The organism is Brevundimonas sp. AVps31, assembly GCF_058681355.1.
This window is the reverse complement of sequence record NZ_CM178736.1, coordinates 3,172,849-3,281,968: the sequence shown is the minus strand read 5'-3', so window position 1 is coordinate 3,281,968 and position 109,120 is coordinate 3,172,849. Positions and strand designations below refer to the sequence as shown.

Here is a 109,120-nt window from a genome sequence, read left to right as displayed (position 1 = left end):
TGGCGACGCCGCAGCGCACCAGCGCCTCCCACGGCACCGGCAGAGGCAGCACGCGGCGGCCCAGCGCCATCGTGGCCAGCAGGCCCAGAGCGAAGCTGGCGGCGGTCGCCCAGGCGGCGCCCATCACGCCGAAGCGGGGCACCAGGATCAGGTTCAGGATGACGTTGGCGCCGGCCGGAATGGCCATGGCGGCCAGCAGGTTCTTCGTCTTGCGGCCCAGGGTGAAGGCTTGGCCGAAATAGTAGGCGGTGAGGCCGTACAGCAGGGCCGACAGGGCGATCCACGGCGTGATGGAGGCGGCGGCGTCGCGCAGGTTTTCGCCGATCAACACCTCGGACAAGGGCGCCGCGACCAAGGCCACGCCGGCGGCGGCGGGCAGGCCGATCAGCAGGAAGGTGGACAGTTGCTCACGCGCGGCGACCTTGAGCCGCTCCGCGCCGCCACGTTCCAGCGCCATGACCAGCGCGGGCTGGCCCGCCGAGCCCAGCCACAGGAACAGGACATCAAGAGTGCGGTTCGCGATCGAATAGCCCGCGTGATAGGCGCCGACGGCGGCTTCATCCATGAAGGCCGCCAGCAGGAAGCGGTCGGTGGACGACAGCACCACCGTCAGGGCCAGCGACATGGCGATGGGGTAGCCGTAGAGCGCATAGCTCTTCATCCGCGCGGCCTCGAACCGGCCCTCGCGCGCCTGTCTCAGCTCGCCGGGCAGGACGAAGGGCAGGGCGGCCAGGGGCGCGAGACCGAGGCCGAGCAGGGGCGCGGCGCCGCCGGCGCCGGCCAGGGCGAAGCCGACGCCGATGGCCAGGCCGCCGATGGCGACGGCCATGTCCAGCCCCGCCGCCTTGCCCACCTCTCCGGCGGCGCGGAACCGCTCCTGCCCCAGCTTGAACAGGCACCGGGCGGGCGCGCCCGCGAAGCCGACGGCGAGGGCGATACGGAACAGGGAGTCGGTCGGCCAGAGCCAGACGGCGATCCCGGCCACGATCAGGAAGCCGAGGCTGAGCGCGAAGGCGGTGCGGTACAGGCTGGCGAAATGGCCTTTCAGCGAAACGCCGCTCTCGGCCGCCCAGAAGCGGGCCATCGAGGCCTCAAGCCAGCTGAACACCGCGACATGGGCCAGGGTCATGACCGAGAAGGCCAGGGCGTAGCGGCCGAAATCCTCGGGGCTGAGCAGGCGGGTGAAGATGATGATGGCCAGAAACCCGACCACGCCCTGCACGATATTGGCGGGGAGATAGCCCCAGACGCCCTTCCAGAACATCTAGCGGCTCACCGGATCGCCGCGCGGTCGCCCAGCAGGACGGGCACGGTGACGGCCATGATCCACAGATCCATCCACAGGCTCTGGCGCTCGACATAGTCGATGTCCAGCTGGACCCGGCGACGCACGTCCTGCGCGGTGTGCAGAGGGCCGCGCGAGCCGTTGACGGCCGCCCAGCCGGTCATGCCGGGCTTGATCCGGTGGCGATGGGCGTATTCGGCGACCAGACGAGCGCTTTCAACGTGGCCGGTCTTCATGCCGATGGCGTGCGGGCGGGGGCCGACGAGAGACATCTCGCCCCTGATGACATTCACGAGTTGCGGCAGTTCGTCGAGGCTGGTCTTGCGGATAAACCTGCCGATGCGGGTGACGCGGTCATCGCCGTGGACGACCTGGCGGCTGGCGGTGGCGTCGGCCGTCTCCTGACGCATCGAGCGGAATTTCCACACCACGATCTCTTCCTGATTGAAGCCGTGGCGGCGCTGGCGGAAGAAGATCGGGCCGGGACTGTCCAGACGGATGGCGACGGCGATCACGGCCATGACGGGGGCGAGGCCGATCAGGGCGATCAGGCCGAAGATCAGGTCCTGCATCCGCTTGTTGAAGGCGCGACGGTCGGGATCGATCGCACCCTGGATGTCGGCCAGCGGGGCGGCGGCCAACCGGTCCAGCGCCGAGGTCATCTCGCGCGCGCCGTTGGGCTCGACCAGCAGGGTCACCTCGTTGGGCAGGGCGCCGAGGCGGGCGGTCAGTTCGCGCACCCGCTGTTCGGCGCGCGGGTCGATCGCCAGCACCACGCGGTCGACATAGGGCGTCATCTTGTGGGTCAGCAGGTCGTCGGCGGCGCCCAGCACGGGCACGCCTTCGATGGCGCGCGGGCTGCGGGCCAGACGGTCGTCGAAGATGCCAAGAACGTTCAGGTCGCGGCGCTTCAATGCTTCCCGGATCAGCGCCTCGGCATGACGGGTGGCGCCCACCAGCACGATGTTGGGCGTCAGGGCACCCGTCGCCCGCCAGCGGGCGACCGCCAGGCTGAACAAGGCATGCAGGCCCGTCAGGCTGACGGCGGTCAGGACAGACCAGGCAAGCCAGCCGGACCATTCCGCCTCTGCGCCCGGGCGCAGAAGGGCTCCGGCGGTCACGACGACACCGGCGCCGATGCCGCAAACCCCGGCCACCGACAGCAGGTGGAGTCCGGTCTGCTGACTGCGCGAGAAGCGGTAGCGGCCCAGGGAGCGCAACAGGCCCAGCACCGTCACGGCGCCGAGGACGAAGGGCAGGATGCGGGATATCTCGGTGTGAATCAGCGCGCCGGGCGAGGCGGCGCGGGCGCACAGCAGGGTCAGGCCGATCACGGCCAGCACGTCGAAGGCCCGGAAGTAGTGGGCGGCGAGGCGTGAGGCGTGACGCTGGCGCGCGTTCAGCCAGACTTCCGGCCGAAAGGGGCCACGCCTGACCGCGCCGCCTTCATCGACGGGGGCGGTCACATCCGGGCGCGCCGCAGACGTCCGAGCCGCCGTTGCGCGCGACGACGGGGCGGTCTGGCTGGAAAGGCGGCTGGCGGCGTCGGTCATCAGGCCCGGAAGAAGTGTTCGGGCGCATCCTGCACAACCGGACTGACCGTCCAGTTAACGCTCGGACGAGATCACCCGTTGCGCCGCCCGAAATGCTCGGCTAAGCACGCCGCCTGCCGGAGACGTGGCCGAGTGGCTGAAGGCAACGGTTTGCTAAATCGTCGTACCCTGTAAGGGGTACCGAGGGTTCGAATCCCTCCGTCTCCGCCAGAACCTTCCCTGAAATCCGCCCCGATCCTCACCCGCTCGCCCGGGCGGGACGGTCGCGCGCGGTCGGCGGCCCGAAACGGAGACGCTTGGTCAGGCCGGCGCCGAGGTCTTCGTCCCGGATCCGACGTGTGTCGAGCCGGACGCAGGGGTAGGGCGGGATGGCGTGCGGCCTGTTCGGAGCTTCAGTCGTCGGGACGTTCGCGGCGTCGACGCGCGTGGTCGGCGGCGTCGAGCAGGCGAATGCCGGAAATGTCGGCTTCATCGGCCGTCATGTGGAGCGCCGCGGCGGGCGGGTTCTCGATGATCACCGTGCCTGGTTCGGCATGCGGATTGAGTGGACCCTGGCGGGCCGGATCGGAGGGGGCGTCAGTCATGGTGGCGAAAGCCGCCGCGTGTCCCTGCGGTTCCACCTTCAGCCCGGTTTCGGGACTTCCCGCATGAGCCACTGACGAAAGGCGTCCATGGCCGGGCTGTCCGGGCGGGAGTGCAGTCGTGTGAGCCAGTAGCCGCCGAGGCCGACCTCGATGTCGAACGGCCGGACCAGACGTTCCGCGGCGAGGTCGCGGGAAAACATCGCGGCGGGCGCCAGGGCGACCCCGAGCCCGGATGCGGCCGCTGCGGTCATCAGCACGGAACTGTCGAACACCGGGCCGCGCAGGGGCGGGCAGGGCGCTTTCGCCGCCTCGAACCAGCGGGGCCATTCGTCGGCGCGATAGGACCGCAGCAAGGTCTCGCCCGCCAGGGACGCGGGCCCGGTGAGACGGGCGGCGAGCGAGGGGGCGCAGAGCGGCGTCAGGGGGGCGGCCATGATCGGCTCCGCATGGGCGCCGTGCCAGGCGCCGTCGCCGTAGCGAATGGCGAAGTCCAGACCCTCGCCCGCCAGATCGACACGGTTGTTGTTGGTCATGAGCCGCAGGTCGATGTGCGGATGGGCGCGGGAAAAGGCGTCCATGCGGGGCAGCAACCAGCCCCCGGCGAAGGCGCTGACGACGCCGACGGTCAGCACTTCCTGCAGTCGGCCGCCCGCATAGCGGTCCAGCGTCGCGCCCACCCGGTCAAACGCGTCCGCCAGCACCGGCACCAGCGCCTGTCCTTCATCGGTCAGGGCCAGTCCGCGCGGGAGGCGGCGGAACAGGGTGACGCCCAGACGACGCTCGAGCTGGGCGACCTGATGGCTGACCGCGCCCTGGCTGACGCAGAGCTCGATGGCGGCGCGGGTGAAGTTCAGGTGCCGGGCGGCGGCCTCGAAGGCGCGCAGGGCATTGAGGGGAAGCTGGGCGCGATCCATCCTGCAGCCATGAGGCCAGCTCATGCTTCTGTCCAGATATCATGCTTTGTGCGGACGGCGTCGGCTCCGCATTCTCGTCGGGGTCAACCGTGCAGGAGAGTGTGATGAAACGAGTTTCGAGCCTTGTGACCGTGTGCCTTCTGGCCTTCGCCACAGGCTGCGCCCGCGCAGAAGAGCCGCGGCCGCCTCAGGCGGCGCAATCCCGACCCGCACCGGAGAATGACCCGCTGCTGCAGCCCATCGCACCGGAGTATGCGCGTCGCTGGCTGGGGGTTGAAGCCCCGATCAAGCTGCACGGCAATACCTGGCTTGTGGGCTTCTCGGGCCTGGACGTGGCTCTGATCTCGACGTCAGACGGGCTGGTCCTGATCGACGGCGCCCTGCCCCAGGCGGTCGCGGCCATCGAGGACAATATCCGACGGCTCGGCTTCCGGATCGAGGACGTGAAATACATCCTGAGCACCGAGCCCCACTATGATCACGCCGGCGGTCTGGCCGCCCTGGCGCGGGACTCGGGCGCGACGGTGATCGCCAGTCCGGCGGCGGCGGCGGTCCTGCGCCGCGGCCGCAGCGGGGCGGATGATCCGCAAGCCTCCTCGCTCGCCGCCTTTCCGCCGGTGGAGCGGGTGCGAGCCTTGCAGGACGGCCAAGTCCTGCGGCTCGGCGATGTGGAGATCACCGCCCGCGCCACCCCCGGTCACACGCCCGGCAGCATGAGCTGGAGCTGGCGCTCCTGCGAGGCGGCGGACTGCAGGACTGTCGTCTTCGGCTCCAGCCTGAACCCGATCACGTCGGGCAGCTATCGCTATTCGGACCCGGCCAACCGGGCGTTGCTGGACGGCTTCCGCCGGACCTTCGTCAGCCTGAGGGCCATGCCCTGCGACATCCTGCTGAGCGCACACATGGAGCAATCGGGCGGTGATGTGCGATTGGCCCGCCTTCGGCAGGGCGTGGAGCCGAACCCCTTCATCGACCCGACCGCCTGTCGCGCCTATGCCGACAAGCACGAGGCCCTGCTGGACCGGCGACTGGAGCGCGAGCGCAACGGCGCCGATTGATCGGGGTGTTTGAGGGCGCGCCGCGCGAACCAATCCGAGCGTCGCGCCTTACCTCGCTGGAGCCTGTGGAGTCCTGCCATGACCTTTGATCCCGTCACGCCCCAGCGGGCGGTCTTTCGTCCGTGGATGGTGGTTGCCCCGCTGGCGGCGATCGCGGTCGGGGGACTGGCCTTTGTCGTGCTGAACCCCGGCGGCGGTATCGGCGCGCGCGACGGCGGCCTGATGCAGGTCGAAGTCGTCGCCCCTGTCGAGACCGAGGTGGAGCCGGGCGGGACGATGGAGGTCGGCGAGCTGGTGGACGGTTACACCCATGTCGCCATCGCCCCGCCGGTGTCTGAGGCGGATCGCTACGACCCCGGGCATCAAACCGCCTGGATCGAGCCCGAACCGTCCGAGCCAAGGCCGTCGATCAGGGTCTGGACCAGCGCGCCGCCGTCGCCACCGACCCCCACGTCGATGGAAGGCAAGGCCGGTTCCTACGGCTTCGACGCGCCGGGGCCGGACTATGCGGCCGAGCGTCGCGCCCGGCAGGAGCGGATGGATCGGATACAGGCCGAACTGGCGTCCCGCGGCATGGCCGGTCAGCCCGGAGCGACCCCCGCACTGGACCGGGATAGCGCCTTCTATTGACGACTTCCGGGGGCGATGGCGCGAACTTGACCCGGCGTGATCTTGGCAGCCGCGCTTGCGAGGTCTAGGTCGGAGGCTCAACCGTTCCTTAGGGAGAGACGCCATGGCCGATCTGGCTCAAGTCACTGAACACATCCGCGGCGCCGTGGGCGACAACTCCGGTCTGGGCAAGACCGTGAAGATCGATCTGGGCGACGTCGGCAAGATCTTCATCGACGGCGCCTCGTCGCCGAACACCGTGACCAACGAAGACAAGCCCGCCGACGCCACCGTCTCGATCACCTGGGACGACTTCATGGCCCTGTCGGCAGGCAAGCTGGATCCGATGATGGCCTTCATGCAGGGCAAGCTGAAGATCGCCGGCGACATGATGATCGCCCAGAAGCTGGCTCCGCTGCTGAAGCGCTGATCTTGACGACGCAGAACTGATTTTTGGCGGCGCGGCTCCGGAAGAGGGCCGCGCCGTTTTCGTATCGAGGAGGACGACCATGGATTTCCGTCACAGCGACAAGGGGCTGCACTGGCAGGAGCGCGTGCAGCGCTTCATGGATGAGACGGTGCTGCCGCGCTCGGCGGAATACTGGGCCGAGGTCAAGGCGGACCCCACGGTTCAGCCGAAGGCCATGGAAGAGATGAAGGCCGCCGCCAAGGCCGCCGGGCTGTGGAACATGTTCCTGCCGGGCGATCACGGCTCGGGCCTGACCAACCTCGAATACGCCCCGCTGGCCGAGATCATGGGCCGCCACCTGTGGACGGCCGAGGTGTTCAACTGCAACGCCCCGGACACCGGCAACATGGAAGTGCTGCACATGTACGGCAGCCCGGAGCAGCAGGCGCAGTGGCTGAAGCCGCTGATGGCCGGCGAGATCCGCTCGGCCTTCCTGATGACCGAGCCGGCGGTGGCCTCGTCCGATGCGACCAATATCGAAACCCGCATCGAGCGGGACGGCGACCACTACGTCATCAACGGCCGCAAATGGTGGTCGACCAACATGGCCCACCCGAACGTCGCCATCGCCATCGTGATGGGCAAGACGGATACCGGCGCGGCCACGCACCAGCAGCAGTCGCAGGTTCTTGTGCCGACCAATACGCCGGGCTTCCGGGTCGAGCGGATGCTGTCGGTGTTCGGCTACGACGAGCGCCCGATCGGCCACGCCGAAGTGGTGCTGGAGAACGTCCGGGTCCCGGTCGAGAACCTGATCGCCGGCGAGGGCCGCGGCTTCGAGATCGCCCAAGGCCGTCTCGGGCCGGGCCGCATCCACCACTGCATGCGCACCATCGGCGCCGCGGAGCGCGCGCTGGACCTGATGGTCGAACGCCTGCTGAGCCGCACGGCCTTCAAGAAGAAGATCGCCGAGCATTCGGTCTGGGAGCAACGGGTCGCCGAAGCGCGCATCAACATCGAGATGTGCCGCCTGTCCGTGCTGAAGGCCGCATGGATGATCGATCAGGCCGGCGCCAAGAACGCCAAGTCCGAGATCGCGCAGATCAAGGTCGCCGCGCCGCGCATGGCCCTTCAGATCATCGACGACGCCATCCAGGCCTTCGGCGGCGCGGGCGTGTCGGGCGACTTCCCTCTGGCCGAGCTGTATGCGGGCGTTCGGACCCTGCGTCTGGCTGACGGCCCGGACGAGGTTCACAACCGCACGATCGCGCGCCTGGAATACGCCAAGCATGGCGGACGGGGCGGCTGATCGCCTCACGGCGTGATCATTCGCTCTTCCGCCCGGCGGCCCATGGGGCCATATGCCGGGCATGGCGATGAGAGGTGAACGCGGGGCCGGGCGACGGCAGGGATCGGAAGCGAAGGCGGCGCAAGCCGGGCTGACAACCCCCGTCGACGGCCCCCCGACCCTTCAGGCGCTGGCCGACCTGCTCAGACTGGTCGGCCGGTCCAATGCGCCCCAGTTGAAGCTGCGGCTGATCGCGGCCATCGGAATGACGCTGGCGGGCAAGGGGCTGGGCGTTCTGGCGCCGCTGGTGCTGGGCGCGGCGGTCAACCATCTGGCGGCGGGGCAGGGGCCCGAGGTCTCGATCGGCCTCGGATTCGCGGCCTTTGCTCTGGGCTGGGCGCTGGTTCGCCTGCTGTCGGCCATCGCCCCCAACGCCTCGGACGTGGTGTTCGCCCCCGTCCGGTCAGCGGCGCAGCGGACGGCGGCGACCGAGACCTTCGCCCACGCCCTGAGCCTGTCGCTGGATTTCCACCAGACCAAACGGTCCGGCTCCCTGTCGCGGACCATGGATCGCGGCTCGCGGGCCGTGGACTTCCTGCTGAGGATTCTGGCTTTCAATCTTGTCCCCACCGGCGTCGAGCTGGTCCTGGCGGCAGGGGTGCTGGCCGGCAAGTACGACTGGCGCTTCGGCGCTGTCGCGGTGGCTGTCGTGGCCATCTACGCCGTCTCGACATTCGCCCTGTCCAACTGGCGGATCGAGCACCGCCGGATCATGAACGCCGCCGATACCCAGGCGGCGGGCCTCTCGGTCGACGCCCTGCTGAACTACGAGACGGTCAAGTCCTTCGGGGCTGAGGCGCGGGCGGCCCGCAGCTATGATGCGGCCCTCGGCGACTACACGCGAGCGGCCTTGAAGGCGAACAGTTCGCTGGCGCTGCTGAACGTCATCCAGGCCGTGATCATGAACGTCGGTCTGGGCGTCATGGCGGTGATGGCGGGGTTCGAGGCGGCGGCGGGCCGGATGGGGCCGGGCGACGTCACGGCGGCGGTGTTGATCATGATCAGCCTGTATGCGCCGCTGAACATCCTCGGCTTCGCCTACCGGGAAATCCGGCAGTCCTTCATCGACATGGAGGAGATGCTGAAGGTGACCCGTCAGGCCCCGCAGGTGGCCGACGCTATCGACGCCAGGCCGCTGGAGCGGGCAGCCGGCGTGAACGGCGCGGCCCTGACGTTCGAGCATGTCGGCTTCCGCCACGATGCCCGCGCCAACGGGCTGGAGGATGTCAGCTTCCACGCCGCGCCGGGGACGACGACGGCGCTGGTGGGGCCCTCGGGTTCGGGCAAGTCCACGGTCGTCAAACTGGCCTTGCGCCTGCTGGACCCGCAGGAGGGCCGGGTGCTGATCGACGGCGTCGATGTACGGGCGGTGACGCAGGAGAGCCTGCGCGCGGCGGTCGCGCTGGTGCCCCAGGACGTGGCCCTGTTCAACGACAGCCTGCGCGCCAACATCGGCTTCGCCCGGCCCGACGCGGACGAGGCGGCGATCTGGGCGGCGGCAGAGGCGGCGGAACTGGCCGCCTTCATCGGCCAGTTGCCGGAAGGGCTGGATACCGTGGTGGGCGAGCGGGGTCTGAAGCTGTCCGGGGGTGAGCGTCAGCGCGTCGGCATCGCCCGCGCCCTGCTGGCCGATCCCTGCATCCTGATCCTCGACGAGGCGACCAGCGCTCTGGACAGCCGGACGGAGGCGGCGATCCAGAAGACCCTGCGCAAGGCGCGGGCGGGACGCACCACGCTGGTCGTGGCCCACCGGCTGTCCACCATCGCGGACGCCGATCAGATTCTGGTGCTCAAGGCCGGGCGGATCGTTGAGCGCGGGGCTCACCATCAGCTCGTGGCGCGTCAGGGGGGCGAGTATGCGGCCCTGTGGCGAAAGCAGACGCGTGGCGCGCGGACGAAGGACGGCGTCTAGCCTTCAGGGCAGGCCCAGCTTGCGGTGGACCATCAGGTCCAGACCCTGACGAACCCGGGCTCTGGCGTCGGCGTCTTCGGGCAGGGCCAGCAGCAACTGCAAGGACTGGGCGTAGACCGGCAGGACGCGCCAGTCGAATGGCCGTTCGGGCGTCGCCGCATCGATCAGGTCGCACAGGCCCAGGGCGACCACCCGGATTTCATCCATGTCGAACGGCCCGGCGCTGTCGATGATGGCGTTGGCGGCGCGATAGGCGGATCCGAGCACGGCCATCTCTTGCTCCGGCGCCGTCGGGGGGGCGATGGCGCCGAGCTCGACGATCCGCTCGCCGACCTCGACTAGACTGCGGGGCTTGAGCGCTTCGAGATTGGCCTGGGCCTGGATCAGCGCCGTACCGATGCTGACGCCGCCGGCCTCGTCGATGATCTTCGACAGGCGCGACTTGCGCCGGTTATGAGTGATGACCGTCATTCGCCTTGTTCCGCACCCGCGGCCGCGGCCTTCTCGGCATCATGCTTCATCCTGCGGATCATGTCCGCGCGACGCTCCTGGTCCGGCGCCCTGCCGGCGCGGAAGCGGCGGTCGGGGCCGAAATAGTCGCCCACCTCCAGGAAGGGCCGTGTGTCCCGGGCCACGAAGATGATCCGCTCCAGCAGGCTGGCGGCGCTGAACGGCTTGGTGATGACGAAATTGGCCCCGCAATCCCGGGCTTCGGTCACGCGTGAGCGGCGGACGTGGGTGGCGGTCATGATGACGGGCGCGAAGGCGTTGGGGTCGAGCCCGGACCGGCGCAGCCAGCGCACCAGTTCATAGCCGTCCATCTCTGGCATCTCGGTGTCCACGACCAGCAGGTCGACGGGGTGATCCTTGAGGACTTCCATCGCTTCATGGGCGCTGTGGCAGGCGTAGCGGGTCTTGATCCCGAATCCGAGCAGGGCGCTGGCCGTGATGTCGAGGCCGAACGGGGAGTCATCGACCACCATGGTCACGGCGCCGGTCAGATTGATGACCGCGCTTTCGCGCAATCCTTCCACCGCGCTCATGCCCCACTCCACATTGGCGGGCGCGATTCGGCGCGCCTCACGGGAAGAGGCTTGGCAGGCGGCGGTATTCAGAAGGTTAACGGCTCAGCTTAGGTCAGGCGGCCGATGGCGTAGAAGCGGTCAGCCCGAGCCTTGCGCAACTGCTCGGGCGACAGGCCCGCCATGGCGTCCAGTTCCTCCATCAGCACGTCGCCGACCCCCTTGATCGCCGCGGCGCGGTCGGTGTGGGCGCCGCCAAGCGGTTCGCCGATGACCCGATCGACGATCTTCAGCTCCATCAGGTCGGGCGCGGTAATCTTCATGGCCATGGCTGCGTCCCGCGCGCGGCTGCCGTCGCGCCACAGGATGCCGGCGGCGCCTTCCGGCGAGATGACCGAATAGATCGAGTGTTCCAGCATCAGGACGCGGCTGGCGGCGGCGATGGCGATGGCGCCGCCGGAACCGCCTTCGCCCGTGATGGTGGCGATGGAGGGGACGCCCAGCGTCAGGCCGCGCTCGGTCGAGCGGGCGATGGCTTCGGCCTGACCGCGCTCCTCGGCGCCGAGGCCCGGGTAGGCGCCGGCGGTGTCGACGAAGGTCAGCACCGGCAGGCCGTATTGCTCAGCCAGGTCCATGAGCCGGACCGCCTTGCGATAGCCCTCCGGGCGAGCCATGCCGAAATTGTGGGTGATGCGGGTCTGGGTGTCATGGCCCTTCTCGTGGCCCATGACGACGACCGGACGGCCGCGCAGGCGCGCCAGCCCTCCCAGAATGGCCTGATCATCGCCGAACTGGCGGTCGCCCTTCAGCTCGACAAACTCGGTGAACAGGCCTTCGACGAAGTCGATGAAATGCGGGCGCTGCGGGTGGCGAGCGACCTGCGTCTTCATCCAGGGATCGAGCCCGCCGTAGATCTTCTTACGGAGCTGCTCAGCCTTCTTCTTCAGGCCGTCGATCTCGGAATCAAACGAACCGGCGGTCGAGGCGAGCAGCGACAGCTCCTCGATCTTCGCCTCCAGATCGGCGATCGGCTTTTCGAACTCGAGGTAGTGCGTGGCCATCAAGGCGTCCGGAACTGGCGCGCCGGTTGGCGCTTCGGAAGGCGGCGGAACCTAGTCAGGTCAACGCCGGGGAGCAAGCGGAGTTCAGTCATCACGCGCCAAGGGATGCTTCTCCTGCACCAGGCGACTGAGGCGATCGGTGGCCAGATGGGTGTAGATCTGGGTGGTGGCGATGTCGGCGTGACCCAGAAGGGTCTGGACGACCCGCAGGTCAGCGCCACCCTCGAGCAGGTGGGTGGCGAAGGCGTGGCGCAGGACGTGCGGGCTGACCCGCGACGGGTCGATGCCGGCGTCGATGGCCGCCTGATCCAGCAACTGGGCGAAGCGGCGCGGCGTGAGAGGGTTGTTGCCGACCGGAGAGGGAAAGAGCCAGGGACTGTCGGGAGCCTCCGGCTTGCGGGCCCCGTCGCGGACCGCCAGCCAGATTTTCACCGCCTCGCGCGCCGAGGCGTTCAAGGGAGCCAGACGCTCCTTGCCGCCCTTGCCGCGAACGATCAGCCACGCGGGATCCCGGCGGACGGCCTCGACCTTGAGCGCCAGCAGTTCGGAGACCCGCAGGCCCGACGCGTAGGCCAGTTCGACCAGGGCCACGAGACGGACGCCGGCGGCCCCATCGCGCGCGGCCGCGGCCTTCAGCAGGGATTCGACCTCCTCGCGGGTCAGGGTGTTGGGCAGGGGACGACCCTGTTTGGGGGCGTCCAGACGGCGGGACGGATCATCCGGACGCCAGCCCTCGCCTAGGGCGAAGCGATAGAACTGGCGCACCGCGGCGCGGCGGCGGGACTGGGTGGCGGGCGACAGTCCGCGGGCAGCCAGTCCGGCATACCAGCTCTCGACCGCCGTCTCGTCCGCGCTCATCAGCCCGCCGTCCACACCGCCCTCGGCGTCAGCAAGGTCGCGGGCATAGGCGGACAGGGTGTGGGGGGAGGCGTCGCGCTCCACCGCCATCATCTCCAGGAAGGCTTCGATCTGGGGGCTGCTCATCGGCGCCCCTTCGCCATGGCGTGGCCCCGGCGCTGTGTTCGTGTAGAGGTGTGGGGGACCATGACGTGCCTGCGCCCTTCCTCCCCGCCGTTCGCCCGCCACCCGCTTGCGCGAGGTGCGCGATGACCGATTCCGAGGCGATTCCCGTCCATCAGCGCACCATAGCGCTGGTCGGCCTGATGGGCGTGGGGAAATCGACCGTGGGGCGGCGGCTGGCCCGGCGGCTGGGCCTGCCGTTCGCGGATGGAGACGACGAGATCGAGTCGGCCGCGGGGATGACCGTCTCCGACATCTTCGCCAGTCTGGGCGAGGGCGAGTTCCGGGCGGGGGAGGCGCGGGTGATGCGCCGCCTGCTGGAGGGACCGCAACTGGTCCTGGCCACCGGCGGCGGCGCGATGCTGAACGCCGAGACCCGAGCCTTGCTGAAGACCCGGGCGGTGACCGTCTGGATGCGGGCGGATCTGGAGACCATCGCGCAGAGGGTGGCGCGGCGGGACACGCGGCCATTGCTGCGCGGGCGCGATCCGCTGGAGGCCCTGCGCACGCTGGCCGAGGCCCGCTATCCGGTCTACGGCGAGGCGCATCTGACGGTCGACGTGACCGGCGGCGCGCATGTGCAGGCGGTGGACGCCATCGTGCAGGCGCTGGAGGCCCATGGGGCCATGGAGACGAAGACGTGACGACGACGGTGCCGGTCTCGGGCGGGGCCTTCCGCCCCTATGACGTCGTCGTGGGCCGCGGCCTGCTGGGTGAGCTCGGCAGGCGGATCGCGCCGATCGCCAAGGGGCGGACGGTCGTGGTGACGGACGAGACGGTGGCGACGATCCACGGTCCGGCGGCGCTGAAGGCGCTGGACGACGCGGGCATTCGGGCCCGTCTGCTGGCGGTGCCGGCGGGGGAGGGCTCCAAATCCTTCGCCGAGCTGGAGCGGGTGCTGGACCGGATGCTGGCCTTCGGGCTGGACCGCAGCGACGTGGTCGTGGCGCTGGGCGGGGGTGTTGTCGGCGATCTGGCCGGTCTGGCGGCGGCCCTTTACATGCGCGGGATCGACTTCGTGCAGGTGCCGACGACCCTGCTGGCGCAGGTGGACAGCTCGGTGGGCGGCAAGACGGCCATCGACACGCCGCGTGGCAAGAACCTGATCGGCGCCTTCCACCAGCCCCGGCTGGTGCTGGCCGACATCGATGTTCTGGGGACTCTGCCGGCGCGGCAGGTCACGTCGGGCTGGGCCGAGGTGCTGAAGCACGGTCTGATCTGTGACGCGGCCTTCTTCGACTGGCTGGCGGGCGATGGCGCGGTGGGCGCCGAGGGCGACCCGGCGGCGCTGCAACGGGCCGTGGAGCGGTCGGTGGAGATCAAGAGCGCCGTGGTCGGCGAGGACGAGAAGGAGGCGGGCCGGCGCGCCCTGCTGAACCTGGGCCACACCTTCGGCCACGCCATCGAGGCGGAGCTGGGCTTTGACGAGCACGCCCTGACCCATGGGGAGGCGGTGGCGCTGGGGTGCGCCATGGCCTTCCGCTTCTCGGCGGCGGCGGGCCTGTGCCCACAGGCGGACGCGGATCGGGTCGAGACGGTGACGGCGGCGGCGGGCTTGCCGGTGAGGCTGTCCGAGGCCGGGTCGTTCAGCGCCGAGGCGCTGGTCAGGCGCATGGCCGGGGACAAGAAGGCCGAGGGCGGGCGGCTGACGCTGATCCTGGCCCGGGCCATCGGCGATGCTTTTGTCGACAAGAATGTCGATCGCGCGACCCTCATCGCCTTCCTGCAGGCCGAGGGCGCGGCCTGACGGGTCAGTCCACCGCGCGGCAGGAGGTCGGGGGCAGGCCATCGGCGGTCCAGGTGGCCATCGCGCCCTTGCCGCGCAGCTCATAGCCCGAGGCGCGGTACCAGATGCCGTCGGCGGCGCGTTCCTGGAACAGGTCGACCGCCTCGCCGCTGGAGTTGCGGACCGTGGCCATCTGGCGCGGGTTGTCGAAATCGACCGACAGGCGCTGGCTGTCGTTGCAGAGATAGACGGTGCGGATCACCCGGTTGAGGTTGCGGTCCTGCACCTCGGCGCCCGTGCGGGTGCGGGCGGTCTGGGCCTCCTGGGCGCGCTCACGAACCGAATCACCGTCGGTCGGCGCCTCGGCGGGCTTCTGTCCGCAGGCGCCCAGCATCAGGACGATGAGGGCCGGTGCGATCAGCGTCTTCATGCGGAGCAAGCCTTGCTGTTACAGGATCGGCGCATCAACGCGCCGTGCTCGCCGCCGTTCCTTTGCGGCGGGCGCGGAAGAAGGATCGCAGCAGGTCGCCGCCCTCGGCGGCCAGAACGCCGCCCTGAACGGCGGGGCGCCAGTGGCAGGTCGGCTGATCGAAGAAGCGGGGGCCGTGGGCGACCGCGCCGCCCTTGGGATCGTCCGCGCCCCAGACCACGCGGCCGATCCGGGCATGGCTGATGGCCCCGGCGCACATGGCGCAGGGCTCCAGAGTGACATAGAGAGTCAGGCCCGTGAGCCGGTAGTTGCCCAGTTTTTGAGCCGCCGCGCGCAGGGCCACGATCTCGGCATGGGCGGTCGGATCATGGCCGCCGATGGGGGCGTTCATGCCCTCCGCGACCACTTCGCCGGTCGATTCGTCGACGATTATGCAGCCTACGGGAGTCTCTCCCGCGTCCGCCGCCGCTTGCGCACAGGCCAAGGCCATGTGCATGAACCGCTCATCATGGCCTTCCATCCCCGAGACAACGACAAGAAGCCGCGCCCGCGTCAAGACGCCGACCGCGACGCCCCCCGCAAACCCTACGTCAAACGCGTCGAAGGCGCGGAGGACGCGCGCGGCCCCGGCAAGGGCAAGCCCTTCGCCAAGGGGCCCCGCTCCGATGGGCCGCGCGGCGACAAGCCCGCCGGCAAGTTCGGCGCGAAGCCGGGCGGCAAGCCCGGGGGCAAGCCGGGCGCCGACGAGGCGCCCGCGCGCAGCGAGCGGATCGCCAAGGCCATGGCCCGGGCGGGCATCGCCTCGCGCCGCGAGGTCGAGCGCCTGATCGGCCTGGGCAAGGTGGCCGTCAACGGCAAGATCCTGGACACGCCGGCGACCCTGGTGACGCGCGACGACGCCATCACCGTCAACGGCAAGCCCATCGGCGCGGCCCAGGCCACGCGGGTGTGGCGCTATCACAAGCCCTCGGGGCTGGTGACCTCGCACAACGATCCGGGCGGGCGTCCGACCGTCTTCGACGCCCTGCCGAGCAGCCTGCCGCGGGTGATCTCGGTCGGCCGCCTCGACCTGAACACCGAGGGCCTGCTGATCCTGACCAACGACGGTGAGCTGAGCCGGGCGCTGGAGCTGCCGCAGACCGAGCTGGTGCGTCAGTACCGCGCCCGGGCGCGCGGCCGGGTCAGCCAGCTGCAGCTCGACTCCCTCAAGGAGGGCGTGACCGTCGACGGCGTCCGCTACGGCCCGATCGAGGCCCGGCTGGAGAAGGCGGTCGAGAAGGCCGACACCGAAGGGCGCGGCCCCGCCAACCTGTGGATCAGCGTCTCGATCACCGAGGGCAAGAACCGGGAGGTCCGCAAGGTGCTGGAGCATCTGGGCCTGACCGTGAACCGCCTGATCCGTCTGGCCTATGGCCCGTTCCAGCTGGGCTCCCTGCCGGTCGGTGCGGTGGAGGAGGTCGGTCCGCGGGTGATCCGCGAGATGCTGGCCGAGCATATCCGCCCCGAGAACCTGCCCACCGGCAACACCGTCTCGACGCCCGCGCCGATCCCGGGCCGCCGCACCTCGGCGCCGATCGTCAAGGGCGCGTCGGGGTCGGCCATGTCCGATCCCTCGCGCAAGCCGAGCCGCACCCGTGCGGCCGAGGCGGCGGCGGGCGACGGGAGCGACACCGGTCGTCGCGCCCCCAAGGGCGACGGCTGGGCCAAGGCCAAGCCGAAGTTCGAGCACTCCAAGACCTTCAAGCCCCGCGAGCGGACCGCCCCGGCCCGGGCCACGGACGGTGACCGGGAGGAGCGGCCCAAGCGCGCCTTCACCCCGCGCGCCGACCAGTTCATCGACAAGCCGCGCGGCGCCGGTGGCCCGCGCAAGCCGGGCGGCACGTCGGGCAAGAGCTTCGGCGACAAGCCGGCCTATGGGTCCAAGCCCGCCTATGGGGCCAAGCCCGGCGGTCGTCCGGCCGGCGGCGGCTTTAGCAAGCCCGGCGGCTCGCGTCCCGGCGGCGCGGGCGGCAAGCCCGCCGGCGGCGGGGGTCGCGGCGGCCCGCGTGGGCCCCGGTCCGGCGGCTGATCCATGCGGATCGTCTCCGGAAGCCTGAAGGGCCGCGCCATCACCGCGCCGGAGGGGCAGAACACCCGTCCGACCTCGGACCGGGCGCGGCAGGCCATCTTCAACGTGCTGGAACACGCGGCCTGGGCCGAGCCTCTGAGCGGGGCGCGGGTCATTGACCTGTATGCGGGCTCCGGCGCCCTGGGCTTCGAGGCGATCAGCCGGGGGGCGGCCTTCGCCCTGTTCGTCGAGATCGAGGACGAGGCGCGCGGCGCCATCCGCGAGAACGCCGACGCCTGGGGGCTGATGGGTCGCACGCGGGTGCATCGGCGCAGCGCCACCGACCTGGGCGTGCGTCCCGGTTCGGCGGGCGAGGCCTTCGACATCGCCTTCCTGGATCCGCCCTACCGTCTGGGGCTGGGCGAGCAGACCCTGGCCCGGCTGCTGGAGGGCAACTGGCTGAAGCCGGGGGCCACGGTCGTGTTCGAGCGCGGCTCGGACGAGCCTGAGATCGAGACCCCGGGCTATGAGCGGCTGGACGCCCGCGACTACGGCGCGGCGCGGGTGTTGTTCCTCAAGGTCCTGCCGATCGGGGCTTGAGCTCCGGCTTCCCACCGGGCTGGGGCCGGGTTTCCCGCCCCCGTTGACGCCGGGCCGCCCGCTTTGACGGACGGGCCGGGGTCGAAATGTGCACTCCGGAAAAAATGGAGTGCACATCGTGCACTTTTTCCCGCGGTGCAGAGTCTGACGGCGCGACTTCGCCTTGGGGTTCAACCTGTGGGGCCGGATCGGCGGGAAGTGCCGAGAGAATGCGGACCTCTTCCTCCGTCTCATCCCGCTTGGGCGCGGCGGCGATGCGGTCGCGGACCCGTGCGGGCGGTTCGTCGGGATAGAGCAGGTCCAGCCAGGCGTCGTTCTCGTCGCACAGTTCCCGCCAGAGGCGGCGCCAGCGCAGGGCCTCCATCGGGCGACCACACTCCAGTGCGTGCAGATACCGCAGCCGGGCGGTGTCCATCTCATCCTCCTCATTGAGGTCGTCGTAGATCGTCAGGTCGAAGGCCGCGGGCTTCAGGTCGGCCTGGTCCTTGCGTCGCCAGCCGTATTTGCGGGCGCGGCGGCGGAAGGCCGAGAGGCCGAGGTCGTGGCGGCGGCAGACGGCCTCGGCGTCGAGGCCGGCCACATAGTCGTCGCGGGCCTGGACCCAGACCTCGGGCGAACGGATGCGATAGGGATCGGTCATGGGGGCATCGTAAACCGGCGATACGTCAGAATTGGTCGTACGGCGGGAGGCAGCAGGCGGAGGGCGGCAGGCGGGAGGCAGCAGGGTGGAGGCAGCAGGCAGCAGGCAGCAGGCAGTAGGCAGTAGGCAGTAGGCAGTAGGCAGTAGGCAGTAGGCAGTAGGCAGTAGGCAGTAGGCAGTAGGCAGTAGGCAGTAGGCAGTAATCCCTTCTCCCGCCCCTCTGATCCCTTCTCCCGATGGATCGCGCGTAGGTTCCCTGTTTCGGACACGCGACCCAAAATCGATCAGACCGTGTTATGCCAAGCTTCAGACGAGCCCAGAAGCGCTGGAGCCGAGATTTGAGACGCCTATTCATCGCCACCGCTATCTTCGCCAGCGTCGCGGGCTGCGCCGTCGCTCAGCAATCACCCGATGACGAGCGCACAATCCCTGCCAAGCTCCATGGAGAGTGGAACGAGAACCTCAGCGACTGCGGTACTGGCAACAACGACAGTAGCCTGACGATCACCGCGACCGAGATGCATTTCTATGAGAGTGACGGGACCGTGCGCGGGGCTTTCATGCGCGGTCCCTATGAAATCCTGATTGTGTTGGACATGAGCGGCGAAGGCAGCTCGTGGATGACGAGCTTCCAATACACGCTGGCTGGCAACAGCCAGTATCTCTCCGCGCGAAATGACGATGGGTCGCTCTTCGTTCGCTATCGTTGCCCGGCCAAGTGAGGTTGTGCCTATGATCGTCGTCGCCCTGACCCTTGCGCTGTCACTGCCTCAGACTGCGGCCCAAGAGCGGTTCCGAGCGGACCAACGGGCGGCGGCGGCGCAATTGACCCAGCACACCCCGACCGATCCGGCCGACTGGTCTTGTGCCGATCCGATCATCCAGCGGAACTACCAGAGCCGGGACGCGGGGGGGATCATCTACCCGGCGTCCGAGCTTGGGGCGCGCATCGCTGACGAGTGCGCGAGAGCCTATCGCCCACGCCCGCTCCGCACGGATGCGGACACGATTTTCGAGACGCATGACCGGACGGCTTACATCTACCAGCGATCCACTTTCGTCTACGACATCATCGCGAAGATCGAGCAAGCCCGGCGCCGGGATCGCATCAGGCTGAACTAACCGGACTACATCATAAGCGCGTTACGCTCTGTCCGCAGGTCTCGGATGGTAGTGTCAGCCTCGGGGCGGTCCGGCCCGAGTCGGCCGCCCGGAACGGTGACGCGGCTCACCGAATGCTGAGAACGACCCTCACCCTTTCGCCTTTCCAATCGCTTCGCTCCTGGAGCCTCAAGCCCTCTCCCATCGGGAGAGGGTTACGAACCCCGCCGCAAAAGGCTCACCAGCCCCCGCGCCGCGGCCGTCACCTCGGCCCAGGTGACGTCGAAACCCGCCTCGTCGCCGAACCAGGGGTCGGTCACGGCCTGACCCTCGCGGCCGGGCACGTGGTCCAGCAACAGGCTGAGTTCGGCGGTGGCGGGCTTTATGCCGGGCCGAAATCTGAGCCCTGACGACGAAGGGTCGTCAGGACCGATTTCGACTGGCGGCGCCAGCTTGCGCAGGTTGGCCATGTTGTCGTGGTCGAGGGCGACGATGTGGGTGAAGCGGCGGAAGTCGGCCCGGGTCACCTGACGGGCGCGCAGGGCGGAGATGTCGACGCCGTTCCGGAGCGCCGTCCGCTGCGCCCGCTCATCCGGCGGTTCGCCCGCATGCCAGTTCCCGGTGCCGGCGGAGTCGATGATCAGGTCCAGCCGCAGACGCTGCGCCTCGGCGCGCAGGGCGGCCTCGGCGAGGGGCGAGCGACAGATGTTGCCGAGGCAGACGAAGAGGATGGAGGGCATGCTATCGCCGGACGGTGCGAGGTAAGAATGAAACCTGCTTCCCCCAACAACCGCTAAACCAACAACAAACTGGGGAAGTCGCTATCAGATTTTCTGGAAGAATGCGGAAGCTCTTTCGAGATCGTTTTGGCTAGGCTCGTCGTCGATTTCGCGATCAATTTCAGTTAGTTGGTCGATTACCTTGTATGAAGTGCGCCCATCAAATTGGTTGGCGGGTTTGCCGTAGGAAGCCTCGACGATCGAAATAATTGCCAGCGTTGCGTCATAAATTTTAGGGTCAGGAGTCCTGGCGAAAACGTCGTCAAATACGTTCTTCCCAGCCTTCTCTAGATGGTGTGATTGTTTGAAGTATCTCACCAAAAAGTAGAGAATTTCTCGGCGCTGAGACGAGGGGAACTCCGAGAGATGCGCGCGAACCTTTTCCATTTGCATCATCCAATCCTAATGACATCGAAGGCTGTTTGAGGAACATCCGCCACGACGTATTCTTGGGATAACGGGTGCGCTTTTGATTTGACGTCCACAACTTGATTGTACGGGAGCGCATCTTTCCGAGGTAGAACACAAAGCAACGGTTTGAACTGATCGCGCGGAGCAATTTTACAGATTGTACGGATCTCTTGAGCTTGCTCTGCAGTGATTTTTCCGCGCTTTTCCATAACGTCGGCGCCTCTCCGCGCGCCGAGCCTTTTCGCTTCAATCAAAGTGTCGTGCAGATCCCCGGAGTCTACCGCTTTTTTCAACTCGTTGTAGATTTCCAACGGAGAACTACTTTTTGGTACCGTAAAGACCGGAGACGTGAAGTCGGATCCGAAATAGGGCGTGCACCACATATAATGCAAGTCACCATAGAACTGCTTATTTATATTATAAGCCAATGTCGTCATCGCTGAGTACAGCACTGGCCGATCAATTTTTTCCAGAGCCACTACGCATCCCGCTTTTAGAGTGGTTGTGACCCTAGCACAACTTACGATGGATCCTAGCCTCTGGCGGGCAATTGTCGCGCGATACGAGCTGTGTGCCGCGCATTTTTAGCGCCGCTGCGGAACGATGGGAACTCGGACCGAGTCTGCCGTCATCCTCGAAGTACATGGAGGATGACGGCATAGGGCAGGGTGATGGCGAAGCCCTTACTGCGCCGCCGACTGCACCTCAACCGGCAGGCCGAGGGCTTCGAGCTGGGGCCGGACGACCGAGGCGTCGCCGACGATCACCCAGACGAACTGGTCGGGCTTGATGACCTGACGGGCGGCGGCGTCCATCTGGGCGGCGGTCAGGGCGCGGGTGCGGCTGGCCAGGGTGGTCTGGTAGTCGTCAGGACGGCCGTACAGGGCGTTCGACCGCAGGGCGCCGAGGATCTGGCCCGAGGTCTCGAACCCGCCGGCCAGCGACCGGGTGTTGCCGTTGATGGTCCGCTCCAGCTCGTTCGGCTGAACGCCGTCGGTGGCGAGGAAGCGGTCGTACTGGGCGATCAGGGCCGCGACGGACTCGCCGGTGCGGTTGGCCTGGACCGGGGCGTTGACGATGTAGGGGACGCGATGCTCGAGCGCGTTGATCCCGCCGCGCACGCCGTAGGACCAGCCCTTGGTCTCACGCAGGTCCGAGTTGATCCGCGACAGGAAGTCGGAGCCCAGGGTCACGTTTGCCGCGTTGAGCGCCAGCAGGTCGTCGGTGCCCGACACGGGCAGGACGGCGCCGCCGTAGATCAGCGACTGCGGCGACTGCGGACGGTCGATCAGGACGATGCGGTTGCTCGGCGTCGGGACGGTCGTGGGGAAGGTCTTGGTCCCCCGGGCCGTCGCCGGCGCGCGCCAGTCGCCGAAGGCGGCTTCCAGCTGGGGCGTGATCTGGGCCAGCGGCAGGTCGGAGACGACGAAGACCGTGGCGTTGTCCGGACGGATCCAGGCGTCGTGGGTGGCGACCAGATCGGCGCGGGTCAGGCCCTGGATGACGGCGTCCGTGCCGGTGCCGGTGAAGGAGCGGCCATAGGGGCTGTCGGCGCCGTAGATCAGCGGCGGCAGGGCGCGCGAGGCGATCGCGCCCGGATTGGTGCGTTCGCTGGCCAGACCCGACAGGCGCGAGGCGCGGATGCGCTCGATCTGGTCCGGGGCGAAGGCCGGGTTGCGCACGACGTCCGACAGCAGGGTCAGGCCCGGCGCCAGGTTGGCGGTGACGGTCGACAGGTCGGCCGAGGTGCGGTCCATCGAGGCGCCGACGTTGATGGAGGCGCCGAGACGCTCCTTCTCTTCGGCCAGCTGGTTGGCGTCGCGGGTGGTGGTGCCTTCGTCCAGCAGGTCCAGCATCATGGCCTGGGCGCCCAGACGGTCGGCGGCGTCGGCGGCGAAGCCGGCGTCAAACTCGACCGCCACGCGGGTGACGGGGACGGTGTCGACTTGGGCGTAGACGACCTTGATGCCGTTCGACAGGGTTTCGCGTTGAACCGCGGGGAAGCTGAGGTCGGGCACCTGGCCGATTTCCGGCATCGGCGGACGGGCCACGCGCTGGATCTCGGCGGCGGGGACCGGGGTGGCGCCCGACGGGGCGGCGGCGGCCTCGACATAGGCTTCACGCTCGCCCGGCGCGATGGTCAGGTCGAAGACCGGACGGGTCAGCCAGCGCTGCATGGCGGCGGTGACCTGGGCCGGGGTGACCGAGGCGTATTCGGCCAGCTCCTTCTTGTAGTGGTCCGGATCGCCCGCATAGAGCTGGCCTTCGGCGAGGACGTTGGCCTTGCCGTTGACCTGCTCCAGGCTCTGGATGCGGCGCGAGACATACTGGGTGGCGACGCGGGCGACCTCTTCCTCGGTCGGGCCGTTGGCGATGTAGTCGGCGACGATGGCGTCGAGGCGACGGCTCACCTCGGCGGCGTCCTGGCCCGGCTTCACATCGACCGAGATGTCGAAGATGCCGACGCGGTGGAAGTCCGACAGGCCGGACGAGACCGAGACGGCGGTCTGTTCGTCACGCACCAGCTGGTTGTCGAGGCGCGAGGAGGCGAGGCCGCCCAGCACTTCGGCGGCGACGGCCAAGGGCACGGCGTCGTCGTCGAGGAGGCCGGGGACGGCCCAGCTGCGGGTCAGGCGGGTGTTGGCGACGCGGTCATGCATGACCTCGACGACCGGGGCGGCCAAGGTGGGGACGGCGGCCTCGGCCGGGGTGTTGACCGGACCGCGCGGGATGGCGCCGAAATAGCGCTCCATCAGCGGGCGGGCGGCGGCCTCGTCGATGTCGCCCGACAGGACGACGATGGCGTTGTTCGGGCCGTAGTTCTCGCGGAACCAGTTGCGCACCGTCTCCAGGCTGGCGGCGTCCAGGTCGGCCATAGAGCCGATGGTGGAGTGGCGGTAGGGGTGGCCTTCGGGGAAGAGGGCTTCCAGCTGGGCGTATTCGAACAGGCCGTAGGGCTCGTTGTCGCCCTGACGCTTCTCGTTCTGGACGACGCCGCGCTGCAGATCGAGGACCGGCTGGCCGATCTCGCCGAGCAGATAGCCCATGCGGTCGCTTTCCAGGTACAGGGCCTGCTCCAGCGCCGGGGTCGGGACGGTCTCGAAATAGTTGGTGCGGTCGAACCAGGTGGTGCCGTTCAGGTTCGACGGCCCCAGATTGCGCATGCGGCCCAGATAGCTGCCCGGCGCGTTCTCGGACCCGCCGAACATCAGGTGTTCGAACAGGTGGGCGAAGCCGGTGGAGCCGGCGGGCTCATCCTTGGAGCCGACGTTGTACCAGACCGACACGGCGACGACGGGGGCCTTGCGGTCCTCGTGCACGATTACGGTCAGGCCGTTGTCCAGCTGGAACCGCTTCCAGGGGATGGAGACCTCGCTGACCAGCTCGGCCACCGGCGCGGCGCGCAGCTCGGCGGCCTGGGGCGCGGTGGCGGCGACGGGCGCGATAGAGGTCTGGGCGACGGCCGGGGCGACGGGGGTGAGCACGGCCAGAAGGGCGGCGAGCGAGATCGAGCGAAGACGCATGAGGGACGGTCCTGTTGTGATGCGGGGACCTTACCCGACGCGCGCTGTCACGCAATCGCCTAGCGCATCCCCCGAAGCTGGAACGCGGGCGCCGGCGGAGTCCGTCGCTGGGCGGGGACGACGGACAGGAGAACGGCCCGCCTCCTGAGGAGAAGCGGGCCGCTTGGCCTTGTCGGTCACCCCGGCGGGCGACGGCGCCGCGCCGGGCCTCGTCCTGGCCCCTAGAAGGTGGCGCGCAGGCCGAGATTGTAGCTCGGGCCGTACTCGTGAATCTGGAAGGGGCGATCCTCATTGCCCTGATAGACCGCCTGACGCTCGTCGGTGATGTTGGTGCCTTCCGCGAAGATCTGGAAGGTGTCGGTGACCTGCCAGGAGGCGCCGAAGTCCAGGGCGCCGAAGCCGTCGGCGACGATGGCCGAGTTCTCGTCGATCACGGCGTTCGAGCCCGGAGTGATGTTGCCGTTGGCGGTGAAGTCGGAGCGGTAGGTGTAGCTGAAGTGGATTTCGAACGGTCCCCGCTCGAAGAAGGGGCTGATCGAATAGCTGGTGTCCGACACGCCTTGGAGGCCGGCGGTGATGAGGTTGCCCGGCGTGGCCTCGACCTCGGCCTCGGAGTCGGTGAAGGTGGCGCTGGCGGCGAGGCCGAAGCCCCAGTCCGTCTTCCACGAGCCGCCGAACTCGATGCCCTGGACCGTCGCGTCGCCGATGTTCTGCGGACGGGTGATCATCAGGTCCGCAGTCAGGGTGGCGCCGGCCTGGGTGGCGAAGAGGATTTCCTCGGGGCGGGCGATGCCGCCGATGAAGTCCGAGATGTCCTTGCGGAACACCGCGCCGTACAGGGCCCCGAAGTCGTCGAAATACCACTCCAGCGACGCGTCGAGATTGACCGAGGTGTAGGGGCTCAGCTCCGGATTGCCGCCGACGCCGACGAGGGCGCTGGCGGAGGCGTTGTCGAGCGCGGTCTGGCCGTTGAGGAAGACCTGGGTGATCAGCGAGCTGTTCGGCACCACGGCGGTGCGCAGATCGGCCAGCGAGGGGCGCGTCAGGGTCCGCGAGGCGCCGAGGCGCAGGAGCAGGTTGTCGCGCAGTTCGAGGTTCAGGTTCAGGGTGGGCAGGAACTCCTCGTAGGAGCCTTCGAAAGTCTGAGGCGTGACGATCGTGGTGACGGCGCCGGCGCCGTTGCGGCCGGCGGTCAGCAGGGTGCCCTTGACCATAGTCTCGGTGGAGACCCAGCGCAGACCGAGATTGCCCTCAAGCGGCATCCCGCCGAGGTCGGCCGAGAAGTCGGCGCGGCCGTACAGGGCCGTGATTTCCTCGTCGACGCCGTAGGACTGCTGCAGGTCGGCGCCGGTGGGGTTCAGGTCGTCCGACTGGGCGTTGGTGTCGTCGGACTCATTGGGGATGTAATAGGACTGGCCGAACAGGTCGCGGTTATAGGTCAGGCCCATGTCGTAGAGGTTGGCGATCGACAGGTTGAAGGCGTTGCGCGGCAGTTGCTGGTTCAGGAAGGCCGGCGTGTTGACGTTGACGCCCGGACGGGCCGTCCAGACGCGGTCGCGACGCTGGTAGTCCCGCGAGCGGTCGGTGTACTGGCCGCCGAAGGCGATCGACGACAGGGTGATCCCGCCGAAGTCGGCGTCGAAATCGCGACTGGCGTTCAGCAGGGCCGTGGTGTCGTTGTCTTCCGAATTGATCGGGCGGGTCCGGTAGGCGCTGACGGTCGTCGAGGTCGGGCTGCCGAAGTCCAGGTTGGTCAGGAGCGAGGCGTAGCGGCGGTTGCCGACGGGGTCGTCGCCGAAGTCGAAGCTGTACGTCAGGCCGGCGGGGTTTTCGGCCGTGCCGCCCGAGATGCGCTGCAGGGGCACGGGCAGGAAGGAGTTGGCTTCCGAATAGCTGATCGACGGCGTCAGGGTCCAGCCGGCGACGTCCCAGTCAGCGGAGGCGCGAAGCGAGATATTCTCGTGTTCCTGTTCCGAGTATTCGGCGTTGCGGTCGATGCGGCCGCCGTTGATCTGGCCCGCGTAGAGAATGCCGTTCACGACCCGGGCGCTGGACGCCACCAGTCGGGTGGAGAAGTCCGAACGGCCGCCCAGACCGAAGCTGATGCGGTCCTCGTCGATGATGTTGTTGAACCTGGAATAGAGCACGTCCAGCCGGGCGGCGAAGTCGTCGGTCGGCGTCCACGACAGGCCGCCCATGGCGCTGATCCGCTCGCGCTCCTCGCGCTCCAGGGTCATCTGGATCTCGTTCGGCACGGCGACGGTCACGCCGTTGACGAGGCGGTTGGTGTAGCCCGTGGTCTGGACCCGATCGAACTGCACGTCGCGGGTGGCCAGGGACACGCCGCCGATGACGCCGAAGGTGCGGTCGGCGTTGCGCCAGCCGGCCGACAGCGATCCGTTCGGCGTGTTGGCGCCGGTGCGGTCCTCATAGTGGGTGTAGGCGCGCATGGTGACGAAAGGCTCGGTGTCGAGCGCGTCGGCGGTGCGGATGTCGATGTTTGAGCCGATGCCGCCGTCCAGCAGGTCTGCGGTCGGGGCCTTGGTCACGACGATGGCCGAGATCAGGTCGGCGGGAATGACGCGGAACTGGAACTGGCGGCCGCTCTGGTCCGAGTTGCGGATGTTCTCATTATAGGCAATCGGCGAACCGTTCAGCGTCACCGACTGGAAATTGGGCCCAAGGCCGCGGACCGAGACGAACTGGCCTTCACCGGCTTCCCGCGAGATCGACACGCCCGGAACGCGCTGCAGCGCCTCGGCGACGTTGACGGCCGGGAAGTTGCCGATGTCGGAGGCCGACACCGCGTCCGAGATCGAGTCGGCGCGGCGCTTGATCGCCAGGGCGTCCGCCAGGCTGGTGGCGAAGGAGCCCGTGACCACGACCTCATCCAGGACCGTCTGGTCCCGGGGGGTCGCTTCCTGGGCCGCGGCCGGTGCGGCGACGGCCAGGAAGGTCAGGGCGGTGGCGCCGGCCATCAGCGTGGCGCGGGTGTTAAGTGGGTTCAGGCGGATCATGGATGTCTCCCGGCGTTCCCGGGGACTCGCCAGCCCCATGCCCGACGCGCTCCCCCCGAAGCGGGGCTGTTCAGCCAGCCGAAGACGAACTTCTCAATCTAATAAGATCAGGATCGCTAAAAATTCACACGATACATAAAACGGTCTTTGAACTGCGTCGATCAATTCGAAAAACCGCCGCGCGCACGTCGCATTGATCTGTATTCAGGGTACGGAATAATAGTAGGGATTGTTTCGATGTCATCCGTCGCCCTGAGCGTGGCGCTCGTGCTCGCCGCCGGCCTTCCCGCTTTCGGCGCCGATCCGGCCGCGAATGACGGCCGTCGCTGGTTGCCGGGGGACCACCATGTCCACAGCCGGTTCAGCGCCCGCTACACGCCCGCCGACGCGCCGGACCGCCCGCCCGTGCCCGAACTGGGCGGCGACGGTGACCACACCATCCTCCAGAACGCGGAAGCCGCGCGGCGCTTCGGCCTGTCGTGGATGGTGTCCACCGATCACGGCGGGCCCCTGCACGCCCGCCTGAACGCCGAGCAGGCGTATCCGGAGGTCCTGAAGGCGCGGGCCCGGGTCCCGGACCTGATCCTGTTCTACGGCATGGAGTTCGACACCCCCGGCGCGGAGCACTCCAGCCTGATCATCCCGCCCTCGTCGCACGAACGGGAGGACCTGCTGCACATCGAAAGCCGGTACGGCCGGCGCGAACCCTGGCCGGCGGATCCCGCGCGGGACACGGAGGCCTTCATGCTGGAGGCCCTGCGCGACATGGCGACGATGTCGCTGCGCCCGGTGATGGTCACCAACCATCCCTCCCGTTCGGCGACAGGCCTGGGCGAGTACGGCGAGGTGCGCCCGCATCAGCTGCGCGACTGGAGCGAGGTCACGCCGCGCGTGGTCATCGGCATGGAGGGCGCGCCCGGCCACCAGGCGGATGGACTGTTCGCCGACGGCCGGCCCGATCCCGCCGGATCGCGCGGCATCTATCGCCGCTTCCCGACCCTCGGCGGGTTCGACCAGATGACCGCGCGACGGGGCGGCGTCTGGGACAGTCTGCTGGGCGAGGGCCGGCGCTGGTGGATCACGGCCACGTCGGACTCGCACACCAACATCAGCGAGGGCGGCGATGACTTCTGGCCGGGCGAATACGCCAAGACCTTCGTCATGGCCCGGCCCGAGGCGGAGGACGTTCTCGACGGCCTGCGTGAGGGCCGGGTCTTCGTCGCGACGGGCGATCTGATTTCGGAGCTGGATGTCGTCGCCTCCGTCGGGGCGCGGCGGGTCGGGGCCGGTGAAGCCCTGATCGTGGCCGAGGACGAGGCGGTTCTGGTTTCCATCCGGGTGCGCGATCCGGCGAGGGCCAACGCCGGCGGCCGCGCGCCCGCCGTGGCCCGGATCGACCTGATCGTGGGGGATGTCTCGTCCGCCGGGTCAGACCGTGACGCCGACGCCAACCCGACCACCCGCGTCGCGCACAGTTTCACGGCCGCCGACTGGACGGCTGAGGGGGAGGTGCTGACGATGACCTATCGCCTTCCGGCGTCGGCGCAGGCGCGATACCTGCGGGTCCGGGGCACGAACGGGGCCGAGCTGGAGCCCGCGGTCGACGCGCCGGGCGAGGATCCGTGGTCCGACCTCTGGTTCTACAGCAATCCGGTGTTTCTGGAGCGGGCGCCGGCCGCGCCCTGAACCGGTGTGGACGCCGATCACCGCCGTCCGAAAAGCTTTTCCAGATCGCCCAGCTTCAGCTCCACATAGGTGGGCCGCCCGTGGTTGCACTGGCCGGAGTGGGGAGTGGCTTCCATCTGGCGGAGGAGGGCGTTCATCTCGGGGGCGGAGAGGACGCGGCCCGCGCGGACGCTGCCGTGGCAGGCCATGGTGCCGCAGACCTCGGCCATCCGCTCCTTGAGCGAAAGGGCGGCGCCGTGTTCGGCGAGGTCGTCGGCTATGTCGCGGATCAGGCCCTGGACGTCGGTGTCGCCCAGCAGGGCCGGGGTTTCGCGGACGAGGACGGCGCCGGCGCCGAAGGCTTCGACGATCAGACCCAGCTCGGCCAGTTCGTCGGCGCGGGAGGCGACGCGGTCGGCTTCCGAGGGATCGAGTTCGACCACCTCGGGCGTCAGCAGGGCCTGACGGGTGACGGCGCCCTCGGCCATCTGGCTCTTCATCCGCTCATAGACGAGGCGTTCGTGGGCGGCGTGCTGGTCGACCACGACGAGGCCGTCGCGAGTCTGGGCCACGATATAGGTGCCGTGCAGCTGGGCGCGGGCGGCGCCGAGGGGGAGGTCGAGGTCGGAGTGACTGGTGATTGGTGATTGGTGAGTGCCGAACTCGGGCGCCACGAACTCCGGCTCGACGCGGGCGGAGCGGTCGTTGAGGCCGGGGATGATCTGGGCGGTATGGGACGCCGGGGCGGCCCATTGCCGCCAGCCGGACCAGCCCTGCGCCGACGGCGACGAGGGGCTGTAGGCGGGGGCGGAGACGCCCTCGTGCGCGCGGAAGCCGCTGAGGGCGTCGGCGGCGACCGTGGTGGAGGCGCGGTGGCCGGCGGCGGCCAAGGCGTGCCTCAGGGCGCCGACGATCAGGCCGCGCACCAGGGCCGGATCGCGGAAGCGGACCTCGGCCTTGGCGGGGTGGACGTTGACGTCGACATAGAGCGGATCGATGTCGAGGAAGAGGACGGCGGCCGGGTGACGGTCGCGGGCCAGGAAGTCGGCATAGGCGCCGCGCAAAGCCCCTTGAAGCAGGCGGTCCTTCACCGGACGGCCGTTGACGAACAGATACTGGTGGGCGGCGTTGCCCCGGCTGTAGGTGGGCAGGCCCGCGTAGCCGGACAGGCGGACATTGTCCCGCTCCTGATCGATCAGCAGGGCGTTGGCCTCGAAATCGCGGCCCAGAAGCGCGGCGAGCCGCTTCAGCCGGCCGTGGTCGCCCGGGTGTTCGGCGGGGAGGCGCAGGGTCGTCTTGCCGTCGAGGTCGAGGGTGAAGGCCACATCCTCATGCGCCATGGCCTGACGCTTGATCTCCTCCGAGATGGCCATGGCCTCCGAGCGTTCGGACTTCATGAATTTCAGGCGGGCGGGGGTGGCGTAGAAGAGGTCGCGGACCTCGACCCGGGCGCCGTGGGGGCCGGGGAAGCCGGCGGGGGCGACGGGCTTCTGGTCGCCGCCCTCGACGGTGATCTGATGGGCGTCGCCGCCGTCTTTCGGACGGGAGGTGATGGTCAGGCGGGCGACCGAGCCGATCGAGGGCAGGGCCTCGCCACGGAAGCCGAGGGTGTGGATGCGCAGCAGGTCGACGTCGCCGGCGTCGTCCGGCTCCAGCTTGGAGGTGGCGTGACGTTCGACGCAGAGGGCCAGCTGGTCCGCGGCCATGCCGTGCCCGTCGTCGGCGATAAGGATGCGCGACAGGCCGCCGCCGTCCGCCTGGATCTCGACCCGGGTCGCGCCGGCGTCGAGCGCGTTCTCGACCAGCTCCTTGATGGCGCTGGCCGGGCGTTCGACCACCTCGCCGGCGGCGATGCGGTTGACGGTTTCGGGGGGGAGGCGGCGGATGGGCATGGATTCGCAAGTATGGCGTGATCCGGGGATGGGAAGAAGGGCGGCGCTTGCGATGGCGAAAACCGCACGCCCTGCCTACAGACGCAGGATGGCGAAGATGGACCCCGATCCGACGATGCGCGGCGGCGCGACCCTGAGGCTGGTGCTGGGCGACCAGCTGTCCGACGGGCTGGCGGGGCTGACGGATCTGGACGCCGGGCGCGACGTGGTCCTGATGGCGGAGGTCCGGGACGAGGCCACCTACGTCCGCCACCACAAGCAGAAGATCGCCCTGACCTTCGCCGCCATGCGGGCGCATGCGTCGCGGCTGGAGGCGCGCGGGGTGACGGTCCGCTATGTCCGGATCGACTCGCCGGACAACAGGCATTCGATCGTCGGCGAACTGCTGCGCGTCGTGGAGGAGCGGGCCTTCGAGCGGGTGGTCATCACCGAATGCGGCGAAGTCCGGCTGGCCGAGGCGCTGCGGGCCTTCGCGGACACGGCTCCCGTGCCGGTGGAGATCCGCGAGGACCGGCGCTTCATCTGCTCGCACGCGCGGTTCCGACGCTGGGCGGCGGACAAGCGCGAACTGCGGATGGAGTTCTTTTATCGCGAGATGCGGCGCGAGACCGGCCTGCTGATGGACGGGACCGAGCCCGAGGGCGGGCGCTGGAACTATGACACGGAGAACCGACGCAAGCTGGCCAAGGGGGTGCGTCCGCCCGACCGGCTGCGCACGCCGCCGTCGGCCCTGACCCGCGAGGCCATGGCCGACGTCGCGCGGCTGTTTCCCGATCATTTCGGTGATCTGGAGGGCTTCGGCTGGCCCGTCATGGTCGCGGACGCCGAGGCCGTGCTGGAGGATTTCCTGACCCGCATCCTGCCGGGGTTCGGGGACTGGCAGGACGCCATGGCGGAAGGGCAGCCGTGGATGTGGCACGGCCTGATCTCGACCGCGATCAACCTGGGCCTGCTGGATCCGCTGGAGGTCTGCCGCCGGGCCGAGGCGGTTTACGCGGCCGGGGGCGCGCCGCTGAATGCGGTCGAGGGCTTCATCCGTCAGATCCTCGGGTGGCGGGAGTTCGTGCGCGGCGTCTACTGGCTGAAGGCGCCGGAGTACGGGAAGCGCAACTTCCTCGACGCCGACCGCGCCCTGCCGTGGTTCTTCTGGTCGGGCGAGACGGACATGGCCTGCGTGGCGGACGTGGTCGCGACCAGCCGGACCAACGCCTATGCGCATCACATCCAGCGGCTGATGGTGACGGGCAATCTGGCCATGATGCTGGGCGTGCATCCGGACGCCGTCGATGACTGGTACATGACCGTCTACGCCGACGCCTACGAGTGGGTGGAGATGCCCAATACCCGGGGCATGGCGACCTTCGCCGACGGCGGCATCGTCGGCTCGAAGCCCTATGCGGCGTCCGGCGCCTACATCAACCGGATGAGCGACTACTGCGGGGGCTGCCGCTATGACGTGAAGGGCAAGAGCGGCGACGGCGCCTGTCCGTTCAACCGGCTGTACTGGGGCTTTCTGGAGCGCAACCGGGGGCGGCTGCGGGGGAATGTCCGGCTGGCCATGCCCTATCGGACGCTGGACGGGTTCGGCGAGGCGAGACGGGCGGCCCTGCTGGCCGAGGCCGAGGCGACCCGGCTGGCCCTGGGCGCCACGCCGCTGGCGGAGGACGACGGGCAGGACGGCAGGGGCGAGCCGGCCTGATCGGCGTGACGGCCTCCGACGCGGGGTTGCGCCGGTCGCGATATCCGATCAGCGTCCCCGTTCCTGTAAATCCGCTTTGAGGTCCCCATGCCCATCAAGACCGTCGCCGAGTTCGTCGCCGCCTACAGGGAGAAGGACGTCAGCGCCGAAGCCTTCGAACTGGAGAACCAGTATCTGCTCGAGGTGCGGCTGAACGGGTCGGTCTGGGCCAAGTCGGGCGCCATGGTGGCGCGGACCGGGCAGGTGAAATTTACCCGTCAGGGCCTGATGGAGCAGGGGCTGGGCAACCTGCTGAAGAAGGCCGTCAGCGGCGAGGGTATGGTGCTGATGAAGATGGAGGGGCAGGGGCGCGTCTATCTGGCCGATGAGGGCAAGAAGATCACCCTGCTGCGGCTCGACCGGGAGACCATCTTCGTCAACGGCAACGACGTGCTGGCGCTGGAGACCGGCATCGAAAACAAGATCACGATGATGAAGCGCGTCGCCGGCATGATGTCGGGCGGCCTGTTCAATGTGAAGCTGAGCGGGAGCGGCATCGTGGCCATCACCTCCCACTATGATCCGCTGATCCTCAAGGTCAGCGCCGCCACGGGCCCGGTGTTCACCGATCCGAACGCGACGGTGGCCTGGTCGGGCAATCTGTCGCCCGAGATCGCCACGGACATCTCGCTGAAGACGCTGGTGGGCCGCGGCTCCGGCGAAAGCATCCAGATGAAGTTCGCCGGCGAGGGCTGGGTCGTGGTCCAGCCGTATGAAGAGACCTACATGCAGGCCGAGAAGTAGGGGCCGTCGCTTCTCCCTCCCCTTGTGGGGAGGGATGTCGGCGCGCCGACGACGACAGGCTGGGGGACGGTGCGGCCGCTCCTCACCCGCCTCGCTTCGCTCGGCCGCCCTCCCCACGAGGGGAGGGAGAGGAATTCAGCTGCGCTCGAGGCCCGCGATGGCCTCGGCGATGTCCTCGGCCTTCTTCGCGACCACCGCCTGGGCGTCATAGAGGGCGCGGTTGTAGAAGAAGGGGCCGATCTCGCGGGCGAGGAAGTCGACCAGCATCTCGGCCGGGAGGTCGCGCAGGTCGACGTCGAACTCGTCCCTGAAATAGGGGCGCAGCTTGGCGGCGATGGCGGTCAGTTCCTCGCGGCTGAAGCGGATCGGGGTCATGCGGTGGCCTCGGCCAAGGTCTCCTCGGCCTCGATCCAGGCGGCTTCGGCGGCGTCGAGGTCGGTCTGGGTCTTGGCGCGGGCGCGGGTCAGGCCTTCCAGCGCCTTGGGATTGCTGATCGAGGCGTTGGCCATGTCGTCGTCGATGCGGGCGATCTCGGCGGTCAGCTGGGCCATCCGCTCCTCGGCCTTCTTCACCGCATGGCGTAGGGTCGAGGGCGAGGGGCCGGAGCGCTTCTCGTTCTTCTTGCCCTTGCCGGGCTCAGGGGTGACGGCCTTGACCTCTTCCTTGATCTGGCTGGGTTTGGAGACGGCGGCCTTGGCGCGGTCGAGGACGAATTTGGCGTAGTCGTCCATGTCCCCTTCATAGGGTTTCACCGTGCCGTCGGCGGCCAGCCACAGGCGATCGGCGACCATCTCCATCAGCGAACGGTCGTGGGTGATCAGGATGACGGCGCCGGAATAGTCGTTCAGCGCATCCAGCAGGGCGCGGCGGCTGTCGATGTCGAGGTGGTTGGTCGGTTCGTCGAGGATCAGGATGTGCGGCGCATCCATGGCCACCTGATTGAGCAGCAGGCGCGCGCGCTCGCCGCCGGACAGGGAGGCGACGGTGGTCTCCTGCTTCTCGTAGCCGAGGCCCCACTGGGCCAGCTTGGAGCGACGGGCGCTCTCGGCGGCGTCGGGCATGGCGCGGCGGACGATTTCCAGCGGCGTGTCCGTCGGGTCCATGGCCTCGATCTGGTGCTGGTGGAACCAGCCCACGCGCATCTTGCGGTCGCGGTGCAGTTCGCCTTCGGACACGTTCAGCGCCCCGGCGATCATCTTGGCGAAGGTCGACTTGCCCGCGCCGTTGACGCCCAGCAGGCCGATACGATCGTCCAGGTCCATGCGCAGGTTGAGATTGCGCAGGATGGGCTTGCCGGTGTCGTAGCCGACGTTGGCGCGCTCCAGCCGGATCAGCGGCGGGGCCAAGGGACGCGGCGGCGACGGCAGGATGAAGGGGGCGACCCTTTCCTCGATGGTGGTCGCCACCGGCTGCATCTTCTCCAGCCGCTTCATGCGCGACTGGGCCTGGGCGGCCTTGGAGGCCTTGGCCTTGAAGCGATCCACGAAGGACTGAAGGTGGGCGCGTTCGGCGTCCTGCTTGGCCTTGGCCGACAGCTGCAGCCGGGCCTTTTCGGCGCGGGCCTTTTCGAAGGCGTCGTAGTTGCCCGTGTAGAGCGTCAGATTGTGGTTCGCGAGGTGCAGGATGTGTGTGCAGACCTCGTTCAGCATCTCGCGGTCGTGAGAGATGATCAGGGCGGTGTGCGGGTATTTCTTGAGGCGGGCCTCAAGCCACAGGGCGCCTTCCAGATCGAGATAGTTGGTCGGTTCGTCGAGCAGCAGCATGTCCGGCTCGGCGAACAGGGCCGCGGCGAGCGCCACGCGCATCCGCCAGCCGCCCGAATATTCCGACATCGGGCGCTGCTGATTCTCCTGGCTGAAGCCCAGGCCGACGAGGATTTCGGCGGCGCGCGCGGGGGCGGCGTCGGCGTCGATCTCGATCAGGCGGGTCCAGATCTCGCCCATCTCCTCGGGCTCGGCCGTCTCCAGCCGGGTCAGGAGGTCGTGCCGTTCGGTGTCTGCCTCGAGGATGGTCTCCAGCACGCTGACGGGCGTGGCCGGGTGTTCCTGATCGACCGAAGCGACGCGCGCGGTCTTGGGCAGGCTGATCTCATCCCCGCCCGCGGCCAGTTCGCCGAGGATCAGCTTGAACAGCGTCGACTTGCCGATGCCGTTGCGGCCCACAAGGCCGACCTTGGCGCCCGGCGGCAGGCTGACGGAGGCGTCCTCGAGGAATTTGCGTCCCCAGGCGTTGAAGGTCAGGTCGGTGATCTGAAGCATCGAAGAGTCCGGACTGCCCCTAATGCAGCGTGCCGCCGGTTGGCGGGCGATAGAGGCAAAATTGTGAGGCGGTTGGAAAGCGGGGAGGGCGCGTCTATAAGCCCGCGACCTCCAATCTCCCAAACCAGAAGTCATCCCATGACCGAACGCACCTTCTCGATCATCAAGCCGGACGCCACGCGCCGCAACCTGACCGGCGCGATCAACGCCGTGATCGAGGGCGCCGGCCTGCGCATCGTGGCCCAACGCCGCGTCAAGCTGTCGACCGATCAAGCCAAGAAATTCTACGAAGTCCACGCCGAGCGCCCGTTCTACGGCGAACTGGTCGAGCAGATGACCGCCGAGCCGGTCGTCGTTCAGGTGCTGGAAGGCCCGAACGCCGTCGCCGCCTACCGTGAAGTCATGGGCGCGACCAACCCGGAACAGGCCGCCGACGGCACGATCCGCAAGCAGTTCGCCCTGTCGATCGGTGAAAACTCGGTCCACGGCTCGGACAGCCAGGAGAACGCCGCGCTCGAAATCGCGCAGTTCTTCACCGACGACCAGATCGTCGGCTAAAACGACACAGCCTTACAGGCGTGACCGTTTAAACGGCCCGTGTCCGGAACCGGACGCGGGCCGTTTCCGTTTTCACCGCATCTCCCTCCCCAAGGAAATTGTGATGAAAACGATTCTGAAGCTGACCCCCGCCATCGCCGTCGTCGCCATGCTGGCCGCCTGCGGCACGACGATGGAACAGCGCACGGCCACCGGCGCCATCGGCGGCGCGGTCGCCGGCCAGGCCATCGGCGGCAACACCGGCGCGACGGTCGCGGGCGCCGCGATCGGCGCCGTCGCCGGTGCGGCCACCACCCCGCGCTAAATCACAGCGAAAAAGCGAACGGCCCCTGTGAGCGATCACAGGGGCCGTTTTCATGTCCGGGCCCGGCTCAGGCCTGTTGCAGCGCGCGACAGAAGGCGGTGAGGGCGCGGGGGTAGAGCTTGTGCTCCGCCACCAGAACCCGCTGGGACAGGCTTTCGGGGGTGTCCATCGGCAGGATGGGCACGGCCTCCTGATCCAGTACGGGGCCTTCGTCGACGCCCTCGGTCACCAGATGGACGGTGCAGCCGGCCTCGGCGTCGCCGGCTTCGATGGCGCGGGCGTGGGTGTGGAGGCCCGGATATTTCGGCAGCAGGCTGGGATGGATGTTGATCATCCGCGCCGCCCAGAGCCGCGCCAGCCAGGGCGTCAGCAGGCGCATATAGCCGGCCAGCGCCACCACATCGACGCTGTGCTGCATCAGCAGGGCGTCGATGGCCTTTTCGTGGGCTTCGCGGTCCTCGCCATAGAGACGGTGATTGACGACGGCGGTCGGGACGCCGTTGGCGGCGGCGATGGCCAGCCCCCCGGCCATCGGGCGATTCGACACCACCAGCGCGATCTCGAAGGCGGACGTCGGGCTCTTCGCCGCATCGATCAGGGCGGCCATGTTGGACCCGGCGCCGGAGATCAGGACGGCGACGCGTATGCGCCGGGACGGGGATGCGGTCATGGGCGAAGCCTCGGGGAGAGGGCGGACCTTTGACGCCCCGCCGGCTGCCGGTCAACGCTTGCGCCGAGGCGTCGGCTCGGAAAGAGTGGCGGCCTCAGTTCAGGGATATCCAGATGCTTGCCGCCGTTTTCGCCGCCGCCCTTATCGCTTCGCCGCCGCAGTCGGATGAACTGAGCCGCAATGTCGTGATCGATGTCTGCCTGCCGTTCGTGAACGGCGAGACCGATCGCACGGCGCTGGACGCGCTCGGTTTCGTCGTGGCGAGCCAGGAGGGGCCGGTGACGGAGCTGGTCAGCCCGGACGAGCGTCAACGCTATCAACTGCGTCTGGTCGCCGATGACGGCGCCGAGGACGACGGGGAGGTGGCGCGGGTGTGTCTGTTGCAGGCGCGCAGCGCGGGTCTGGACGCTGTGAAGGGCGCGGTCCGCCGGCCGCTGGAGCAGGCCGGCTTCGTGCTGGACCCCGCGATGCCTGCGGATCGCCCGATCTGGACCCGTCAGGGCGTGACGGTGTCGATCCGCCAGAACGAGGGACGCGCCACCATGGTGCGCGTCACCTATTCCAGCCTCGATCAATAGGCTCAGGCCGCTTCCAGCTGGCCGCAGACGAAGGCGACCTCGCCGACGTTCAGAAGCGCGGCCAGCACGGCCTCGGCATTCTCCGGGCTGACGATCAGGATGAAGCCGACGCCGCAGTTGAAGGTGCGGCGCAGCTCGTGATCCGAGATCCCGCCCACCTCGCCCAGCCACTGGAAGACGTGCGGCATCGGCCAGGCGTCCCAGTCGAAGCTGGCCTGCAGGCCGTCGGCGATGCAGCGCGGCGGATTCTCGATCAGGCCGCCGCCCGTGATGTGGGCCGCGCCCTTGACCAGACCGGCCTTCATCAGCGGCAGGACCGGCTTCACATAGATGCGGGTCGGCTCCATCAGGGCCTGGGCCAGCGAGCGGTCCCTGGCGAAGGGGGCGTCGTCGCCCCAGCCGAGGCCGGACTTCTCGACCACCTTGCGGATCAGGGAATAGCCGTTGGAGTGCGGACCCGACGAGCCGATGCCGATGATGACGTCGCCCGCCTGCTGGCGGTCCAGATAAGGCAGGGCCTGCCCGCGTTCGACGGCGCCGAGCGAGAAGCCGGCCAGATCGTAGTCGCCGCCCGAATACATGCCGGGCATTTCCGCGGTCTCGCCGCCCACGAGGGCGCAGCCGGCCTGGCGGCAGCCCTCGGCGATGCCGGCGACGACGCGACGGGCCGCGTCGATCTCCAGCTTGCCGGTGGCGTAGTAGTCGAGGAACAGCAGGGGCTCGGCGCCCTGGGCCAGCAGGTCGTTGACGCACATGGCGACCAGGTCGACGCCGACGCCGTCATGACGACCCGTCTCGATGGCGATCTTCAGCTTGGTGCCGACGCCGTCGGTGGTGGCGACGATCAGGGGGTCTTCGAACCCGGCCGCCTTGAGGTCGAACAGGGCCCCGAAGCCGCCCAGCGAGGGCTCGGACCCGGGGCGGGCCGTCGACTTCGCCAGCGGCTTGATATGCTGGACCAGCATCTCGCCGGCGTCGATATCGACCCCCGCATCGGCATAGGTCAGGCCGGTCTTGAGGCTGTCGGGGGTGTCGCTCATCGGTCACGGGCCTGAATCAGTGGGCGGAATTGTGTCGCGGCTCTTGCCACAACGGGCGCGCGGGGGGCTATAGCATCCGAATGACGCCGATCACCACCACCGAGGCGCTGCGCGAGTTCTGCGCACAGCTGGCCAACGAACCGTTCATCACCGTCGACACCGAATTCATGCGGGAGACGACGTACTGGCCCAAGCTGTGCCTGATCCAGGCCGCTTCGCCGACCCATGCCGCCATCATCGATCCGCTGGCCGAGGGGCTCGATCTCGAGCCCTTCCTGGCCCTGATGCGGGACGAATCGATTCTCAAGGTTTTCCACGCCGCCCGGCAGGACGTGGAGATCTTCGTGAAGCTGGGGGCCATGCCCCGACCGATGTTCGACACCCAGGTGGCCGCCATGGCCGCCGGATTCGGCGATCAGGTCTCGTACGAGGCGCTGGTCCGTCAGATGATCCGGCAGGAAGTCGACAAGGGCAGCCGCTTCACCGACTGGGCGCGCCGTCCGCTGAGCGAGGCCCAGCTGGTCTATGCCCTGGGCGACGTGACCCACCTCGCGGCCCTGTACCCCAAGCTGCGCGATCGCCTGCAAAAGGACGATCGGCTGGACTGGGTGATGGCCGAGATGGGCGATCTGACCGATCCCGAGCTGTACAACACCGATCCGGAAAAGGCGTGGAAGCGCCTAAAGCCGAAGAAGTTCTCGGCCAAATATCTGGCCCCGTTCGTGGCGACCGCCGTGTGGCGCGAGCGGGCGGCGCAGGAACGCGACCAGCCGCGCGGCCGCATCCTGAAGGATGAGGCCATCGACGAGATCGCGGCCCAGGCCCCGACCGACCCGGACGCCTTCAACCGCCTGCGCTCGGTGCCCAAGGGCTTCGGCGCCTCGCGGCTGGGTCTGGAGCTGATCGCCGAGCTGAAGCGGGTCATGGCCGATCCGGAGGCGCACGCGCCCAAGCTGGAACGCCCGGCGCACAACCAGCCGGCCCCGCCGTCGGTGGTCGAACTGCTGAAGGTGCTGCTGAAGGCCAAGAGCGACAATGCGGGCGTGGCCACCAAGCTGATCGCCAATGTGTCCGATCTGGAGAAGATCGCGCTGAGCGACGACGCCGACGTGGACGCCCTTAAGGGCTGGCGCCGTCAGCTGTTCGGCGAGGACGCGCTGAAGCTGAAGCGCGGCGAGATCGCCCTGGTCCTGAACGGGCCGCGGGTCGAGGTCGTGGAGATCGAATAGAAAAAAAGGGCCGCTCTTTCGAGCGGCCCTTTTGTTTGGTCAGGCCACCGTGGCCTTGGCGATCTTGCCCGGGTTGCGGGGCGGTTCGCCCTTGGGCAGGGCGTCGACGAACTCCATGCCTTCGATCACTTCACCCCAGACGGTGTACTGGCCGTCGAGGAAGGAGGCGTCGTCCAGGCAGATGAAGAACTGGCTGTTGGCGCTGTTGGGATCCGAGGTGCGGGCCATGGAGCAGACGCCGCGGGCGTGGCGCTCTTTCGAGAACTCCTGCTTCAGGTTCGGCTTCTTGGAGCCCGAGGTCCCCGTGCCGGTGGGATCGCCGCCCTGGGCCATGAAGCCGGCGATGACGCGGTGGAAGACCACGTCGTCGTAGAAGCCTTCCGAGGCCAGCTCGGTGATGCGGGCGACGTGGCCCGGCGCCAGGTCCGGGCGCAGCTTGATCACGACGTCGCCGCCGGGGGCGCTTCCGTTATCGAGGGTAAGGGTGAGGGTTTCGGCCATCGGGGCGCTCCTTTGAAATGTCGCGGGGTCATAGCCCGCAAACGCTGTCGCGGCTATGTGGGTGTCATGAGTGACGACGAAAAGCCCGCCGAACGCCGCAGAATGGTGAAACCGCCCACGGGCGGGACCGCCGCCGGCCGTGGCATGGGCACAAAAATGAAGACGGCGGACACCAAGTCGATGTCCAGCCAGCAATGGATCAAGCGCCAGCTGTCCGACAAATGGTCCGAGAAGGCGCGGGCCGAGGGCTGGCGCAGCCGGGCGGCCTTCAAACTGCTGGAAATCGACGACCGCTTCCGTTTGATCAAGCACGGCAGCCGGGTGATCGACCTGGGCGCGGCCCCGGGCGGCTGGGCGCAGGTGGCGGTCAAGCGCGGGGCCACCTCGGTGATCGGCGTCGACCTGCTGCCGGTCGAGCCGGTGCCCGGCGCCACGATGATCCAGGCTGACTTCACCCATCCGGGCGTCGATCAACAGATGATGGACCTGCTGGGCGGTGCGCCCGATCTGGTGCTGTCCGACATGGCGCACAACACGGTCGGACACCGGCAGACGGACCACCTGAAGATCATCGCCCTGATCGAGATCGCCGCCGACTTCGCCATTCGCACCCTGCGCCCCGGCGGATCGTTCGTGTCGAAGAATTTCCAGGGCGGCGACGCCGGGGGCGTTCTGGCGCGGCTGCGCGAGGAGTTCGAGACGGTGAAATACGTCAAGCCGGCCTCCAGCCGGAAAGACAGCGCCGAGGTGTTTCTGGTGGCGCTGAACAAGCGATGAGTTTGACGGCGCTGGTCATGGCCGGCGTCTTTCAGGTCACGGGCCTGCCGCCTGTCCGCGTGCCGGTGGCCGAACTGATCGGCGCGACCCCGGCCGAGGTCGCTGAGCGGACGGGCGCGCCTGGAGATGTCGGTCCGTCCGACGCCATCCGGATCGTCGACGGCGGAGGCACCCTGGATCTGTATCCCGCGCAACGGTTTCACCGGGCCTGGCCCGAGGGCGGAGCCTGTGTGACCGGCTTTCCCGAAGTCCCGCTGGCGGGGGAGCCGGACGCCAATCCCCGGGCCGAGCTGATGCGCCGTAGTCGCGGCTGGTTCGTGTTCGAGAACGGTCGACTGACCGACGTGCGCCCGGAGACGCCGACGCCGCGTCGGCCCGGAAGCGCGGCGCCCGCGACGCGGGCCTCCATCGAAGCCGGGGTTCTGGGGCCGCAGCCGCCGTCGCCGATGACGGTCGCAGCGGGCCGTCTGCCGCTTTCGGACGGGGCGGGCGTGCTGGAGCGCCTGCCGACGGCCCCCGCCGACCTGTCCGTGACCAGCCTGTGTCTGCAACTGCCGGATCGTGGCGCGGGCCAGCGCGACATCGGGATGGATATCATCTGGGGCATGGTCGGTCTGACCGTCCTGCCTTTCGTGCCCTTCCAGAGAGCTGAAGAAACCCGGGCGGACCGGGAGGGCGGGGCGCTGCTGGACTCGCTCGAGCCGGGATCGTTGCTGGCGGGTGGGGTGGAGGCCGTCGTGAGGCGACGTCGGGGCGTGCGGGTGTATCGCGACGCCGCCGACCCGACCTTCGCCGTCATCGCGGTCAAGTTGGGCAACGGAACGGACACTGTCGCCGACATCGGCCTGCTGGGCGTTCGCGGGGATCGCGTCGTCTGGAAGGTCCGGCGCGAGTCCGGACAGACGGGCCTTGCGCCCCTGCTGTGCCGCGATGAGCAGAACCGGCCGGACGGCGACCGTCCGGGATGCACGGCCTACGGCAACCCGCGTCCCTGACGGTCAGCGGGCGGCGGGCCTCAGGCCTGCGCCAGTTCCTCGGCGCGCTTCGCCTTCCGCGCCTCGATCCGGCTCCAGACCCGGTCGTGGACCGTGAAGAACAGCGTCTGCACCAAAGGCTCGACGATGCCGATGGTCAGGGACAGACCGATGTTGCGGGTCAGGGCGAAGGCGACCGCCACGGCGACGGTGAAATGCATCAGGCCGTAGGTCACCGACTTGAGCGCGATCTGGCTGAACGAGCGGGGCAGGGCGTGGCTGTGGCCGTGATGACCCTGGCCGTGCCCGTGACCGCCGTGGATGCGGGTCTGCTCCTCCGCATTCATGACGCCCAGACGGGCGGTGACGGCCTCGGACGCCTCCTCGACGCCCGAGAGCATCTTGCGGCGCTCGATCCGGTGCCAGACACGGTCGTGGATCGAATAGGCGATGGTCTGGAAGAAGGGCTCGACCACGCCCACCGCGAGGGCGAGGCGCCAGTCGCGGGTGATGGCGAAGGCCACCAGGATGGCGACGATCAGGTGCATCACGCCATAGCTGGCGATCTTCAGCGCCAGACGGCGGGCGGTTGTGATCAAGGCGCGAACCATACTGCCCACATCGTGTCGGATGCGCCGCGACGCAAACCAATTGTTTCTATCGTGACCATAGCACGCGTTGAGGCCTTGCGGTTCCCTGCCGCTCCCCGCTATACGCGGCCCGCAAAACGGAGACTCCTCATGGAGATACGCGAAGGCTTCACCTTCGATGATGTTTTGCTCGAACCCGGCCCGTCCGAGTTCATGCCGGCGATGGTCGATGTCTCGACCCAGCTGACCCGCGACATCAGGCTGAACATCCCGCTTCTGTCGTCCGCCATGGACACCGTGACGGAAAGCCGACTGGCCATCGCCATGGCGCAGTCCGGCGGCCTGGGCGTTCTGCACCGGAACATGACCATCGAGGAGCAGGCCGATCAGGTCCGCGCCGTGAAGCGCTATGAAAGCGGCATGGTGGTCAATCCGGTCACGGTCGGCCCCGAGACCACGCTGGGCGAGGTCCGCGAGATCGTCGCCCGCAAGAAGATCACCGGCTTCCCGGTCGTCGACCCCGCGACGGGCCGGCTGGTCGGCATGCTGACCCACCGGGACATGCGGTTCGAGAGCGACCTGAACCTGACCGCCGCCTCGCTGATGACCACGGGCGACCTGATCACGGTGCGCGAGGGCGCCGGCAAGGAAGAGGCGCGGCAACTGCTGAAGACCCGCAAGATCGAACGGGTCATCGTGGTGGACGAGGATTATCGCGCCGTCGGCCTGATCACCATGAAGGACATCGAGAAGGCCCAGGCCTTCCCTCACGCGGCCAAGGACGACCAGGGCCGCCTGCTGGTCGGCGCGGCCTCGACGGTCGGCGACGCAGGCTATGAGCGGGCCATGGCGCTGGCCGACGCCGGTTGCGACGTGGTGGTGATCGACACCGCCCACGGCCACTCGGCCTCGGTCGCCCAGGTGGTCGAGCGCATCAAGCGCGAGAACAACCGCCTGCAGATCATCGCCGGCAACGTCGCCACCTACGACGCGACGCGGGCGCTGATCGATGCGGGCGCGGATGCGGTGAAGGTCGGCATCGGGCCGGGCTCCATCTGCACCACCCGCATCGTCGCGGGCGTGGGCGTGCCGCAACTGACGGCCGTGCTGGACTCAGCGCGGGCGGCCAGGGGCACCGGCGCCTCGGTCATCGCGGACGGCGGGATCAAATATTCCGGCGACCTGGCCAAGGCCATCGCGGCCGGCGCCAATGTGGCCATGATGGGCTCGATGTTCGCGGGCACCGATGAGTCGCCCGGCGAGGTCTTCCTGTACCAGGGCCGGTCGTACAAGTCGTATCGCGGCATGGGCTCGGTCGGGGCCATGGCCCGCGGTTCGGCGGACCGCTATTTCCAGAAGGAAGTGTCGTCCGAAAAGCTGGTGCCCGAGGGCATCGAGGGCCAGACGCCCTACAAGGGGCCGATCAGCCCGGTGCTGCACCAGATGGTCGGCGGGCTGCGCGCCTCGATGGGCTATGTCGGGGCCGGGACCATTCCGGAGTTCCAGGAGCGCGCCCGCTTCGTCCGGATCACCGGCGCCGGTCTTCGTGAGAGCCACGTCCATGACGTGATGATCACGCGGGAAGCGCCCAACTATCGTCAGGGCTGAGCAGGGGAGCGCAAGCCGTGGATATGACGCCTGAATTCATTCTGTTGGCTGCCACGCTCGTCCTGGCCCTGATCCAGATCGGCGCGGCGGGAGCCGCCCGCACCGCCGAACTGGGGGCGAAATGGAACGCCGGCCCGCGTGATGGCGACACGCCGCCGCCGGGCCCGCTGGCCGGTCGCCTGCTGCGGGCGCAGGCCAATCTGTTCGAAACCCTGCCGTTGTTTATCGGCGCCGTGATCATGGCGCATATCGCGGGTAAGGACGGGACGACCCTGACCCTCATCGGCGCCCACCTCTATTTCTTCGGGCGGCTGATCTATGTCCCCCTTTACGCCTTCGGCGTGCCCGTCATTCGCTCGCTGGTCTGGATTACGTCCACCGTCGGGCTGGTGATGGTCATCGCCGCCCTGTTCGTTTGAAAGACCTGAATTGACCCCAGCCGCCCGCCTCGCCGCCGCCGCCTCGATCCTGGACAGCATCGCCCAGGGCCGTCAGCCGGCGGAAGCCGTTCTCAAGGTCTGGGGAACGGCGAACCGCTACGCCGGGTCAAAGGACCGTAAGGCGATCGCCGACCGGGTCTACAAGGTCCTGCGCGCCCGCGGCCGTCTGGTCTGGGCCATGGGCGGTCGCGAGGACGGCCGCGCACTGGTCATCGGCTCGCTCAGCCTGATCGACGCCCTGCCGCTTGAAGAGATCGAGGCCCTGCACGCGGGCGAAGGCTACGGTCCGCGTCCGCTGTCGAAGCAGGAGCGGTCGCGGCTGACGGCGGCGGGCGAGGGGGAACTGCCCGGCTGGGTGGCCGCCGGCCTGCCCGAGTTCGTGGTCGAGGATTTCAAGGCGACCTACGGCGATCGCTGGACGGAAGAGGCCCGGGAACTGATGGCGCCGCGCGCGCCGATCGACCTGCGGGTCAATGGTCTGGTCGCCACCGTGCAGGCGGTCGAGGCCGAGCTGAAAGCGGCGGGGCTGACGCCCGAGCCGACGCCCTTCTCGACCTTCGGCCTGCGCCTGCCCAGCGAGCCCCCGCCGAACGTTCAGGCGCAGGAGGCCTTCAAGTCGGGTCATATCGAGATCCAGGACGAGGGCAGCCAGATCGTCTCCTGGCTGGCGGGCGCCCGGCCCGGCATGACCGTGGTCGATTATTGCGCGGGCGGCGGCGGCAAGACGCTGGCGCTGGCGCAGGCCATGAAGGCCGAGGGCACCCTGGTGGCCTGTGACGTGGTGCAGAAGCGGCTGGACAACATCCGGCCCCGCCTGACCCGGGCGGGCGTGGCGGCCGATCTCTGCCTGCTGGGCCAGAACGGCGGCGGGATCGAGGACCTGAACGGCAAGGCCGACCTGGTCTTCGTCGATGCGCCGTGCAGCGGTTCGGGCACCTGGCGTCGCCGTCCGGAAGACGCCTGGCGTCTGGCGCCGGAAGAGGTCGAACGCCTGCACGCCCTGCAGGTCCGCATCCTGTCGCAGGCGTCCCAGCTGGTGAAGCCGGGCGGGCGTCTGGTCTATGTCACCTGCTCGATGCTGAGCCGCGAGAACGAGGGATCGACCACGGCCTTCGAGGCGGCCCATCCCGGCTTCACCCCGTTCCCGATCGCGACGGCCCTGTCCGAATCGGGCCTGACACCGTCCGGCGCGGAGGCCCTGGCGGCGAAGGCTCAGGGGCATCGTCTGCACCTGACCCCGGCCTCGACCCGGACGGACGGTTTCTTCGTCGCGATCTACGAGCGCGCTTCGTGATGGGCGCATGGCGCATGGAGCGATACGGCGACGTGTCGGTCCTTTGCGTCATGGCGGCCCCCGCGGAATACGGCGCTCACCTGCGAGCCCGAATACAGCCTCTCCTGACCGGTGTAGGGCCGGTCGAGGCGGCGGTCAGCCTGACCGCGGTTCTGGCGCGGCTGGAGGCGAAGGGAGGGCTGCCCGATCTGGTGCTGTCGCTGGGCTCGTGCGGCTCGCCCACGCTGGAGCATGCGGCGGTCTATCAGGTGTCGTCGGTCGGCTATCGCGACATGGACGCCAGCGCCCTGGGATTTCCGAAGGGGGCCACCCCGCTGCTGGACCTGCCCGCCGTCCTGGCCATGCCTTGCCCCATCCCCGACGTGCCGACGGCCAGCCTCTCAACCGGCGCCGATGTCGTCTCCGGCGCCGCCTATGACGGCATCGACGCCGATATGGTGGACATGGAGACCTTCGCCCTGCTGCGCGCCTGCCAGACCTTCGGCCGGCCTCTCGTCGCCCTGCGCGGGGTGTCGGACGGCCGCGCCGAGCTGAAGGCGCTGGAGGACTGGACCTCGACCCTGCATCACGTCGATGAAAACCTGGCCGTCGCGCTGGACCGACTGATCGTCGTGCTGGAGGCCGAAGGCCTCGCCGCCCTTGATCCTGAGGCCCTTGATCTTGCGGCCCTGGGCCGCCAAGACCCCGCCCATTCCACGCCCTCCCCGGACTCGCTCACGTCATGACCACGCCTTCGAAACACCCCGGCGCCGACCACCAGAAGGTTCTGATCGTCGACTTCGGCAGTCAGGTGACCCAGCTGATCGCGCGGCGGCTTCGCGAGGCGGGCGTCTATTGCGAGATCCATCCGTTCAGCAAGGTCGAGGCCATGGTCGACGCCTTCGATCCGCAGGCGATCATCCTGTCGGGCGGCCCGGCCAGCGTGCTGGAGGCGGACAGCCCCCGCATCGGCAAGAAGCTGTTCGACCTGGGCCTGCCCATGCTGGCCATCTGCTACGGCCAGCAGCTGCTGTGCGACCTGCTGGGCGGCAAGGTCGAGGGCGGGCATGACGGCGAGTTCGGACGCGCCGAGATCACCGTGCAGGACGATAGTCCGCTGTTCGCCGGCATCGGCGGCGCGGGCCACGAGGAGACGGTGTGGATGAGCCACGGCGACCGCGTCGTCGCCATCCCCGAGGGCTTCAGGGTCATCGCCACCTCGCCGGGCGCCCCCTTCGCCGCCATCGCCGACGAGGCCCGCAAGATCTATGCGGTCCAGTTCCACCCCGAGGTCCACCACACCCCGCGCGGGGCCGAAATCTATCGCAACTTCCTGTTCGGCGTGGCCGGGCTGAAGGGCGACTGGACCATGGCCGCCTATCGCGACGAGAAGATCGCCCAAATCCGCGAACAGGTCGGCGACGCCAAGGTCATCTGCGGCCTGTCCGGCGGCGTGGACAGTTCGGTGGCGGCGGTGCTGATCCACGAGGCGATCGGCGACCAGCTGACCTGCGTCTTCGTGGACACCGGCCTGCTGCGCAAGGACGAGGCGACCCAGGTCACGACCCTGTTCCGCGAGCACTACAACATCCCGCTGGTGCACGTTGATGCGTCGAAGGAATTCCTCGGCGAGCTGGCCGGGATTTCGGACCCGGAGACCAAGCGCAAGACCATCGGCCGCGTCTTCATCGAGATCTTCGACCGCGAGGCCAACCGGATCGAGGGCGCTGAATTCCTGGCGCAGGGGACGCTGTATCCCGACGTGATCGAGAGCGTCTCGGCCTCGGGCGGCCCGTCTGCGGTGATCAAGAGCCACCACAACGTCGGCGGCCTGCCCGACTACATGAAGCTGAAGCTGGTCGAGCCGCTGCGCGAGCTGTTCAAGGACGAGGTGCGGGCCCTGGGTCGCGAACTGGGCCTGACCGACGCCTTCGTGGGCCGTCATCCGTTCCCCGGACCGGGCCTGGCCATCCGCATTCCGGGCGAGATCACGCCGGAAGCCGTCGAGACCCTGCAACAGGCCGACGCCATCTATCTGGAAGAGATCCGCAAGGCGGGCCTGTACGACGCCATCTGGCAGGCCTTCGCCGTGCTGCTGCCGGTCAAGACGGTGGGCGTGATGGGCGACGCCCGCACCTATGAGAAGGTGCTGGCCCTGCGCGCGGTCAGCTCCACCGACGGCATGACCGCCGACTTCTATCAGTTCCCCTGGGAGGTGCTGGGCAAGACCGCGACGCGCATCATCAACGAGGTCCGCGGCGTGAACCGCGTCGTCTATGACGTCACCTCCAAGCCGCCCGGCACGATCGAGTGGGAATAGTCCCGACCCTTCGGTAGCATTCGGTATCGCTTCCGAAGCCGCCTCTAAAGGGCTGACAACATTGTGAATTCTGTCGAGACCCTTCGGAGCCATTCGGAGGGTCTTTTTTCGTTTTGTCGGACTGCCCGACGGTACGCCGCTGCATTGATCTGGCGGACTCGGGCTCATACCGTCCTGACATCGGGCCAAGCCCTGACGGTATTCATTTCCAGCAAGTCTCTGAAATGGATGATAAAAAGCTGTCTTGGCGCGCCCGAATTCGAGGACCGACAGCCAGAGGCGATTATACCGTGCTAACCGACACCGCACTGAAGAATTTGCGTCCGAAAGCAAGGGCTTACAAGAGTACCGACAGGGACGGTATGTACGTCTATGTCTCGACGGGCGGCGCGATCTCATTCCGCTACGACTATCGGTTCAACGGCCGTCGAGAGACCATGACGCTCGGGCGTTACGGTCGGGCCGGGCTGACGCTGGCCCAAGCCCGCGAGCGGCTGATCGAGGTGAAGAAGGCGATCGCAGACGGGGTATCGCCCGCCGTTGAAAAGCAGCGCGCCAAACGTCGCTTGAAGGAAGCTCACGATTTCGCACAGGTCGCCCAGGGCTGGATGGACCGCGCGCCGATGGCGGACAGCACCCGCGACATGCGCCGGGCGATTTTCAATCGGGACATCCTTCCGAAGTGGAAGAACCGCCTGCTGAGCGAGATCACGCCTGACGACTTGCGGGCGCACTGCAAGGCGATCGTGGACCGCGGGGCGCCCGCGACGGCGATCCACGTCCGGGATATCGTCAAGCAGATCTACGGCTGGGCCATCCTCCACGGCGAGAAGATCGACAACCCGGCAGATGACGTGGGCCCGGCGTCCATCGCGACCTTCCGACCGCGCGACCGCTCGCTCACCCCCGCCGAAATCCGGATCATGCTGATGCTTCTGGGTGAGGTGGCGACCCTGCCAACCATCAGGCTCGGCCTGAAGTTCATCCTGCTCAGCATGGTTCGAAAGAGCGAACTTCAGGACGGGGTATGGACCGAGGTGGATTTCGACAATGCGGTCTGGTCGATCCCGGCGGCGCGCATGAAGCGCTCACGCCCTCACAACGTCTACCTCTCCACCCAAATGCTGGACATCCTGGTCGCCCTGAAGACCTGCGCCGGCAACTCGAAATACATCCTGCCGTCGCGCTACGACGCCGATGCGCCGATGTCGCGGGCGACCTTCAACCGCGTCACCAGTGCGATCGCTGAGAAGGCCGGTAAGGGTGATCTCCCGCTCGAACCCTTCACCGTCCACGACTTGCGGCGGACGGCCTCGACCCTGCTGCATGAGATGGGTTTCAACTCGGACTGGATCGAGAAGGGGCTGGCTCACGAAGAGCGATCCTCGCGCGGCGTCTACAACAAGGCGGAGTTCGAGACCCAGCGTCGGCACATGGCTCAGGAATGGTCGAACGCCGTGGATGCGTGGGAAGCGGGACGCGCCTATACCCCGGCGCTCGCCGCACCAGAGGTCAGCGCGCCGCGGTTCGATCCGAAATTCTGAAACGCATCCCAGGGATGCGAACAGAAAATTGGTGGACCCGTGGACGCCGACGACCAGGGGGTTGTTGTACTCCAATAGCCTCATGCGACACGGCGTCCTGAAACGCGCGGCGTGCTTATTCGGGGGACGGTGGCGACCGGGGCGGAGGGACGATGGCGTCCGGGGGTATGGGCGCCTATGTCCAGGGGAGAGGCGGGCCCGAACCATTCCGTTCAACGGTTTGAAGGTCCATTGTATCGGCTCAATCAATGAGATCAACCATGAGCGAAACCACCAACAAGGTCGTCCCCCTCCGTCCCGCCGCCACGCCTGAGACGTCGCGCAAGGTCCTGGAGAAGCGGTGGACCAAGGGCGTGATCGACCCGGGCTTCACCTTCGTCCCTTCGGTCCTGCTCCGAGCCCAGGCTCGCCTGCACATCAACGCCACCGAACTCGCGGTGCTGATGCACCTGATCGACCACTGGTGGGAGGACGAGGAGATGCCGTTCCCCTCGAAGCGCAGGCTGGCCGAACGCCTCAGCGTGTCGGACAAGACCGTCCAGCGCGCCATCAAACGCCTCGAAGACGAAGGTCTCGTTCGTCGGATCGTGCGTCGCCATTCCAGCGGAGGGCAGGCCAGCAACATCTATGACCTCAAGCCCCTGGTCGAGAAGCTGAAGCCGATCGCCAAGGACATGATCGACGCGCGCGACAAGGCCGCCGCCACCAAGCGCGCGGCCGTTCGGCCGGGACTGCGCAAGCGGTCGCCGGACCTGTCCGGACTGTAGATCATGGCCGGGCCGTACTTTCCGCCGCTGGAGGTCGCGGGGCAGACGCTCGCGTTCGACCATCTCGAGCCCTTCGTTCTCGAGATGGCGACCCAGTCGCGTCCGAACGGCGTGAAGATCGATGTCCGGTTCAGCAACCACTGCTTCAGCGAAACCTTCGACGCCGCCCGGCACGACGACAACGCGGTGGCGGTCTGGGACGGCCCGAGGCGGCGCGTCTTCTGTCCGATCCGCTACGGGCTGTCGCAAGCGCTGCCGCATATCCTGAAAGGTCTGCCGACCGCGCATGTCTATCAGACCCCGGAGGCGAACTTCCTGCGGATCGGTGTGCGCAACGACGGCGGAGCAGGGGACTACAGGGTCTTCTTCAGGGTCAAGCGCGGCGCCGGCGCCGGCATCGATCTCAAGCTCTTCGTGGAAAGCGCCTACAGCCCTGAACCGGCGCAGGCGCTCGCCATCGCCCACATGAGCAAGGTTCGCTTCGCCGTGCTGGTCGACAAGACGCTGAAGGGCGAGAAGCTGAAGTTTCACCGGAAAAGATAAGGGCGCCCGGAGGCGCCCCTATCAGAAGTCACTCGGTAGCCGCTTCCGGGACCGAAATCCCTATCTCGCTCACGCGTGGACCTCCGAAGAGGCGGGTGAGGCTGTTTCAACCGATCTGGCCTCGGGAGGACATATAAGCCCCGGGGGTGAAGAAATCAATGATCAGCCCTGGACGTCCCTGTCCCGGTCTCCGGGTCACAACCGGCCCCGGATGAAGCATTCTATGACCATACTCGCTGATTTCTGAAGCGCACCCGGCTCACAGGTGCGGCCGGGCCGCGCCCAGCCCGTCGTGGACCGGGCGTGTTCGGCGCAGGCGCACATCCGGGGCCTTGGCCGCCGTGACCGGGGTGCGGCGGCGTTTCTCCAGCCAGGCCTGCACCTCCGACAGATCCCAGACCACGCATCGCGGCGTCAGCCGGAAGCGTTTGGGGAACTCCCCGCGCTGCTCCATTTCCCAGATGGTGCTGTCTGCGAGAGGCACCATCTGGCGCAGTTCCGGCTTCTTGATCGTTCGCGGCAGGGGCGAATGGGTCTGTCCCATGGAGCATCTCCTTGTTCCGGCCGATTCGAACCGAAAGATGCTGGAGGGTGAACACGCAGACCTGCGGTGGCAGGCTTACGTGTCCTCAGCGCCGGTTTCGCAAGCGCTGGCCGACGGAGCCCGCTCGCTTGAAGGCCTGGACGTAGACCTTGGCCATCCCCTTGAGGGGGTCGGCTCCCAGCGCCGCGCGGCCCGCGAGGTGACGCAGGACGAACATATTGGCTTGTTTCTCGACCGCGGTCATCTGCGAGTCCCCCGCCGTCTCCGGCAGGATGTGATCCTCATGCAGATGGCGGTCCAGGTCGGCCTTGAGAGGCTGAAGTTCAGCAGGTGTGTTGCGGCCATAGAGCTGGGCGGCGAGGCCGGCGATCAGGTCGGCGATTTGAAGCGTCGGATTGTCATGCGACTGGCCGAACCGGATCGGCCCCGCGAGATTGAGCCTGGCGCTGACCACGCGGTTGCCGCCATGCAGAGGGAATTCCTCATCGCGACCGATGAAGCCGTCGAAGGTCGAGGCGATGCCCTGTAGCGGTTTGGAGTCGTCGCAAAGCACCTCGAGCTGCTGATGCTTGGGGCCGAAACCGTTGACGAGGAGCGACATCAGCGCGGTCGAAGTCAGGTCCAGCACCCATTTGGCGTACTCGGCGTCGTCCTTCAGGTGCTCGGTGCGCGCCTTGATCCGCTCGGCATAGCCCCGCGCGAACCGCAACACTTCGCCCAGGACCCGCGCATCCGCCGGCGCCTCTCCGGTCGCGGCGAAGACCGCGGGGGCGTCTGCGGGATCGAAACTGCGCATGAACGTCTCGAGCTGAAGGGCGAGGTCCTCGGCCGGTCCGCCGGCGGTCGCGATGCTTCGATAGACGGCTCCCGCGACCAGCCGATGAAGCCCGTGACGGTAAAAGAGCAGGCTGTTGTCCTCGAGCACAGGCTCCATGAGGTACTCGAACACCTTGCCCGCGAACGCCAGCCGCTTGTCCGCGACGAGGAAGCTGTAACGGCCCTCCATCCGGGCCAGCACGAGGCCCGCGATCTCGGGCCAGTCCCCCCGCTTCTTGAGTCCGGACGCCTTCAGTTCGGCGGCCTGGATGACCGGCTTGCGACCGTCGCGGATCTCCGCGATCAGCTGATTGGCGTCCTCAATGGACAGTTCGACCGCCGCATAGGCGAAGACCGGCTGGTCGTCCCGGAGCAGATTGGGCCCGGTGAAGCCGGACTCATCGAAGGATATCAGGGTGGGGGATGACAGGGCGTGGTCCTCGAAGTTCGCGCCGCCGCTTTCCGCCCGCAAGCGGAGGCGAGAGCCTCAATGTCCGAGTGAAGCTCTGCTTTGGTCGGAAGTCGAGAGCGTGTCATGCCTTCGGACCCGTCGGGCCGTCGACGGCGAGAGGACGAGACATGACGATCACCTTCGACGCCGATGATGTCGCCTATTTCGATGAGGTCCACGGGCGCCGCTCCGAAGCGCTTTGCCCGAAACCGCTTCAGGTCGTGTTTCGCGATGGTGATGCGGCGCGCCCCAACGACTGTCATGCCAACGCTGTGCGCTGGGCGGCGCAGACGCCGGACGCGATCCCGGTCCACGGCTGGTTGATCGAGGCGCAGGACGCGTTCCAGCTCCACATCGTCGCCCATTCCGTCGTTGCAGACGAGCGCGGACAATTGATCGACGTGACGCCGATGCCGATCGCTTCGCCGCGATTCATTCCTCACCGCGGGACAGGCGACGCCTTCTTCAGGCTCCTTCCTCGCTGCAACAGGGTGTCGTGGGCGGTGATCGACACGCTCGCACTGACGATCGACCTTGCCGACGGGACCAACGGTCCGGCGGGCGTCCAGAGCTAAGGGCTCCGCCCTCGCGCGCGCCAGGGTGAAGCGGCTGCGCCGCCGGACCGGCCGGTCTCCCCGACCTTCCGCGCCGGCGATCGTCTTCATGATCATCATCAAGGTCAGGCTTGTGCAGGTCGGGCGATCCCCCTCCGGCCGGTCCGCCCTGGCCCTTGCTACCCCGGTCTCGCCGACGGGCAGGGTTTCAGGCGCGCAGTTCGCGTGCCTGCAACCCATACCTTGAGAAGGTGTGCTCGAAGCTGCGCGTGCGCACCCGGATAGAGGCCGTCGCGGTCGCGGTGGGGGCCGGGGTTATCGAACCGGAGTGACATCGTTGGTCACACGCGATACGCGAGTTTTCCACTGAGAATCGGATCATGATTGCGCACCTGAACGGTGATCATGTCGCTTATGCCCGGAGACGTCGTCCAAGCTTTCGCCGGGGAGATCGCATCACGCGATGTGCGTCGCCTCGAATCCTATCTGTCGGAGCAGGTCGCGGCCCAGTTCGACATCGCGGGCGAACTTGTCGGACGTACGGCGCTTCTCGGCTTCTGGCGTCGGCTCTTCCAGAGCTATTCGCTGTTCGAACTTCACATCCTCAAGTCCGTCACCCAGGGCGAGCTGGTCATCGCCGAAAGCCTCTATCTGCTGGCCGCGAACCGTGGCCTCGTCATGAACGTCCGCGCTATCAACGTTTTCGAGGTTGAGAAGGGCGTGATCACTCGGTGGCGCGATCACGCCGATCTGGCCGAGGTGCCTCTGGTAGAGAAGGATCGTTGGCGTCGCCTCAGCGTCGCCCGTTGGTGAGGAGGGGAGGGGGCGGGCCGGGAACTTCTGTGTGAAGCTCGACGTCTTCACCCGTGATCGCCGCCGACGCAGAACGTCCCCTGGCTCAAGATCAAAGGCTATCCGGTCGAGGCCCGCCGGGGACCATCTTAGCCGCAGTAGGAACCAAGCCAAACCCCTGAGTGCGGTGCGCGCGCCAGAGCTTGCGGGCGCGCTCCGACGCCGCTCGAACGCCGCCAGTTGATCGGTCCACCCTCTGAGCCGCGGAACGCAGGACGAGGCTTGACAGGCCGGGGTGGTCGCGGCCGGTAGGGGGGGTGCAGTGCGAAGTCAGGATCCGGGATGAACACGTCTGAACTTCGCGACGGCCTCGAAGCCCAACAGGTCTGGATCTATTTCGCCGCCGTGATCGTCGCGACGGCCATTGGGTTCGTGATCCCGGGCACGGCGGTGCTGGAATCGGCGATCAATCCGGCGCTGGCCCTGATGCTGTTCGTCACCTTCCTGCAGGTGCCCGTCGCCGCCCTCGGCCGGGCGCTTCAGGAGTTGCGGTTCCTGGGCACCTTGCTGGCGGTGAACTTCATCGCCGTGCCCCTGCTCGTCCTGGGCCTGATGCAGTTCCTGCCGGCCGATCCCCTGATCCGTCTCGGCGTGCTGATGGTGCTGCTCTGTCCATGCATCGACTATGTCGTGACCTTCGCTCATCTGGGTCGCGCGGACGCCCGGTTGCTCCTGGCCTCGACCCCGGTGCTGCTGATCGCCCAGATGGCGCTCCTGCCCATCTATCTGCGTCTGTTCCTCGGCGCCGAGGCGGCGGCCTATGTGCAGCCAGGTCCGTTCATCCACGCCTTCGTCTGGCTGATCGCCATCCCGTTCGTTCTGGCGGCGCTGGTCCAGACCTGGGCGGCCCGCAGCAAAACGGGCGAGCGAGTCTCATCTGGTCTCGGCCTGGCGCCGGTGCCGGCCACGGCCTTGGTGCTCTTCATCGTCGTCGCCGCGGTCATGCCGCAACTCGGACAGACCCTCGACCGGACCCTGAGTGTCGTGCCGGTCTATGTCGCCTTCTCCGTGCTGGCGCCGCTCATCGGATGGGCCGTGTCGCGGCTCGCACGGCTGACGCCGGAAGCCGGCCGCGCCGTCGCCTTCAGCGCGGGGACCCGCAACTCGCTCGTGGTCCTGCCGCTAGCCCTGGTCGTGCCCGGCGCCATCCCCCTGGTCCCGGCCATCATCGTCACCCAGACCCTGATCGAGCTCCTGGCGGAGTTGGTCTACATCCGCGGCATCCCCGGGCTGGGACGTCGGCCAGCCTGATCAGGGGAAGTTAAACCTTGATTGTTTCCATAGTTCGACTAATTCGGAATTATGGAAACGGAAGCCTCGATTCTCGCTCTCGCCGCCTTGGCGCAGTCCACGCGGCTGGAGGCGTTTCGCCTCCTCGTGCGGCACGAACCCGAAGGTCTGGCGGCCGGTGACATCTCGAACCATCTGGCGATCCCGCCCAACACTCTGTCGTCCCATCTCGGCGTCCTGACCCGCGCGGGGCTGATCAGGTCGGAGCGGCGCAGCCGCTCGATCATTTACCGGGCCGACCTGGACCGGTTCCGCGACCTGGTCCTGTTCCTGCTCAAGGACTGCTGCGGGGGCAGGGCGGACCTCTGCGAGCCCCTGCTGGCCGAACTCGCACCCTGCCGCCCCTGAGGATCCCATGGACGTCGTCATCTATCACAATCCCGCCTGCGGGACGTCGCGCAACGCGCTCGAGCTGATCCGCCATGTCGGCATCGAGCCGCACGTCGTCGAGTATCTGAAGACCCCGCCGTCGCGGGCCATGATCGCCCAGCTGGCCGAACGCACCAGCGCGCCGCTGCGCGACCTGTTGCGCGAAAAGGGCACGCCCTTCGCCGAACTGGGCCTCGGTGATCCAGGCCTCAGGGACGATCAACTGCTCGACGCGATCGAGGCCCATCCGATACTTCTCAACCGCCCGATCGTCGTCAGTCCCATGGGCGTTCGACTCTGCCGGCCATCGGAGGCCGTGCTCGATCTTTTGCCCGACGACGATCTCAAACCCTTCACCAAGGAGGACGGCGAGGTCGTCATCGACGCCGCCGGCCAGCGGGTGAAGCGATGATCGACACCCCCGTGACGACTACGTCGCCGCGTCGCCTGTCCTTCCTCGACCGCTGGCTGACGCTGTGGATCTTCGTGGCCATGGGTCTCGGCGTGGCTCTGGGGACGCTGGCGCCGGGTCTGCCCGCCTGGATCAATAGCCTCTCGATCGGCACGACCAACATCCCAATCGCCGTCGGTCTCATCCTGATGATGTACCCGCCGCTGGCCAGGGTCCGGTACGAGGCGCTGCCGCGTGTCTTCGCCGACAAGCGGGTGCTGGCCCTGTCGCTGTTCCAGAATTGGGTGCTGGGCCCGGTGCTGATGTTCGCGCTGGCGGTGATCTTTCTGCGCGATCAGCCGGAATACATGACCGGCGTCATCCTGATCGGACTGGCGCGCTGCATCGCCATGGTGCTGGTGTGGAACCAGCTGGCGCGGGGCGATAACCAGTATGTCGCCGGTCTCGTCGCCTTCAACTCGATCTTCCAGATCCTGTTCTTCAGCCTCTACGCCTGGATCTTCCTCACCGTCCTGCCGCCCCTGTTCGGCCTGCAGGGCAGTGTGGTGGACGTCAGCGTCTGGACCATCGCCGGGGCGGTCCTGGTCTACCTCGGTCTTCCCTTCCTGGCCGGCTTCCTGACCCGTCGCAGCCTGATCGCCCGCCGGGGCGCCGATTGGTACGAGCGGCGCTTTCTGCCGCGCATCGGACCGATCACCCTGATCGCCCTGCTGTTCACCATCGTGGTCATGTTCAGCCTCAAGGGCGGGGAGGTGGTGGCCCTGCCGCTGGACGCCCTGCGCATCGCCATTCCGCTGACGATCTACTTCCTTGTGATGTTCGTGGTCAGCTTCCTCATGGGCAAGCTGATCGAGACCGACTATCCGCGCACCACCGCCCTGGCCTTCACCGCGGCCTCGAACAATTTCGAACTGGCCATTGCCGTCGCCATCGCGGCCTTCGGCCTGACCTCGCCGGTCGCCTTTGCGGCCGTCATCGGTCCCTTGGTCGAGGTGCCGGTGCTGATCCTGCTGGTGTCGGTCGCGCTGTGGATGGGACGCCGCTGGTTCCCGGATACGGCTCCGCCGGCGGACGCGGCCTGATGGTCGTCCTGCATCTCCTGGACGCGGATGACGTCGGCCTGATCGCGGCCCTGCGCGGCGCGGGTCTGCCCGAGCCTGGCGCTGGTCGATACTTCGCCGCCCACGAACACGGCGGCATCGCCGGCTATGTCGGCCTGGAAGGGGAGGGGCAGGATCTTCTGCTGCGCTCCCTGGTCGTGCTCGCCGACCTGAAGGCCCAAGGGATCGGGAGCCGCATACTGACCGCCGTCGAGGCCATGGCGAGCGATCTGGGTAGCGAACGGCTTCACCTGCTCACCACGACGGCCGAGCTATTCTTCGCCCGGCGTGCTTTCGTCTCCGCCGAACGGGCGTCCGCGCCCCTTGCGATCCGGCAAACCCGCGAGTTCGCGGACGTCTGCCCGGCGTCAGCGGCCTATCTCATCAAGGACCTCTGATGACTTTCGCCCGCCTGCGGCCGCTGCCGGATCCGGATCACCTGCCGGCTCTGGATGCAGCCTATCTGTCCGCCGACCCCGCCCGGGGGCTAGGTCCGACCGATCCGGCGCCGCGGATCCTTCTCTTGTATGGATCGCTGCGCGAGCGGTCGTATTCGCGGCTCTGCGTCGAGGAGGCGGCCCGTCTGCTGCAGCGAATGGGATGCGAGACCCGCATCTTCGACCCCTCCGACCTGCCCCTGCCGGGCGCGCCCGGCGACGACGACCACCCGGCGGTGCGCGAGCTGCGCGAGCACGCTTTCTGGTCGGAGGGCATGGTCTGGTGCAGTCCGGAACGGCATGGCCAGGTCTCCGGCCTGATGAAGCTGCAGATCGACCATCTGCCGCTCAGCCTGGGCGGCCTGCGCCCGACCCAGGGCCGCACCCTGGCGGTGATGCAGGTGTCGGGCGGGTCGCAGAGCTTCAACGCCGTCAACACCCTGCGCCTGCTGGGCCGCTGGATGCGGATGATCACCATCCCCAACCAGTCCAGCGTGGCCAAGGCCTTCCAGGAGTTCGACGAGGCCGGCCGGATGAAGCCCTCGGCCTACTATGAGCGGATCGTCGATGTGATGGAGGAATTGGTGCGCTTCACCATCCTCACCCGGCCGCACGCAGCCCAGCTGGTGGACCGCTATTCCGAGCGCAAGGCGGCCGGGATTCCCCTCGACGCCGCCTCCGATCTGTCGGGGATCGTCATCGCGCGCCAGGCGTGACCTCCCCTCGACCACGCGAACATGCCTCGCATTCCTCCCGCCTTAATACGGACCTTGACGCCATGGCCGCGGCGGCCGCCGAGCATCGCGATGGCCGTAACTCGCCAGAAGTGGCGAAAGGCTATTCTCCGGGTGACGTTCTCATCCTGACGAACCTCCAGGCCCTTGCCGCGCTTAGCAAGGGGGACCAGGCGCGGGCCGTCCGGCCGAGAACAGTAATGCCCGAAGCGGAATAGGAGCAGGACGTGCCTCGCAACGCAGCCGATTTCCTGTCGATTTACCAGCAAGGCTTCGTGAGGGTCGCTGCGTGCCGTCCCGTTTGCAGGATCGCGGATCCGGCGTTCAATCTGGAGCAGACCCTGAGGCTCGCCCGTGAGGGGAACGAGGCCGGGACCGCGTTGATGGTTTTCCCGGAGCTCGGCCTGTCGGGCTATTCCATCGACGACCTGTTTCTGCAGCGGGCGTTGCTGGACGAGGTCGAGCGGCAACTCGTGAACCTCGTGGCCGAAAGCCGCGATCTCCACCCGGTCATACTGGTCGGCGCGCCCCTCCGTCGTGAGGGACGGCTGTACAATTGTGCGGTGGCTATCCACCGGGGGCGGATCCTTGGCGTGGTGCCAAAGGGCCATCTGCCCAACTACCGCGAGTTCTATGAAAAGCGATGGTTCGCCTCCGGGCGGGATGTGGAAGGCGAGATTACGATCGGGGGCGAGACCGCTCCATTCGGAATGGATCTGCTGTTCCAGGCCGACGACGTCGATGGCCTGATCTTTCATGTCGAAATTTGCGAGGATGTTTGGGCGCCCGCGCCGCCCAGCGACTTCGCCGCGCTCGCCGGCGCGCTGATTCTGACGAACCTGTCGGCAAGCAACATCGTGGTGGGAAAAGCCGACACGCGGCGAAGACTTTGCGAACTGCAGTCCGGCCGCTGTTGGGCGGCCTACATCTACTCCGCGGCCGGGTATGGAGAATCGACGACCGACCTGGCCTGGGACGGACAGGCCTGTATCTACGAGCTGGGGGCGCAGCTCGCGGAGACCGAGCGCTTCAGCCTGGGGTCCCAGATGGCCGTCGCGGACATAGACGTGGAACGGCTGCAGCTGGAACGTATGCGTACCGGCACCTTTAACGAGGCCGCGATCGCCAACGGGATGCCCGACCGGCGCTTTCGCCGGGTGACCTTCCATCTTGATCCGCCAGTTCACAACCTCGGCCTGCAACGACGCATCGACCGTTTTCCCTTTGTGCCCAACGATCCCTCCCGCCTCGACCAGGACTGCTACGAGGCGTTCAACATACAGTTGAGCGGGCTGGCCAAGAGGCTTGAGGCGACCGGAACAGCCAAGATCTGCATCGGCGTGTCCGGAGGGCTGGATTCCGCGCACGCCTTGATCGTCGCGGCCAAGGTCTTCGATCTGCTTGGACGTCCGCGCACGGACATTCTCGGGATCACAATGCCCGGCTTCGGCACGAGCGCGAGGACCAAGTCTAACGCCTACGCCTTGATGAACGGGCTCGGCGTGACCGTCGAGGAAATCGACATCAAGCCGCTCGCCCAGCAGATGCTGCAGGACCTGCGCCATCCGTTCGCGAGGGGCGAACCTGTGTACGACACGACGTTCGAGAATGTGCAGGCCGGGCTCCGGACAGACCTCCTGTTCAGGGCCGCCAATCAGCGGAACGGCATGGTGCTCGGCACCGGCAACATGTCCGAGCTCGCGCTCGGCTGGTGCACCTACGGCGTCGGCGACCAGATGAGCCACTACAACGTCAACGGCTCGCTCCCGAAAACCCTCATTCAACACCTCGTCCGTTGGACAGCGGCGAACCGCCTGTTCGACCCCGCGGTGTCCGACGTCCTGCTCGACATCCTGGCGACAACGATTTCACCGGAGCTCATCCCGCAGACGGCCGAGGGCGAGTCGCAGAGCACCGAAGGCAAGATCGGCCCCTACGAGCTCCACGACTTCTGGATCTACTATCTCACCCGGTTCGGGCTGCGGCCCTCCAAGATCGCCTTCCTGGCCTTGCACGCCTGGCAGGACGCCGCCGCCGGGCACTGGCCGCCGCGCTTTCCGGACGAGCAAAAGCGGGCCTACCCCATCGGGGCCATTCGCAGCTGGCTGGAGGTGTTCCTGCAGCGCTTCTTCGCCAATCAGTTCAAGCGCTCGGCCATGCCGAACGGACCCAAGGTCACAACAGGCGGTTCACTGTCGCCGCGGGGCGACTGGCGCATGCCCTCGGACGCTCATGGCCAGGTCTGGATCGACGAGCTGCAGCGCAACGTGCCGGAGGTTCTTGATCCCGCAAGCGACGATCTTCCTGCGAAAGAACCCAAGGCGCCGCCCGCCGGGGGCAAACCCATCGTCCGATAAGGCCGTCGCCCGGCTGCGAACTCCGGGGTCGGAGGGGCGGTTCAGGAACCGGAAGCCGGCGCCTGCCCATCCGGCGCCCGGCGGGGCGGAAGATTAGGTGAAGGGCTGGCGACCCTAGCCGATGTCCGCCGGCCGCGCGCCCTTCGGCGCCGCATGCCGGGAGAAGCCGACCACGAGGATGGCGATCGTCAGCAGCTGAACGGCGACGCCTTCGACCGTCGGGTAGAGGCCGAGGATTTCGATCCGGGGGATCCAGGCCAGCGGGTGGACATCGAGCCAGCCTGCCTCCTGCAACGCCGCCACCCCCTTCCCGACGAGGACGACCGACAGGATGGCCATGAGGATCGAGCTCAGGGAGAAGAACCGGCCGATCGGCAGGCGCTTGCTGTAGGCCAGCAGGGCCCAGGCCACTACGGCCAGGATGACCACCGCCGTCAGGGCGCCGGCCAGCATGCCGAGGTGGCCGCCTTGGCTCCAGATCGCCGCATAGAAGAGGATGGTCTCGAACACCTCCCGGTAGACCACGACGAAAGACAGCAGGAACAGGAACCAGGCTGACCGTTTCGACAGCGCGTGGGAGAGCTTGTCGCGGATATAGGTCTGCCAGGCGTCGGCGTGCGACTTGCCGTGCATCCAGATGCCCACCGAGACGAGCACGACGGCGGCCAGAAGCGAACCGAACCCTTCGGTCAGTTCCCGGCTGGCGCCGCTGATGGAGATGAAGAAGGTCGCGGCCGCCCAGGTGGCCCCGCCGGCGACCAGCGCGGCGACCCAGCCGCCGTGGACGTAGCGCAGCACCTCGGGCCGTTCGGCCTTCCTGAGGAAGGCGATCATCGCCACCACGATGAGAAGGGCCTCTAGGCCTTCGCGCAGGAGGATGGTGAAGGCGCCGAGGAAGCTGGCGACATTGTCCGCCTCCTGGGGCGCGAGGGCCCGCTCGGCCGTGTCCAGCAGGGCGTTCGCACGCGCGACCCGACCGGCGACCTCCTCGGCGGGCGCACCCCGGCTGATCGAGACGCGCAGCTCGGTCATGGCGGTCTCGACCCGGCGCAGCAGGGCGCCGTCCCGGGCGCCGAGGGCCGGCTCGATCGGCTCGACGCCGTCGAGGTAGGCGGACAGCGCCGCGTCGGTGGCGGCCTTGCGATCGCCCCGTCGATAGGCGGCCTCGCTCTCCGCCAGGCGCGTCCGCGCCAGGGTCAGCGTCGATCCGGCCGGGCGCGCCGCGGCCTCGGGATGACGTCGCAGATAGGCGGTCAGGGCCCGCGCCCGGGGTTCGCCGAGGCGGGTGGCCAGCTCGGCCGGCGTGGTCTGGGTGAGGGCTGCCAGGTCGGGGAAGGCCGCGCGGACCGCCGGATCGCCGTCCCACAGGCGCTTGCCCTCGGCGGCTTCGGCGTCGGTGAAGGCGAAGCGGCCGACATAGAAGGCCAGCGCCCAGCGGTCCTCGGCCGGCAGGTGCGAGAAGCTGGCCATCGCCGTGCCCTCCAGCCCCTGGTCGATCACCTGGTAGAGCCCGAAGACGCTGCGCTGGCGCGCGCGCTCCACGTCGGCGAAGGCGATCGCCGGCGGATCGAGCCCTTCGGCGCCGGGGCCGTCGGCGCGCCCGGTCACGCCGTGGCAGACCGCGCACTGCTCGGCGTAGAGGGCGGCGCCGCGGGCCAGGTCGGGCGGGAACGAAGGCGCAAGCGGGCTCGGATAGGCCGCCAGCACCGCGTCGGCCAGGGCCTTGGCCCGGGCGCCGACGACGGCCGGATCCGCCTTGTCCCGGATGGCCGCCTGCAGGCCCTCGGCGTCGCGCATCAGGGCGGCCTTGGCCGGGTTGGCCGGCAGGGCGTCCAGACGCGTCCGGATCTGGGTGCTGAACTCGATCATCTCGCCGTATTCGGCCGGGTTGACGACCTCGCCGTCGGCCACTGCGCCGGCGTAGTCGACCGCCACATAATCCAGCAGCCGCCAGGCGACCTGGGCCTCCGAGGCGGACGGCGCCTGGGCGAGGGCCGGGGCGGCCAGCCCTAGGGCGAACAGCAGGGTGAGCAGACGGAGCAGAGGACGCATGGGAGACCTAGTTGTGAGCGGCTCGCAATAGCATTCAAGCGACGCCGCTGTCGCGTCTAAACCGCGGACGCGCCCGGGCCCGCAGAGGCGGCCGCGATCGCGGCTTCCGGCGGGTCAGACCTCGTAACGCGCGGCCGTCAGAGGTGGATCGTGCGCTCGGCTACCGCCAGGCAGGCTTCGCGCAGGGCTTCCGGCAGGGTCGGATGGGCGTGGCTTGTCCGCGCCAGATCCTCGGCTGCCGCGCCGAACTGCATGGCGGCGACCGCTTCATGGATCAACCCGCCGGCTTCGGGGCCCAGGATGTGCACGCCGAGGATCTTGTCCGTCGCGGCGTCGGCCAGAACCTTGACCAGACCGTTCTTCTCCAGACGCGCCTTGGCCATGGCGTTGGCGGAGAAGGGGAAGCGCCCCACACGGTAGGCCACGCCGGCCGCCTTGAGGTCGTCCTCCGTGCGGCCGACCGAAGCCAGTTCCGGCCAGGTATAGACGACCGCCGGAATCGTTCCGTAGTCCACATGGCCCGCGCCCCCCGCCAGGCGTTCGGCCAGGGCGATCCCTTCCTCCTCCGCCTTGTGGGCCAGCATGGCGCCGCCGATGACGTCGCCGATGGCGTAGACCCCGTCGGCGCTGGTCCGGAACCCTTCGTCCACCGGAATAAAGCCCCTGCGGTCGGGCGCAATGCCGACCGTTTCCAGATCGAGCCCGGCGGTGGCGGGCCGTCGGCCGATGGAGACCAGCACGACATCGGCCTTGATGGTTCCTCGCGCGCCATCGCCCACGGGCTCGACGTCGAGGACGACGTCGTCGCCCTCCATCCGCGATCCGACCACCTTGTGCCCAAGGCAGAACTGGAAGCCCTGGGCCTCGAGCACCTTGTGCAGCGCCGCCGACATCTCCGAGTCGACGCCGGAGGCGATCCGGTCGAGCACTTCGATGACCGTGACCTCGCTGCCGAGCCGACGCCAGACCGACCCCAGCTCCAGTCCGACGTAGCCGCCGCCGATCACCGCCAGATGGCGCGGCGCCGCCGTCAGGCTCAGGGCGCCGGCGGAGGTGACGATCCGCCGCTCGTCGATGGGCAGGTCGGGCAAGGTCGCCGCTTCCGATCCGCTGGCGATGACCACCGCCTTGCGGGCCTGCACCTCGAAAGCGCCGTCCGCGGCGCGCACCTCCACCCGGTCGCGCGCCAGCAGCCGGCCGCGGCCCTGGAAGCGGGCGACCTTGTGCTTGCGCAGGAGGTAGGCGACCCCTTCGCCAAGCTCGGTCACCACCTTGCCCTTGTGCCGCATGACACCGTCAAGATCGGCCCGCACATTGTCGACCATGACGCCGAACGCTTCGAGACTGCGCGCCATCTCCAGCCGCTCGGTGGCCTGGAGCAGCGCCTTGGACGGAATGCAGCCGATGTTCAGGCAGGTCCCCCCGAGCAGTTCGCGGTCGTCGATGACCGCCACCGACAGGCCGAGTTGGCTCGCCCGGATCGCACACGGGTATCCGCCCGGCCCGCCGCCGATGATCACCAGGTCGTAGGAGGTCGTCGAACGGCTCATGGCGTCAGCCTTTGCTGCGAGTGGATGGGAGAGAAGGGCCCCGGCCAGCCCGAGGAACCGGCATCAGGCGCCCCCCTCATTGAGGGCCGCGTCGCGCGTCTCCATTCGGAACCCGCTTCCGGGGAGGGCCGGCAGGCGGCGGAAGTCGATCTCCAGATCCTGATCCGGCAGCCGGTAGTTCAGGTCGGCGAGCAGGCCGACGGCGCGCTCCATCAACTCCACGACGATCCCTTCGCCAGGGCAACGGTGACCGGTCGCCGCATCCCCACCGCCCTGGGGGATGAGACCGAACGGATCTCCGGAGCCGTCGCTGAACCGCTCCGGCCGGAACGCCTCGGGATCAGTCCAGTGTGCGGGATCGTGATTGGAGCCATAGAGGTCGAGGACCACCTGACGGCCCTCCGGGAAGACCAGGTCGCGCCAGCGAAACGGCGCGCGCACACGCCCGATCACTGCCGGGAAGAACGGATAGAAGCGTCGGACTTCCTGGACGAAGGCGCGGCGACGTCCGGGGTCGGCGACGGCCAGACGGGCCGCATCCGGGTGAGCCTGCATCGCGTGCGCCACAAACACGATGTAGACCGAGGTCGCGACAGTCGGCCGCAATACATTGGCCAGTTCGACCGCCGCCGTGTGGATCGGCAACGGTTCGCCGTCTTCGGCGCGGGTCCAGGCCCAGGCGTGGGCGGCCGTGTCCGGATCCGGCGACAGACGGCCGGCGCGAATGTCTTCAATGATCGAGCCCAGCCAGGCGTCGACGCGGCGACGCGCGTGCCTCGACCACAGATGCCGGGGGCCCCGCGATCCCGCCGCGTCGAACAGCGCCCTCAGGTGACGGACCCGCTTCGCTTCGTCGTGCGGCTCAAGCGGCACGCCGGCCCAGCCGCAGACAGCCCGCGTCAGCACCGGCTGCAGGGCGTCATAGAGCACGATGTCCTCCTCGCCGGCCCATTCGACGGTCGCGCGCCGCCACTCCGCTTCGAACAGTTCGCCCAGCCGCGCGACACGGGCTGGCGACATCAGGGAGATGAACACGCCCTTGCGGGCGCGGTGGGCCTCGCCGTCCAGTCCCTGAACGCCGCCCTCGCCGAGCAGCGTGCGGCGGACCGGCGCCGGCATGGCGCCCGCCCGCACGATGCGGGTCTCGTCATAGAAAATCCGCGCCGCCTCGCGGCCTCTCAGACAGGTCGTCTCCTTCAACGCCAGGCGGGTCTCGACGACGTCGGCGCCGGCCTGCCCGAACAAGTGGGAAAGGCGCCGATAAGGGTCCATCAGCAGGGCCAAGGTCTGGTCGCTGTGTCGCGAGGTCGGCCGATGCGTCATCAAATCCTCCAGAAGGACGGGTGGTCCGCGACGGGAGCCGTCAATCGCCTCAAAACGTCACGGTGGGCCAATGGCTCCGGGGTCTTTGCGCCTTCCGATCTTCCACAGGGTCAAGGCGGCGCGGACGGATCGTGCAACGCCTCGATCACCTTGCAGGCGGAGACCCGGCCCCCGGCGCATTCCGTCGTCATCCGTGAGAGTTCGCGCTGGAGGGCGCGGAGCCGGGCGATCTTCTGTTTCACATCGGCGAGATGACGTTCGGCCAGGGTGCTGGCCTCGGCGCAGGGCCGATCGGGGTGATCCGACAGATCAAGCAAGGAGCGGATCGAATCCAGATCGAAGCCCAACTGGCGGGCATGCCGGATGAATGACAGGCGGCGCTCCGCCGCGTCGTCATACATGCGCCGGTCGCTGGCGGTGCGCGGCGGCGCCGGGAGCAGGCCGATCTCTTCATAGAAGCGGATGGTCGGAACCTTGACGCCCGTGGCGGCGGCCAGCTTGCCGATGGGGCGCAACCCGGACGAGGCGGGAGAGGGGAGGGGCATCGCGTCAGCTCGCAACGGCGGGTGAAAGGCAGAAGTCGGCGGGGCGAGGAGGGGTCATCGGCCCAGCCCCATCAGCGCGAGGGCGATGCCGAAGGCGGCGATCGTGGAGGCGCCGGTGAGCGCCATGCCGAAGGCGCGGGCCGCCGCGCCCCGCGCGTAACCCAGGGCGAAGAACACCCGTCCGACCAGATAGAGGGCCACCAGCACCGGCAGCAGTACCATCTCCTCGCCGCGCAGCACGGTGGCGAGGACCAGGTGGGCGCCGACCGCCAGGACCGTCTGTTCGAGCGAGTTCTGCAGCACGGCGGCGGGCACCGCGAGCCTGGCGCTGGGCGCCGCGTAGGCGGAGCCGGGCCGGTCGGCATCGGACCGGAACCGGAGGCTGGCCACCACCCTCAAACACCCCGCGAGCCAGAGGAAGACCGGGAGATCCGCCTTCAGGGCATAGGCCAGGCGATCGGCCGTCGCCATGTCCCGCGCCGCGCCCAGAAGCGGCGGCGGGAGCCAGAGCCAGGCCGAGGCCAACGCTGCGACCGTGATGACGATCGCCGGCGCCGAGCGGACGGCGATCGCCTTCTGTTCGGCGGAAAACCTCATCGCGCCGCCCGTCCCAGGGTCGGGGACGCCGCGCGGCTGTCCGAGCCCCGGACGGTCAGGAGGAGCAGCGCGACGCCGCAGACAATGGCCGCATCGGCGAGGTTGAAGGTCGGCCAGTGCGCCTCGCCCCAATGCAGGTCGATGAAGTCAGTGACCGCGCCGAAGCGCAGCCGGTCGAGCAGGTTGCCGATCGCTCCGCCGGCGATGAGGCCCGCGGCGGTCGCCGTTAGGGCGCTGCGCGTGCGCCAGATCCAGGCGAGCAGGGCGCCGATGATCACGAAGGCCACGGCGCTCAGCGCCCATCGTCCCACGTCGCCCGAGCCGGCGAACAGGCCGAAGGTGACGCCGGGGTTGAACCCGAGACGCAGCGCGAGAAACGGCGTGAGGTCGATCGGAGCGTCCAGCTGAGCGCGCGCTGCGGCCTTGGCGGCCTGATCCACGACGGCGACCACCGCCGCGAGCGCGAAGGCGATCGTCTGCAGGCGGCGGGGAACGCGTCGGGTCGGGTGCATGGTGATCATGAAGCCTCCAATGGATTTCAACTGATTTTGGGCCCTCTAGTTACTAGAGGATCAAGCGGGTTTTATCTGACGGGCGTTTCTTTCATGGAAGCCATGCATTCTCGGCATGATCGTCTAGCCAATGGGAAATGCATGCTTCTCGCGAAAGGGTAATCCGATGACTGAACCCCCTCTCGTCCTGTGCACTTCCTCGCCCGGCTGCAGTTGCGGCGTGGCCTCCAGGTTCGACGGCGCCACCCCGCCTACCGGCGCATCCTGATGGCGGTGATCGCCGTCAACGGCGCCGCCTTTATGGCCATAGCCAGCGGCGCCTCCCTGCAAGGCTCGGCGCCCCCTGGGCGCCAATGTGCTCGACTTCCTGGCCGACGCGCCACCTACGGCATCAGCCTGGCCGTGATCGGACGTTCGGTCGCCGTGCAGTCCGGGGCGGCCAATGGCCAAGGCGCCAGCCTCGTTGCGTTGGTGCTGTTATTCCTCAGCTACGCGATCTCGCGAGCCACCTCCGGGGCGCCGTCCCGTGGCATCACCGGACTGGGCGCTCTGGGCTTCTTCGCCAACGCCCTGGCCGGCTTACTGCTGGTCCGCCACTGCGCAGGCGACTCCAACGTCCGCTCGCTCTGGCTATGCGCGCGCAACGACCTTATCCAGAGCCTGGCGTCGCGGCGACCGGCGGAGCGGTCTGGCTGACCGGTTCACGATGGCCCGACCTGATAGCGGCAGCGCTACTCAGGTGAAGATTGCGCATTCTGCAATCTCGATCCACCTGCAGACGCAGCGAAAGAATCGGACGCGATCAGCGTGCGCTCGCTTAAAGATCGCTCGACGTTGCTGAATAGGTCGAGATGGCCGACGATGCGCCACTCTCGGCCTTGCATGTCGACTTTCCCTCTCCCTCACCGCGGATTGGTGGTCACTCGAAACAGTCGCAGCCCCCGAACACTGTAACAGATTGCTTGATCGCCCGAATGAAAGTATCCACCAAGCGATGGCGTGGCCAATTGCGACATGGGCAAGACTGATACTGGCGGTGACCCTGGTCTCCGCCGTGTTTTTCGTCGCCCCGATCGCTGACGCCGCGACCTGCGTCCCGGAGACGGCATCGGCTCACGCCATGGTCGTTGAAGATGCGGGCGATGGCGACCAGGTCGACCTTGGCGCTGGGCACGGAGTCTGCACCCACGGCCACTGCCACCACAACGGAACTGCCCGTGCGGATGTCGCCGACCACATCGCGATGCAGATCCACGCGCGGCCTGTTCACGCCTTCCCCTCGAGTGATTTTCCGTCGTCGATCTCTCCCGACGGCCTGAAGCGCCCTCCCAGAGTCTGACCGGACGTCTGCGCCGCCGTGCGCGCGAACTCGTGTCAAATTTCTGGAAGATGAATCATGCCTCCCTCATATCGCAGGCCGCCGCGTTTCGCGGTCGGCTGCGCGTTGGCCGCATTCGCGGCCGTGCTGGCCAGTCCCGCTTGGGCTGACCCCGCGCCGTCCTTCGCCGAGCTGCTCGCCCAGCTGGGTCAAACCCCGGCCACCCTTGAAGCCGGCGCCCTGTCGGACGCCGCCGAAGCACGTGTCCGCCAGGCCCGTGCGAGGCCTAATCCGACGATCGCTCTCGACGCCGAGAACGCTTTCGGCACGGGGCCCTTCTCGGGCTACGCCAATGCCGAAACCACCTTGTCGATCAGCCAGGACCTCGAGCTGTGGGGACGTCGGACCGCGCGGGTCAATGTCGCCCGCGCGGAAGCCGGAACCGCGGCGCTGCAGCGGGATCTCGCCATCATCGACGCCGCCGGAAGGCTCGCTCAGGTCTATGCCGATGCGGAAGCCGCCCAAAGGCGGGCTGCTCTCGCGGAGGAAAGCCTCACCCTGACCATCGCCGATGCGAGGGCCGCCCTTGTTCTTGTCGAGGAAGGCCGTGAGCCGCTGCTGCGCGGCATCCAGGGGGAAAGCGAAGCGGCTGCGGCGCGTGCCTCTCGCGATGAGGCCGTCGCGGAGCGCGACGCGGCCTTCGCGCGGCTGACCGCAGTCGCCATGTTGGCGGCTCCGGTCACGACGATCGACACCAGCCTGCTGGACCTCGCACCTGCCGCGACCTTCGCTCCCCCGGCGGAGGCGCCGGCCGTTCGCGTCGCCGAGGCTCAGCGCGCGGCCGCCGAACGCCGGATCGACGTCGAGCGGATCCGCTCGCGTCCTGACATCAACGCCAGCGTCGGTGTCCGTCGCTACGAGATGGAGGACGCGACGGCGCTGACTTTCGGCGTCAGCATGCCGCTGCCCCTGTTCGACCGCAACCGCGGGAACATCGACGCGGCGCAGGCCGACTTCCGGGCTGCGGATGCGCGGCTCCTGGGCGCCCGCCAGGAGGCCCAGGCCGATCGCGCCGCGGCGCGGGCGCGCCTCGCGGCCTCTGTGAGCCGGGTCTCCGCCGCCGATGCAGGGGTGGCGTCTGCCGAGGAGGCCTACCGTCTGTCGCGGATCGGATCCGAAGCGGGGCGCATCTCCCAACTCGAGCTGCGGGTCACCCGTGCAGCCCTGATCTCTGCCCGAACTTCGGCCGTCGATGCGCGCCTTGCACGCGTCCAGGCCGAGATTGAACTTGCGCGCCAGGACGGCCGCGCCCCCTTCCAAGGAGCCCAATGATGCGCAAGCGCACATCCAACAAGACGTTGCTGATCGGCGGCGCCGCCGCCGTCGTTCTGCTTGGCGGAGGCGGGCTGTTCCTGCTCACGCGCGGGCCGGACGCCGCTCCAGCCGCCGCCGAGGGTGAGGCGGGTCACGCTGAAGAAGAGGGCGCCCATGCCGAGGGCGAAGCCGGCCACGAAGGCGAGGCCGAAGCGCCGGAAGGCTTCGTCGCTCTGAGCGCGGCCCAGGCCCAGGCCGCCAACCTGATCGTGGTCGGCGTCGGTCGGGGAGGGGGCGCCGAAACCCGGCTCTCCGGGCGGGTCGAGCCCATGGTCGACGCGCGCGCCGCTGTGGCGGCGTCCGTCGGCGGGCGGGTCGAGCGGGTTCTCGTAGCTCCGGGCCAGTCGGTCCGGATCGGTCAGCCCCTGGCGAGCGTCGTCAGCGGTGAAGCGGCGACGTTCCGCGCGGACGCAGACGCGGCGGCCGCCGAAACTGAAGTGGCGCGCCAGGCTTATCAACGCAACCGCAATCTGGCGGACCAGGGCGTTGTCGCCCGACAGGAGGTCGAGGCGTCCCGCGCGCAACTGCTCAGCGCCGAAGCCGGCGCCCGCGCGGCTCGCGCGCGGTCCAGCGCGGCGGGCTCGCCCAACGCTTCGGGCCGCCTCAGCGTCACCAGCCCCATCACCGGAGTCGTGACCAGCGTCCAGGTCGGACCGGGCGGCTTCGTCGCCCCTGGCGGCGTTGTCGCCGAGGTCACCAACCCGGCCAGGGTTGAGCTCGTCTTCAACGCGCCGCCTGCTTTGGCCGCCAATGTAAGGGCCGGGGCGCCTCTGCGGGTCAGCAGCCCCAGCGGCGACTTCGACGCCATCGTCACCGGCGTGGCCGCAGGCGCGGGCGGCGAAAGCGGCGCCACGGTCATTCGGGCCCGGCCGACGGGCTCTGTCCTCCCGCCGGCCGGTTCCGCCGTCACGGGGGCGATCGTGACGGGCGAGACGACGGGCGGTCTCACCGTGCCGACCGAGTCCGTCCAGACCGTCGACGGCAACACCGTCGTCTTCGTTCAGGTCCCGAACGGCTTCCAGGCCCGTCCGGTGCTCGCCGGTCGTCAGGCCGGGGGGCGGACTGAAATCCTGCGTGGCCTCACCGGGGCTGAACGGGTCGCCGGCACGAACGCCTTCCTCCTCAAAGCCGAGCTCGCCAAGGGCGAGGCCGAGCACGGTCACTAGGGGCGCACCGAATGTTCAAATTCATCATCGAACTCTCGGTCAAATTCCGATGGTTCGTGGTTCTCGCCACGGCGCTTGTCGCGGCCTACGGACTCCTCGAGCTGACACGGCTTCCCATCGACGCCGTGCCGGATATCACCAATCGCCAGGTCCAGGTGACCACGGTCGCTCCGGCGCTCGCGCCTGAACAGATCGAACGACAGGTCACCTACCCGATTGAAACCGCCATGGCCGGCATTCCCGGCCTGACCACGACCCGATCCCTCAGCCGAAACGGCTTCAGCCAGGTCACGGTCATCTTTACCGACCAGACCGACATCTATTTCGCGCGCCAGCAGGTCGCCGAACGGCTCGCGGGCGCCCGGGAGGCCATGCCTGACGGGGTGGAGCCGACCATGGCCCCGATCACCACGGGCCTCGGTGAAGTGCTGATGTGGACGATCGACTACAAGCCGTTCAACAGTCAGAACCTCGCCAAGCCTGGCGAGCCGGGCTGGCAGGCCGGCGGAGCCTATCTGACGCCCGAAGGCGATCTGCTCTCGACCCCGCAGCAGCGCGCCACCTATCTGCGTACCGTACAGGACTGGATCGTCGCGCCGCAAATGCGGACCGCCCCCGGTCTCGCGGGCGTCGACACCGTCGGCGGCTATGTGAAGGAGTATGCGGTCCGTCCGGACGCGGCGCGCCTTTCCGCCTACGGCCTGGGCATGGGCGACCTTATCCAGGCTCTTGATCGCGCCAACACCCAGGCCGGCGCGGGCTATATCCAACGCGCTGGCGAAGCTCTGACGGTCCGCACCGACGCCCTGGCCTCAACCGTGGAGGACCTGGCTCAGGCGCCGGTCGTCAACCGGAACGGCCTGATCGTGCGGGTCGCCGATGTCGCCACGGTCGAGATCGGCCAGGCTCCGCGCCTGGGCGGCGCCAGCCGTGACGGCCACGAGGCCGTGCTCGGTACGGCGCTGATGATCGCGGGCGGCAACAGCCGCACCGTGGCCCAGGCGGCCGGGGAGCGTCTTGAGGAAGTTCGCAAGACGCTGCCCGCGGGGATCGAGGCGGTAACGGTTCTCGACCGTAGCGCCCTGGTCAACTCGACAATTTCGACGGTGGCGCGCAACCTCACCGAGGGCGCGCTTTTGGTCATCGTCGTTCTGTTCCTGCTGCTCGGCAACATTCGTGCGGCCAGCATCACAGCGCTGATGATCCCGATCAGCTTCCTGTTCGCCGTCATCGGCATGAACCGGTTCGGCATCAGTGGAAACCTGATGAGCCTGGGCGCGCTGGACTTCGGCCTTCTGGTCGATGGCGCGGTCATCGTCGTGGAAAGCACCCTCCTGATGCTATCGCAACGGCGGATCGATCTGGGACGGGCCCTGACCCGTCGGGAACGCCTTGATGTCGCCGTGGCCGCAGCTCGCAAGATGGTCAAGCCGGCCGCCTTCGGTCAGCTGATTATCCTGCTCGTCTTCACTCCCCTGCTGATGCTTGAGGGCGTCGAGGGCAAGACGTTCGTCCCCATGGGCGCGACGGTCATGCTGGCGCTCGTCGGCGCCTTCATCTTCTCCTTCACCTTCGTGCCGGCGATGACGGCCCTGCTGGTGCGGGATCCCAAGAAGGTCGAGACCGACGAACACGGCCAGGCCCACGAACACGAAACCTTCCTGCTCCGCCACGCGCGGCGTTGGATCCAGCCGGCCATCCGCGCCGCCGTCGATCGTCCGAAGATCGTTTTGATCTCGGCGCTCGGCGCGGTCGTTGTCGGTGGTCTGGCTTTCTCGTCCCTGGGGAGGGAGTTCATCCCCACCCTGGACGAAGGCGACATCGCCATGCAGGCGCTGCGGGTTCCCTCGGCGTCGCTGGAACAGTCCCTCGCCATGCAGATGGCGTTGGAACGGGTCATCACCGCCCAGCCGGAAGTCGAGACCATGTTCTCCAGGACCGGCACCGCCGAGGCGGCCGTCGACCCGATGCCGCCCAACATTTCGGACAGCGTCATCGTTCTGAAAGACCGCAAGGACTGGCCTGATTCCGGTCTCGAGAAGGAAGCCCTTCTCGAGCGCTTCGAAGATCTGGCCAATCAGCAGATCGGCAACAACTTCGAGTTTAGCCAACCCATCGAACTTCGCTTCAACGAACTGATCTCAGGCGTGCGGACCGACCTCGCGGTCATGGTCTATGGCGACGACTTCGACACCATGCAGCGGGTCGCGGATCAGGTGGCCGGCGCGCTGCGCCAGACCACGGGCTCCGCCGACGTTCGCGTCGAACAGGCGTCCGGCTTGCCCACCCTGACGGTCAGCGTCGATCGGTTCGCGGCGGCCAGCTACGGCCTGTCCGCAGCCGACGTCTCCGAAGCGGTCTCGGCCGCCATCGGCGGCGCGGAGGCCGGCCGGATCTTCGAGGGCGATCGTCGCTTCGACGTCGTCGTCCGCCTACCGGACGATGCACGCAACGATCCGGCGGCGCTCGCGGCCCTGCCCATCGTCTCTGCGACGGGCGTGACCGTGCCTCTGTCCTCGGTGGCTCGCATCCAGAGCGCCGAGGGGCCGAACCAGATCAGCCGCAACGACGGCAGCCGACGGATGGTGGTCCAGGCCAACGTCCGCGGCCGGGATCTGGGCGGCTTCGTCACCGACGCGCAAGCGAAGGTCGATCAGATCCAGCTCCCGCCAGGCGTCCGCCTGACCTGGGGCGGTCAGTTTGAGAACCTCAAACGCGCCGAACAACGCCTGGGCCTGGTTATTCCGATCGTCTTCGTTTTGATCGGGGTGCTGCTGTTCATGGCCCTGGGGTCGTTCTCCGAGGCTGGGCTGGTCTTCGCCTGCGTGCCCTTGGCCCTGATCGGTGGAGCCTTGGCGCTTCTCCTGCGAGGGATGCCGTTCTCGGTGTCTGCGGCCGTTGGCTTCATCGCCGTCTCGGGTGTGGCGACCCTGAATGGACTTGTTCTGATGCAGGCCATTCGCGAGCGATTGCAGGCGGGGCTCGCGCCCCGGGACGCGGCGATCGAAGGGGCGTCCAGCCGATTGCGTGCGGTGTTGACGACAGCCTTGGTCGCCATCGTCGGCTTCATCCCGATGGCCCTCGCCCACGGCGCGGGGGCCGAGGTGCAGAAGCCTCTGGCGACTGTCGTCATCGGCGGCCTCCTGACCGCGACAGCCCTGACCTTGCTGGTCCTGCCGACCTTCGCGGCCAAGGCGGTGCGTCACCGCAAGGACGAGGGGGTGGAGGATTGATTGCTCGCACTCAGGATGACCGTCAGCAGCGACGCACGTTGCTGACGGTTCTCGCGCTCAACGCGGGCCTGGCATTAGCTCTTGGGATCGGCGGCCTGTCCGCCGATTCCAGCGCTTTGCTGGCCAACGCGGTGGACAACGCCTCGGACGCTGCTGTCTATCTGATCAGCTTTCTCGCGATCGGTCGGCCCGTTTCGTGGAAGCGGGGGGCGGCGCGCCTTTCGGGCGTCATGCTCCTCATCTTCGGCGCTGGCGTCCTTCTCGACGCGGGTCGTCGGTTCCTCATCGGGACCGAACCGATCGGCCCGACCATGATGGGGCTCGCGGTCGTTGCGGCGATCATCAACCTGATCTGCCTGCAGTTGATCCGCCGCCAGCACAGCGCCGACGTCAACATGAAGGCTGCTGAGACGTTCAGCTTCAACGACTTCGCCTCCAACGGAGGCATCCTCGTCGCCGGGGCGTTGGTGCTCTGGCTCGGCCAGGCGTGGCCGGACCTCGTCGTCGGCGTCCTCGTGGCCGCCATCGCGTTGAAGGGCGGCGTGGACATCCTGCGCGATGCGGCTAAGGATCGTCCGGATGAGGGGGAGGCGCAATGATGCCGCTCGATCCCTCCGACGACGTCTCGAGCGTCTCCAAACCCGCAAGCCCTGCTTCGTCCGGCTCATCACTTCCTGATGACGCCTGTCGATCAGCGGTCGATATCCAATCCGTTCAACGATGGCGCAAGGCGGGCATTCTCGTCGGGGGCCTGCTTCTTGTCGTCTGCGCGGCGCTCGTCACATCCTGGCCCTTGCTCGAACATCCTGTCGAGCATCTGGGCCTGATCGCCATCATGGTTTGCATCATCGGTCGGGCTTGGTGTTCCCTTTACATCGGTGGCCGGAAGAAACAGGAGATCATATCCGCAGGACCGTATTCGGTCAGCCGCAATCCGCTGTACGTCTTCAGCTTCATCGGCGCGTTTGGCATCGGCGCCCAGTCCGGCAGCCTTAGCGTCGGTTTGGTCTTCGGATTAGCCTGCTGGGTGGTGTTTCGCATCGTGGTCGGCCGCGAAGAACGCTTCCTCTCCGACGCCTTTGGACACGACTACCAAGCTTACCGTGAGCGCACCCCTCGGTTCCTGCCCAAGCTCTCCCTATGGCGCGACGAGGCGGAAATCATGATCCGGCCGGTATTCTTCGTCCGCACGGTGCGCGACGGCTTCGTCTTTCTCCTAGCGCTTCCGCTTTTCGAAGCGATTGAGCAGCTCCAGCGGCTCGGGGGCTTTAATGCCGTCGTGCCCGTGCCCTGAGGTCGGGAGAACCGGGATGACCACCTGCGAGCGGATCGCGCTGGAACCCGCTGGCCCGGCGCGCCTTCGCCCGTGTCGCTATCCCGCCCCCTCGATCGCGGCGGTCGCCGCAAGCAGCCGCGATTCCCAACCCGCAACGGGACCCTATTTATGACCAGCACAACACTGCCGGACCATCCCCACACCGAGTCCGAGGAGCACGATCACGGTGGCGTTCTAGGCTCCAATACGGAGCTGATCTTCGCCCTGACAAGTGGCCTTGCTCTGGGCCTTGGATTCGCCCTCGAGAAACTCGCAACGGGCCTTCCCGCTTGGATTCCCCTCGCCCTCTTCCTGATCGCCTACATCTTCGGCGGCTTTTTTACGGTGCGAGAAGCGTTCGAGAACCTCCGCCAGAAGCGCTTCGAGATCGATACCTTGATGCTCGTCGCAGCCGCAGGTGCGGCGGCGCTCGGGGCCTGGGCCGAAGGCGCTCTCCTGCTGTTTCTGTTCAGCATCGGCCACGCGCTCGAACACTACGCCATGGGCCGCGCCAAACGCGCGATCGAGGCCCTGGCCGAGCTTGCCCCCCGGACAGCCCATGTGCGACGCGACGGACAGGTCGTCGAATTGCCTGTCGAAGATCTGGTCGTCGGCGACACCGTGGTGGTGCGTCCAAACGAACGACTGCCCGCTGATGGCTTTGTCGTGGTCGGCACCACAAGCATCAACCAAGCCCCCGTGACCGGCGAAAGCATGCCTGTCGACAAGCAGCCCGTCGCGGATCCCGAGGCGGCGCGGGCGAGACCGGCCCAGGTCGGATCGCCGTCTCTCGTCTTCGCGGGCACCATCAATGGCTCAGGCGCCATCGAGATTGAGACGACCCGCACATCGAGCGACACCACCCTGGCCAAGGTGGTTCGGATGGTGAGTGAGGCCGAGACGCAGAAGTCGCCGACCCAGCGCTTCACGGACAGGTTCGAACGCATCTTCGTGCCTGTGGTGCTGGCGCTCGCCTTTGTCCTGCTGTTCGCCTGGGTCGTCGTCGATGAGCCGTTCCGCGACAGCTTCTATCGCGCCATGGCCGTGCTGGTCGCCGCGAGTCCTTGCGCGCTCGCCATCGCCACCCCGAGCGCCGTCCTATCGGGCGTCGCCCGTGCGGCGCGCGCCGGTGTCCTGATCAAGGGCGGCGCGCCGTTGGAGAACCTCGGCTCGCTCAACGCCATCGCCTTCGACAAGACCGGCACCCTGACCGAGGGACGGCCGCGGATCACCGACGTCATGACGGTGCGCGGGACGAAGGAGGGCGATCTTCTGGCGGTCGCTGTGGCGGTCGAACGGCTCAGCGACCACCCGTTGGCGGAGGCCATCGCGCGCGACGGTGGCGCACGCTTGCGCGATACGATCATCCCGGCCGCGATCGACCTCAAGAGCCTGACGGGCAAGGGCGTGACCGCCCAGCTGCACGGCGAGACGATCTGGATAGGGAAGCCGGAGATGTTCGGCGTCGATGGCGTAGCGCCGCTCGGCGACGAAACAACCTCTGTCGTCGCTCAATTGCGACTGCAGGGTCGAACCCTGATGGTGGTGCGACGCGGCACGCGCGATCTCGGTGTCATTGGGCTTCTTGATACGCCTCGCCCAGCGGCGCGGCCGACGCTGACCGCTCTTCGCGCCCTCGGCATCGGGCGAATGATCATGATCTCGGGCGATCACCAGAAGGCCGCACAGGCGATCGCCGGACAGGTCGGCCTGACAGAGGCTTGGGGCGACCTCATGCCCGAGGACAAGGTTGACGCCATCAAACGCCTTCGCGCTGACGGCAAGATCGCCATGGTCGGCGACGGGGTGAACGACGCCCCGGCCATGGCCACGGCGACCGTCGGTATCGCGATGGGCGCGGCTGGCTCCGATGTTGCGCTTGAGACCGCCGACGTCGCCCTGATGTCGGACGACCTGTCGCAGCTGCCCTTCACCGTCGGTCTCAGCCGACAGACGCGGCGCATCATTCTCCAGAATCTCTACGTCAGTCTCGGAATCGTCGCCTTCCTTGTGCCGGCGACGATCCTCGGCCTTGGCATCGGCCCTGCCGTGGCGCTCCACGAGGGGTCGACCCTGCTGGTGGTGTTCAACGCTCTGCGCCTGCTCGGCTACCACGACCGAACGGCGCCCATCCTTCCCAGTGCAATCCCGGCCGCCCCCGTGGCCCCGCCGGCTCTCTCGAGGACATCGTCATGAAGCGTTTCGGATGGATTTCCGTCATCGCCGTCTTTCTCGCCCTGTCGGCCTTCGCCTTCGGGATGATCTCGCGGCAAACCCGCGAGGTCCCTGCGGCGCCGTCGGCGGCTGACTCTCGCCCGAGCGACACCGAGGCAAGCCACGCTGGCGAGACCACGGACAGCCCATCGACTCGCGCCTATCGCGAGGCCAGCGCGAAGATGCACCAGGCCATGAGCATCAACTACACGGGCGACGCCGACATCGACTTCCTGCGCGGAATGATCGCCCACCACGAGGGTGCGCTCGCAATGGCCCAGGTCGCCGTCGAGCATGGCGAAGCCCGCGACGTGCGCAGTCTGGCCGATGAGATCATCGCGGCCCAGGAATCCGAAATTGTCCGGATGAGAATCCTTCTTGCGCGCCATGAGGACACGCCCGCGCCCAACGCAAGGCCCTGACGCATGGCCGGCAAACGCTTCACCGTGCGCGGCCGGAGCATTCGTTGGCGGGAAGGCCGCTATCGCCAACGAGGTAGGCGGCGGCTCCAGGCGCGCCCGCTGAAGCCACGGCCCGTGCTCGATACGCTCGTCGCCATCGGGGTCAGCCTGTTCGCAGGAGGCCTGGTCTTCTGCATGGCCCTTCTGCTGCTGGGCGCACACAAGGTGCCGCTGCATTTTGGGTACGGGGCCATTCTGGGCGGCGTGATCGGCTGCTCGTTTGTGTTTGGACCCCGCGATAGGCCAGGACTGATGGTCGTCGGAGGCTTGGTCGTCGTTTGGGTTTTGGGAACGGCCGTTCTCTACGCTTCGCGAGACCAGATCGTCCTGCGTCCACATGAGCACCGCAGCGCCGCCGCCGGGTCTGCGCCACGGAAGGCTGACTGAATGCCCGAAGCCGCGCTGACCGAGCCGTCGCCTCGCCCCATCCGGATCGCGCGCGGCGGCTGGCTGGACGCGCTGCGTTTTATCGTAGGGGCGCTGATCATCCTCTACCATTTCCGCGAGGCCGCGCCTGTGCCTCTCGGACAACTGCATCCAGTCTTCGAGCGCGGCTATCTGCTCACCGACTTCTTCATCATCGACTCCGGCTATGTCCTGGCCCGCATCTACGGTGATCGCCTCGCGTCCGGACAGGCCTCGCTGCGCGCCTATGCGCGCCAGCGCCTGCTGCGGGTCATTCCGGCCCACCTGGCGGTCAGCCTCGTTCTGGTGCTGCTCGTCGGCGGCGCCGCCCTGGCCGGGATCGCGCCCAGCAATCCGCGCTGGTTCGACTGGTCGCAACTGCCCGCGCAGGTGCTACTGGTCCAGGCCTATGGCGTGCCGGGCGGGCAGGGGTGGAACGCCCCGACCTGGACCCTCTCGGCCCTGATCGGCTGCTATCTCCTGCTGCCCTGGATCTGCCGCGCTCTGTGGCGCTGGCCGCCGGTCGCAGTGGTGATCGGCGCGACGCTCCTCGTCGTCGCCGCCGATATCGCCGCTTCGCTGTGGCTCGGCGATCCGATCTACCGCCTGCCGATGCGCTACGGCATCCTGCGCGCCCTGCCGCTCTTCCTGCTCGGGGTCGCGGCGGCCTTCTACGGTTCGCGGGTCTGTGTCGCGCCACACCGGGCCAGGGCGATCGGCCTCGCCGCCGCCTTCGCGCTCGTGGGGCTGCAGGCCTTCGGCGCCTTCAGCCTGCTGTCGCTGGGCCTGATGACCGTGATCATCTGGGCCGCCGGCGCCGTGCCGGTGCGCAGTCCTTCACGGATGATCGAGCATTTGGCCCTTATGTCTTTCTCGATGTTCCTCACCAATGAGGTGAGCCGCATCGTCTGGTTCGGCTTGCTCGACGCCTTGGGACAGGAGGCCTGGTCGTCCGACGTTCGCTGGGTCCTGTGGGCCATCGGCTTGGTCGGGGCGTTCGTGGCCGCCGCCGTGTTTCGCTACGGCTTCGACCGACCGGTCCAGACCTGGCTTAGTCCGTCCCGACGACCGGGGTCGACCCGAAGGTCGGCCGCCGCCACGGAACGGGCCGTGGAATTGGGCGGCCCCGGCGTCGCCGCGCCCGGGCGCCCGGGGCAGGCCGCCATCGACCCGCCCCGGGCTTGATCAGGGGCGCGGCTCAGTGCTTGTGGGCCCGGACCCCCGCGGCCGCCTCCGGCTCTGTCTGGGGGGCCAGATCCCGGGCCGCGCCGGGGCGCTGCGGGCGGCAGGCCGGACACAGACCCTGGCCTTCGAGCGTGATCCGTTCGATCTCGTAGCCCGCCGCTGTCGCGGCCGCGCCCAGCGACGCCATGCCGGACGAAGGGATCTGGCGACAGAAGCCGCAACAGTCGCACAGAAGAAAAACCGCAGGCGAACCGAGGCGTTCGGGATCGCAGGCCACATAGGCCTTGAGGCTGGAAAGACGATGGATCAGACCGTGAGTTTCGAGGAACTGCAGCGCCCGATAGACCGTAGCCGGCTTCGCGACGCGAGCATCCTGGTGATACGTCGCCACGAGATCATAGGCCTTAGCCGGAGCGCCCGCGACGAGCAGGAGCTCCAGCACCCTGCGCCGGGGGCGCGTCAGCTTATCCCCGGTGGCGGCGACGCTGGCGGCGGCAGCGTCCAGGGCGCGTTCCACCTGTGCGGCCGTTGGCGGCGCGGTCTCACGGTCGTGCGGACAAGGCGAGGTCATCGAGGGGCTGGGCCCGCCTCCAGGGTTCGTCGGACGGCGCTCTCCACTCCAAGGGAACGGCGGGCTCATTTTTTAGCTTGCACCTACAGTCGCTGGAGGAGGTAGCCTTGCCCTATAGAGATCACAAGGAACAGACATGACGGCGCAACCCCTCGAAAGCCGATACCGGGTCACCGGGATGGATTGCGCCAGCTGCGGCCGCAAGATCGACACGGCGATCCGCAGGCTGCCGGGCGTCGAGGACGTCTCGGTGGCGGTGCAGACCGGCGTGCTCAAGATCCGGCATGGCGGAGACCTCGCCGACGAGGCGGTCCTGCAGCAACTGCGCAACCTCGGCTACATCGGAGAAGCGGCCGCGCCGACGTCCGGAGCCGTCGCTGCGGCGGCGGGCCCACCTCCGGCGGCCGCCCGGGCCGGGGGCGCCCCGTGGTGGTGGACCGGCAAGGCCCGCCTCACCGCGCTCTGCGGCCTGGCGCTGTTGTCCGCCTATGGACTGGGCACGCTGTTCCCCTCCCTCGAACGATACGCCTTCCTCGCCGCCCTGGCCGTGGGGCTGATTCCGATCGCGTCGCGCGCCTTTTCGGCGGCGCGCCACGGCACGCCCTTCTCCATCGAAATGCTGATGACCATCGCCGCCGTCGGCGCCGTCTTCATCGGGGCCGCGGAAGAGGCCGCCGCCGTCGTCCTGTTGTTCCTGGTCGGCGAGATGCTCGAAGGGGTGGCGGCCGGACGCGCGCGCAAGAGCATCCAGGGGCTCGCCGCCCTCGTGCCCAAGACCGCCTTCGTCGAGGCGGACGGGGTGACCACGGAGGTCGCCGCCGAGACCGTGGCGGTGGGCGCGATCATCCTGGTCCGGCCCGGAGACCGCGTTCCGGCGGACGGCGAGATCATCGAGGGCGCGGGAGACCTCGACGAGGCCCCGGTGACGGGCGAGAGCGTGCCCAGGCGCAAGGTCGTGGGCGATCCTGTGTTCGCCGGCACGATTAACGGCGGCAGCGTCCTGCGGGTGCGCGTGACGGCCTCGGCCTCGGACAACACCATCGCCCGGGTGGTGCGTCTCGTCGAGGAGGCGCAGGAATCGAAATCGCCGACCGAACGCTTCATCGACCGCTTCTCGAAAATCTACACGCCGGGCGTGCTCGTGTTCGCCGCCCTCGTCGCGGTCACGCCGCCGCTGCTGTTCGGCGGGACGTGGAGCGAATGGATCTACAAGGGTCTCGCCGTGCTGCTGATCGGCTGCCCCTGCGCCCTCGTCATCTCCACCCCGGCCGCCATCGCCGCCGGCCTGTCGGCGGGCGCCCGGCGCGGCCTGCTCATGAAGGGCGGGGCCGTGCTGGAAACGCTGGGCAAGATCACGGCGATCGCCTTCGACAAGACGGGGACCCTGACCGCCGGCAAGCCCGTCGTCACCGACGTCGTCGCCGGAACGCGGGACGCCTCCCTCCTGCTGACGCTGGCGGCCGCGCTGGAAACGGGATCGAGCCATCCGCTCGCCCTCGCCATCCTCGCCCGAGCCGAGGCGGATAAGATCACGGCGCCACCGTCGTCGGCCACCCAGGCCATTGCGGGGGAGGGCGTAGAAGGCGAGGTCGGCGGCGAACGCATCTTCCTCGGCTCGCCGCTGGCCGCGGCCCGACGCGCGCCGATCACGCCGGCGCAGGACGCGACCATCGCCGCTCTGAACGCCGAGGGCAAGACGGTTTCCGTCCTTGTCGTCGAGGAGGGCGTCGCCGGCTTCCTCGCCATGCGCGACGAGGCGCGGCCCGACGCGGTTCAGGGGCTGGCTGACCTCAAGGGGCGGGGCATCCGCACCGTCATGCTGACGGGCGACAACCGCCGCACGGCGGAGGCGGTCGCAGCCGCGCTGGGCCTCGAGCCCCGGGCCGAGCTGCTGCCGCAGGACAAGCTGGTGATCGTCAAGGCGCTTCAGGCCGAGGGTCTGGTGGTCGCCAAGGTTGGGGACGGCATCAACGACGCCCCGGCCCTGGCCCAGGCGGATGTCGGCATCGCCATGGGCGGCGGCACCGACGTGGCCCTGGAGACGGCGGACGCCGCCGTCCTGCACGGCCGGGTCAGGGACATTCCCGACATGATCGCCTTGTCCCGCGGAGTGATGGGCAATATCCGGCAGAACATCACCATCGCCTTGGGCTTGAAGGCGGTGTTCCTGGTCACCACCGTGATCGGGGTGACGGGCCTGTGGCCCGCCATCCTCGCTGACACCGGAGCCACGGTCCTGGTCACCGCCAACGCCATGCGCCTGCTGCGCTGGACGCCGCGTCGTCAACCGTCGTGACTGCCGGCGGTGCGCCTTCTCAGGCCCCGTTGTGGCGACCGAACACGCGGGTCGAACCGTCGTTGAGGATCAGGACGGTCGCATAGGGTTCGCGCCCGGCGGCCTCCATGCCCGGCGAGCCCGCCGGCATGCCGGGCGCGCTTAGTGCGCGGGCGGCGGGGCGTTCGCCGAGCAGCCGCTCGACATCGCTCGACGGAACATGGCCCTCGATGGCGTAGGCGCCGACCACCGCTGTGTGGCACGAGGCGAGGCGGTCCGGAATGCCATGCCGGGCCCGGATCGGGGCGAGATCCTCGCGCTCGACGACCTCGACGTTCCAGCCCGCCTGGCGCATGTGGGCGATCCAGCCGCCGCAGCAGCCGCACCATGGCGTCTTGTAGGCGATCATCCGTTTCGGGGGCGCGGCGAGGGCCGGGCCGGCCACGGCGACCAGGGGCAGGCCGAACACGAGGGTCCGGCGGGACAAGCGCGGGCGAGTTTGAACCAAAGTGAGCGCTCCTTGGGAGTCCAAATCCCACCATGGCGGGCGCGGGCCGGTTTGGCGACGGGCGCAGTTGTCGCGCCCTGACCTGACGTCGCCCAGGCGTTGAGCGCCGGCTAAGTCCGCCCATATCGCAGCGGAACCTCTGGTAGAAGGCCCGCACCCGCCCGGGCAGGACACAGCCCCCTGCTCGGCCGGCCCGGCCAAGCGAATCCGTTCGCCTGAGGCGCCCGGGGTCTCGCAACCATGCCTTCGCTGACGTATCGCGACCGTACGAGGCCGGTCACGCAAGCGCTGATCCCCGTGGAATGGTCATGGGCGACGGGATTGAGGAGCCGGCGGAAGCCGGAGGCGAAGCGTCCGCTGCGGCGAACCGTGGCGTCGAGAGCTAGCCCGCCGACGCTTGCGGGGCCCCGAAGGCGCCAAAAACTGCATGTGAGCGGCAACGGCCTCCGCCCGGCCGTATAAGGCGCAACACGGCGCGCGCGACCAACAGGCTGACTTTTCGCGAGGGCCCGCTCGCGAAGACGAGCCTTCGGCCCTCGAGGGCAGCGAGGACGAGGCCGGCCCGGCGCGCCCGGGCCGACGCATTACGTCCCTGGCTCAAGACCAGCGCCTCTCTGTTCCGGAGCCCGCCGACCCCACAATCTCGGTTGCGCCGCCGATTGTAGATGAACTCGCGGGCAAGTGCGGAGATCCAAATCGCAAGCGGTTCAGTGATCCGTGGTCGAATGCATGTGAGCTTGAGGTCGCCGGCCGGCCCCTGATGTCCGGTCCACCGCATTTCCACATGATCTCGGCTCGGCGAAGTACGGGTTTGACGAGGTCGGGAGGCGTCGCCGTTCGGAACATCGTCCCGGCGCCGGGGTTGGATCCCGATCACCCGAGGGAGCCTCCGATGCAAATCCAACCAATGATCAGCACCCACCCCGACGTACGCGGCAGCGTGAACGACAGCCTCATTCGCGCGATCGAAGCGGGCTACGGCTGCGCCGCCGTATGCCGCATCTGCGCTGACGCCTGCCTGGCCGAGGAGATGGTCAGGGACCTGACCCAGTGCATCCGGCTCGATCTCGACTGCGCCGATGTCTGTCTGGCTACGGCCGGGCTCGCCGTGCGGCGCGCCGGCAGCAACGAGGCCTTGATCAAGCGCATGCTCGAGACCTGCGCCGAGGCTTGCGCCGACTGCGCCATCGAGTGCGAGAAGCACGCCGAGATGCACGAGCATTGCCGTATCTGCGCCGAAGAATGCCGGCGTTGCGAAGATGCTTGCCGCGAGGCGGCCGCGTCGATCAGGCCTTCACGGCACTGAGGCTGACCGCTGTCATCGGCACAGGGTCGTAGCTTCGACGCTAGCTCGAGCCCAGCTCATCAATCACCGGGCACCTAACCCGTCCGCCTTCACTGCAGTCGGCCACAGCCTGCCTCAGCACTTTCCGTAGCCTCTGCAGATCCTCGATCTTGGCGTCCACGCTGGCGATGTGGTCTTGGGCCATGTCGCGGACTTCGCAGCACGCCTGAACGCCCGGCTCGCTCAGCGCGATCAGGCGCCGAATGGCGTCGATGCCGAAGCCCAGTTCGCGCGACCGGCGGATGAAGCGCAGACGCTGGGCGTGTTCCGGCTCATAGCTGCGGTGGCCGCCCTCGGTCCGGGCCGGCGCGGGCATCAGCCCGATACGTTCGTAGTAGCGCACCGTTTCCAGGTTCACCCCGGCGCTGTCAGCGAGGCGCCCGATCGTCAAACTTCGTGCGGACATGGCTCTTGATCCCGTAGCGGCTACGGGTTGTAGCCTGTAGCAGAAATCGAACGGGAGGTCCTATGGCCATCGATTACGACCGGCCCCGCATGCCCGAGGTCGCCATCAGCGCCTCGGCCGCCCTCGGCGGTGTCGCCTCGGTGTTCGCCTGGGCCGCGTGCTGCGTGTTGCCTCTGGCTCTGTCCGTGGCGGGCGTATCCTTCGCCGGCGCCGCGGTCATCGCGGGTGCGCGGAACTGGCTGACGCTTCTGGCCGCCGTCATCCTGGCCGCGGGCTGGCTGCTGCATTGGCGTCGCCTGCGGATGTGTCGGAAAGACGGGGCCTGCCGCCACCCTTCGCGGCTCGCCTTCTGGCTGCTGGTGATCGCCAGTCTGCTGATCGTCCTTTCCATGGCCTGGCAGCCGTACATCGAGCCGTGGGTCATGCCGCGACTGGCGGCCATGCGATGACCCGGGCCATCGTTCTAGACTCGACGCTGACCTGCCCGGATTGCGGTCATGTTGCGACGGAGACCATGCCCACCGACGCCTGCATCTGGTTTTACGATTGTCTCGGCTGCGGCGTGAAGCTGAAGCCCCTACCCGGCGACTGCTGCGTGTTCTGCTCCTATGCCGACGTGCCGTGTCCGCCGATCCAGGTAGATGGCAAGGGGTGTTGCAGCTAGGCTACGGCGGCATTGCTGCATTCCCGGAGTTCGCCGTGACCGACCACGCCACGCCCAACCTACCGTCGCGGGATTTCGAAGTTACGTCCCAGTTCTACACTCGACTGGGCTTCGACCAGGACTGGCGCGACAAAGGCTGGATGATCCTGAAAAGAGGCGGTTTGACGCTGGAGTTCTTCCCGCATCCGGACGTGGATCCGCTGACCAGCAACTTCGGCTGCTGCCTGCGGCTGGACGACCTGGACGGGTTTTACGCAGGGTGCGTCGTTTCAGGATTGCCGGAAACCAGCTGGGGCCACCCCCGCCTGCACGCGCCGAAGCTTGAGGAGTCGGGACTGCGGATCGGCGCGCTCATCGACCCGGACGGAAACTTGATCCGCCTTATCCAGAACTGAGGCGTCCGGCGGCTCCCCCACGGGAAACCGCCGGAAACCATCGATGCGACGATCAGTTGTGGTCGGCGTGGCCCTGAGGCGCGGGCGTATCCGACGGCGCCGGGGCGGGCGGCGTCGGCTCGGGCGGGGCGGGCTCGGTCTTCATCTCGTCGCAGCAGCTCATGGCGGCGTCCGCGGCCATGTCCTTGCAGCACTCGCAGCCCTCGGCGGCGAGGGCCGCGCCGGCGCTCAGGGTCACGATCGCGCCGGCGGCGGCCAGCAGGTTGGAAACTTTCATCGTCGTTCTCCTAGTGAATCATGAAGCTGACGGAGCCGGACATCTTGTGACCGTCCGGGCCTTCGGCGGTCCAGGCGGCAGTGTAGGTGCCCGGCGCGAGGCGCGGAAGAGCCACGCCGACGGTGGCGGCGGCCGGTGCGGCGGGGACAGTGACGTCGACCGGAGCCTGCCCCTCGGCGGAGAGGGCGACGGTCTTGAGGACCATGGCGTGGGGGAAGGTGACGCTGAACCGCTCGGGCGACCCCTGGGTCATCGCGCCATTCGCAGGGACGGTCGTGATGCCAGATTGGGGCACAGCGGCCTGGGCCGGCATAGCGTGACCCGCATGCGGGTCCTGGGCGGCGGCGGCGCCAGCGAACGCGAGGGCGGCGGTGACAACGAGAGTGCGGATCATCATGGGGTGGTCTCCTTCGGTTAGAACCAGGCCTTGAGGCCGACGACGAAGCGGGTGTCGTCGGTCTCGCCGCCTCGGGCCTCGATGTAGTCGGCGGTATCGCCGAACGCGCGGCTCCACTCGATGCCGACATAGGGGGCGAACTCCTTGCGGAATTCGTAGCGCAGTCGCAGGCCCGCCTCGATCGAGGACAGGCCCGAACCGATCTCCAGTTCCGGAATGTCGCTGGCTGAAGCGTCGATTTCGAGGCGGGGCTGAAGGATCAGGCGCTGGGTGATGCGCTGGTCGTATTCGGCCTCGACGCGGGCGGTCAGGTCGCCGTCGGTCGACAGGAAGGCGGCGGCGTCGACTTCCCACCAATGGGGCGCCAGGCCCTGCAGGCCGAGGACCAGATGCGTGGTGTCCTCGCCGTCGGGCCGGAAGTCCTGACGCACGCCGGCCTGAACGTCCCAGAAGGGCGTGACCGCGCGGCTGTAGAGCGCCTGGACTTCAGCCTCCTCGAGCTCGCCGCCGAAGTCGCCTTCGCCCTCGGACTTCCACCAGAAGCGATTGATGTCGCCGCCCGTCCAGCCCTGGACGTCCCAGAGGTAGGTCTCGCCGTCGTCGCCGAAGCCGGCTTCGAGGCGATCGAGAATGACGGCCGTGGTGCGGACGTCGCCGTTTTCGTGAATCAGGGTCCGGCGAGAGGCGGCCATGGCCTCGGCGCCGAAGACGAGATCGGCGGCGTGGGCAGGGCCGGCCAGGGCGGCGGCCGGGAGCGGGTCCTCCGGAGGACGGCCGGGATTGTCGGCGCTGGTCGCCACATCGGGCGGCCCCATGCTCATGGTCGACATGTCATGCCCGGCGTGAGGGTCGGTCTGCGCGGGCGACATGGCCGACATGTCGTGGCCCGCGTGCGGATCAGCCTGGCCGGGCGTCGCCGCCGGCATCTGGTGTCCCGCGTGCGGGTCTACGGGCGCGGGCTGCGCCGGCATCTGGTGGCCTGCATGCGGATCCGCGGCGGGCGGCGTCTGCGCGGGCGGCATGACGTGACCGGCGTGCGGATCCTGCGCCGGTCGGGCCGGCGCCTGTGGCGTGGGCCGCGGTGCTGGCGCGGGGCGTGTCGGCGCCGCGGTCGCCGGCATAGTGTGGCCCGTGTGAGTGTCCTGGGCCTGGGCGCTGAAGGCGCTGACGGCGAGCACCAGCGGGGCGAGGGCGACGGCGAGGCGGCTCATGACGCGGCTCCGTCCATGGGCCGCACCGTCACAACATTGAACATGCCGGCGTGCATGTGCATCAGCATGTGGCAGTGGAAGGCCCAGTCGCCGGGCGCGTCGGCGGTCAGATCGAAGGTCACCTTGCCGCCGGGCGCGACGTTGACCGTATGCTTGAGGGGCTGGTGACCGGTGGGTCCGCCGGTCACCAGTTCAAAGAAATGACCATGCAGATGGATCGGGTGGGCCATCATGGTGTCGTTGACCAGGGTCACCCGCACCCGCTCGTTGCGCTCGAAGCGGATCGGTTCGACCAGTTCGCTGAACTTTCGGCCGTCGAAGCCCCACATGAACCGCTCCATGTTGCCTGTCAGGTGGATCTCCATCGTCCGAGACGGGGGGCGCGGGTCCTTGTTCGGCTGGAGCGACACCAGGTCGGTGTAGACGAGGACGCGATGATCGACTGTAGTGAGACCGATCGGACGCTCACCCAGACGGTTGGCGGGATCCATGGCGATCGCATCGACGCCGACGCCCACCGCCATGTCGGGCGGAGCGTTCTCGGGATCGCGCATGTTCATGCCCGACATGGACATCCCGGCCATCTCGCCGGCCGCGGGCGCGTTCTGGGCCGGAGCCGCGTGGTCCATGCCGGCCATCGCGCCATGATCCATACCGGACATGTCGGCCATCGCGCCGTGATCCATTCCGCCCATGCCCATGTCGCGCATGGTGAGGTTCGGGACCTCTCGCAGGGGAGGGACCTCGGCGGTCATGCCCAGGCGCGGCGCCAGGGTCGCCCGGCCCATGCCGGACCGGTCGATGGCTTCGGAGACGATGGTGTAGGCGCGGTCCTCGGTCGGCTGGACGATGACGTCGTAGGTCTCGGCGACCGAAATCTGGAACTCGTCCGTCTCGACCGGGCGCACGTTCTCGCCGTCGGCCTGCACCACGGTCATCGGCAAGCCCGGGATGCGAACGTTGAAGATGGACATGGCCGACGCGTTGATGATGCGCAGCCGCACCCGCTCGCCGGGCCGGAACAGGCCGGTCCAGTTCTCCTGCGGTCCATGGCCGTTGATCAGATAGGTGTAGGTCGACCCGCTGACGTCGAGGATGTCGCGCGGGTCCATCCGCATCTGGCCCCACATGCGCCGTTCCTCCAGGCTCATGCGGTCGCTGCCGTCCATGAGCCCCGCCAGCGTGGTGCGCTGCTGGTTGAAGTAACCCGGGCTCTTCTTCAGCTTGGCCAGGATTTCGTGCGGATGCATGAAACTCCAGTCCGACAGGACCAGCACATGCTCGCGGTCGTAGGCGACCGGATCGGCGCCCGCCGGGTCGATCACGATTGGGCCGTAGTGACCCATCGCCTCCTGTAGGCCAGAGTGACTGTGATACCAGAAGGTGCCCGACTGCTTGATCGGGAACTCGTAGACGAAGGTCTCACGGGCCTTGATGCCGGGGAAGCTGATGCCAGGAACACCATCCATCTGGAACGGGACGAGCAGGCCGTGCCAGTGGATTGAGGTGTCCTCGTCCAGCGTATTGGTCACCGCTAGCCGGACGTTCTGGCCTTCTCTAAGGCGTAGCAGCGGCGCCGGCAGAACGCCGTTGATGGTCACCGCATGGCCGGTGCGGCCGCCCACGGTGAAGGGCGTGTGTCCGACGGTCAGGTCGATGTTCGGTCCCGTCAGCGTCGGAAGATCCGCCCGCAGTCCCGCCGATCCGGTTTGCGCCCAGGCGGGGAGCAGACCCTGCAGGCCCAGCAGCCCGCCGCCGGCGGCTGCGCCACGGAGAAGCGTTCGGCGATCGAGGCGGGGCGTGGACATAGGCGAGAAATTCCTTGGTCGGGCTATTCAGCCGTTCGTTCAGATACGCGGCCGGGCGGCGTATCCCTCGCGTCAGGATGCCGCAGACGTCGGGATTGCAGCTTGTGCATCTTCCCATCAGGGCAAGGTCAAGCGTTTCCGCCGGAAGCCTGGCCCAGAGCCGCCGTCAAGGTCTTGCGGGCGCGGGCGACGCGGGTCTCGACCGCCTTGGGCGTAATGCCGAGGATCGAGGCGATCTCGGCGTGAGACCGTCCCTCGAGCGTGGCGAGCAGAAGCGGCCCCTTCAGGGCGTCGGGAAGGTCCCGCAAGGCGCGTTGCAGAGCTTGGGCCCTGCGCTGATCGTCCAGCCGGGTCTCGGGTGAGGGCGCATCGTCGCCCACCGCCGCCGCCTCGGGCGCTTCCAGGCCCATGACGCCGCGCACGACCCGGCGCACCGCGCGCCGCCGACCCCAATCGCGACATTTGTTGAGAGCGATGGAGCGCAGCCAGACGTCGAACGGCCGCGCCGGATCATACCGCCGCAGGGCGAGCCAGGCGGACGCATAGCTTTCCTGAAGCACGTCATGCGCTTCGGACTCATCGCCGACATAGCGGCGCACGAACCGGTAGAGATCTGCCTTTGTGGCGGCCATCAAGGCGGTGAAGGCGGCCCGGTCTCCGGTCGCCGCACGGGCCTCGATGCTCTGCTCGGCACCCACGCGCGCCGCTTAGCCGGCGTCGTCGTGCAGGGCCTCGACGACCGCGGCGTCGAACACCTCGGCCTGCGCCGGGGTCAGGACGGATCGCATCTCGAACACATGGGTGATTGTCGCCTTCTGCAGATCGCCCATGGCGGCGTGGAAATGATCGACCGCGGCCTGGACCTGGGGCGTGTCGCCGTCACTGGCGGCGATGGCGGCCGCCAGTTCGCGATTGGCCGCGCGCACTTCCGCTTCGAGCGCCGGCCGCAGAGCGGCGAACCGGGCTTCGACCACGTCGAGCCGTCGATCCTGCTCAGGGCTCAGGTCGAGTTTCTCATGGACGACGCTGTGCAGGCTTGGCGGCTGCCGCTCCCGCATGACCCAGGTCGCGCTCGCCCAGGTCGCCGCGCCGCTGGCCAGCGCGGCCAGGATGGCCGTGATAACGATCGACTTCCAGGCGGCCCTCATCCCCGAACGTCCAGGCCGGAGAGAGGCGACAAGCCCGCCGAGACCGTGAAAATCCGCATCTCGGACGGCTCCGGCCGTGGAGCCATGAGCATCAGCCCTCCGTTCGCGACGCCAATCACCAGAGCGAGCGCAACGGCGGCGACCCGAACCTGACCCATGCGGGCACGCTCCCTGCGTTCGCCGATCCGCACCCAGACCGCGTCTTCCATGCCGACCAGCCGGCCGGCGTCGCCCGGCCCGACCGCTGCGATCAACTCATTCATGTCGTCAGTCATTGCGCACCTGCGTCACGCCCCACTTGCCATACGCGCCGGCCTTCCGGTCCCCTCACGAGGGGACGAGCCGTCGCCCGCGTAGATACCAGAGACGACCGGGACGCGCCCTGTCGTCCGGGGAAAAGACGTGAGCGACAGAGCAGGGCCCAGGCGGGTTCCATTCCCCGACGTGCTCGATCCGCTCACGGGCGTGAGGTTCTTTCTCGCCCTCGGCGTCGTGCTGTTCCACTTCCAGCTCTACTGGACCCTCCCGGCGGAGAGCGCGGGCTTGTTGAACCGCGCGCGCCTGGGCGTGGATGTCTTCTTCATCCTGTCGGGCTTCATCCTGACCCACGTCTACCTGCAGGGAGACCGGGCCCCGAACTACGGTCGATTCCTGGCGGCGCGCCTGGCCCGGATCTATCCGGCTCACCTGTTCATCCTCCTGGCCATGCTTGGGCTGGTGCTGATCGCGCCGGTGTTCGGCGTCGGGCTGGAGCCTGGCCGGTTTAATCCCGTCGACTTCGCGGGCACCCTTCTGCTCGTACAGGCGTGGTTCCCGCGCGAGAGCATGGCGCTCTGGAACGGACCGGCCTGGTCGCTGTCGGCGGAGTGGTTCGCCTATCTGGCCTTCCCCGCCTATGCCGCCCTCGCGCTCCGGCTGCGGGCCAGGCCGTGGGTCCTGATTGCACTCGCCATGCTGTTTTTCGTCGCTTTGGACGCCTTCTACCGCGCCTGGTTCGGCCGGATGCTGCCTCGCGCCGAGGACAGCCTCGGGATCCTGCGCATCATTCCCGAATTCCTCTACGGCATTGGCCTCTACTATCTCGGTCAGCGCTGGACGCCTTCGCCGCGAATGTCCCTCATGGGCGCCCTGGTCGCCACGACCCTGCTGCTGACGCTCATGCAGATCGGCGCCGACGACCGGGTCATCGTGGCGGCGGCCGGTCCCTTCATCCTGTCGCTCGCCCTGTTGGCCAAGGCTCCGGTCCGGACCTTCCTGTCTCACCCCGTCCTTCTGTTCGCCGGCGAAGCGTCGTTCGCCCTCTATCTCGTCCACATCCCCATCCTGATGGTGTGGCGCAATGCGGCGCAGGCGTTCTCCGGCTGGGGTGCGGACTATCGAATGGGCCTGGTCGAACTGGCCGCCATGCTTGTGTTGACGCTCGCCGCCGCGGCCGCCATCCATGTCTTCGTCGAGCAGCCTGGCCGACGGTGGTTGCGGGCGCGGCTGGCGCCGCAGCGCGCCGACCCTGTCGAGGCGCAGCGATCCGTCCACAGCGATCAGGGAGAACCCTTTTGAATCCCGCCAATCTGAACCGTCGTCTACTCATGGGCGCGGCCGTCTTCATCGGCATGGGCGGGTCCGCCTGCGCCCAGACCCGTCCGTCCAGAAACCTCACGGTCTTCAAGACGCCCACCTGCGCCTGCTGCGACGCCTGGATCGCGCACATGCGCCAGGCGGGCTTCACCACCACCATCACCGTCCTTCCAAGCCTTCAATCGGTCCGGAGCAACCGGGGCATGCCGGACGCGCTCGCCTCCTGTCATACCGGTCTGATCGATGGCTATCTGGTCGAGGGTCATGTGCCGGCCCCGGACGTCATTCGACTGCTGACCGAGAGACCGGCGGCGGTGGGCGTCGCGGTCCCGGGCATGCCGCTCGGTTCGCCCGGCATGGAGACGCCGCAGGGGCGCAAGGAGCCCTACGACACCCTGCTGGTGCTTCGCTCGGGCGCGACCCGCGTGTTCGCCCGCCACAACCCGCCGGCCTGACGCAGATCGCGCTCAGCCCGTTCAGATCACCCACAATCCGGAGTTCGCCATGTCCCGCACCTCTCTCGCCCTCGTCCTGTCGCTCGCCGTTCTTTCGGCGACACCCGCCTTCGCCCAGGACCACGCCCACGGGCATGCCCAAGCCGCCGGCTCGGTCGCCGCGGAAGCTGCGGACGCGGCGGCGGCCGTCGACGCCTTTCACGTCGCCCTGAAGGCCGGCGACACGAACGTCGCCCTGGCAATTATGGCGCCGGATGTGATGATCTTCGAGGAGGGTGGCGCGGAGCGATCGCGCGACGAGTATGCGTCCCATCACCTGGGCTCGGACGCCGCCTTCGCCGCCGCCTCTGAAGCGACGGTGACGCGCAGATCGGGATGGGCCGACGGGGACATCGCCTGGATCACCAGCGAAGGCCGCACCACGGGCCAATTCAACGGCCGCGCCGTAGACCGCCTGACGACCGAAACCATGGTCCTCAAACGCCATGCCGACGGCTGGCGCATCCACCACATTCACTGGTCGTCGCGCGCGCCCGGCTGACGCTCAGGCCCGCGCCAGCGGGTCGCCGGCCCTGCGACGTCGGTGAGGAACATCGGGAAGACGCCCGCCCTCGCGGGCGGGCGTCCCCGATAATACGATCAGCAGCAGGTGCAGGCTTCCGCGCAGGCTGCGATAGCGTCGCAGCAAGCGCATACGGCCTGCGCCACGGCGTCCGGCGCGGCCGCGAAGGCGGCTGAACCGGAAGCCAGCAGCACCAGGGCTGCGAGGGTGAGAGTGCGTTTCATGGTTTTGATCTCTGTTTGATTGAATGAGTCCGGTCATCTTCAACAGGATCAGCGTCGTGGGGGCGGGTCGTCCGCCTCCACGGTGAAATCGGCATGCCGCGCATCAAGGGATGGATAGAGGACAGACGCATAGACCCGTGCGGGGGTGGATTCACCGCCCTGGGGGACAAGGCCCTGGCAGATGGCCAGACACGCCTTATGGCACGAGATCCTGACGGTCTTCGGCTCGCACGGGACGCCGTCGCCGCTCATCGACATGGACGCCATATCCTGATCGACCGGAGCTTCGCAGGCGATCGAAGCGGTGGACACGAACAGCACGGCAAACGCCGCGAGCAGCGCGGTCGTCAGTCGGAGGAGGTCATGACGCAGGAACGGCATTGTCTGATCATACTTCAACGGTCGGCGGAGCGACGATCTCATTTTGATCATCGCAATCGAGCCTACAGAGACGCCGGGGGCGGCAGGGTTCCCATGACCGCCACGACGCCAATCAGGGCGAGTCCCAGACCCGTTTCGATCAACAGGCTGCGCCGGAGAGCGCTCATGGCGGCGACGGAGGGTTGGCCCGTCTCCAGCGCATAGCCCAGTGTCGGCGTCAGCCGGAACCGGTTGCTCGCCGCCAGCGCAAGCATCAAACCGAAGAGGACGAGCTTGGCGACCAGAAGCTGGCCGTAGAGGTTGCCCGCGATCGACGCCACGCGCTCGGGACCGATCAGGAACCAGCTGTTCACGAGACCGGTCAGCACCAGCAACAGGACCGCGAGCGTTCCAAGGCCGGCGAAGCCATGCAGGGCGCGATGGATTGCAAAGTCGTCCGGACCGGCTCGGCGCAGAAGCAGGGCCGTCAACGCCGCCAGGGCGCCCAGCCACAAGGCCGCTGCCACCGCGTGAATGATGTTGGCGACAAGATGGATGGGCCCGCCCGGACCCTCGGTGGCCGCGCCGTGACCCGTCCATGCGAAGCTGGCGGCCACGATCAGACCCAAGGCGGCCGTCACGCTCCAGAGCGCGCGACCGGGTTTCAGGGCGACCAAGGCGACAAGCCCAAGCAAGGCGGCGGCGGCCCGCACGACCATCGCCATGCCCAGGGCCGTGCCGGTGACCATAAAGGACAGAGACGCGGGTTTCACGGCTTCGCTCAGCGACCCCGCCATGACGGCAGTCTGGGCCACCAGGGCGGCGAGCGAGCCGAGCGCGACGATGATCGCCGCGAGGCGCAATGTCGGTCGCGACCATTCCAGGTTCGGCGCGTCGGCGTATTTAAAGCTGTAGAGAAGGAACAGCGGCGCGCCGAGAAGGACGACGCCGCCACCGTATTGAAGCCAACGAAGCGCGATGACCGCGACTTCCAGCACGGCGTCAGCGCACCGTGAAGGTGTAGGATCCCGTCATGCGGTGGCCGTCGCTCGAGGCGATACGCCAGTCGACACGATAGGCGCCGGCGGCCAGCGGGCGAGCCAGCGCGCCCGTGAGGGTCCTGCCGTCCTCGGCCACCGAGGTGCGGATCGCGATCTTCTCCCCCGCCGCATTGACGACGTCGAAGCCGGAAAAGGCGGGAACGCTGCGTTCGCTGAAGGTCAGGGTCAGCGTCCGGGTCGCGGCCACGGTGGAGTCGGGCGCCGGGGTGGCGCTGACCAGGCGAGCGTGGGCCGCCGCCGGTCCGGCGGCGAAGGCCACGACCGCCGCGACGGCGATGAAGGGCGCGGGGTGGAAGTAACGCATACTCAGTCTCCAGACGTTTGGCCGGTCCCGGCCTTCTGCTTCTCTACGCGCCACACGACGGCGTCCCTCATGAAGAGGAAGCGGGGGGCGGCTGAGGCCTTCCCCCGCACGCCGGGGTCAGCGGCGACGCTTCTCGAGGAGCGCCTGCATCTGGGCGATCTCCGCCTGTTGACCACGCACGATGCCGTCGCACAAAGCGATGATCTCCGGATCTGTCAGGGAGGCTTGCTCGCACATCAACACGGCCCCGGAATGGTGCGGGATCATCGATCGCAGGAATTCGTCGTCGCCAACGAACGCCTGGGTGCGCATGCCGATGAAGCTGCCGACGAAGATCACGGCCGCGACCGCGCCAATGGCCAGGTTTGTTTTGCGCGACGGGTACATGGACCGCATGAAGACGAGCATGAGGACCGCCATCGGCGCGACCATCATCAGGGTCATGTAGACGTTGTTCAGGTTGAGATAGAAGTGACCGAGCGTGGCGATCATCGTGTACATGACCAGGTACATGATGACGAAGTCGAGCGCCAACTCCAGGTACAGGCTTCGGTAAGGGCCAAGTCCACGAGCGTTGCCTTGACCGCCGTGGTCCATCTGTTGATGAGACATCGTCCGTATCCTCTTCAGAAATTTCAGTTCGTCATCGCCTGCCGCTGCGAATGCTTGGAGACTGCGGTCAGCGTCTAAATCAATCCGGCCCGTCACAGCCGGTTCCTCCCTTAGGTGGGTGGGCGGACTGTTGATTGCCTATCTTGGCTAAAGCCTCACCGCGCGCAGTCTCAGCGCATTGCCGATGACGCTGACCGAGGAGAGCGCCATTGCGAGCGCCGCAAGGGCAGGCGAGAGAAGCCAGCCGAAGACGGGATAAAGCAGGCCAGCCGCCACGGGGATGCCAAGGGCGTTGTAGCCGAAGGCGAAAACGAGGTTCTGGCGGATGTTGCCCATCACCGCACGGGACAGATGCCGTGCGCGCACGATGCCTTGCAGATCACCGCCCAGCAGCGTGACGCCGGCGCTCTCGATGGCGACGTCCGAACCCGCCCCCATGGCGACGCCGACATCGGCTGCGGCGAGGGCAGGGGCATCGTTGACGCCATCCCCCGCCATGGCGACGATCCGACCCTGCGAACGAAGCTGTTGAACGACAGACGCCTTATCCTGCGGCAAAACCTCCGCCTGGACTTCGTCGATGCCGAGGCGCCGCGCGACCGCTTCGGCCGTCGTCCGGTTGTCCCCGGTCATCATCACCAGCCGCAGACCGGCCGCTTTCAGCGCGAGGATCGCAGCCGGCGTGGTGGCCTTGATGGGATCGGCGATGCCGATGACCCCGGCCGCCTTTCCGTCGATCGCCACGAATATGGCGGTGGCGCCGTCGTGGCGAAGGGCCTCCGCCTTCGGCTCCAGCGCGGAGACGTCGATCGAAAGCTCGCCGAGAAAACGGGTGTTGCCCAGGGCGACCTGGCGGCCCTCAATCGTCCCGCGAACGCCGCGACCGACCGGGCTGTCGAAGTCCACGGCCTCGGTAAGGGGGATGTCCCGGTCCTTGGCTGCCCGGACAATCGCGTCGGCCAACGGATGTTCGCTGCCCCGCTCGAGGCTGGCCGAAAGACGCAAGATGTCGGCTTCAACGAAGCCGAGGGCGGGCAGGATCGCCGTTACCGACGGACGGCCCTCCGTCAGGGTGCCGGTCTTGTCCAGAACGAGAGTGTCGACCTTCTCGAAGCGTTCGAGCGCCTCGGCGTTTTTGATCAGGACGCCGGCGTGGGCGCCACGTCCCACCCCGACCATGATCGAGATCGGCGTCGCCAGACCCAACGCACAGGGACAGGCGATGATGAGCACCGAAACGGCGGCGACCAGGGCGTAGGACAAACGGGGCTCGGGACCGACCAGGCCCCAGACGACGGCGGCGAGCAGGGCGATCGCGATCACCGTGGGAACGAACCATCCGGAGACCGTATCGGCCAGCCGCTGGATCGGGGCGCGACTGCGCTGGGCCTGGGCCACCATCTGGACGATCTGCGACAGCAGGGTGTCGGCGCCCACCTTGTCGGCGCGCATGATGAAGGATCCGGTCTTGTTGAGCGCGCCGGCCACGACGCGGTCGCCGACATCCTTGGCCACCGGCATGGACTCGCCGGTCACCATGGATTCGTCGACAGCGACCCGACCCTCCAGGAGTTCGCCATCGACCGGGATCTTCTCTCCGGGCCTTACCCGCAGGCGGTCGCCGACGGCGATCTGGTCAAGCGAGACATCTTCATCGACGCCGTCCGCCCGGATTCGGCGCGCGGTCTTGGGCGTGAGGTCCAGCAGGGCTCGGATCGCGCCCGACGTCTGTTCGCGGGCGCGCAGTTCCAGAATCTGCCCGACGAGGACCAGCACGGTGATGACCGCCGCCGCCTCGAAATACACCGGCGCGCTTCCGTCGGCCTTCAGGAAGGCGGGCGGGAACAGGGTTGGCGCGACGACGGCCACGACGCTGTAAAGCCATGCCACGCCGACCCCCATGGCGATCAGGGTGAACATATTCAGCCGCCGGGTGCGCAGCGATGTCCAGCCGCGCTCGAAGAAGGGCCAGCCGCACCAGAGAACCACGGGGGTCGCCAAAGCGAACTGGATCCAGTTCGACATCTGGCCCGGGATGAACATGTGGAGATTGGCCAGGTGTCCGCCCATTTCCAGGGCGAAGACCGGCAGGGTCAGGACCAGACCAACCCAAAAGCGTCTGGTGAAGTCGATCAGCTCGTGGTTGGGCGGGGCTTCCGCCGTGACCGTCTCCGGCTCAAGCGCCATGCCGCAGATCGGGCAGGAGCCTGGGCCTTCCTGCCGGATCTCGGGGTGCATCGGGCAGGTGTAGATGGCGCCGGGAACGGCCGGCTCGGCCTCCACGCGAGGGTTCAGGTAACGCATCGGATCGCCGATGAATTTGGTCCGGCACCCCGCCGAGCAGAAGAAATAGTCCTGACCGCCATGACTGGCTCGGTGAGCGGTAGTCGTGAGATCGACCGACTTGCCGCAGACGGGATCCTTGACCGTAGCCGCGCCATCCAAGGCCTTCGCCCCGCAGCAGGCGTGACCCGAGGCATGATTGTGAGGATGCGTGGACATGTCGCTCTCTCCGGCTGACCGAAGGGCTCACATATACCCATGGGGGGTATATCGCAAGATACCCGTCTGGGGTATATGGGGGCGCTCAGGAGGACAGGCCGCATGCAAACCGACACGAAACCCAAAGTCCTCAACAGGCTCAGCCGGATCGAAGGCCAGGTGCGGGGAATCTCCCGCATGGTTGAAGATGACCGGTATTGCGTCGACTTGCTGACCCAACTTCAGGCCGTTCGAGCCGCGCTCCATCGCGTGGAGACCGAAGTGCTACGGGATCACCTCGACCACTGCGTCATGGGCGCCATGACCGGCGACGATCCCGAGGATCGCAAGGCCAAGGCCGGCGAGCTGATCGAGCTCTTGGCGCGGGCCGGACGGTAGAGTTGGCGGAACGAATGGGCCCTCCTGGTCGCTAACGTCGGATCCCAAGGAGCCGTCATGAAACGCATCAGCCTCGTCCTCGCCGCCTGCGCCTTGGCTACGGCCTGTTCCCCGCAAGCCGAAGAGCCCGCCGTAGCCGCGCCTGAGGCCGCCGCAGCGGCGGACGCCCATGGCGGAATGGAGGGCGGCATGGCTGCGCCTGCGCCCGGCGACTCCGTCGCCACCCAAGGCTACAAGGCATCGATGAACACGATGATGGAGGCGATGCCTCCCTTCACCGGGGACGCGGACATCGACTTCATGACGCAGATGCGAGGTCACCACGTCGCAGCCGTCTCGATGGCCCGTGTGGAGCTCGCGCAAGGCAAGGACGCCCAAGCGCGGAACCTGGCCCAGGCGGTGATCTCGGCTCAGGAGCGCGAAATCACCCTGATCGACGCCTGGCTCGCCCAGAAGGGAGCGTCAGCGACTCCCGCCGCCTGATCGCGAGATCAGGGCACCGCGTCCGAGGACCAACGGATGTGCGTAATCCGCCATCTGTCGTCCTCGTGGCGAAAGACCGATCGGCCAGTCCCGCCGTCGTCGAAAATCAGGACGCCGTCGGCCGCAAAGCCAGTGCGGCGTTTGCATTCCGGTCGTCGAGCGCGGCATGACAGGCATCGACGACGCTTGTCGCTATCGCCATACGATCGAGCCGGTAAGCTCGACGACGAACATGCGCATGAGATACAGTGTACGTCCGAGTGATGGTGCAAAGTGGCAAGGCGAATCGAACTCGTTGCATTGCATCTCGGTGCTCAGAAAGTCCGATAGACCGCAAAAGATGACGAATTCACGCAAATGTTATTGCTTAGAATTTTCTGAATGTTTTCAGAATACTTCCCGTTTGTCGGTTATTCAATCGGTCCGGCGACCGATATGCGAGAAAAAACCCCAAGCCGATCAGCGGCTTGGGGTAATTTGTGTAATCGAGTGGGAGTGAGGGGCAGTCATAAGGCGCCCCCTGACGAGATGATTGCGGAGTAATGAGCGGAGCATAGCTGCTTGGTTCACATGCCGCGCCCCGTAACCTCACGGTAGTGACGAAGCGACGGGATAGGGAGGCGTCTGTGGGCCGGGCGAAAGGGGATCACGACGTCATCCGCCGGCCCAGCCAGCGGCGCACCCGGCCCACGTACACGGACCACGCCGCGCCGAAGAGGGCCGCCAGGTGTCGTTCCTCGCGCCGGATGGCGAGACGGTCGGTGGCGAAGGCGGCGACGGGGGCGGCCACGAAGAACCAGGCGTTGTCGAACAGGCCCCCGAGGCCGAGCAGAAGCAGCCCGTTCGCGAGATAGATCGGGTTGCGGCTCCAGGCGAACGGACCGGTCGTGACCAGAGCGGTCGCCGCCCGGTGCGGCAAGATGTTGGCGCGCCGCCGCCGCATCTCCAGCATGGCCCAGAGGTCCAGACCAAGGGCGAGCCCGACCAGGAGGCCGCCGGCGGCGAAGGCGCCGGGGAAGAGGGCGGGCGGAGTCCATAGACGCGCCGTGATGAGCGCGACAAGGACGGCGCCGCCCGTGATGAGCGGCGGCCAGGGCCAGCGGTTCGGCGCCTGCGGCGTCACCCGCCGGCCAGCTTGAGAACGCCGCGCAGCAGATAGGCGATCACGCCCAGGACACCCACGCCCAGCACCCAGAGGGCGACGAACCAAAGGCCCTGCCGGAGCCCGTTTCTGGAGTCGCGACGCATCAGTGGTAACCGTCGTCGCCGACCTTGCCCCGGAACACCCAGTAGGCATAGGCGGTGTAGGCCAGGATGATCGGGATCAGGATCAGGGCGCCGACCAGCATGAACAGCTGGCTGGAGGCCGGGGCGGCGGCCTGCCAGAGGGTGATCTCGTCGGGCACGGCGTAGGGGAAGACGCTGACGCCCAGACCCGCGAAGGTGACGGCGAACAGGCCCAGCGACAGCAGGAAGGGCCAGACTTCGCGCTTCTGACGCATGGTCCAGAAGAAGGCGGCCGCGACGATCAGAACGAGCAACGGCACCTGGGCCGTCAGAAGCACGCCGGGCCAGTCGAACCAGCGCCGGGCGTATTCGCCGTCGAGGAAGGGGGTGGCCAGGCTGACCGCGCCGATCATCAGCAGGGTCGCCGGACCCAGTTTCCAGGCTTGCGCGCGGGCGTGGGTCTGGAGCGCGCCTTCCGTCTTCATGTTCAGCCAGGTGGCCCCCAGAAGGGCGTAGCCGACGACGACGGCGGCGCCGGTCAGCAGGCTGAAGGGGCTGAGCCAGTCCCACCAGCCGCCGCCATAGGCGCGGCCCGACACCTCGACCCCCTGCAGGATGGCCCCCAGGGTGACGCCCTGGGAGAAGGCGGCCAGCAGGGAGCCGCCGAAGAAGGCGACGTCCCAGACGGGCTTGGCCCGCACCGTGCGCCAGCGGTATTCGAACGCCACGCCCCGGAAGACCAGGCCCAGCAACATGGCGATGATCGGCGTATAGACCGCCGGCATCAACACGGCGTAGGCGAGGGGAAAGGCGGCGAACAGGCCGCCGCCGCCCAGGATCAGCCAGGTCTCATTGCCGTCCCACACCGGGGCGATCGAGTTCATCGCCTTGTCGCGCTGGTCCCCGGCCTTCAGCGTCGGGAACAGGATGCCGACGCCCAGGTCGAACCCGTCCATGACGATATAGGCGAAGACGGCGAAGGCCAGCAGGCCGGCCCAGACCAGGGTCAGATCAACGCTCATGATCGGTCTCCTCGCCGGTCGGGATGGGGCGGTCCGGGTCGATGGCGGGGGCGGGGGTGATGCCCGCCGTGCGGATCGGGGTTTCCGCCACGCCCGGCTCGTCCCGGTGCGGCGCATGGCTCATCAGACGCAGGATGTAGAAGACCCCGGCGCCAAAGACGGTGAAATAGACCACAGCGAAGGCGGCCAGGGAGGTTGCGACGGCGGGCGCCGCCAGGGGCGCCGCGCTGTCGGCGGTGCGGAGCAGCCCATAGACGGTCCAGGGCTGACGGCCGACCTCGGTGGTGATCCAGCCCGCCAGCACGGCGACGAAGCCCATCGGCCCCATGATCAGGGCGAAGCGGTGCAGCCAGGGCGCATCGTAGAGGCGTTTGCGCAGGCGAGCATAAAGCCCCCAGAGCCCCAGCAGCAGCATGGCCATGCCCAGGCCGACCATGACGCGGAAGGACCAGAAGACGATCTCGACCGGCGGCCAGTCGGCGCGGGCGATGGTGTCCAGACCGGCCAGGGGCGCGTTCGGATCGTGCTTCAGGATCAGGGACGACAGCTTGGGGATCTCGACCGCGCCGTGGACGGTGGCCGCCTCGCGGTCAGGAATGCCGAACAGGATCAGCGGCGCCCCGTCCGGGTGGCTTTCGAAATGGCCTTCCATCGCCATGACCTTGGCGGGCTGATGCTCCAGGGTGTTCAACCCGTGCATGTCGCCGATGAAGATCTGGACCGGGGCGGCGACCAGGATCATGCCCATGGCCATGGCGAACATCTTGCGCGCCCCCTTGTTCGTCCGCTCCTTCATCAGGTGCCAGGCCCCGACCGCGCCGACCACCAGGCCGGTGGTCAGATAGGCCGCCAGCAGCATGTGGGCGAGGCGATAGGGGAAGGAGGGATTGAAGACGATCTTGAACCAGTCGGCCGGTACGAACTGGCCGACCTCGTTGATGGCGTAGCCTTGCGGGGTCTGCATCCAGCTGTTGACCGACAGGATCCAGAGGGCCGAGGCGAAGGTGCCGATCGCGACCATCAGGGTGGCCAGGAAGTGCAGCTTCTTGCCGACGCGGTTCAGGCCGAACAGCATGACGCCCAGGAAACCCGCCTCCAGGAAGAAGGCGCTGAGCACCTCATAGGCCATCAAGGGGCCGATGACCGGTCCGGCCTTGTCGGAGAAGACCGACCAGTTGGTGCCGAACTGGTAGGACATGACCAAACCCGAAACGACGCCCATGCCGAAGGCCACGGCGAAGATCTTCAGCCAGTATTTGAACAGGTTCAGATAGAGGTCTCGCCCCGTCTTCAGCCACAGGGCCTCCAGCACGGCCAGATAGCTGGCGAGGCCAATGGAGAAGGCGGGGAAGACGATATGGAAGGCGACGGTGAAGGCGAACTGCATCCGCGCCAGGATCAGGGCGTCAAGTTCCATGGTGTGGTCTCACCCGATCAGGCCGAGCGCGCCGGCGCTGCGGTAAAGCATATAGAAGGCGACGACGAAGATCAGCCCGGCGAACACTGTGTTCAATAGGCCTTTTTGTCCTGACAGGGCCTTGGCCAGCCGTGCGCCGACCAGACCGCCCAACACCCCGCCGCCGATGAAGACGGCCGCCAGTGGCCAGTCGACCCAGCCGTCCAGGGCGTAGTTGAAGGCCGTCGTCAGGCCGAAGGCCGTCACGCCGACCAGCGACGAGCCGACCGCATAGTAGATGGGCATGCGGGTCGAGACCATCAGGCCAGGGACGATCAGGAAGCCGCCGCCGATGCCGAAGAAGCCGGACATGATCCCTGTCAGGGCGCCGGCTCCCACGAGCTTCGGCGCATTGCCCGGCGTTAGCACCACGTCGGGGTCCCCCGAGGCCGAGCGGCCTCTCAGCATCAGCACCCCGACCACCAGCATCAGCGCGGCGAACAGAGCCAGCAGCTTCTGACCGTCAACCGCCTTGCCCAGGCTGGAGCCGAGAAAGGCGCCGAAGACGCCGGCCAAGGCGAACAGGCCGGCGATCTTCCATTTCACCGTGCCGTGGCGCGCGTGGTTGAGCAGATTGGCGAAGGCGTTGGCCGCGACGGCGAAGGCGCTGGTGCCGATCGCCAGATGCGGATCCTTGACCCCCACAAGATAGACGATCAGCGGCACGGCCAGGATGGACCCGCCACCGCCGACCAGGCCGAGGGTGAAGCCGACCAGCGAGCCGGCGCCGGTGCCGAGGCCGTACTGCAGCGGGGACAGGTCCATGATCCGGCTCAGGCGACGGCGGGACGAGGTTGGATCGCGGGCTCGACGTGCTCGGGACTGGCCAGCCATTCGCGGCCCTTCAGCATGCCCAGCCAATAAATCTCGGGCAGGGCCTGAGCCTTCAGGTGCCAAGCCAGACGGGTCGGCTTCGTGCCGTCGAGCATCCATTTCGGGAAGCTTGGCAGAAGTTTGCCGCCATAGCCGAACTCGGCCAGGACGATCTTGCCGCGCTCGACCGTGAGCGGGCATGAGCCATAGCCGTCATAGACCGCCCGCATCGGCTGGCCGTCCAGCAGCGACAGGATGTTCTCGGCCACGACGGGCGCCTGTTTGCGGGCGGCCGCAGCGGTCTTGGCGTTGGGCGCCGAGCAGGCGTCGCCCAGGCCGAAGACGTTTTCGAACCGCTTGTGGCGCAAGGTGGCGTCGTCCACCTCGATCCAGCCGCTTTCGGCGGCCAGCGGGCTTTCGCGAATGAAGTCCGGCGCGGTCTGCGGCGGGCAGACGTGCAGGAAGTCGAACTCGCGCCGCGCCTGGCGCACTTCGCCGTCCGCACCCGTCACGGCGAAGGTCGCGATCCGCGCCGGGCCGTCCACCGCGACGAGTTTCGACCCGAAGTTCAGGTCGATGCGGTATTTGCGGACATATTCCATCAGCGCCGGGACGTAGTCCTTGACCCCGAACAACACCGGGCCGGCGTTGTGGAATTCGATCTCGATGTCGTTGCGGCCGTTGTCGCGCCAGTGGTCGGCTGACAGATACATGGCCTTTTGCGGGGCGCCGGCGCATTTGATCGGCATGGGCGGCTGGGTGAAGATCGCCCGGCCGCTGCGCATCGCCTGCACCAGCTTCCAGGTGTAGGGCGCAGTCTCGTAGCCGTAGTTGGAGGTGACGTTGTTGCGTCCCAGGGTTTCGGCCAGGCCAGGGATGGCCGCCCAGTCCAGCTTCAGCCCCGGCGCCGCGACCAGCATCCGATAGCCGATCCAGCGGCCGTCGGTCAGTTCGACGCGATCATGGATGGGGTCGAAGGCCGCGACCGCGCCACGCACCCACTGGGCGCCTTGGGGGATCAGGTCCTCGGTGCGGCGCTGGGTCCGCTCGGGCGTGAAGACGCCGGCGCCGACCATGGTCCAGCCGGGCTGATAGTAGTGATGTTCGGACGGCTCCACGATGCGAACATCGAGGCCTGGGCGGCGGCGCAGGAGGCTGGCGGCCGTGGCGATGCCGGCGGATCCGCCGCCGACGATCAGGACATCGCAGGAATCCAGGAGGGCGTATTGGGCGCTCATGACGCGGCTCCTTCAAGACGGGGACGCAGGGCGCCGAGGTCGTAGCCGGCGCTCTTGGCGCGGGCGATCAGATGATCGGGGCTCTCCGAGCCGGCGTTCGTGAGCGCCCACAGGGTGGTCGTGCGCGTGCCGGTGCGGCAGAAACCGAACACGGGCTGGGGCAGGTCAGCCAGAGCCTCGCGGAAGTCCGCCACGTCCTGGTCGGAGATGGCGCCGCCGACCACGGGAACGTGGGCGAAGGCGAGGCCGGCGGCCTTGGCGGCCTGGCGCAGAGCCTCGGCGCTGGGCTGGCCGGGCTCCTCGCCGTCGGGTCGGCTGGAGATCACCGACCGGAAACCCTGGGCCGCGATGGCGGGCAGGTCTTCCGGGGCGATCTGGGGCGAGGCGGATAGGGCCTCGTCCAGGGGGCGGATATCCATGGCTTTGTCTCCCTAGGGTCTTTTCTGGTTCAGGCGTTTCGGTCGAGCGTCAGGCGGAACAGCGCCATGCCGGCCACGAGGGCGCCGACGAAGACGAAGGCCTGCCAGGCGCCGGTCGTCAGGGCCGCCAGCGCCGGGCCGGGGCACAGACCGACCAGCCCCCACCCCAGGCCGAACAGGACGGCCCCGCCGACCAGAGGGGTGTCGATGGTGCGGCTCTCAGGCACATGGAAGGTCTCGGCCGCGACCGGCGTCTCCATGCGCCGGCGGATCAGATAGGCGATGGCGGAGGGGATCAGCGCCCCGCCCATGACGAAGGCCAGCGAGGGGTCCCAGGCGCCCGTCACATCCAGGAAGGCCAGGACGCGGGCCGGGTTGATCATGTCGGACACCACCATGCCGGCGCCGAACAGCAGGCCGCACAGGACGGCGACGATCAGCCGGTTCATGCCAGGCCTCCCAACAGGTGGCGGGTGACGAAGACGGTCAGGGCCGCGACGGCCATGAAGACGCCGGTGGCGACGATGGAGCGGGGCGACAGGCGGGCCAGGCCGCAGACGCCGTGGCCGCTGGTGCAGCCCGAGCCCCAGCGGGTGCCGAAACCGACGATCAGGCCGCCGAGCACCAGCAGCCAGATGTCCGAGGTGATCTGCACCTCGGGCCTGCGGATCAGCGCTGAGGCCAGGGCCGCGCCGCCCAGCAGGCCGGCGATGAAAAGCAGGTCCAGGGTGCGCGGCGCGCCTTTCGACAGGCCGGTCGCCGCGGCGGTCAGGCCGGAGATCCCGGCCACGCGCCCATTCAGCAGCAGATAAAGGCCGGCGGACAGGCCGACCAGCAGGCCGCCGGCCAGCGGCCAGACGAAGGAAATGGGTTCAGGCATGGGGGGCTCGCCTCACAGCGCGTTCAGCGGGACCTTGAGGTAGCGCACCCCATTGTCCTCGGGCTCGGGCGGGCGGCCGCCGTTCATGTTCACCTGGACTGACGGCAGGATCAGCCTGGGCATGGGCAGGGTGGCGTCGCGCTGGGTGCGCATGGCCACGAACTCGTCCTCGCTGACGCCGTCGCGGATATGGATGTTGCCGGTGCGCTGGGCGCCGATGGTGGTCTCCCAGGCGAACTCGGTCCGGCCCGGAGGCGCCTTGTAGTCGTGGCACAGGAAGACCCGCGCCTCGTCCGGCAGGGAGGTCAGGCGATGGATCGAGCGATACAGGGTCCCGGCGTCGCCGCCGGGGAAGTCGCAGCGCGCCGTGCCGTAGTCGGGCATGAACATGGTGTCGCCGGGAAAGACAGCGTCGCCGATGACATAGGCCAGACAGGCCGGGGTGTGGCCGGGCACATGCAGCACCGTGGCCTTCAGCCCGCCGATCTCGAACCGGTCGCCGTCGTTGAACAGATGGTCGAACTGGCTGCCGTCGCGGCGGAAGTCGGTCCCTTCGTTGAATATCTTGCCGAAGACCGCCTGGACGGTGAGGATCTCATGGCCGATGGCCAGCTGACCGCCGAGCTTTTCTTGGAGATAGGGCGCCGCCGACAGGTGATCGGCGTGGGCGTGGGTCTCCAACAGCCACTGGACCGTGAGACCTTCGGATTTCACGTAATCAATGAGGGCGTCCGCCGAGGCGTGGGCGGTGCGGCCGGACGCCGGATCGTAGTCGAGCACGCTGTCGATGATGGCGCAGACGTCGGAGCCGGGATCGCGCACGACATGGCTGACGGTGAAGGTGGCCTCGTCGAAGAATGACCTGACGACAGGGCGCTGGCGAGGATCGCCCAGCGCGGCGCGCACGATGTCGGCGGCGTGGTCGCGGGCGGGATCGGGGATGGGCGAGGACATGGCGTGTCTCCGTTTCGGTGACTCAACACATATACCCATTCATAGTTCGTGCAAGTATGTATTTTAATGTAGCGGAAACGGTGGGAAGCGCTTAGCTTGCGGCTATGGAAACGATCGACACCGGGCCAGCCGTCTATCCCCCCGCAATGCGCGCCCTGCGCATCAACGATACGGCGCCGGACTTCAGCGCGCGCACGACGCAGGGCGAAAAGCGCCTCAGCGACTACCGTGGACGCTGGCTGGTGCTGTTCTCGCATCCGGCGGACTTCACGCCGGTCTGCACTAGCGAGTTCGTGGCCCTGGCCCGGCAGGCCGACGTCTTCGCGGCGATCGACTGCGATCTGATGGCCCTGTCGGTGGACAGTCTGTATTCTCACCTGGCCTGGCTGAAGGACATTTACCGCCGCTTCGGCGTGAAGGTGCCGTTCCCGATCATCGAGGATCCCTCCATGGCCATCGGCCACGCCTTCGGCATGGTGGACGCCGGCTCGAGCGACAGCGCGACGGTGCGCGCCACCTTCGTGATCGATCCCGAAGGCGTGGTGCGCGCCATCAGCTGGTACCCGATGAACATCGGCCGCTCGGTTGATGAACTGCTGCGTCTCGTGACCGCCCTGCAGACCTCGGACCGCGAGGCGGCCTCCACGCCGGCGGGCTGGACGCCCGGCGACGCTCTCCTGGAGCCGGCCGCCACCACCCTGGACGCCGCCATCGCCGACGGTGACGGCGATGCGCCCTGGTACTATCGCGAGCGCCGCGCATGACCGACGATCAAGCGGCCGCCATGGAGCGGTTGAAGGAAAAGGCGCCGGAGGCCGCAGAGCTGTTGCGCCAGCTGGCCAACGCCAACCGGCTGCTGATCCTGTGCCACATCGCCGAGGAGGAACGGTCGGTGGGCCAGCTCGAGGCGGACCTGGGCATCAAACAGCCTGCGCTGTCCCAGCAGCTGGCTGAGCTGCGCCAGTACGGTCTGGTCAAGACGCGTCGGCAGTCGCGCTCGATCTTCTACTCGATCGCCGACGAACGGGCCCAGGCGGTGATGGGCATGCTGTACGAAATCTTCTGCGGCGATGCGAAGGCGGTCGGCGCGCGCGTCGCCGCCCCGGCGCCCCGTCCATCGACGCCGGCTCGCGGCGACACGGCTCAGTTCGCGCGCATCACCGCCGTCGCACGTCGCTGACGGCCAACCCGCACAGGAGACTCTCGTGAAGGGCTTCATCGACAATATCGAACGTCTGACGGAAGAGAACACAGACTTTCGCCGCGTTCTCTACACCGGCCACAATCTGCAGCTCGTCCTCATGGCCATTCCGCCCGGTCAGGAGATCGGCGAAGAGGTCCACGACGACCGCGACCAGTTC

118 protein-coding genes and 1 tRNA gene (2 of these 119 running past the window's edge) are annotated in these 109,120 nt (G+C 68.0%); 62 read left to right on the top strand and 57 right to left on the bottom strand.

What is annotated here, in order from left to right:
• Positions 1–1,264, bottom strand: partial view of an oligosaccharide flippase family protein gene (locus tag ACW174_RS16090; protein WP_492015368.1) — the 5' portion only. The gene continues 185 nt to the left of window position 1, outside the view; 1,264 of the gene's 1,449 nt are visible here — the first part of the coding sequence; it begins with the start codon at positions 1,262–1,264; the stop codon falls past the left edge of the window.
• Between the two features lie 8 nt (positions 1,265–1,272).
• On the bottom strand, positions 1,273–2,838 hold the full coding sequence (locus tag ACW174_RS16085; protein ID WP_492015367.1) for an exopolysaccharide biosynthesis polyprenyl glycosylphosphotransferase: 1,566 nt from the start codon (positions 2,836–2,838) through the stop codon (positions 1,273–1,275).
• A gap of 118 nt (positions 2,839–2,956) precedes the next feature.
• Here ACW174_RS16085 and ACW174_RS16080 point away from each other — a divergent pair.
• Positions 2,957–3,048, top strand: a tRNA-Ser gene (locus ACW174_RS16080).
• A gap of 182 nt (positions 3,049–3,230) precedes the next feature.
• On the opposite strand, the gene ACW174_RS16075 is transcribed toward ACW174_RS16080, so the two are convergent.
• Entirely contained in the window at positions 3,231–3,422 is a 192-nt protein-coding gene (locus ACW174_RS16075) for a hypothetical protein (RefSeq protein ID WP_492015366.1), read from the bottom strand.
• A 38-nt stretch (positions 3,423–3,460) separates the two neighbouring features.
• The gene (locus ACW174_RS16070; protein ID WP_492015365.1) at positions 3,461–4,360 is read right to left on the bottom strand and encodes a LysR family transcriptional regulator; all 900 of its coding nucleotides are present in this window, start codon (positions 4,358–4,360) and stop codon (positions 3,461–3,463) included.
• A gap of 80 nt (positions 4,361–4,440) precedes the next feature.
• Between ACW174_RS16070 and bla the strand changes: the two genes are divergently transcribed.
• From bla to ACW174_RS16045, 5 genes are all read left to right on the top strand, one after another.
• A complete protein-coding gene (bla, locus tag ACW174_RS16065) occupies positions 4,441–5,394 on the top strand; it encodes a subclass B3 metallo-beta-lactamase (RefSeq protein ID WP_492015364.1) in 954 nt (317 codons plus the stop codon).
• 78 nt (positions 5,395–5,472) lie between these two features.
• On the top strand, positions 5,473–6,024 hold the full coding sequence (locus ACW174_RS16060; RefSeq protein ID WP_492015362.1) for a hypothetical protein: 552 nt from the start codon (positions 5,473–5,475) through the stop codon (positions 6,022–6,024).
• A gap of 103 nt (positions 6,025–6,127) precedes the next feature.
• Complete coding sequence (locus ACW174_RS16055; RefSeq protein ID WP_492015361.1) at positions 6,128–6,433, top strand: SCP2 sterol-binding domain-containing protein; 306 nt, start codon at positions 6,128–6,130, stop codon at positions 6,431–6,433.
• A 79-nt stretch (positions 6,434–6,512) separates the two neighbouring features.
• Positions 6,513–7,721, top strand: a complete 1,209-nt coding sequence (locus tag ACW174_RS16050; RefSeq protein ID WP_492015360.1) for an acyl-CoA dehydrogenase family protein — start codon at positions 6,513–6,515, stop codon at positions 7,719–7,721.
• Positions 7,722–7,788: 67 nt separating this feature from the next.
• The gene (locus ACW174_RS16045) at positions 7,789–9,672 is read left to right on the top strand and encodes an ABCB family ABC transporter ATP-binding protein/permease (protein ID WP_492015359.1); all 1,884 of its coding nucleotides are present in this window, start codon (positions 7,789–7,791) and stop codon (positions 9,670–9,672) included.
• Positions 9,673–9,675: 3 nt separating this feature from the next.
• Here the strand turns inward: ACW174_RS16045 and ACW174_RS16040 are convergent, their stop codons facing one another.
• The 4 genes from ACW174_RS16040 to ACW174_RS16025 form a co-directional block, all read right to left on the bottom strand.
• Positions 9,676–10,143, bottom strand: a complete 468-nt coding sequence (locus tag ACW174_RS16040; RefSeq protein ID WP_492015358.1) for a chemotaxis protein CheE — start codon at positions 10,141–10,143, stop codon at positions 9,676–9,678.
• A complete protein-coding gene (locus ACW174_RS16035) occupies positions 10,140–10,715 on the bottom strand; it encodes a response regulator (RefSeq protein ID WP_492015357.1) in 576 nt (191 codons plus the stop codon). Before ACW174_RS16035 ends, ACW174_RS16040 begins: the two co-directional genes overlap by 4 nt.
• Positions 10,716–10,804: 89 nt before the next feature.
• A complete protein-coding gene (locus ACW174_RS16030) occupies positions 10,805–11,755 on the bottom strand; it encodes an acetyl-CoA carboxylase carboxyltransferase subunit alpha (RefSeq protein WP_492015356.1) in 951 nt (316 codons plus the stop codon).
• Positions 11,756–11,839: 84 nt separating this feature from the next.
• The gene (locus ACW174_RS16025) at positions 11,840–12,739 is read right to left on the bottom strand and encodes a tyrosine recombinase (RefSeq protein ID WP_492015355.1); all 900 of its coding nucleotides are present in this window, start codon (positions 12,737–12,739) and stop codon (positions 11,840–11,842) included.
• A gap of 122 nt (positions 12,740–12,861) precedes the next feature.
• Here ACW174_RS16025 and ACW174_RS16020 point away from each other — a divergent pair, with 122 nt between their 5' ends.
• Both ACW174_RS16020 and aroB read left to right on the top strand, forming a co-directional pair.
• Positions 12,862–13,419 (top strand): shikimate kinase, encoded by a 558-nt coding sequence (locus tag ACW174_RS16020; RefSeq protein WP_492015354.1) that lies wholly within the window; start codon positions 12,862–12,864, stop codon positions 13,417–13,419.
• Complete coding sequence (gene aroB, locus ACW174_RS16015; RefSeq protein ID WP_492015353.1) at positions 13,416–14,522, top strand: 3-dehydroquinate synthase; 1,107 nt, start codon at positions 13,416–13,418, stop codon at positions 14,520–14,522. The genes ACW174_RS16020 and aroB overlap by 4 nt, the downstream gene beginning before the upstream one ends.
• Before the next feature lie 4 nt (positions 14,523–14,526).
• Here the strand turns inward: aroB and ACW174_RS16010 are convergent, their stop codons facing one another.
• Positions 14,527–14,931, bottom strand: a complete 405-nt coding sequence (locus tag ACW174_RS16010; protein ID WP_492015352.1) for an MliC family protein — start codon at positions 14,929–14,931, stop codon at positions 14,527–14,529.
• A gap of 34 nt (positions 14,932–14,965) precedes the next feature.
• Positions 14,966–15,451, bottom strand: a complete 486-nt coding sequence (gene tadA, locus ACW174_RS16005; RefSeq protein WP_492015351.1) for a tRNA adenosine(34) deaminase TadA — start codon at positions 15,449–15,451, stop codon at positions 14,966–14,968.
• Between tadA and ACW174_RS16000 the strand changes: the two genes are divergently transcribed.
• Positions 15,440–16,999: a pseudouridine synthase gene (locus ACW174_RS16000; protein ID WP_492015350.1), complete on the top strand. Its 1,560-nt coding sequence runs from the start codon at positions 15,440–15,442 to the stop codon at positions 16,997–16,999. The two genes, tadA and ACW174_RS16000, sit on opposite strands and share 12 nt — an antisense overlap.
• A gap of 3 nt (positions 17,000–17,002) precedes the next feature.
• Positions 17,003–17,578 (top strand): 16S rRNA (guanine(966)-N(2))-methyltransferase RsmD, encoded by a 576-nt coding sequence (gene rsmD / locus ACW174_RS15995; protein ID WP_492015349.1) that lies wholly within the window; start codon positions 17,003–17,005, stop codon positions 17,576–17,578.
• Here the strand turns inward: rsmD and ACW174_RS15990 are convergent.
• Complete coding sequence (locus ACW174_RS15990) at positions 17,553–18,218, bottom strand: hypothetical protein (RefSeq protein WP_492015348.1); 666 nt, start codon at positions 18,216–18,218, stop codon at positions 17,553–17,555. The genes rsmD and ACW174_RS15990 overlap by 26 nt on opposite strands.
• A 338-nt stretch (positions 18,219–18,556) precedes the next feature.
• Here ACW174_RS15990 and ACW174_RS15985 point away from each other — a divergent pair, with 338 nt between their 5' ends.
• Together ACW174_RS15985 and ACW174_RS15980 are read left to right on the top strand one after the other, a co-directional pair.
• Positions 18,557–18,940, top strand: a complete 384-nt coding sequence (locus ACW174_RS15985) for a hypothetical protein (RefSeq protein ID WP_492015347.1) — start codon at positions 18,557–18,559, stop codon at positions 18,938–18,940.
• A gap of 10 nt (positions 18,941–18,950) precedes the next feature.
• Positions 18,951–19,340 (top strand): hypothetical protein, encoded by a 390-nt coding sequence (locus ACW174_RS15980; RefSeq protein ID WP_492015346.1) that lies wholly within the window; start codon positions 18,951–18,953, stop codon positions 19,338–19,340.
• A gap of 194 nt (positions 19,341–19,534) precedes the next feature.
• On the opposite strand, the gene ACW174_RS15975 is transcribed toward ACW174_RS15980, so the two are convergent.
• The 5 genes from ACW174_RS15975 to ACW174_RS15955 all read right to left on the bottom strand — a co-directional run bounded on the left by ACW174_RS15975 (position 19,535) and on the right by ACW174_RS15955 (position 27,050).
• Complete coding sequence (locus ACW174_RS15975; protein WP_492015345.1) at positions 19,535–20,059, bottom strand: low molecular weight protein-tyrosine-phosphatase; 525 nt, start codon at positions 20,057–20,059, stop codon at positions 19,535–19,537.
• 84 nt (positions 20,060–20,143) lie between these two features.
• Positions 20,144–20,485 carry a hypothetical protein gene (locus tag ACW174_RS15970; RefSeq protein ID WP_492015344.1) on the bottom strand — a complete coding sequence of 114 codons (342 nt, stop codon included), beginning with the start codon at positions 20,483–20,485 and terminating at the stop codon, positions 20,144–20,146.
• A 5-nt stretch (positions 20,486–20,490) separates the two neighbouring features.
• Positions 20,491–20,988, bottom strand: coding sequence for a hypothetical protein (locus tag ACW174_RS15965; protein WP_492015343.1), 498 nt, complete (start codon positions 20,986–20,988; stop codon positions 20,491–20,493).
• Between the two features lie 204 nt (positions 20,989–21,192).
• The gene (locus tag ACW174_RS15960) at positions 21,193–24,033 is read right to left on the bottom strand and encodes a M16 family metallopeptidase (RefSeq protein ID WP_492015342.1); all 2,841 of its coding nucleotides are present in this window, start codon (positions 24,031–24,033) and stop codon (positions 21,193–21,195) included.
• A 221-nt stretch (positions 24,034–24,254) separates the two neighbouring features.
• Positions 24,255–27,050, bottom strand: coding sequence for a TonB-dependent receptor (locus ACW174_RS15955; RefSeq protein ID WP_492015341.1), 2,796 nt, complete (start codon positions 27,048–27,050; stop codon positions 24,255–24,257).
• A 237-nt stretch (positions 27,051–27,287) separates the two neighbouring features.
• Between ACW174_RS15955 and ACW174_RS15950 the strand changes: the two genes are divergently transcribed.
• The gene (locus ACW174_RS15950; RefSeq protein WP_492015340.1) at positions 27,288–28,736 is read left to right on the top strand and encodes a CehA/McbA family metallohydrolase domain-containing protein; all 1,449 of its coding nucleotides are present in this window, start codon (positions 27,288–27,290) and stop codon (positions 28,734–28,736) included.
• A 17-nt stretch (positions 28,737–28,753) separates the two neighbouring features.
• Here the strand turns inward: ACW174_RS15950 and mutL are convergent, their stop codons facing one another.
• Positions 28,754–30,607 (bottom strand): DNA mismatch repair endonuclease MutL, encoded by a 1,854-nt coding sequence (gene mutL / locus ACW174_RS15945; protein WP_492015339.1) that lies wholly within the window; start codon positions 30,605–30,607, stop codon positions 28,754–28,756.
• Positions 30,608–30,704: 97 nt separating this feature from the next.
• Here mutL and ACW174_RS15940 point away from each other — a divergent pair, with 97 nt between their 5' ends.
• Positions 30,705–32,306 carry a cryptochrome/photolyase family protein gene (locus tag ACW174_RS15940; protein ID WP_492015338.1) on the top strand — a complete coding sequence of 534 codons (1,602 nt, stop codon included), beginning with the start codon at positions 30,705–30,707 and terminating at the stop codon, positions 32,304–32,306.
• 87 nt (positions 32,307–32,393) lie between these two features.
• Complete coding sequence (locus ACW174_RS15935) at positions 32,394–33,089, top strand: AIM24 family protein (protein ID WP_492015337.1); 696 nt, start codon at positions 32,394–32,396, stop codon at positions 33,087–33,089.
• Between the two features lie 135 nt (positions 33,090–33,224).
• Here ACW174_RS15935 and ACW174_RS15930 read toward each other — a convergent pair whose 3' ends face one another.
• Both ACW174_RS15930 and ACW174_RS15925 read right to left on the bottom strand, forming a co-directional pair.
• A complete protein-coding gene (locus tag ACW174_RS15930; protein WP_492015336.1) occupies positions 33,225–33,464 on the bottom strand; it encodes a DUF2164 domain-containing protein in 240 nt (79 codons plus the stop codon).
• Complete coding sequence (locus ACW174_RS15925; RefSeq protein WP_492015335.1) at positions 33,461–35,347, bottom strand: ABC-F family ATP-binding cassette domain-containing protein; 1,887 nt, start codon at positions 35,345–35,347, stop codon at positions 33,461–33,463. Before ACW174_RS15925 ends, ACW174_RS15930 begins: the two co-directional genes overlap by 4 nt.
• A 138-nt stretch (positions 35,348–35,485) precedes the next feature.
• Between ACW174_RS15925 and ndk the strand changes: the two genes are divergently transcribed.
• Positions 35,486–35,905, top strand: a complete 420-nt coding sequence (ndk, locus tag ACW174_RS15920) for a nucleoside-diphosphate kinase (protein ID WP_492015334.1) — start codon at positions 35,486–35,488, stop codon at positions 35,903–35,905.
• Positions 35,906–36,008: 103 nt separating this feature from the next.
• The gene (locus ACW174_RS15915; RefSeq protein WP_492015333.1) at positions 36,009–36,209 is read left to right on the top strand and encodes a YMGG-like glycine zipper-containing protein; all 201 of its coding nucleotides are present in this window, start codon (positions 36,009–36,011) and stop codon (positions 36,207–36,209) included.
• A 67-nt stretch (positions 36,210–36,276) separates the two neighbouring features.
• Here the strand turns inward: ACW174_RS15915 and purN are convergent, their stop codons facing one another.
• Positions 36,277–36,879 (bottom strand): phosphoribosylglycinamide formyltransferase, encoded by a 603-nt coding sequence (purN, locus tag ACW174_RS15910; protein WP_492015332.1) that lies wholly within the window; start codon positions 36,877–36,879, stop codon positions 36,277–36,279.
• 113 nt (positions 36,880–36,992) lie between these two features.
• Here purN and ACW174_RS15905 point away from each other — a divergent pair, with 113 nt between their 5' ends.
• Positions 36,993–37,457, top strand: a complete 465-nt coding sequence (locus ACW174_RS15905; protein WP_492015331.1) for a hypothetical protein — start codon at positions 36,993–36,995, stop codon at positions 37,455–37,457.
• Positions 37,458–37,459: 2 nt separating this feature from the next.
• On the opposite strand, the gene purM is transcribed toward ACW174_RS15905, so the two are convergent.
• Positions 37,460–38,497 (bottom strand): phosphoribosylformylglycinamidine cyclo-ligase, encoded by a 1,038-nt coding sequence (gene purM / locus ACW174_RS15900; protein ID WP_492015330.1) that lies wholly within the window; start codon positions 38,495–38,497, stop codon positions 37,460–37,462.
• Positions 38,498–38,577: 80 nt separating this feature from the next.
• Between purM and rnd the strand changes: the two genes are divergently transcribed.
• Positions 38,578–39,726: a ribonuclease D gene (rnd, locus tag ACW174_RS15895; RefSeq protein ID WP_492015329.1), complete on the top strand. Its 1,149-nt coding sequence runs from the start codon at positions 38,578–38,580 to the stop codon at positions 39,724–39,726.
• 39 nt (positions 39,727–39,765) lie between these two features.
• On the opposite strand, the gene ACW174_RS15890 is transcribed toward rnd, so the two are convergent.
• Positions 39,766–40,227, bottom strand: coding sequence for a peptidylprolyl isomerase (locus ACW174_RS15890; RefSeq protein ID WP_492015328.1), 462 nt, complete (start codon positions 40,225–40,227; stop codon positions 39,766–39,768).
• Positions 40,228–40,293: 66 nt separating this feature from the next.
• Between ACW174_RS15890 and ACW174_RS15885 the strand changes: the two genes are divergently transcribed.
• Positions 40,294–41,004, top strand: a complete 711-nt coding sequence (locus ACW174_RS15885) for an RlmE family RNA methyltransferase (RefSeq protein ID WP_492015327.1) — start codon at positions 40,294–40,296, stop codon at positions 41,002–41,004.
• Entirely contained in the window at positions 41,001–41,999 is a 999-nt protein-coding gene (locus ACW174_RS15880; protein ID WP_492015326.1) for a hypothetical protein, read from the top strand. Before ACW174_RS15885 ends, ACW174_RS15880 begins: the two co-directional genes overlap by 4 nt.
• A 20-nt stretch (positions 42,000–42,019) precedes the next feature.
• Here the strand turns inward: ACW174_RS15880 and ACW174_RS15875 are convergent, their stop codons facing one another.
• Positions 42,020–42,577: a DUF2061 domain-containing protein gene (locus tag ACW174_RS15875; RefSeq protein ID WP_492015325.1), complete on the bottom strand. Its 558-nt coding sequence runs from the start codon at positions 42,575–42,577 to the stop codon at positions 42,020–42,022.
• Between the two features lie 141 nt (positions 42,578–42,718).
• Here ACW174_RS15875 and guaB point away from each other — a divergent pair, with 141 nt between their 5' ends.
• The 8 genes from guaB to ACW174_RS15835 all read left to right on the top strand — a co-directional run bounded on the left by guaB (position 42,719) and on the right by ACW174_RS15835 (position 51,063).
• Positions 42,719–44,176 (top strand): IMP dehydrogenase, encoded by a 1,458-nt coding sequence (gene guaB, locus ACW174_RS15870; RefSeq protein WP_492015324.1) that lies wholly within the window; start codon positions 42,719–42,721, stop codon positions 44,174–44,176.
• A gap of 44 nt (positions 44,177–44,220) precedes the next feature.
• Entirely contained in the window at positions 44,221–44,595 is a 375-nt protein-coding gene (locus tag ACW174_RS15865) for an MAPEG family protein (RefSeq protein ID WP_492015323.1), read from the top strand.
• Between the two features lie 10 nt (positions 44,596–44,605).
• Entirely contained in the window at positions 44,606–45,910 is a 1,305-nt protein-coding gene (locus ACW174_RS15860; RefSeq protein ID WP_492015322.1) for an RsmB/NOP family class I SAM-dependent RNA methyltransferase, read from the top strand.
• The gene (locus tag ACW174_RS15855) at positions 45,910–46,635 is read left to right on the top strand and encodes a 5'-methylthioadenosine/S-adenosylhomocysteine nucleosidase (protein ID WP_492017303.1); all 726 of its coding nucleotides are present in this window, start codon (positions 45,910–45,912) and stop codon (positions 46,633–46,635) included. The genes ACW174_RS15860 and ACW174_RS15855 overlap by 1 nt, the downstream gene beginning before the upstream one ends.
• Positions 46,632–48,209 carry a glutamine-hydrolyzing GMP synthase gene (gene guaA, locus ACW174_RS15850; RefSeq protein WP_492015321.1) on the top strand — a complete coding sequence of 526 codons (1,578 nt, stop codon included), beginning with the start codon at positions 46,632–46,634 and terminating at the stop codon, positions 48,207–48,209. The genes ACW174_RS15855 and guaA overlap by 4 nt, the downstream gene beginning before the upstream one ends.
• Positions 48,210–48,499: 290 nt before the next feature.
• Positions 48,500–49,753 (top strand): tyrosine-type recombinase/integrase, encoded by a 1,254-nt coding sequence (locus ACW174_RS15845; protein ID WP_376853953.1) that lies wholly within the window; start codon positions 48,500–48,502, stop codon positions 49,751–49,753.
• A gap of 260 nt (positions 49,754–50,013) precedes the next feature.
• Positions 50,014–50,520: a helix-turn-helix domain-containing protein gene (locus tag ACW174_RS15840; RefSeq protein WP_013269054.1), complete on the top strand. Its 507-nt coding sequence runs from the start codon at positions 50,014–50,016 to the stop codon at positions 50,518–50,520.
• Between the two features lie 3 nt (positions 50,521–50,523).
• Positions 50,524–51,063, top strand: a complete 540-nt coding sequence (locus tag ACW174_RS15835; RefSeq protein ID WP_013269055.1) for a YjaZ family protein — start codon at positions 50,524–50,526, stop codon at positions 51,061–51,063.
• 259 nt (positions 51,064–51,322) lie between these two features.
• Here ACW174_RS15835 and ACW174_RS15830 read toward each other — a convergent pair whose 3' ends face one another.
• Both ACW174_RS15830 and ACW174_RS15825 read right to left on the bottom strand, forming a co-directional pair.
• Positions 51,323–51,607: a helix-turn-helix transcriptional regulator gene (locus tag ACW174_RS15830; protein ID WP_013269056.1), complete on the bottom strand. Its 285-nt coding sequence runs from the start codon at positions 51,605–51,607 to the stop codon at positions 51,323–51,325.
• 85 nt (positions 51,608–51,692) lie between these two features.
• A complete protein-coding gene (locus tag ACW174_RS15825) occupies positions 51,693–52,895 on the bottom strand; it encodes a DUF3800 domain-containing protein (RefSeq protein ID WP_013269057.1) in 1,203 nt (400 codons plus the stop codon).
• A gap of 107 nt (positions 52,896–53,002) precedes the next feature.
• Between ACW174_RS15825 and ACW174_RS15820 the strand changes: the two genes are divergently transcribed.
• From ACW174_RS15820 to ACW174_RS15780, 9 genes are all read left to right on the top strand, one after another.
• Positions 53,003–53,449 (top strand): hypothetical protein, encoded by a 447-nt coding sequence (locus tag ACW174_RS15820; protein WP_013269058.1) that lies wholly within the window; start codon positions 53,003–53,005, stop codon positions 53,447–53,449.
• 444 nt (positions 53,450–53,893) lie between these two features.
• Positions 53,894–54,241 (top strand): nuclear transport factor 2 family protein, encoded by a 348-nt coding sequence (locus tag ACW174_RS15815; protein ID WP_244093368.1) that lies wholly within the window; start codon positions 53,894–53,896, stop codon positions 54,239–54,241.
• Between the two features lie 321 nt (positions 54,242–54,562).
• On the top strand, positions 54,563–55,531 hold the full coding sequence (locus ACW174_RS15810; protein ID WP_134581266.1) for an arsenic resistance protein: 969 nt from the start codon (positions 54,563–54,565) through the stop codon (positions 55,529–55,531).
• Between the two features lie 51 nt (positions 55,532–55,582).
• Positions 55,583–55,918: an ArsR/SmtB family transcription factor gene (locus tag ACW174_RS15805; protein WP_134581265.1), complete on the top strand. Its 336-nt coding sequence runs from the start codon at positions 55,583–55,585 to the stop codon at positions 55,916–55,918.
• Between the two features lie 7 nt (positions 55,919–55,925).
• A complete protein-coding gene (arsC, locus tag ACW174_RS15800) occupies positions 55,926–56,351 on the top strand; it encodes an arsenate reductase (glutaredoxin) (RefSeq protein WP_134581264.1) in 426 nt (141 codons plus the stop codon).
• On the top strand, positions 56,348–57,433 hold the full coding sequence (gene arsB, locus ACW174_RS15795) for an ACR3 family arsenite efflux transporter (protein ID WP_134581263.1): 1,086 nt from the start codon (positions 56,348–56,350) through the stop codon (positions 57,431–57,433). Before arsC ends, arsB begins: the two co-directional genes overlap by 4 nt.
• Positions 57,433–57,849, top strand: a complete 417-nt coding sequence (locus ACW174_RS15790) for a GNAT family N-acetyltransferase (protein WP_134581262.1) — start codon at positions 57,433–57,435, stop codon at positions 57,847–57,849. Before arsB ends, ACW174_RS15790 begins: the two co-directional genes overlap by 1 nt.
• A complete protein-coding gene (arsH, locus tag ACW174_RS15785) occupies positions 57,849–58,604 on the top strand; it encodes an arsenical resistance protein ArsH (protein WP_134581261.1) in 756 nt (251 codons plus the stop codon). The genes ACW174_RS15790 and arsH overlap by 1 nt, the downstream gene beginning before the upstream one ends.
• A gap of 245 nt (positions 58,605–58,849) precedes the next feature.
• Positions 58,850–60,979 carry an NAD(+) synthase gene (locus ACW174_RS15780; RefSeq protein ID WP_492015320.1) on the top strand — a complete coding sequence of 710 codons (2,130 nt, stop codon included), beginning with the start codon at positions 58,850–58,852 and terminating at the stop codon, positions 60,977–60,979.
• A 114-nt stretch (positions 60,980–61,093) separates the two neighbouring features.
• On the opposite strand, the gene ACW174_RS15775 is transcribed toward ACW174_RS15780, so the two are convergent.
• The 6 genes from ACW174_RS15775 to lspA all read right to left on the bottom strand — a co-directional run bounded on the left by ACW174_RS15775 (position 61,094) and on the right by lspA (position 67,567).
• Positions 61,094–63,031, bottom strand: a complete 1,938-nt coding sequence (locus ACW174_RS15775) for an FTR1 family protein (RefSeq protein ID WP_492015319.1) — start codon at positions 63,029–63,031, stop codon at positions 61,094–61,096.
• A gap of 137 nt (positions 63,032–63,168) precedes the next feature.
• On the bottom strand, positions 63,169–64,581 hold the full coding sequence (gene lpdA / locus ACW174_RS15770; protein ID WP_439471261.1) for a dihydrolipoyl dehydrogenase: 1,413 nt from the start codon (positions 64,579–64,581) through the stop codon (positions 63,169–63,171).
• Between the two features lie 63 nt (positions 64,582–64,644).
• Positions 64,645–65,904 (bottom strand): cytochrome P450, encoded by a 1,260-nt coding sequence (locus ACW174_RS15765; RefSeq protein WP_419756332.1) that lies wholly within the window; start codon positions 65,902–65,904, stop codon positions 64,645–64,647.
• Positions 65,905–66,014: 110 nt separating this feature from the next.
• Positions 66,015–66,449: a MerR family transcriptional regulator gene (locus ACW174_RS15760; RefSeq protein WP_313003946.1), complete on the bottom strand. Its 435-nt coding sequence runs from the start codon at positions 66,447–66,449 to the stop codon at positions 66,015–66,017.
• A 54-nt stretch (positions 66,450–66,503) separates the two neighbouring features.
• On the bottom strand, positions 66,504–67,046 hold the full coding sequence (locus tag ACW174_RS15755; RefSeq protein ID WP_372692910.1) for an MAPEG family protein: 543 nt from the start codon (positions 67,044–67,046) through the stop codon (positions 66,504–66,506).
• Positions 67,043–67,567, bottom strand: a complete 525-nt coding sequence (lspA, locus tag ACW174_RS15750; protein ID WP_372692911.1) for a signal peptidase II — start codon at positions 67,565–67,567, stop codon at positions 67,043–67,045. The genes ACW174_RS15755 and lspA overlap by 4 nt, the downstream gene beginning before the upstream one ends.
• 258 nt (positions 67,568–67,825) lie before the next feature.
• Between lspA and ACW174_RS15745 the strand changes: the two genes are divergently transcribed.
• From ACW174_RS15745 to ACW174_RS15695, 11 genes are all read left to right on the top strand, one after another.
• Positions 67,826–68,254 (top strand): hypothetical protein, encoded by a 429-nt coding sequence (locus ACW174_RS15745; protein ID WP_419756331.1) that lies wholly within the window; start codon positions 67,826–67,828, stop codon positions 68,252–68,254.
• Between the two features lie 340 nt (positions 68,255–68,594).
• The gene (locus tag ACW174_RS15740) at positions 68,595–68,897 is read left to right on the top strand and encodes a hypothetical protein (RefSeq protein WP_244999706.1); all 303 of its coding nucleotides are present in this window, start codon (positions 68,595–68,597) and stop codon (positions 68,895–68,897) included.
• A 57-nt stretch (positions 68,898–68,954) separates the two neighbouring features.
• A complete protein-coding gene (locus ACW174_RS15735; protein WP_040349348.1) occupies positions 68,955–70,208 on the top strand; it encodes a TolC family protein in 1,254 nt (417 codons plus the stop codon).
• The gene (locus tag ACW174_RS15730) at positions 70,208–71,416 is read left to right on the top strand and encodes an efflux RND transporter periplasmic adaptor subunit (RefSeq protein WP_040349349.1); all 1,209 of its coding nucleotides are present in this window, start codon (positions 70,208–70,210) and stop codon (positions 71,414–71,416) included. The genes ACW174_RS15735 and ACW174_RS15730 overlap by 1 nt, the downstream gene beginning before the upstream one ends.
• Positions 71,417–71,427: 11 nt before the next feature.
• Positions 71,428–74,649, top strand: coding sequence for an efflux RND transporter permease subunit (locus ACW174_RS15725; protein WP_419756330.1), 3,222 nt, complete (start codon positions 71,428–71,430; stop codon positions 74,647–74,649).
• Positions 74,650–74,687: 38 nt separating this feature from the next.
• The gene (locus ACW174_RS15720) at positions 74,688–75,248 is read left to right on the top strand and encodes a cation efflux transmembrane domain-containing protein (RefSeq protein ID WP_419756329.1); all 561 of its coding nucleotides are present in this window, start codon (positions 74,688–74,690) and stop codon (positions 75,246–75,248) included.
• A complete protein-coding gene (locus tag ACW174_RS15715; RefSeq protein WP_419756328.1) occupies positions 75,245–75,943 on the top strand; it encodes a methyltransferase family protein in 699 nt (232 codons plus the stop codon). Before ACW174_RS15720 ends, ACW174_RS15715 begins: the two co-directional genes overlap by 4 nt.
• Before the next feature lie 150 nt (positions 75,944–76,093).
• Positions 76,094–78,160 carry a heavy metal translocating P-type ATPase gene (locus ACW174_RS15710; RefSeq protein WP_419756383.1) on the top strand — a complete coding sequence of 689 codons (2,067 nt, stop codon included), beginning with the start codon at positions 76,094–76,096 and terminating at the stop codon, positions 78,158–78,160.
• The gene (gene copM / locus ACW174_RS15705) at positions 78,157–78,600 is read left to right on the top strand and encodes a CopM family metallochaperone (RefSeq protein ID WP_419756327.1); all 444 of its coding nucleotides are present in this window, start codon (positions 78,157–78,159) and stop codon (positions 78,598–78,600) included. The genes ACW174_RS15710 and copM overlap by 4 nt, the downstream gene beginning before the upstream one ends.
• Positions 78,601–78,714: 114 nt before the next feature.
• Complete coding sequence (locus tag ACW174_RS15700) at positions 78,715–79,026, top strand: hypothetical protein (RefSeq protein WP_422675200.1); 312 nt, start codon at positions 78,715–78,717, stop codon at positions 79,024–79,026.
• Entirely contained in the window at positions 79,027–80,229 is a 1,203-nt protein-coding gene (locus tag ACW174_RS15695; RefSeq protein ID WP_134581248.1) for an acyltransferase family protein, read from the top strand.
• A 13-nt stretch (positions 80,230–80,242) separates the two neighbouring features.
• Here ACW174_RS15695 and ACW174_RS15690 read toward each other — a convergent pair whose 3' ends face one another.
• Entirely contained in the window at positions 80,243–80,746 is a 504-nt protein-coding gene (locus tag ACW174_RS15690) for a Fur family transcriptional regulator (RefSeq protein WP_419756325.1), read from the bottom strand.
• Positions 80,747–80,936: 190 nt separating this feature from the next.
• Here ACW174_RS15690 and ACW174_RS15685 point away from each other — a divergent pair, with 190 nt between their 5' ends.
• Positions 80,937–83,096: a heavy metal translocating P-type ATPase gene (locus ACW174_RS15685; RefSeq protein WP_419756324.1), complete on the top strand. Its 2,160-nt coding sequence runs from the start codon at positions 80,937–80,939 to the stop codon at positions 83,094–83,096.
• Positions 83,097–83,115: 19 nt separating this feature from the next.
• Here the strand turns inward: ACW174_RS15685 and ACW174_RS15680 are convergent, their stop codons facing one another.
• A complete protein-coding gene (locus tag ACW174_RS15680) occupies positions 83,116–83,544 on the bottom strand; it encodes a DUF411 domain-containing protein (protein WP_134581245.1) in 429 nt (142 codons plus the stop codon).
• Positions 83,545–84,490: 946 nt separating this feature from the next.
• On the opposite strand from ACW174_RS15680, the gene ACW174_RS15675 reads away from it, so the two are divergent.
• Complete coding sequence (locus ACW174_RS15675) at positions 84,491–84,889, top strand: four-helix bundle copper-binding protein (RefSeq protein WP_008261099.1); 399 nt, start codon at positions 84,491–84,493, stop codon at positions 84,887–84,889.
• A gap of 40 nt (positions 84,890–84,929) precedes the next feature.
• Here the strand turns inward: ACW174_RS15675 and ACW174_RS15670 are convergent, their stop codons facing one another.
• Entirely contained in the window at positions 84,930–85,334 is a 405-nt protein-coding gene (locus tag ACW174_RS15670; RefSeq protein WP_040349355.1) for a MerR family transcriptional regulator, read from the bottom strand.
• Between the two features lie 62 nt (positions 85,335–85,396).
• On the opposite strand from ACW174_RS15670, the gene ACW174_RS15665 reads away from it, so the two are divergent.
• From ACW174_RS15665 to ACW174_RS15655, 3 genes are read left to right on the top strand one after another with little or no spacing between them, the layout of a single operon-like run.
• Positions 85,397–85,783, top strand: coding sequence for an MFS transporter permease (locus tag ACW174_RS15665; RefSeq protein WP_419756323.1), 387 nt, complete (start codon positions 85,397–85,399; stop codon positions 85,781–85,783).
• The gene (locus ACW174_RS15660) at positions 85,780–85,998 is read left to right on the top strand and encodes a GDCCVxC domain-containing (seleno)protein (RefSeq protein ID WP_083793340.1); all 219 of its coding nucleotides are present in this window, start codon (positions 85,780–85,782) and stop codon (positions 85,996–85,998) included. The genes ACW174_RS15665 and ACW174_RS15660 overlap by 4 nt, the downstream gene beginning before the upstream one ends.
• Positions 85,999–86,033: 35 nt before the next feature.
• Positions 86,034–86,393, top strand: a complete 360-nt coding sequence (locus ACW174_RS15655) for a bleomycin resistance protein (RefSeq protein WP_419756322.1) — start codon at positions 86,034–86,036, stop codon at positions 86,391–86,393.
• Positions 86,394–86,445: 52 nt separating this feature from the next.
• On the opposite strand, the gene ACW174_RS15650 is transcribed toward ACW174_RS15655, so the two are convergent.
• From ACW174_RS15650 to ACW174_RS15620, 7 genes are all read right to left on the bottom strand, one after another.
• Positions 86,446–86,670, bottom strand: coding sequence for an ammonium transporter family protein (locus ACW174_RS15650; protein WP_419756321.1), 225 nt, complete (start codon positions 86,668–86,670; stop codon positions 86,446–86,448).
• A 10-nt stretch (positions 86,671–86,680) separates the two neighbouring features.
• A complete protein-coding gene (locus ACW174_RS15645; RefSeq protein WP_278069300.1) occupies positions 86,681–87,067 on the bottom strand; it encodes a copper resistance CopC family protein in 387 nt (128 codons plus the stop codon).
• 17 nt (positions 87,068–87,084) lie between these two features.
• Positions 87,085–88,278 (bottom strand): copper resistance protein B, encoded by a 1,194-nt coding sequence (locus ACW174_RS15640; protein ID WP_419756320.1) that lies wholly within the window; start codon positions 88,276–88,278, stop codon positions 87,085–87,087.
• Entirely contained in the window at positions 88,275–90,086 is a 1,812-nt protein-coding gene (locus ACW174_RS15635; protein WP_008264371.1) for a copper resistance system multicopper oxidase, read from the bottom strand. The genes ACW174_RS15640 and ACW174_RS15635 overlap by 4 nt, the downstream gene beginning before the upstream one ends.
• A gap of 128 nt (positions 90,087–90,214) precedes the next feature.
• Positions 90,215–90,784, bottom strand: coding sequence for an RNA polymerase sigma factor (locus tag ACW174_RS15630; RefSeq protein WP_492015318.1), 570 nt, complete (start codon positions 90,782–90,784; stop codon positions 90,215–90,217).
• A gap of 9 nt (positions 90,785–90,793) precedes the next feature.
• Positions 90,794–91,234, bottom strand: a complete 441-nt coding sequence (locus ACW174_RS15625; RefSeq protein ID WP_425982981.1) for a Spy/CpxP family protein refolding chaperone — start codon at positions 91,232–91,234, stop codon at positions 90,794–90,796.
• Entirely contained in the window at positions 91,231–91,509 is a 279-nt protein-coding gene (locus ACW174_RS15620; RefSeq protein WP_040349357.1) for a hypothetical protein, read from the bottom strand. The genes ACW174_RS15625 and ACW174_RS15620 overlap by 4 nt, the downstream gene beginning before the upstream one ends.
• Positions 91,510–91,699: 190 nt before the next feature.
• Here ACW174_RS15620 and ACW174_RS15615 point away from each other — a divergent pair, with 190 nt between their 5' ends.
• From ACW174_RS15615 to ACW174_RS15605, 3 genes are read left to right on the top strand one after another with little or no spacing between them, the layout of a single operon-like run.
• Complete coding sequence (locus ACW174_RS15615) at positions 91,700–92,791, top strand: acyltransferase family protein (RefSeq protein ID WP_240893533.1); 1,092 nt, start codon at positions 91,700–91,702, stop codon at positions 92,789–92,791.
• Positions 92,788–93,264 (top strand): DUF411 domain-containing protein, encoded by a 477-nt coding sequence (locus tag ACW174_RS15610; RefSeq protein ID WP_492015317.1) that lies wholly within the window; start codon positions 92,788–92,790, stop codon positions 93,262–93,264. Before ACW174_RS15615 ends, ACW174_RS15610 begins: the two co-directional genes overlap by 4 nt.
• Before the next feature lie 49 nt (positions 93,265–93,313).
• Positions 93,314–93,805: a YybH family protein gene (locus tag ACW174_RS15605; protein WP_165117299.1), complete on the top strand. Its 492-nt coding sequence runs from the start codon at positions 93,314–93,316 to the stop codon at positions 93,803–93,805.
• A 98-nt stretch (positions 93,806–93,903) separates the two neighbouring features.
• Here ACW174_RS15605 and ACW174_RS15600 read toward each other — a convergent pair whose 3' ends face one another.
• From ACW174_RS15600 to ACW174_RS15575, 6 genes are all read right to left on the bottom strand, one after another.
• A complete protein-coding gene (locus tag ACW174_RS15600) occupies positions 93,904–94,050 on the bottom strand; it encodes a hypothetical protein (RefSeq protein WP_164952583.1) in 147 nt (48 codons plus the stop codon).
• Between the two features lie 48 nt (positions 94,051–94,098).
• Positions 94,099–94,431, bottom strand: coding sequence for a hypothetical protein (locus ACW174_RS15595; RefSeq protein ID WP_045811502.1), 333 nt, complete (start codon positions 94,429–94,431; stop codon positions 94,099–94,101).
• A gap of 62 nt (positions 94,432–94,493) precedes the next feature.
• A complete protein-coding gene (gene copD / locus ACW174_RS15590) occupies positions 94,494–95,408 on the bottom strand; it encodes a copper homeostasis membrane protein CopD (RefSeq protein ID WP_166604667.1) in 915 nt (304 codons plus the stop codon).
• A gap of 4 nt (positions 95,409–95,412) precedes the next feature.
• Positions 95,413–95,775 (bottom strand): copper homeostasis periplasmic binding protein CopC, encoded by a 363-nt coding sequence (gene copC / locus ACW174_RS15585; protein ID WP_066628235.1) that lies wholly within the window; start codon positions 95,773–95,775, stop codon positions 95,413–95,415.
• A 117-nt stretch (positions 95,776–95,892) separates the two neighbouring features.
• Positions 95,893–96,387 (bottom strand): DUF305 domain-containing protein, encoded by a 495-nt coding sequence (locus ACW174_RS15580; RefSeq protein WP_228763639.1) that lies wholly within the window; start codon positions 96,385–96,387, stop codon positions 95,893–95,895.
• Positions 96,388–96,534: 147 nt separating this feature from the next.
• Entirely contained in the window at positions 96,535–98,889 is a 2,355-nt protein-coding gene (locus ACW174_RS15575; protein WP_492015316.1) for a heavy metal translocating P-type ATPase, read from the bottom strand.
• Positions 98,890–98,991: 102 nt separating this feature from the next.
• On the opposite strand from ACW174_RS15575, the gene ACW174_RS15570 reads away from it, so the two are divergent.
• Both ACW174_RS15570 and ACW174_RS15565 read left to right on the top strand, forming a co-directional pair.
• Entirely contained in the window at positions 98,992–99,267 is a 276-nt protein-coding gene (locus tag ACW174_RS15570; RefSeq protein WP_040349360.1) for a metal-sensitive transcriptional regulator, read from the top strand.
• 57 nt (positions 99,268–99,324) lie between these two features.
• Positions 99,325–99,750, top strand: a complete 426-nt coding sequence (locus ACW174_RS15565; protein WP_008259726.1) for a DUF305 domain-containing protein — start codon at positions 99,325–99,327, stop codon at positions 99,748–99,750.
• A 646-nt stretch (positions 99,751–100,396) separates the two neighbouring features.
• On the opposite strand, the gene ACW174_RS15560 is transcribed toward ACW174_RS15565, so the two are convergent.
• The 10 genes from ACW174_RS15560 to ACW174_RS15515 are packed head-to-tail and all read right to left on the bottom strand — an operon-like array spanning position 100,397 to position 107,759.
• Entirely contained in the window at positions 100,397–100,873 is a 477-nt protein-coding gene (locus ACW174_RS15560) for a methyltransferase family protein (protein WP_008259823.1), read from the bottom strand.
• Positions 100,870–100,998, bottom strand: coding sequence for a DUF2474 domain-containing protein (locus ACW174_RS15555; RefSeq protein ID WP_194943540.1), 129 nt, complete (start codon positions 100,996–100,998; stop codon positions 100,870–100,872). Before ACW174_RS15555 ends, ACW174_RS15560 begins: the two co-directional genes overlap by 4 nt.
• The gene (cydB, locus tag ACW174_RS15550; RefSeq protein ID WP_008259839.1) at positions 100,998–101,999 is read right to left on the bottom strand and encodes a cytochrome d ubiquinol oxidase subunit II; all 1,002 of its coding nucleotides are present in this window, start codon (positions 101,997–101,999) and stop codon (positions 100,998–101,000) included. The genes ACW174_RS15555 and cydB overlap by 1 nt, the downstream gene beginning before the upstream one ends.
• Positions 101,989–103,416, bottom strand: a complete 1,428-nt coding sequence (locus tag ACW174_RS15545) for a cytochrome ubiquinol oxidase subunit I (RefSeq protein ID WP_492015315.1) — start codon at positions 103,414–103,416, stop codon at positions 101,989–101,991. The genes cydB and ACW174_RS15545 overlap by 11 nt, the downstream gene beginning before the upstream one ends.
• A 9-nt stretch (positions 103,417–103,425) precedes the next feature.
• Positions 103,426–104,220: a sulfite exporter TauE/SafE family protein gene (locus tag ACW174_RS15540; protein WP_492015314.1), complete on the bottom strand. Its 795-nt coding sequence runs from the start codon at positions 104,218–104,220 to the stop codon at positions 103,426–103,428.
• 8 nt (positions 104,221–104,228) lie between these two features.
• Positions 104,229–105,506 carry an NAD(P)/FAD-dependent oxidoreductase gene (locus tag ACW174_RS15535; RefSeq protein ID WP_008260866.1) on the bottom strand — a complete coding sequence of 426 codons (1,278 nt, stop codon included), beginning with the start codon at positions 105,504–105,506 and terminating at the stop codon, positions 104,229–104,231.
• Positions 105,503–105,925, bottom strand: coding sequence for a protein tyrosine phosphatase family protein (locus ACW174_RS15530; RefSeq protein ID WP_008260019.1), 423 nt, complete (start codon positions 105,923–105,925; stop codon positions 105,503–105,505). Before ACW174_RS15530 ends, ACW174_RS15535 begins: the two co-directional genes overlap by 4 nt.
• A gap of 29 nt (positions 105,926–105,954) precedes the next feature.
• Complete coding sequence (locus tag ACW174_RS15525; protein ID WP_008259144.1) at positions 105,955–106,374, bottom strand: DUF6691 family protein; 420 nt, start codon at positions 106,372–106,374, stop codon at positions 105,955–105,957.
• Positions 106,371–106,805 carry a YeeE/YedE family protein gene (locus ACW174_RS15520; protein WP_008259836.1) on the bottom strand — a complete coding sequence of 145 codons (435 nt, stop codon included), beginning with the start codon at positions 106,803–106,805 and terminating at the stop codon, positions 106,371–106,373. The genes ACW174_RS15525 and ACW174_RS15520 overlap by 4 nt, the downstream gene beginning before the upstream one ends.
• Positions 106,806–106,817: 12 nt before the next feature.
• Positions 106,818–107,759: an MBL fold metallo-hydrolase gene (locus ACW174_RS15515; RefSeq protein ID WP_219354427.1), complete on the bottom strand. Its 942-nt coding sequence runs from the start codon at positions 107,757–107,759 to the stop codon at positions 106,818–106,820.
• Between the two features lie 104 nt (positions 107,760–107,863).
• Here ACW174_RS15515 and ACW174_RS15510 point away from each other — a divergent pair, with 104 nt between their 5' ends.
• The 3 genes in view from ACW174_RS15510 to ACW174_RS15500 are tightly spaced (at most 25 nt apart) and all read left to right on the top strand, a layout consistent with a single transcriptional unit that may run on beyond the window.
• Positions 107,864–108,523: a peroxiredoxin gene (locus ACW174_RS15510; RefSeq protein ID WP_244999704.1), complete on the top strand. Its 660-nt coding sequence runs from the start codon at positions 107,864–107,866 to the stop codon at positions 108,521–108,523.
• Positions 108,520–108,939: an ArsR/SmtB family transcription factor gene (locus tag ACW174_RS15505; RefSeq protein ID WP_008259045.1), complete on the top strand. Its 420-nt coding sequence runs from the start codon at positions 108,520–108,522 to the stop codon at positions 108,937–108,939. Before ACW174_RS15510 ends, ACW174_RS15505 begins: the two co-directional genes overlap by 4 nt.
• A gap of 25 nt (positions 108,940–108,964) precedes the next feature.
• A protein-coding gene (locus tag ACW174_RS15500; protein ID WP_492015313.1) for a cupin domain-containing protein crosses the window boundary here: on the top strand, positions 108,965–109,120 show its 5' portion. Its footprint extends 240 nt past the window's final position; the window shows 156 of its 396 coding nt (coding positions 1–156); the start codon lies at positions 108,965–108,967; the stop codon falls past the right edge of the window.

Coding starts and splice junctions, on each gene's coding strand:
- ACW174_RS16085 (WP_492015367.1), bottom strand. CDS start 2,838: ATGACCGACGCCGCCAGCCGCCTTTCCAGCCAGACCGCCCCGTCGTCG.
- ACW174_RS16075 (WP_492015366.1), bottom strand. CDS start 3,422: ATGACTGACGCCCCCTCCGATCCGGCCCGCCAGGGTCCACTCAATCCG.
- ACW174_RS16070 (WP_492015365.1), bottom strand. CDS start 4,360: ATGAGCTGGCCTCATGGCTGCAGGATGGATCGCGCCCAGCTTCCCCTC.
- bla (WP_492015364.1), top strand. CDS start 4,441: ATGAAACGAGTTTCGAGCCTTGTGACCGTGTGCCTTCTGGCCTTCGCC.
- ACW174_RS16060 (WP_492015362.1), top strand. CDS start 5,473: ATGACCTTTGATCCCGTCACGCCCCAGCGGGCGGTCTTTCGTCCGTGG.
- ACW174_RS16055 (WP_492015361.1), top strand. CDS start 6,128: ATGGCCGATCTGGCTCAAGTCACTGAACACATCCGCGGCGCCGTGGGC.
- ACW174_RS16050 (WP_492015360.1), top strand. CDS start 6,513: ATGGATTTCCGTCACAGCGACAAGGGGCTGCACTGGCAGGAGCGCGTG.
- ACW174_RS16045 (WP_492015359.1), top strand. CDS start 7,789: ATGAGAGGTGAACGCGGGGCCGGGCGACGGCAGGGATCGGAAGCGAAG.
- ACW174_RS16040 (WP_492015358.1), bottom strand. CDS start 10,143: ATGACGGTCATCACTCATAACCGGCGCAAGTCGCGCCTGTCGAAGATC.
- ACW174_RS16035 (WP_492015357.1), bottom strand. CDS start 10,715: ATGAGCGCGGTGGAAGGATTGCGCGAAAGCGCGGTCATCAATCTGACC.
- ACW174_RS16030 (WP_492015356.1), bottom strand. CDS start 11,755: ATGGCCACGCACTACCTCGAGTTCGAAAAGCCGATCGCCGATCTGGAG.
- ACW174_RS16025 (WP_492015355.1), bottom strand. CDS start 12,739: ATGAGCAGCCCCCAGATCGAAGCCTTCCTGGAGATGATGGCGGTGGAG.
- ACW174_RS16020 (WP_492015354.1), top strand. CDS start 12,862: ATGACCGATTCCGAGGCGATTCCCGTCCATCAGCGCACCATAGCGCTG.
- ACW174_RS16010 (WP_492015352.1), bottom strand. CDS start 14,931: ATGAAGACGCTGATCGCACCGGCCCTCATCGTCCTGATGCTGGGCGCC.
- ACW174_RS16000 (WP_492015350.1), top strand. CDS start 15,440: ATGGCCTTCCATCCCCGAGACAACGACAAGAAGCCGCGCCCGCGTCAA.
- tadA (WP_492015351.1), bottom strand. CDS start 15,451: ATGGAAGGCCATGATGAGCGGTTCATGCACATGGCCTTGGCCTGTGCG.
- rsmD (WP_492015349.1), top strand. CDS start 17,003: ATGCGGATCGTCTCCGGAAGCCTGAAGGGCCGCGCCATCACCGCGCCG.
- ACW174_RS15990 (WP_492015348.1), bottom strand. CDS start 18,218: ATGACCGATCCCTATCGCATCCGTTCGCCCGAGGTCTGGGTCCAGGCC.
- ACW174_RS15980 (WP_492015346.1), top strand. CDS start 18,951: ATGATCGTCGTCGCCCTGACCCTTGCGCTGTCACTGCCTCAGACTGCG.
- ACW174_RS15975 (WP_492015345.1), bottom strand. CDS start 20,059: ATGCCCTCCATCCTCTTCGTCTGCCTCGGCAACATCTGTCGCTCGCCC.
- ACW174_RS15970 (WP_492015344.1), bottom strand. CDS start 20,485: ATGGAAAAGGTTCGCGCGCATCTCTCGGAGTTCCCCTCGTCTCAGCGC.
- ACW174_RS15960 (WP_492015342.1), bottom strand. CDS start 24,033: ATGCGTCTTCGCTCGATCTCGCTCGCCGCCCTTCTGGCCGTGCTCACC.
- ACW174_RS15955 (WP_492015341.1), bottom strand. CDS start 27,050: ATGATCCGCCTGAACCCACTTAACACCCGCGCCACGCTGATGGCCGGC.
- ACW174_RS15950 (WP_492015340.1), top strand. CDS start 27,288: ATGTCATCCGTCGCCCTGAGCGTGGCGCTCGTGCTCGCCGCCGGCCTT.
- mutL (WP_492015339.1), bottom strand. CDS start 30,607: ATGCCCATCCGCCGCCTCCCCCCCGAAACCGTCAACCGCATCGCCGCC.
- ACW174_RS15940 (WP_492015338.1), top strand. CDS start 30,705: ATGGACCCCGATCCGACGATGCGCGGCGGCGCGACCCTGAGGCTGGTG.
- ACW174_RS15935 (WP_492015337.1), top strand. CDS start 32,394: ATGCCCATCAAGACCGTCGCCGAGTTCGTCGCCGCCTACAGGGAGAAG.
- ACW174_RS15930 (WP_492015336.1), bottom strand. CDS start 33,464: ATGACCCCGATCCGCTTCAGCCGCGAGGAACTGACCGCCATCGCCGCC.
- ACW174_RS15925 (WP_492015335.1), bottom strand. CDS start 35,347: ATGCTTCAGATCACCGACCTGACCTTCAACGCCTGGGGACGCAAATTC.
- ndk (WP_492015334.1), top strand. CDS start 35,486: ATGACCGAACGCACCTTCTCGATCATCAAGCCGGACGCCACGCGCCGC.
- ACW174_RS15915 (WP_492015333.1), top strand. CDS start 36,009: ATGAAAACGATTCTGAAGCTGACCCCCGCCATCGCCGTCGTCGCCATG.
- purN (WP_492015332.1), bottom strand. CDS start 36,879: ATGACCGCATCCCCGTCCCGGCGCATACGCGTCGCCGTCCTGATCTCC.
- ACW174_RS15905 (WP_492015331.1), top strand. CDS start 36,993: ATGCTTGCCGCCGTTTTCGCCGCCGCCCTTATCGCTTCGCCGCCGCAG.
- purM (WP_492015330.1), bottom strand. CDS start 38,497: ATGAGCGACACCCCCGACAGCCTCAAGACCGGCCTGACCTATGCCGAT.
- rnd (WP_492015329.1), top strand. CDS start 38,578: ATGACGCCGATCACCACCACCGAGGCGCTGCGCGAGTTCTGCGCACAG.
- ACW174_RS15890 (WP_492015328.1), bottom strand. CDS start 40,227: ATGGCCGAAACCCTCACCCTTACCCTCGATAACGGAAGCGCCCCCGGC.
- ACW174_RS15885 (WP_492015327.1), top strand. CDS start 40,294: ATGAGTGACGACGAAAAGCCCGCCGAACGCCGCAGAATGGTGAAACCG.
- ACW174_RS15880 (WP_492015326.1), top strand. CDS start 41,001: ATGAGTTTGACGGCGCTGGTCATGGCCGGCGTCTTTCAGGTCACGGGC.
- guaB (WP_492015324.1), top strand. CDS start 42,719: ATGGAGATACGCGAAGGCTTCACCTTCGATGATGTTTTGCTCGAACCC.
- ACW174_RS15855 (WP_492017303.1), top strand. CDS start 45,910: ATGGGCGCATGGCGCATGGAGCGATACGGCGACGTGTCGGTCCTTTGC.
- guaA (WP_492015321.1), top strand. CDS start 46,632: ATGACCACGCCTTCGAAACACCCCGGCGCCGACCACCAGAAGGTTCTG.
- ACW174_RS15840 (WP_013269054.1), top strand. CDS start 50,014: ATGAGCGAAACCACCAACAAGGTCGTCCCCCTCCGTCCCGCCGCCACG.
- ACW174_RS15835 (WP_013269055.1), top strand. CDS start 50,524: ATGGCCGGGCCGTACTTTCCGCCGCTGGAGGTCGCGGGGCAGACGCTC.
- ACW174_RS15830 (WP_013269056.1), bottom strand. CDS start 51,607: ATGGGACAGACCCATTCGCCCCTGCCGCGAACGATCAAGAAGCCGGAA.
- ACW174_RS15820 (WP_013269058.1), top strand. CDS start 53,003: ATGACGATCACCTTCGACGCCGATGATGTCGCCTATTTCGATGAGGTC.
- ACW174_RS15810 (WP_134581266.1), top strand. CDS start 54,563: ATGAACACGTCTGAACTTCGCGACGGCCTCGAAGCCCAACAGGTCTGG.
- ACW174_RS15805 (WP_134581265.1), top strand. CDS start 55,583: ATGGAAACGGAAGCCTCGATTCTCGCTCTCGCCGCCTTGGCGCAGTCC.
- arsC (WP_134581264.1), top strand. CDS start 55,926: ATGGACGTCGTCATCTATCACAATCCCGCCTGCGGGACGTCGCGCAAC.
- arsB (WP_134581263.1), top strand. CDS start 56,348: ATGATCGACACCCCCGTGACGACTACGTCGCCGCGTCGCCTGTCCTTC.
- ACW174_RS15790 (WP_134581262.1), top strand. CDS start 57,433: ATGGTCGTCCTGCATCTCCTGGACGCGGATGACGTCGGCCTGATCGCG.
- arsH (WP_134581261.1), top strand. CDS start 57,849: ATGACTTTCGCCCGCCTGCGGCCGCTGCCGGATCCGGATCACCTGCCG.
- ACW174_RS15775 (WP_492015319.1), bottom strand. CDS start 63,031: ATGCGTCCTCTGCTCCGTCTGCTCACCCTGCTGTTCGCCCTAGGGCTG.
- lpdA (WP_439471261.1), bottom strand. CDS start 64,581: ATGAGCCGTTCGACGACCTCCTACGACCTGGTGATCATCGGCGGCGGG.
- ACW174_RS15765 (WP_419756332.1), bottom strand. CDS start 65,904: ATGACGCATCGGCCGACCTCGCGACACAGCGACCAGACCTTGGCCCTG.
- ACW174_RS15760 (WP_313003946.1), bottom strand. CDS start 66,449: ATGCCCCTCCCCTCTCCCGCCTCGTCCGGGTTGCGCCCCATCGGCAAG.
- ACW174_RS15755 (WP_372692910.1), bottom strand. CDS start 67,046: ATGAGGTTTTCCGCCGAACAGAAGGCGATCGCCGTCCGCTCGGCGCCG.
- lspA (WP_372692911.1), bottom strand. CDS start 67,567: ATGATCACCATGCACCCGACCCGACGCGTTCCCCGCCGCCTGCAGACG.
- ACW174_RS15745 (WP_419756331.1), top strand. CDS start 67,826: ATGGCGGTGATCGCCGTCAACGGCGCCGCCTTTATGGCCATAGCCAGC.
- ACW174_RS15735 (WP_040349348.1), top strand. CDS start 68,955: ATGCCTCCCTCATATCGCAGGCCGCCGCGTTTCGCGGTCGGCTGCGCG.
- ACW174_RS15730 (WP_040349349.1), top strand. CDS start 70,208: ATGCGCAAGCGCACATCCAACAAGACGTTGCTGATCGGCGGCGCCGCC.
- ACW174_RS15725 (WP_419756330.1), top strand. CDS start 71,428: ATGTTCAAATTCATCATCGAACTCTCGGTCAAATTCCGATGGTTCGTG.
- ACW174_RS15715 (WP_419756328.1), top strand. CDS start 75,245: ATGATGCCGCTCGATCCCTCCGACGACGTCTCGAGCGTCTCCAAACCC.
- ACW174_RS15710 (WP_419756383.1), top strand. CDS start 76,094: ATGACCAGCACAACACTGCCGGACCATCCCCACACCGAGTCCGAGGAG.
- copM (WP_419756327.1), top strand. CDS start 78,157: ATGAAGCGTTTCGGATGGATTTCCGTCATCGCCGTCTTTCTCGCCCTG.
- ACW174_RS15695 (WP_134581248.1), top strand. CDS start 79,027: ATGCCCGAAGCCGCGCTGACCGAGCCGTCGCCTCGCCCCATCCGGATC.
- ACW174_RS15685 (WP_419756324.1), top strand. CDS start 80,937: ATGACGGCGCAACCCCTCGAAAGCCGATACCGGGTCACCGGGATGGAT.
- ACW174_RS15675 (WP_008261099.1), top strand. CDS start 84,491: ATGATCAGCACCCACCCCGACGTACGCGGCAGCGTGAACGACAGCCTC.
- ACW174_RS15670 (WP_040349355.1), bottom strand. CDS start 85,334: ATGTCCGCACGAAGTTTGACGATCGGGCGCCTCGCTGACAGCGCCGGG.
- ACW174_RS15665 (WP_419756323.1), top strand. CDS start 85,397: ATGGCCATCGATTACGACCGGCCCCGCATGCCCGAGGTCGCCATCAGC.
- ACW174_RS15660 (WP_083793340.1), top strand. CDS start 85,780: ATGACCCGGGCCATCGTTCTAGACTCGACGCTGACCTGCCCGGATTGC.
- ACW174_RS15650 (WP_419756321.1), bottom strand. CDS start 86,670: ATGAAAGTTTCCAACCTGCTGGCCGCCGCCGGCGCGATCGTGACCCTG.
- ACW174_RS15645 (WP_278069300.1), bottom strand. CDS start 87,067: ATGATGATCCGCACTCTCGTTGTCACCGCCGCCCTCGCGTTCGCTGGC.
- ACW174_RS15640 (WP_419756320.1), bottom strand. CDS start 88,278: ATGAGCCGCCTCGCCGTCGCCCTCGCCCCGCTGGTGCTCGCCGTCAGC.
- ACW174_RS15635 (WP_008264371.1), bottom strand. CDS start 90,086: ATGTCCACGCCCCGCCTCGATCGCCGAACGCTTCTCCGTGGCGCAGCC.
- ACW174_RS15625 (WP_425982981.1), bottom strand. CDS start 91,234: ATGAGGGCCGCCTGGAAGTCGATCGTTATCACGGCCATCCTGGCCGCG.
- ACW174_RS15620 (WP_040349357.1), bottom strand. CDS start 91,509: ATGACTGACGACATGAATGAGTTGATCGCAGCGGTCGGGCCGGGCGAC.
- ACW174_RS15605 (WP_165117299.1), top strand. CDS start 93,314: ATGTCCCGCACCTCTCTCGCCCTCGTCCTGTCGCTCGCCGTTCTTTCG.
- ACW174_RS15600 (WP_164952583.1), bottom strand. CDS start 94,050: ATGAAACGCACTCTCACCCTCGCAGCCCTGGTGCTGCTGGCTTCCGGT.
- ACW174_RS15595 (WP_045811502.1), bottom strand. CDS start 94,431: ATGCCGTTCCTGCGTCATGACCTCCTCCGACTGACGACCGCGCTGCTC.
- copC (WP_066628235.1), bottom strand. CDS start 95,775: ATGCGTTACTTCCACCCCGCGCCCTTCATCGCCGTCGCGGCGGTCGTG.
- ACW174_RS15580 (WP_228763639.1), bottom strand. CDS start 96,387: ATGTCTCATCAACAGATGGACCACGGCGGTCAAGGCAACGCTCGTGGA.
- ACW174_RS15575 (WP_492015316.1), bottom strand. CDS start 98,889: ATGTCCACGCATCCTCACAATCATGCCTCGGGTCACGCCTGCTGCGGG.
- ACW174_RS15570 (WP_040349360.1), top strand. CDS start 98,992: ATGCAAACCGACACGAAACCCAAAGTCCTCAACAGGCTCAGCCGGATC.
- ACW174_RS15565 (WP_008259726.1), top strand. CDS start 99,325: ATGAAACGCATCAGCCTCGTCCTCGCCGCCTGCGCCTTGGCTACGGCC.
- ACW174_RS15555 (WP_194943540.1), bottom strand. CDS start 100,998: ATGCGTCGCGACTCCAGAAACGGGCTCCGGCAGGGCCTTTGGTTCGTC.
- cydB (WP_008259839.1), bottom strand. CDS start 101,999: ATGAGCGTTGATCTGACCCTGGTCTGGGCCGGCCTGCTGGCCTTCGCC.
- ACW174_RS15545 (WP_492015315.1), bottom strand. CDS start 103,416: ATGGAACTTGACGCCCTGATCCTGGCGCGGATGCAGTTCGCCTTCACC.
- ACW174_RS15540 (WP_492015314.1), bottom strand. CDS start 104,220: ATGGACCTGTCCCCGCTGCAGTACGGCCTCGGCACCGGCGCCGGCTCG.
- ACW174_RS15535 (WP_008260866.1), bottom strand. CDS start 105,506: ATGAGCGCCCAATACGCCCTCCTGGATTCCTGCGATGTCCTGATCGTC.
- ACW174_RS15530 (WP_008260019.1), bottom strand. CDS start 105,925: ATGGATATCCGCCCCCTGGACGAGGCCCTATCCGCCTCGCCCCAGATC.
- ACW174_RS15525 (WP_008259144.1), bottom strand. CDS start 106,374: ATGAACCGGCTGATCGTCGCCGTCCTGTGCGGCCTGCTGTTCGGCGCC.
- ACW174_RS15520 (WP_008259836.1), bottom strand. CDS start 106,805: ATGCCTGAACCCATTTCCTTCGTCTGGCCGCTGGCCGGCGGCCTGCTG.
- ACW174_RS15515 (WP_219354427.1), bottom strand. CDS start 107,759: ATGTCCTCGCCCATCCCCGATCCCGCCCGCGACCACGCCGCCGACATC.
- ACW174_RS15510 (WP_244999704.1), top strand. CDS start 107,864: ATGGAAACGATCGACACCGGGCCAGCCGTCTATCCCCCCGCAATGCGC.
- ACW174_RS15505 (WP_008259045.1), top strand. CDS start 108,520: ATGACCGACGATCAAGCGGCCGCCATGGAGCGGTTGAAGGAAAAGGCG.